The sequence below is a fragment of the Zobellia roscoffensis genome, from assembly GCF_015330165.1.
Taxonomy (GTDB): domain Bacteria; phylum Bacteroidota; class Bacteroidia; order Flavobacteriales; family Flavobacteriaceae; genus Zobellia; species Zobellia roscoffensis.
In genome coordinates this window covers 2,364,535-2,479,877 of sequence record NZ_JADDXT010000002.1, presented here as the reverse complement: position 1 = coordinate 2,479,877, position 115,343 = coordinate 2,364,535, and the positions used below count along the sequence as shown (strand labels likewise).

Genomic DNA, 115,343 nt, shown 5'->3' with positions numbered 1-115,343 from the left:
AGTTCGAAATTGGGAAAACACGTACGTTCTGTCCCAATTCTATCTGACCGTTCAACATATCAAAAAGCTCCGGACGTTGGTTACGCTCATCCCACTGACCAAAATCATCACGCACAGAAAAAATACGCTCTTTTGCCCTTGCTTTTTCCTCATCTCTCCGCGCACCACCAATACAAGCATCGAACTTAAATTCCTCAATAGCATCCAATAAAGTAGTTGTCTGTAAAGAGTTTCTACTTGAGTACCTACCCGATTCTTCTTTTACCTTACCTTGATCAATAGAATCCTGAACATTTCTTACGATAAGTTCCAGACCCAATTCTTTTACCAATCTATCTCTAAATTCAATAGTTTCAGGAAAGTTGTGACCTGTATCAATATGCATTAAAGGAAAAGGAATCTTAGCTGGCCAAAATGCCTTTTGTGCCAAACGCACCAATGTAATGGAGTCTTTTCCACCAGAAAATAAAAGTACCGGTTTCTCAAATTGAGCAGCTACTTCTCTAAAGATGTAGATGGCCTCATTTTCTAAGGCGTTGATGTGTGATGTATCTTGGCTCATAATTTTTTAAATATATTGTTAGCTATCTGCTATGCTTCTATTATTTAATCGCTTAAAGCGGAATATCTTTTAAGTATGCAATCCACATTCCCGGTTCTCGAGAACTTTGGTCGGATCAAAATATTTATGTTCGTTAGGTAACTCCCTTTTTTCCAGGTAAGCATCTAACTGTGCGTCGCTCCAGTGATAAAACGGACTCACTTTAAGGACTCCGTCTTTGCTTACACTTAAAATATCCAACGAATCCCTCAACGCAGTTTGCCCTTTTCTAAGGTTTGTAAACCAAACATCTGGCTTATGCGCTTCCATAGCCCTTTTAAAGGGCTCCAACTTAACTTGTTCTGTAAAAACAGCATGCTTTGGGTCCTCTATTTGAGGTATTCCCATTACACTATCACGGTGAGCACTAGTTTGCTTGGGCACGTATAAATCTATATTGAGGTCCAATTTTCCAATAATTTCCTCCGCATGCTTGTAAGTATTGGGCGTATTATAACCCGTATCGCACCAAATTACTGGAATATCATTCTTTACATCGGCAACGGCATGTAGAATAGCCACCTCGTAAGGCCTGAAGTTGGTAGTTACTACCGCATTCTTAGCATTCTCTATGGCCCAATCTACGATAACCGACGGATCGGCATCTTTGAAACGCTCGTTAAGTTTCTTTATCTGTTCTTCTGAAAAACTCATAACCTTATTTATTTACCCCAATTAATTTTGTTCCATAAACGCTCGTGAAAGAAGTACAAAAACATCTTGGTCACAAAATCTATAGAAGCTATAGACGCCGCAATAGCCACTTCGTTAGTTAGTAAATAGGAAACCAACAAGGTATCTAATGTACCGATAACCCTCCAGCTCACCGCTTTGGCGATACTACGGATTGGCTTCTCAGATTTTTTATCTTCTGAATATTTCTTCTTGGAAGCTGCTTTATCTAAAATCAACTGATCTACTATCATTTTGGTGTTAATCTAATTACCCTATCAATTTAATAGAGTAAACAAATGTACTCCATTTTTATTGTTTTAGACGAGCAAAAATAAAAGAATTTACGTTTACCCTATAGATTTAGTAGATTATTAACAAACCGTTATGAATTTTGAATATATTTCACCAGATATTGGCTTTGATCGGAAAATCAGGCTATTAAATCTGCCAAAGTGTTGTTACGATACACCTCTAGATTGGCATCGCGCACCATTAGCATCAATTTATTTACGGAGCAAGTAGCCTCATCTGGGCAGTCTGCACATTTTTCGTAGAAATTAAGACTCACACAGGGCACCATGGCAATTGGACCTTCGAGTATGCGCATGACATCTGTCATTAATACTTCCTTTGGGTCTTTTATAAGGTAGTAACCTCCTCCCTTACCTTTTTTGGAACCTAAAAAACCGCTCTTGCGGAGAGAAAGTAAGATACTCTCCAAGAATTTCTGTGAGATATTCTCTGCTTTTGCAACTTCAGAAATCTGTACAGGTTGCTTGTCTTTCTGTGACGCCAAGTAAGCAAGTGCTTTTAACCCGTATTTTGTCTTTTTTGAGAGCATGGGGTAAATATAAGGAAAAAATGAGACGTTAACGTAAGTATATCAGGCCTTGTGTATGATTTCTTGCAAGCCTTATTTATTAATATAATTACCCATATTCCTTTATCACCTGTTTTGTATGTTACGTGAACGTTAAATCATTCATTTAATAGAAAAATCAGGAATATGAATTTACTAATTCATCCTAATTAATTGTAATATTGCAATATTCTAATTAATAAAACTATAATCCCTTTTTTAAATAGCGGTCAGTACTAAAATGTATAACAGCTATTAAAAGCATTATCCTTATTAATCGTTTTATTGCAATGAATAAATTAATAATTTAAAATGAACCTTATGAAAACAAAATCAACAGTAGCAATGATTGTAGTATTGCTTTTCTTTCAACTAGCAATAACTGCTCAGAAGTTAAATGGTAAAATTGAAAAAGCAGTGGTACAAATTGGCACTACCTTTAAAGGTATTTCCACCGAAAGGTTATTGCTATTAGACCAAGTTGCTTTTTCAATCTTTAAAAAATCTGAAAACAACCAAAAACCTAGTGTAGTCTTTTTGGACAAAACCAATCAAGAATTGAGTCAGCTTGCTTTGGTCTGGTTAAAAACCGGCATGATATACTACGGACACCAAGACCTTTTTAGCGTTTACTCTGCAGGAATAGATCCAGCTATTAGTCCTATGAACGGAATTGCTTCTTTAGATGCTTACGGATTTAAGGTGAAAAATGCACGTGGAGAAAACCCAATGTCCTACACCATAAAATATGGCTCTGGTAGTTGGTTGGTTTTTCCTAAGTCCGTACAAAAACTGCCTTTATCAGCTCAAAATATATTTAAAATAAATCTAAAGGAAAATCTAGAAGCGCAGCAAAACAAGAATGCGGTAGAGCTTTTAATATCTGAACCAACAGAAATTGCCAGAGAAATGCTCTATATAGCAACTCGCCTAAATTACCTTATCACTAATGACAAGGGAACAAAATAGATCAACAGAAAAAGTACAAGTAAGAGGAGCTAAAATAAGGCAAGCCATTACATCTCAGTTTTAGCTTCTCTTCTTTTACATTTATTGTATTGATATACAATTTATTCGTTATAAAGCATCTTCTAAACTAACACAACTAGCCTGATGCGCCACCTTAAAACTTACAGAATTGGCAATAAAACAAAGTTGATTCGCTTTTGCATGTAGCTCTTGGGCTTTTTTAATCATTTTACTTTCACTAACGGTAACTTTGGGATGCAAAGTCACTTCGCTAAAACGCCCGCCTCCGTCTGATGTTTCTATCATAGTTCCACTAGCATTATCGTTGTAATTAACAACAATAACGCCAGCTTCAGAACACAAATGCAAATACCAAAGCATATGGCATGAAGACAAAGAAGCTACCAACAGCTCCTCTGGGTTGTATTTTGTAGCATCGCCTCTAAACGACGGGTCCGAAGACCCTAAAATATCAGGCTTGTTTTTGATTGAAATACAATAGCTGCGTTCAAAAGCCCTGTAATTGGCAGTTCCGTTACCTTTATTACCGGTCCATTGAAGTTTTGATTTGTAATGGTGCTCTTTTTTCATAAACAGAATTGAAATTCATATTAGCCACTTATCATCAAAAATACTACGCAAATTTTATCTTAACTTGAATCCTGACATCAATCTAGAAAATAACACATTCTTAACTACAGCTAACACCCAATCTATAATACCTTTGTTCTTTGAGATCCTTATAAATTGGACAGATGAAAAACTTAAACAACAAAGTGGTATTGGTTACTGGCGCATCAAGAGGAATTGGTGCTGAAATTGCAATCCAGTTGGCTGCTGCAGGAGCAAAAGTAGTCGTAAACTATTCGGGAAGTAAAAAAAAAGCGGATAATGTTGTGAGCCAAATACAAACCAATGGAGGTGATGCTATTGCTCTACAAGCAGATGTTAGTAAAACCGAAGAGGTAAAAGCTCTTTTTGATAAGTCTATCAATCATTTTAAAAAGATTGATGTATTGGTGAACAACGCCGGAATCATGATTAACAAACTGCTTAAAGATACCACGGACGAGGATTTCGACAAACAATTTAATGTAAACGTAAAAGGCACTTTCAATACCATGAGGGAAGCTGCCACTCGTCTAGCTGATAAGGGCAGCGTTATTAATATATCATCTACTACAACCCGTTTAATGTTGCCCACTTATGGCACTTATGTTGGAACAAAGGGTGCCGTAGAACAACTGACCCGAGTATTTGCGAAGGAAATTGGAACAAGAGGAATTAACGTAAATGCTGTATTGCCTGGCCCTACAAATACTGAGTTGTTTACCCAAGGTAAATCTGACCAGCTCATTGAACGTCTGGCTTCAATGAATGCATTTAACCGTTTAGCAGAACCCATAGACATAGCCAAAGTCATAGGCTTTTTAGCTAGTGACGATGCCAAATGGATAAGTGGACAGACTATTGGTGCCAATGGTGCAATGGCATAACTAGTGATCAATTATTTAGCTCCGCTAGAATTCCTTTTGTCTATTTTAATATAGCTTTTTACAACTCAGCCTTCCATTATGACGATTCGGAAACCTAAGCTTCACAAATTCAGAAAATTATCAGATTTTTGAACTGACAATCAATTCGACCATCATGGAACAAACTATTACCATCCTCATTTACATTCATGCATTCTTAGGAGGAATTGGCCTAATTACTGGAATAGGAAGCATTATTGTTAAAAAAGGCAGTCTACTACATAGAAGACTTGGTAAGTTATTTTCTATGGGCATGATAGGCAGTTCGGTAATTTCTATGCCAATAGCCATGATGCCTAACCATGAAAACCTATTCTTACTGCTAATAGGCTTGTTTACTATATATCTTGTTCTGATCGGTAATCGTGCGTTGGCTTTCAAAATAAAAACTGAAGCCGACGTCGTAGACAAAGTAGTTTCAGGAAGTATGCTTTCCTTTTCACTGCTAATGTTGGGAATAGGCCTTTATAGCCTTCTACACAATAACTACACGGGTATTTTGTATTTATTCTTCGGAAGTTTTGGACTTCTTTTGACCGTGAAAGACTTTCAATTTTATAGAAATCCACGGAGAATCAAAAATGCATGGTTAATATCGCATATCGGTAAAATGATAGGTGCTTTAATCGCTTCTTTTACCGCATTTATTATTGCCGGACTCAGCATTGGCAATCTTGTAGCATGGACACTTCCTACTATTCTAGGAACCCTCTATATTATCTACTGGAAAAGAAAGGTCAACCCAAAAACTTTAGTGAAGCCCAAACTCTAAATAGACCGGAACAACCCTAGGAGATTAACGATGATTTATCCTAAAGGTTGAAGGACTCTCCCCTACCGTTTTTTTAAAGAATCTAGAAAAACTACTGAGCGAATCAAAACCTAACAGAAAGGCTAGTTCTTTTATTGTGAGTTCACTTTTAATAAGTCTGCGTTTGGCTTCTGTAATCTGCCGTTGCTGAATAATCTGCTTTGCCGTCATATTCAACTTTTCCTTTAAAATCTGATTGAGGCGTTTTTCACTAATTCCAATTTGGGTAGCGTAGTAAGCTGATGTAGTTTGTGTGAGAAAAGTAATTTCCATCATTTCCAGAAATTGAAACAGACGTTTCTGATTAAGGTCTTGTCCAATAAAATCATCATTACGAAACCGGATCAAGGTTAATAGCAACACCTTCAATACAGTTTTAAGCATGATGTACGATGAATTGGAATTGTTGTATTCATCAACAACTAGATGCATCACCTTTTGAACTTGCTCAACTTCATTTTGCTTATCTAATTCTAATTGAGGCGATTGGTTAAAACACGACATAACATCTAGTGCATACTCAATATCGTCTTCTTCTATTAAATCGCGTTCAAAATTGAACAGTACACCATTTTTAGTTTCATAGGCCCTTTCAGAAAATGATTCGTTCAAAGGCTTAAAATGTACAATTAAATTAGTCTCCGACCTGTATTCAAAATAAATGCCAAAAGAGTTGACCGACAACATTTCTGTATTTCGGTCAAGCCCCTTGGCAATTTTAATTTTATCGGCCCAAACTTCCTTAGTCATAGATTCTTTATACCTGGACCAAAAGTAGAAAGAATAAAATTGATTTATCTAGGCATCAGATTTCTTAAAGGCAATATACATACCTATAGCTATAAAAAATGCCAAAACTGCTGCAAAACTATAGATCATAGCATAATCATTAGAAACATAATCTATAAAAGTAGATAAGAACTGCCCACCAAAAACACCCATAGAATAAAGCCCCAAATTCTTGCCCAAGTTCTTATTAGAACTTGCTTCGATCATCATATGGTTCAATAACGGAATTGTGAACCCAAATCCTATGCCGATAAAAATAGCAACTAAAATCAAGAATATGATACTGCCTGACATAGCGAGGCTGGCATACCCTAAAAGGAAAAATACAAAGCCTAAAGCTATCGTATTACCATCGCCAATTTTCTTTACTACTTTAGGCATTTGACTGGCCGTAATTATGGCAACAACCGAAATGAAAGCCATATAATATCCGGTAACCGATTCACTAAAACCGAAGGTACTTGGCAAATAAATTGGTAAGGTCACGAAACTGACAAAAAACAAGACCATTGCCAGTAGCGACGCATAGAAAATAAGCATTACATTATTGTTATTTTCCGTTTTAGCTTCATTAGACTCATCTACTACAGATTCCTTTTTAGTATAATTAGGTAATGTTTTAACCACAAGCAGCAAGCAGATAAGAGCTAATAAATAAATGTAGAACGGATATTGCCAGTGAAACTCACCGAGGACGCCACCAATCGATAAAAACAGTACACCGCCAAGTTCTATGGCCATTCCCTGCCAAGCAATGAGTTTCATTCGTTTCTCACCAGTAAAGAAATCGGCGATAAAAGAAGTTACTGATACTTGAACCGCCACGGTGGCCCCGCCTAGTAAAAACCGATCTACCATCAAAATATAATCATTCCCCAAATAGGCCCCTACGACACCTAATAAGGCATAGGGCAGCAATCCAAAGCATAACATTTTAAACGACCCAATTTTAGGCAATAACCGCCCAACCAACGGTGCAAAAACGACTACACCAAGCGAAGGCAAGGTGATAAGCCAACCTGGTGAAAAGTTGAAATTTAAATTCTTTACTAGCCCAGATAATGCGGGCGCTATAACGGTACCTACCATAATGGTCAGACTACTGACCACCAGTAAAGTAAATATTCCAATGTTTGTTATTTTTTTCATGGTGCAAAGTTGCAGCGCTATTTGCACTCATGTTTGACCACTTTTCTAAAAAACTATACCAAAATGGAAATGGGCTAAATAATTAAAATTCATACACTTACCTTTGATATAAATACTATAAACAAAAGCCTTTGCAAGAAAATAAGTGTCTTGCATTACTAAAATAAAACAATATGAAAAATTTTACAAAACACACAATAGAAAGTGCACCTGAAGAATCAAAAGAACTTTTAAAATACGGAGAGAAAAAATACGGAACATTACCTAACCTTTTTAGATACATGGCGGGTGCCCCTGCTTCTTTGGAAGCTTACAATAGTTTATTCAAAATATTTGGAAAGACGACTTTTACCGCGGGTGAACAGCATTTAATTTTGTTATCTGCCAGCGTGGTGAACGAATGTGCCTATTGTACAGCTGCACACACTAGAGCAGCTAAAGCAAACGGAATCAGATCCTCTATTTTAAATGCGGTTCGCAAAGAGAAGCCTGTTGATGATGAAAGGCTGAATGTATTGGTAAACATTACAAAGAAACTAACAGAAACCAGAGGGCACATAGATAAGAACGACTTGGAAACCTTTTACAATGCCGGATTTTCGCCTGAAAATGTTTTGGAGATCATTACGGGTATCGCGTTGAAGACTTTAAGCAACTACATAAATCACGTTACAGAAAATGTAATTAATGAATCATTGGAGCCTTTTGCCGTTGGCAAAGAAATTGAAGATTAAATACCTTTTCACAAAACTTACTACCAACAAAAAGCTTCCTTCGGGAAGCTTTTTTTTTGCGATATACCCAATCATAACTTTTAGGTTCAGTATAAAAAACACCACTATTTTTTAATGATATTTGACAATTCTGCAGTATTATCTCAATAAACTACTAAAAACGAACTGATCAAACACTTGACAAAATACGCACAACGGTTATAATTAATCATTTGTTGTATCTATTTGATCATTTGCTTTTTGAGACTGTTCGCCATTCATATAGATTTGGTAGAATAACCCCGCTAATCAAAACTAAACCTATGCAAATATCACTGAAACTGATATGCCTATCATTAGTATTATTTCTAGTTAGTATAAGTTCGTTCTCCAAAGATATCTACGTTGCCAAGAATGGAGATGATACCAATCCGGGAACGCTAGACAGTCCGTATTTGACTATTTCAATGGCCGCCAGTGTAGCTGTTGCGGGTGATGTTGTATTCATAAGAGAAGGCACCTACCAAGAAACCTTAAATCCCGTAAACTCAGGAAGCCCAGGTCAACCCATTATTTTTCAATCTTTTCCTGGTGAAAAAGTTGTCATTTCCGCTATGGACGCTTTATCCGGTTGGACTCAGGATAGTGGCTCGGTGTATAAAATTACAATTCCTTTCCCATCCCTAGGGCAAGAAAATTTCGTCATGAACGATGCTACGGCTTTGGACTTGGCTCGTTGGCCCAACAAAACCGAATCCGACCCTTTTGCTTTGGGAACGATTAGAAATACCGGTGGCAGCAATGGCGATGTCATCAACGGTGCCCATTTATCGGAATCTACAATTCCTGGAATAGATTGGACTGGTGGAGCAGTATGGTTTTATGGGGATAAAAGTGGAAGCGGTTGGTTAGCCTGGAAAAGGCAAATTACCAGTAGTTCTTCCGGTAGGGTCAACTTCAACCTAACGACTACAAATAATGAAACATGGGTCCGAACATTTCATGCCCCGGCAGATTTAGGTGATTTTTACTTAGAAGGCGCAAAGGGTGCTTTAGACTACCAAAACGAGTGGTATTATGAAGAGTCTACAAATACGCTTTATGTGCAACTCCCCAACGGCAGTGCTCCGGAAGATGGTATGGTAAAAATGAGACGCCGTTTGGAAACCATCAATCTTAAAGACAAACAATATATAGAAATACGTAATCTTGCCGTTTTTGGAGGTAGCATCAATATGGAAGATAGCTCCACTTGGTGGGGCGCCAACCCAAACAGTTTAACTACGAACAACGTACTTTTTGGGGTGACATCCCTTTACGGAAACCACACCCAAGGCATCACGGATAGTTCACGCACCAATAAGGCAAACGTACATGTTCAAGGTTCGAACAACAGAATCGAAAAATGTGAAATAGCCTTCAACGCGGGTGCCGGTTTGGTCGTAAGGGGCAATAATCATCAGATTCTAGACAATTACATTCATGACTGTAACTTTTTAGGGTTTTACGATGGCCCGCTAGTGGTTAGAGGCATCAATAATACTTCGGTGAAAAACAATACCGTCTTTAGAGGTGGTAGGGATGCTATTCAATACAACGGGTCCGACAATGAGTTTTCGTATAATGATATCTCACAAAGCAATTTGGTTGCAGACGATTGCGCCCTTTTCTATACGGTAGGGCCGCAATACACTACTGAAATTCACCACAACTGGTTTCATGACACGGCATCGGGAGGAACTAAATATAAGGCTGCAGGAATTTATTTGGACAATGATGCCGCAGGGTTTATAGTCCATCATAACGTGGTCTGGAATACCGAGTGGACCAGCGTACAAATCAACTGGAACGGGACGGATATTGACATTTTCAACAATACGCTTTGGAATGGTTCAGAGGTGATGGGAGCATGGCATAAAGAAGGAACATCATTCTCTAACGTTCGCGTTTGGAACAATCTGGGAAGCGATGAAAATTGGGAACCACAGTCGGACAAACAGAATAATCTAGTGGTTTCTTCAAATGTTTTTGTAAATGCGGATAATGCCGATTTCAAGCCGAAATCAGACACCTCACCTATTGACCAAGGCCGCGAAATTTCAGGAATTACCGAAGGCTATATAGGCAACAAACCTGATGTTGGTGCTTATGAAAATGGTGGTGAGCAATGGGTGGCCGGCATCACATGGAAACCCTTATACGGTCCTATTGGCTTAGGTTGCTACGGTCTTCCCGGCGAGGATTGTATCGCTTTTGACCCTAACGACAGTGATAGTGATGGGGTTGCAAATGTTGATGACGACTGCCCTGATACGCCTTTAGGCAGTACCGTAAACACCACAGGTTGTAAAGTTTTTAGCCTTCCGGCGGATAATTTTAAGGTGAAAGGAACTAGCGAATCCTGTAGTGCTAACGATGACGGTATTATCTCGATTAGTTCTGCGGATACCTCTCATCAATTTAAAGCAAGTATTTCTGAAACCGGTGAAGAAAAGAATTTCAATTCAGACGTTTTGTTCAATGGTTTAAGCGCAGGCGATTATACCATTTGTATTACTACCTCTTCAGATGCCAGTTACGAACAATGTTATGTAGTTACCATAGACCAACCGGAAGACCTATCTGTTACCTCTAAGGTAGACGACACAAAAAATCAGGTTACACTCAACCTAAAAGGAAGCATAAACTACAGTATTGACCTGAACGGGCAAATAACACATACAGACCAGAGTGAAATTACCCTTGACCTCTCTAAAGGCCAAAATAACATATCCGTTCAGGCAGATAAAAATTGCCAAGGCACATACGATGAAATCATTAGTGTTTTTGAAGGGGTTACCGTTTTTCCGAATAAAGTAGAAGACCAATTGACCGTAGCCTTTTCTGATGACATTGAATCTTTGGTAACCCTAGAAGTAGTATCGGCTACGGGTAAAGTTGTAATGAACAAAACGGAAACAATTTTAAACCGAACCACAACGGTAGACACGGCAAACTTAAGTTCCGGTCTGTATTTCCTGAACATAACCGCATCTAACATAAACTCCCAAGCTAAAATCATCAAGCAATGATAGCCAACCGATATCTCAGATTAAGCCTTTTTTTTCTATGCCCGATTCTTTTTAGCTGTAGCAGTAGTGATGGTGATAATGGAGGAAATGAGACTCCCCAAGATATTCTTCCGCCAAAAGCTTCTGTTTTAGTTTTTCCCGATAAAGGTGAAGAATGCAATCAAGGGGATATAATCTCCGCTACACAGAGCCGGGTAACCTTTGAATGGGAGACCTCCGAAAACACCGACAGCTATACTTTGGTTCTCAAAAATCTAAAAACGAACGAAACCACAGAAAATGAAGCTCCCAACAATTCTTTGGCTTTATCTATATTGAGAAATACGCCCTATTCCTGGAGCATTATTTCAAAATCAAGTGGAACAGCATCTACAGCCACCAGTGAAACTTGGATGTTTTATAATTCCGGAGAAGGCACTGAAAACTACGCACCCTTTCCCGCGGAGGCCATAAACCCGACAATGGGTGCGACCGTAGCTTCTCCTACAACACTACATTGGCTAGGTAGCGATGTGGATAACGATATTGTTTCATACGAGTTGTATTTAGGCACCAACAATCCGCCAACAAAATTACTTGAAACCACGGCTGACACTAGTTTAGAAAATACAGCGCTGAGTGGAAATACGGTGTACTTCTGGAGAGTAAAAACAATTGATGCCAAAGGTTCCAGCTCTCAATCTCCTGTTTTTGAATTTAAAACGGAGTGATTTTAATGTATAAAAAAACCAGCGCATAGACGCTGGTTTTGAAATTGTAATTATCATCTTATCTTAACCCAAAGCCTGAGAAATATCGGCAATGATGTCATCTATATGCTCCAAACCTACAGAAACGCGTACCATACCGTCCGTAACACCGGTTTCCGCTCTTTCTTCTGGCGAAAGTTTGCTATGTGTTGTTGATGCCGGGTGCGTGACAATACTGCGTGCATCGCCCAAATTCGCAGAAAGGGACAGTAACTGTATGGAATCAAAGAATTTTTGTCCTGCTTCTACTCCACCTTTTACTTCAAAAGCTACAACGCAGCCACCCGCTTTCATCTGTTTTTTGGCAATTTCGTATTTCGGATGCGATTTCAAATGCGGGTATTTAACCCAATTCACCTTTTCATGTCCTTCAAGAAATTCCGCCAACTTTAAAGCATTATCACAATGACGGTCTACCCGAACAGCAAGTGTCTCTAGACTCTTTGAAAGCACCCAAGCATTAAAAGGTGATAATGCAGGCCCCGTAATTCTAGAAAAGCGATATACTTTATCTATCAACTCATTTGAGCCCACCGTAATACCTGCAAGTACCCTGCCTTGCCCGTCCATCAGTTTTGTTCCTGAGTGGATGACCAAATCGGCACCAAATTTTATTGGCTGTTGCAAATAAGGCGTAGCGAAACAGTTATCGATTACCAAAATCAAATTATGTTTTTTGGCAATCTTTCCCAAAGCCTCTAGATCCAATACATCAACCCCTGGATTTGTTGGAGATTCTGCATATATTATTTTAGTCTTTGGCGTAATCAACTCCTCAAGCTTGTCTAGCTCATCAATCTTAAAATAGGTATGATCAATATTCCATTTTGGGAAGAAATTGGTGAACAGCGAGTGTGTAGAACCAAAGATGCTACGTGCAGATAAAACATGATCTCCACTATCTAATAATGCAGCCAATGTAGAAAACACAGCGGCCATCCCGGATGCAAATGCGAATCCGTTTTCGGCACCTTCCATTTGACACACCTTTTCGATAAACTCAGAAGAATTGGGATTGGAATAACGCGAGTAAATATTTCGGTCTTTCTCTTCCGCAAACGACGCCCGCATATCTTCGGCATCTTCAAACACAAAACTAGAGGTCACGTACATAGGTACGGAGTGCTCTAAATTTTTAGTGCGTTCCAACTGCGTTCGGATGGCGTTTGTCTCAAATTTCTTTTCCATGTTCTTATAAATTGATGAAAGCTAACTTTCTCTTTTGCTTTGTTTATCCTTTTTCGGCTATGCGGAGAATATCTCCAAAAACACCACGTGCCGTAACTGCTGCTCCGGCTCCGGCACCCTGAATTACCAATGGATTTTCTCCATAGGATTCAGTATATATTTCTATTATAGAATCCGAACCTTTTACCTGCCCTAAAGCACTTTCTTTAGGCACAGAAACCAATTTTACATCTAGAATTCCTTTTTCTTCTTGAAGATTACCGTGCAAGTCGCCCACGTATCTGAGTACATGACCAGGTTCTTGGTTCTTTTTTATTTCGTTGAATTTGGCATCTACCACATCTAGGTTGTCCAGAAAGTGGTTTACATCTCCATCTCTTAATTGTTCCGGAATTAAGTTTTCGATATTTATATCGTCAAACTCATTGCTCAAATCAAGCTCTCGTGCCAAAATCAGCAACTTACGCCCAACATCGTTTCCTGAAAGGTCTTCACGAGGGTCTGGCTCCGTAAAGCCACTTTTCATTGCGGCCCTTAATATGTTCGAAAACGGCTCTTCGCTTTCAGAAAAAGTATTGAAAATATAACTTAACGAACCGGAGAAGACCCCTTTTATTCCTGTTATATTTTCCCCTGAAAGGTGCAACAACCGAATAGTATCTATTAACGGCAAACCAGCTCCTACATTGGTTTCGTATAAGTATTGTTTTTGATGTTTATCCAGTTCTTCACGTAACAGTTGATAGTAATCAAACCCAAGGGTGTTCGCTATTTTGTTTGACGAAACGATATCAAAACCGTTCTCTACAAACTCAAAATAGTGGGCCACAAAATCTTTATTTGCGGTATTATCAACCACAATCAAATTTTCTAAATGGTGCTCTTTTGTATAAGCAATGACATCTTCGATTTGATATGGAACACCTTTTTTCTCAACAGCGGATTTCCAGTTTTTAGGAGCCCCTTTTTTGTTCAAAAGTATCTTTCTAGAATTGGCTACGCCAAATACGTTCAAGTCGATTCCCTTTCGTTTCTGAATGGTTTTGTTCGACTTTAAAATCTGGTCAATAAGTGTTCCTCCCACATTTCCATGACCAAAAATAACCAAGTTTACTTTTTTGCTGATACCGAAAATCTGACCGTGCATCACGTTCAACGCTTTGCTTAAATCCGATTTTTTCAGCACAAGACTTACGTTCTTGCCAGATACCGTATTATTGAAAAGTAGCGGTGCAATTTGATTTTTAATCAATGCATTATAAGGTCTGTGAAACGTACTTAAATCCTGCCCAACAATGGAGATAACGGAAACCTCATCGAGCACCGTAATCATATTAATGTCCTTGGACTCATAATCACTTTCAAACTCCCTATCCAAAGCTCGTTTTGCATCTAGGGCCCGGTCTGCATTTACCACCAAACCGATACCACGCTCCGAAGAACCTTGCGAAATAATACTTACACTGATATTGCTCTTTTGCAATGCGCTAAAAATACGGGCATCAACACCAACTTTACCTAAAAGCCCCCTACCCTCAACATTGATTAAAGAAACATTTTCAATAACCGATAGTGATTTTATACCACCTTCTTCGGTCTTGGCACTGATCAACGTACCTTCATTATCGTTGTTGAACGTGTTTAAAATACGAAGTGGAATATTCTTCTCTATTAATGGGATGATAGTCTTAGCGTGCAAAATTGTTGCTCCAAAATTCGCCAATTCATTCGCCTCACCATAGGAAAGGTGCGATATCCTTTTCGCATCGGAAACCAAATCCGGGTTGGCCGTGTAAACCCCATCTACGTGGGTAAAATTCTGAAGCTCTTCCGCATTTAGAAAATTAGCGAACAATGCAGCAGAATAATTACTACCGTTTCTACCCAAGGTGGTGGTTTCTCCATTTTCATCAGAAGCTATAAACCCAGTAATAATCGGCACCGCATCTGTATCTAACTTAGCGAATCTGCGCAGCACATTTTCTTTTGACAAAGCCTCGTTCACGGAAGCATCCCCAAAATTAGAGTCGGTTTTTATCAGCTCCCTAGAATCGAGCATCACAGCATTGACACCTTTTCCGATAAGCAGCTTGGTGACCAATTTTACAGAGATAAGCTCACCAAAAGACAACAGCTGGTCTTTAATTTTAAGGCTATAATCCCCTAAAAGGGAAACCCCTTCCAGCAACTTTGCCAAATCTTTAAATTCTTGCGAAAGATTGACATTCTTAAACGTATGCTTTTGATATTTCTCGAAAGCCTCAAAGTCTTTATAGTAGTTTTCCCCTTTGGCTGCTTTCTCCAAAATGGCCTCTAACTGGTCCGTAGCCTTTGCACGAGCAGACAAAACAACGGCAATGTTTTCTCCTTCTTCCACCTTATCAGAAACAATATTCAGAACACGCTCCAACCCTTCGCCATTGGCGAGAGATTTTCCACCGAACTTTAAAACCTTAGCGTGTTTTGACTTTCCGTTTCTACTGAAAACAGGTTCCAGAAGTCTTTCCATTTGGTCAAATTCAATTAAAAAAGCATCGTGACCATGCAGGGAATGTACCTCTCCGTACGTTACGTTTCCGTTCGCCTGTGCCAAACGTTTAAAAGTCTCTTTATTTTCCTTTGCCGTAAAGAACAAATCAGAGTCTACACCTATAATATGAATATTAGCATCACTATTTTGTAGATCTATGAAATTCTGCTCACCATTTCTCATAACGTCAATAGTCTTGAGCAGTTGGTTCATTAATTTATAGGCCGAAAGCTGAAAACGTTCTTGTAATTTTTCACCATGGTGCATTAACCAACTCTCCACGTTAAAAACCTGAAGTTCCTCATTGGTACTTCGCTTAAAACGGTCCTTAAACGATTCCGGCGTACGGTAACACAACATGGCATGCATGCGGGCATCGTGAACCGGCTGCTTACTGTTCACCAAAAATTGCTCCTGAATCTGGCAGTTACCGATCAACCAATCCGTAGATTTCCAGTCTGACGCCACAGGAATTAAATGCTCAGTAATCTTTGGGTTGAGTGCCGCCATTTCCCAAGCGATACCTCCTCCTAAAGAACCTCCTAAAAGAGCGAACAATTTATTGATTTCAAGTTGCTGAAGACCCAATAAGAAAATTCTAGCGATGTCTCCCGCTACAAAATCCTTATAATTATCGATTATGAATTTATCGTATCCGTTACCCGGAATATTAAACGATAAAATCGTGTATTTTTTTGTATCTATACACTTGCCTTCTCCAATAAGTGCGGACCACCAGCCATCATCTCCCGTAACATTTGAGTTACCGGTTAAGGCATGGTTTACCTGAACTATGGGTGCTGTGTGCAATTCTTGACCGAACAATTGATAAGACAGCTCAATATCTTGAGTCACCCCACTGATCGTGGTATAGTTTGCTAATTTCAAATGATGTAGCATACGATATATGTTAGACCCGACCCTTGGTTAAGAGGGTCAGATCTTATTAATTTCTAAAAGAAAATTTTATATTGATTAAAGCGCTGCGAACGCGTTTTCCAAATCGGCCTTTAAGTCTTCAATATCTTCCAGACCAACTGACAAACGAATTAAGTCTTGACCGACACCCGCTCCTGCCAATTGCTCCTCATTTAACTGTTGGTGCGTAGTACTAGCTGGGTGAATGATCAATGATTTGGTATCGCCAATGTTGGCCAATAGAGAGAATACTTTAGTAGCATCGGTAAATTTCTTGGCAGCCTCAAAACCACCTTTAATTCCAAATGTTACCAATCCACTTTGTCCTTTTGGCAAATATTCTTGTGCAAGATCATAGTATTTACTGCTCTTAAGTCCTGGGTAATTTACCCACTCCACTTCATCTCTACCTTCTAACCAAGTAGCCAGTTCCAGTGCATTTTCACTATGTTGTTTGATACGAACATTTAAAGTCTCCAAACCTTGAATAATTTGAAAAGCATTAAACGGGCTCAAAGCACCTCCAAAATCACGCAATCCTTCTAAAATTAATTTAAAAGTAAAAGCAGCGGCTCCTAAAGCTTCGCTATATACCAACCCGTGGTAGCCTGCGGAAGGCTCAGTAAATTCAGGAAATTTTCCGTTGGTCCAATCAAAAGTTCCGGCATCAATGATAGCTCCCCCTAAAGACGTACCTTGACCACCAATATATTTAGTAAGCGAATGAATAACCAAGTTGGCTCCGTGCTCAATAGGGTTTAAAAGTGCTGGCGAAGCTACCGTATTATCAACGATAAAAGGAACTTGGGCAGCTTTGGCCTGTTTTGAAATCGCTTTTAAATCAAGTACATCTAATTTTGGGTTGCCCAATGATTCTACAAAGAAAGCCCTTGTATTGTCCCGAACCGCCTTGCCAAAACTTTCCGGATCGGAAGCATCAACAAAAGTGGTAGTGATTCCTAACCTTGGTAGGGTAACGTTCAACAAGTTGAAGGTACCACCGTACAAACTACTAGAAGCAACAATATGGTCTCCCGCTTTTAAAAGGGTCATTAACCCCGTAGAAATAGCCGAAGTTCCCGAAGCAAAAACAACTGCGCCTACTCCACCTTCAACTGCAGCTAAACGCTCTTGAAGAATTTGATTGGTAGGGTTGTTCAGTCGGGTGTATATAAAACCGAGTTCAGCAAGTGAAAATAAGTTTGCCGCATGATCCGTATCATTAAAAACGTACGAAGAAGTTTGATAAATGGGCACGGCACGTGTACCTCCAGTCTGAGTTGTGTCATGTCCGGCATGCAATGCGTTGGTTGAGAATTTTTGATCACTCATAATTTCTGATTTTTAATTGTTATTTAAAATAATTAAAAGCCCGACCAACCTTAGCCATATATGTTATGGCAAGGTGTAATATCTAAAAAGTTATAAGAAAGTATAAGATTAGTATGAGTAATCTGTTTTGTTATCTGTCCCTGTATAAAAGGGATAGAATGTAGCACCTTCTCTGCACAAGCGGCAAAGGGTTGCTAAGGTTTCAAAGGGTCTATTCCCTCCACCTTTCTTGATAACTATTCAATACGTGTTTGAACTTTTGGAATTACAAATATATGGTCGGCGAATTTAAATTCACCAACATTTTTGAAAAATTTACAAATTAAACGCTTTTTTAACCTCGCCTACCTTATCCAACTTTTCCCAAGTGAATAATTCCACTTCTTTTTCGATACGACCGTTGTAGGGAGATTCAAAAACTTTCTTGATTATTTTAGGTTCTTTTCCCATATGGCCATAAGCGGCAGATTCTAAATAAATAGGGTTTCGCAACTTTAATCGCTCTTCAATAGCATGTGGGCGCATATCAAAAAGCTCTTTGGTTTTGATGGCAATTTCACCGTCAGTCAAATCTACATTAGAAGTTCCGTAGGTATCCACAAAAATAGAGGTAGGTTCAACAACACCAATAGCGTAGCTCACTTGCACTAAAATCTCATCAGCGACACCTGCCGCTACTAAATTCTTTGCAATATGGCGTGCAGCGTAAGCCGCACTTCTGTCTACCTTACTCGGGTCTTTACCACTAAAAGCTCCTCCACCGTGAGCTCCTTTCCCTCCATAAGTATCAACAATAATTTTTCTACCGGTAAGACCTGCATCACCGTGAGGACCACCAATTACAAACTTTCCTGTTGGGTTGATGTGATATTTTATCTGATCATCAAAAAGACCTTGTATTACCTCTGGAAGCTGCTCAACAACCCTTGGAATCAAAATCTCAACTAAATCCTTTTTGATTTTAGCCAACATAGCCTCATCATCGTTGCTAAACGCATCATGTTGTGTAGAGATTACTATCGTATCTATTCGCTGAGGCACATTATCGTCAGAATATTCTATAGTTACCTGAGATTTGGCATCAGGACGTAGATAATCAATAATTCTACCTTCCCTGCGCAACTCGGCCAAATTCTGAAGGATTTTATGTGATATATCCAAAGCCAATGGCATGTAATTTTCAGTCTCTTTGGTAGCATAACCGAACATCATACCTTGATCACCGGCACCTTGCTGTTCTTTTTCACCACGGTCTACACCTTGGCTAATATCTTGGGATTGTTCATGAATTAGAGAAATAACGCCACAAGAATCTCCACTAAATTGATATTCACCTTTTGTGTAACCAATTTTGTTAATGACCTCTCTAGCAATAGTTTGAACGTCTAAATAAGTATTACTCTTGACCTCACCAGCCAATACTACCTGACCTGTAGTCACCATGGTTTCACAAGCAACTTTACTTTCTGGGTCAAAAGCCAAAAAGTTATCTAATAATGCGTCACTAATTTGATCGGCAACTTTATCTGGGTGTCCTTCGCTTACGGATTCGGAAGTAAATAAATATGGCATAACAAACTTTTATTTTTTGTAAAAGGATTTGAATGAATGCCGAAAAGAAGATGATGTGAATAATTCAACATCAACTGCTTTAGCATTTTTTCGTTTTTATTGCCTTTTGGCTCAAAACAGAGGTTGCAATCAGTCAAATCCCTCCTCTTTATTTTAATTAGGACGCAAAAATATAAAAAATGTTGAGTTCCCTATCTTAATATGGTGTTATTTATTGAGTCAATTGAATAAATTAATTTAACCCATATAGATTTAAGACAGGCTACAAGTCATATTTTACCGAGAAGAGTACATACCGTGGCTGTACAAAATAAGCCTGCGTTGTAAAAAACAAATCGTTTGTACTATCCCTATTTAATGTGGTCGTATTTAATAGATTAGTTCCTTTTATGCCATATTCCCAGCGACTATCTTTCTTCTGGTAGGTTAAGTTAGATTCCAGAAAGCTATACTTATTATCGATTGTATTCTCCTTGTCCGTATAATTATAATAATCATAATCTACCGTAAAAATAAAGTTCTTCAAAAAAGCGGCATCAAAACGGGCATACGGTCTACTGGTGTAATATGTGGTTTCTAAATTTCCGTTTTCATAGTTATTTACGGTATATCTGTAACCCAGTTCCAAGTTGGGGGCATTCTTAAAATTAGTTGATAATGCGCCCGTATAATTCTGAGTGAACGAATTAGAAGTACGTTGCTGACCGTCTACTAAGTTATTGGTTGTAGACCAACCAACATTAGCACGTGCAGATGCTTTTATCTTACCAAAGGTTCGCTCGTACCTTCCGTTTGCGGTTAACGACTCATCTTCAAAATTAGAATTGATCGTAGTACTTACTCTATTGATTCCAATTATATCGGCATTATTTTTTAGTGCGTCTATACGTTTGGTGTAGGCTACATTCGCAAAAATATTAGTAAAATTGAACATATTGAAGCTAAAGAAATTTAAGGAAAGGTTATGATTAAGTGCACTTTCCAAATCTCTATTCCCATTATAAAGCGAGTTATAATTATTCAATACATACCCTTGAGCAAAATTACTGACATCAGTAAAAGAGCGTGTCACCCTATAATTAAACCGTATGTTTTCTGATTTTTTAAGTTGTGCGTTTATATACATGTCCGGCAACAGTGACGTAAGGTTATCCTCTACCACACTACCCAATTGCTCATTCTTAACATTATACTGATGGAGAGTAACCCCAGGATTAAATGTAAAAATTCCCGCTATTACTTTATAATGAAACCCCAAATAAAGATCGGAGACATTGAAATTCACATCATTTTCAAAATCACTTCCCATCATATCCAAGGTGGTTTCATTATCTAAAACCTGAAAGATATCCGAGTTGAAATTCTGATGACTTTGCGTTGTACCCAACGTAAAATTTATATTGCTTTTAGAACCCAGCACCCTATAATAATCAACCTTAGCATCTACTTTATTGGTAACTATATTTTTAGATTGATTTAAATTATACAAGCTCTGATTTTCATCTACCGGAAAAATATCCACAAAGGCAAACTCATTACGAATTGCTTCATAAAAAGGGTCTTCATCCTGATATAAGTGTTGCGCCTCTACAGCAAAAATGTTCTTTTCATCTAAGGTGTAGTATATATTAAGATTTTGATTTACCGATAAAGGTTTTTGTTCTTTTACCTCAGAAATTTCATCCGTAATATCGGATATTGAAAGTACATCCACTCCCTCATTATCATCGGATTGTTTTAAAAGTCCGTCATAGTCCAACTGAAAATTGGCATTGGGCTTATATCTGGCACTCAATTTTGCCAATCCAAGATGAACCGTCTGATCGGTATTGGTTGTAGCATTCTCCACATCATTACTAGCTATATAAGCAGTATTTCGCTCAGATTTCATAAGCGTTCCGGTATAGGAATAAATACCAAATCCACTTAAGTCAAGTCCATCCGTTGGCGCATAGCTAAAATTTACCGCAGCAAACTTGGTGTCTATATCGTTAGCCCTATTATTTTGAGTAGTAGAAAGGCCTAAACCATCTGCTCCCGTAGCAATGGAACTGCCTCCTCTAGAATTTATATTTCTAAAACCTCCCGTGAAATTCCTATAATCATTACGGGTAAACGGCACCTCGCCAATGTTATTTAAATCCGTAATAATATTGATGCTGTATTTAGGACTGTAATAAAACAATTTTGGGTGGGCCAAATACCTATCATCAGGACCATACCCTGCCGTTATCTCCCCAAACCAAAAGTTCTTTTTCCCTTCTTTTAACCTTATGTTCAAAGCCACATTATCATCGTCATTTGTAAGGCCTTTCATTTGTGAGACCTCATTAAAATTCCGTAACACTTCAACTTTACTCAACGCATTCGCAGGGATATTTTCAACGGCCAATTTAGAATCACCATCAAAAAAATCTTTACCCTCAACCATAACTTTACTCACGGTTTTTCCTTCTACCTCAATCTGCCCATCATCATTTACCTCAATACCCGGTAGGTTTTCAAGCACATCTTTCAACTTTTTCTCCGTACCGGAAACAAAGGAGTCCGTGTCATATACAATAGTATCGCCCTTTACAGACACCGGCATTTCATAGGTTACCTCTACCTCATCTAACTGCGCCGCCTGCTCTTGCATTACAATATCCTTAACCGCATCAACATCTGTAGCAGTAAACGTGAAAGATTCAGTCTTAAACCCTAAGTAACTTACCTTTACCGTATACTGAAATCCAGATTTAAGCTTCAATTTATATAGGCCTGCGTGGTTCGTAATTCCATAGGACTCCAAACCTTTAGTTTCGGTATTAATGGCTATAACATTGGCCATATCCACACCTACACCCAGACTGTCCTTAACCGTACCTGTTAGCGAAATTTCTTGGGCCCAGCCCATTGCAACCACCAAGAAGAAGGTGATAAGAAATAATAGATTCTTCATTATTATTTTTGTAAGATGTGAAAAGTAACTTGTTTATGGAAAGAACTATTACTGGGGACGTCCGCCTCCCCGACCTCCTCGGTTTCTGAAATTTTCACGCATCTCTTTCATTTTTTCTTGCGAGATTTTATCATATTCCGCTTGGGTCACTTTTTTACCCTTGCTAGGTGCCTTGATCTCTATTTTTTCATTTGGGTTCAAAGTAATTTCAGAACATACTATTGTAGTAATATCATCACTAACAGCAAGTATTAATCCTGGAAGCCCCCAATATGTAGACGGACCTTGATTTACGGGTATTTCTGGTGTATACCATGCTACAACCTCTACTTCTTTTATTGTGAATTCCTCTTCTTTTTTCTCCTCTTCATTATCTCTATTAGGTCTACGGAAAATAGCCCTCATATTCGTTCTTTTTATTGTCTTGGTAGCTGTTGCTTTAAACGCCGTATAATTGCCTATTTGCTTGGTATCGCTCTCTAGTTTCCAGTCTAGTTTTTCCAACTCATCATCAACAAGAAAAATTTTACCCAAAAGCTCATTCTTTACTAAATACCTCTGGTCTTTTATATTCTTGTACAAATCTCCATCTGTACCTGACATTCCTCCAAACCTTGGACCACGCCCGCCCTGTCTACCTCCGGGCTGCTCTAACTGCTCTTCTTCTTCGTAAATGGATTCTGTTTGGTTAAAATTAAGTTCAAAGGTTTTTTCATTGGCCTTCTTTATACGCTCCATTATCTCTTTTTTACGATCTTCCGGCATTTGTCTATTGCCAAAATCCATATCTACTTGCGTCTTACTAAAGTAAACTGCCTTTCCTTGAAAATCTTGAGCTTGTAAGCTTCCGTAGAACAAAACAAAGACCAATACTATATACCATCTATTTTCCATAATGCTAGTTAGTTAATATGATTTTAAGACTGTTTAAATATCATTTGGTTTAATCCAACTAGTAAAAGAAATTTTTAAAACACCTTACATTTTTTATATTGTGAATAAAATATGTTTTTACTTCCTAGAGTTATCTTGTATCTTGTACCTTCTAATTCCACTAGGAACAACAACACAACCATTAATTAATAAAGCTCTATGCACATAGCAGTTGCCGGAAACATCGGTGCAGGAAAAACAACCTTAACAAGGTTACTAGCAAAACATTACAACTGGGAAGCCAATTTTGAAGATGTAGTAGACAACCCGTATTTAGATGATTTCTACAATCAAATGGAACGCTGGAGTTTTAACCTTCAGATATACTTTTTGAACCATAGGTTTCGTCAAATCCTTCAAATTAGGGAAAGCGGCAAGGATATTATACAGGATCGTACCATTTACGAAGATGCCTATATTTTTGCGCCCAATTTACATGCCATGGGCCTATTGACCAATAGAGATTTTGAAAATTACAAGAGCCTTTTTGAGTTGATGGAGAGTTTGGTACAACCACCCGATCTACTTATTTATTTACGTAGTTCCATTCCTAATTTGGTAAAGCAAATTCATAAAAGGGGACGGGAATATGAAAATAGTATTTCCATTGACTACCTAAGCCGACTTAATGAACGTTATGAAGCTTGGATTCATGGGTATACGAAAGGAAACCTTTTAATAATTGATGTAGACGACTTAGATTTTGTTGATGAACCTGAAGATTTAGGTACAATCATTAATAAAATTGACGCTGAAATTAATGGCTTATTCTAAATAACCTTTAAACTACAAACCCATTTTTACGTGCATGAACAATAGCCTGCTCACTACTTTCCACGAGTAGCACAGGTGTAGTTTTGTAGGTTTCAAACAATCCGCTTACGCGTTCCATTTTTCTTTTGTGAGCCACACTCCTCAAATAAATGGCACTTATTTGATTAGGATAGAGTTCTGCAATTTCCTTATAGATATCCGCATCATACTCACCACTATCCCCAATTAAGATAAATTTTAAACTTGGATAGGTTTTTAGGATGTTCAAAATCTCCTTTTGTTTTTGAGGTTTTTCACCCTGCTTCTTTCTCAGTCCCAAACGCGGAAAGTTTCGAAGTAGAATAGGTCCTTTTGGAAAATTATTTTTCTGTAGAAAATACTCTAAATACCGATACAGGTTCCATGGGCTGTGACTCACATAAAAAATAGGATTAGCTTCTTGCCCAGAACCACCTCTATGCAATAAAGAATAAAACTCCGCAGCGCCTTCAAGCGGAGTACGCTTACTTGCCCTTTTAAAAAGAGTGTTAAATACTACACGCCACTTTAATGACGAAACAACACCCGTATGCAAAATTGTATCGTCTATATCACTAATTACCCCGAACCGGGCCTTCTCTGACGGAATTAAAAGCTCACCTGGAAAACGGTTCTGATGTAAAACCTCCCGTCTTAAATCACTATTGGCATATGCCATTTCATAGCTCAACCAACCTTCTTCATTGGTCAATTGTCTCAGGTTTTCCAATGGTTCATCAAAAATATAATACCCCCTACCATCCGTTTTTCCAGTAAACGACTTACTGTTACCTAGCTTTAGCCTAACCGGAGTATTTCTAATTTCGTCAGTCTCAAATCGCTTATAACTGTTCCAAATTAAATTTATGAAACCCTTTCTAGACAAATCTATTTCCTCGTCTTCTAAAGCTCTTCCCCGTGCATAAAAATGCGAATCAGTACCATAGCTCTGAAAAGCAATAATCTGTAACTTATCTTTCTTCCCGAATAAACCCATAGTAACACCAAATATACTTAAATATAGTACTTAGACCCACCCATAAACACTTCAAAAGTACGGTTTACGCATTCAAAGGTAAGCTTCACTCATTGCTTGTTTTTATTCATTCGGATAGCATGTAGGTTTATATATGTTTAACCATGCCGTTCCATTGGAAAGGCGCAAAATCCATATTCTATGAAACCCAAGAAAAATCCGCAAAAAGATTTAAACCGCAACCGTCCCATTTATTTTCTATTTGGACTACTTTTTGTTTTAATGCTTACTCTTGCCGCATTTGAATGGAAAACTTACGACCATCATTATGATTATGATGTTTCTATGAATCTAGAGGACGAACTCACTGAAGAACTTCCAATTTTGGTAGAATTCAAAACACCACCTCCTCCAAAACAGATTCAGGCACCACCTATAATTGAAGTCATTGATAATGAGGACGAGGAAATAGAAGATGTGTTTGAATCTACAGAAACCAATCAAGATGAAGAAATACTGGACGTATCAGACATAGAGGTTTTAGAAACGGATGAGCCCGAAGAAATGTCGTTCATGGTTATTGAAGATGTACCCGTTTTTCCTGGATGTGAAAAGGAAAAGGAAAAACGCCTTTGTTTTCAGAGAATGATGAACAAACACATTGCCAAAAACTTCAGGTATCCTGAAGCTGCTCAAGAAATGGGCATTCAAGGCAGAGTGAATATCATGTTCGTTATTCAAAAAGACGGTAGTATTGGCAATGTACAATTACGAGGACCTGATAAGAGTCTTGAAAAAGAAGCCAAGAGAATTATTGATAAACTTCCGCAAATGAAACCTGGAAAACAAAGAGGCACGCCAGTACGGGTACCTTTTAGTATTCCTATCACATTTAAACTTCATTAAATACCATAAAAAAAGGGACTGCAAAACAGTCCCTTTTTTAATAAAATTGAATTAGCTATTTTTTAATATCTATCGTTTTTATGGTGATTTCGGTTTCTTTACCTTTATTCAGTTCCACATCTTTTTCAAAAGCCATCAGTTGGTTCTTAACATCAGATTCGGTTCCTTTAAAAACTTTCTCTTGAGCGAATTTCTCTCCATTTACAACTGTAGTATAGGCAATTGTTGCCTCGGCCATATCCGCATCAAAGGCATTCATTTCAACTTTAATTTCGTTGTTACCTTCAATTTCAGCCAGACCCGTTGTATTCATTGCGATACTAGGTGCAATTACCAAAGCCACAACAGACATTAATTTTAAAAGAATATTCAAAGAAGGACCCGAAGTATCTTTAAAAGGATCACCAACAGTATCGCCCACAACTGCTGCTTTATGTGCATCGGTACCCTTGCGGCCATCGGATTCTATCATTTTTTTAGCGTTATCCCACGCACCACCGGCATTAGATTGGAAGATTGCCATTAACACACCACAGGTAGTTACACCAGCCAAAAGACCACCTAACATCTCTGCACCACCAATAAAACCAACTGCCACAGGTACAGCAATAGCCAATAAACCAGGTAACACCATTTCTTTAATAGATGCTTTTGTAGAAATATCCACACATTTGTCATATTCTGCATATCCATCAGCTGCATCAAAAATGGCTCGCTGCTCAGGCGTTGCCTTAGACATATCTGTATCTACTTCTCGCATAACCTGCAAAGCTGCTTTTAACTGTGGTATATCTCTAAATTGACGCCTAACTTCTTCTATCATTGCCATAGCCGCACGACCAACTGCATTCATTGATAAGGCCGAAAAAACAAATGGAAGCATCCCTCCTACCAAGAGACCTGCCATGATTTTAGGCTGAGACACATCAATAGAAGTTACATTAGCCACTTTCATAAAAGCCGAAAACAAAGCCAAAGCCGTCAGCGCCGCAGAAGCAATAGCAAAACCTTTACCAATTGCCGCTGTAGTATTACCAACCGCATCTAATTTATCCGTACGTTCTCTAACCTCAGAAGGCAATTCTGCCATCTCCGCAATACCACCGGCATTATCCGAAATGGGTCCATAAGCATCTACTGCTAATTGAATACCCGTATTGGCCAACATACCTACAGCGGCAATCGCAATACCATATAACCCCGCAAAATGATGTGACACCAAAATTGCTGCAGCAATCAATATTATAGGAATCATGGTAGACATCATACCTACGCCCAAACCAGCAATAATATTTGTTGCCGCACCTGTTTCCGATTGTTTTACAATAGAGTTGACCGGTTTTGTACCAGTACCTGTGTAATATTCAGTAATCTTACCTACACCTAAACCAGCTACTAAACCGGCAATCGTAGCAATGAAAATACCCATAGCACCCATTGGCAGACCTTCTACACTCTCAGGAATCAAAGCATTAATTATAAAATAAGAAGCGATAACCATAAGTCCGGCCGAACCGAACTCTCCAATATTCAATGCAGTTTGAGGATTTCCACCATCTTTTACTTTGACAAAGAAAGTCCCGATAATTGACATGATGATTCCTACTGCCGCAAGAACCAGTGGTAAGTATACGGCACCCATTCCTCCAAAATCCGGAGTAATAATAAAAGCCCCTAAAACCATGGTTCCGATAATTGAACCTACATATGATTCGAACAAATCAGCTCCCATACCGGCAACATCCCCCACATTATCACCAACATTATCTGCAATAGTAGCAGGGTTTAAAGGGTGATCTTCTGGAATACCTGCCTCAACCTTACCTACCAAATCCGCACCAACATCTGCTGCTTTCGTATAAATACCACCTCCTACACGGGCAAAAAGAGCTATAGAAGAAGCTCCTAAAGAAAACCCTGAGAGTACATTCAATACCAATCCTAAATTATCCGCGCCGGGCCACATGCCTTGGTATAACATAAAAAGACCACTTAGCCCCAAAACACCCAAACCAACAACACCAAGTCCCATCACAGCTCCTCCGGCAAAAGCAACCTCAAGTGCTTTACCCAAAGATGTACGCGCAGCCTGTGTTGTTCTTACATTGGCCTTAGTTGCTACTTTCATGCCAATAAAACCGGCCAGCGCAGAACATATGGCTCCCACGATAAAGGATAGGGCAACCATTCCGTTAGAGCCTACCTCGTTGCTTCCTTTAAAGTAAAGGAGCACTGCAACGGCCAACACAAAAATTGCAAGGATTTTGTACTCGGCTTTCAAGAAAGACATTGCTCCATCTGCAATGTTCTTTGCTATCCGTGCCATTTTGGCGTCACCTTCGTCTTGTTTGCTCACCCATACATTTTTGACGAAAACGAACACTAGCGCCAATATTCCAAATACTGGCAAAAATTTCACTATTAATTCCATTCGAGTTGATATTTAAGATTTCTAATGCCAACTAAAGTAATGAAATTGATCCTATAAAAAAAAGCCTTTTTTATTGCTAAAAAAGGCTTTTAATAAGGTGATAATTATTTATATCGTAAAAGTGCGTTTCTTTTTAAAATCACTTTCATCGTATCGTTGAACACATTCGTGATAGATTTTAACCGCTTCTTCGGCATCACCCCATCCACCAGTATCAACTTTTTTCTTTTCCAAATCCTTGTATACCTTAAAGAAATGTTCAATCTCTTTTAAACGGTGTGGATTCAAATCACTAATATCATGGTTGTTGCTCCATATAGGATCAGAAACAGGCACACAGATAATTTTTTCATCCGGCCCTTTTTCATCGGTCATATGAAAAACACCAATTGGTCTTACTTCCATAACCACCATAGGATAAGTAGGTTCCGCACCCATTACCAAAACATCTAATGGATCTTTATCCAATGCTAATGTTTCAGGAATGAAACCGTAATCCCCAGGATACATCATAGATGAAAAAAGCATACGGTCAAAACGTATTTTATGTAATGTAAAGTCGTATTCGTATTTATTTCTACTTCCTTTTGGAATCTCTATTAAAACATCAAAAGTTATGTCAGCTTTTTTTCCCATTTTTTAGGTTTATTTTACAGCTGCGAAGGTACAAAAATGCACACGTGCCAAACCCCAAATTTTGAAAAAACATCAGGCTTTTCTGTAATTATTAGAATTCTCAAATTATTAAGACCTTCATTGCGGAAATAAGAATTTACAGATAATAAATTCTAAATAACTCTAAACGAATGAACTAAGAAAAAACCTTATACTCAAAAGATTACACTAGAAGTCAAAACCAAATGTTCCGGTAATGCTAAAAGGACGTGCATCAGGAGCATCTAAATAATTACCTCTAAAATTAAAATCTATTCTAAGAATCTTAAAGATATTACCTATACCAAATGAATATTCGTAGTAAATTTTATCCGAGGGTGCTTGCAACGGTGTATTTATGGTTGCCGGCGCACTTAATGCAATATTCTCATCTGACAAATCTCCCCAAACCCCTCTTAATCCAATAATTTCACGCAAATTTAGCTTTCGCAATAATGGCACCCTAGAAAAAAGGCGACCATTGAAATTATGCTGAAGGTGCAACGCCACATAAGTATCAGTAACAAACTCATAAAAATCAAGGTTAGGAAAAGTACCGTAATTAGAAAAGAAGGTCTGGTTACCTGGCACAACATTTAACAAACCTAGGGGTACGTCATTAAAAGTTTTTCCCATTTCCAAAGTAGAGAACAACCTACCAAAGCCCCCAATTTGCCATGGCTGGCTATATGAAAACTGTAATTTGCTGTAGCTAAAATCACTGTCAAAAACCATATCTACACCTTTGGTATAACTTAACAACAATGTACTATAGTCATCATTCATGCCTTTGCGCTCTACCCCGTAACCAATGGTTCTTTTTCCAGGTGTATAAATCAATAAGGCATTAAAATCAAACTGACGAATTTCTGAAGAAACACCAGTAGGCGATTCCGGATCAATATAATCTAGACTAAAATCATCTGGCAACGCAGAACTCAAAGTCCTAAAGGCTCCACCCACACCAAATCTTAGATTAGTTACCGGTTCTATTTCTATATTAAACGTACTTAGGTTTATATTAGTAAGCCTGTTGTTAGCTCCTACCGTTACCAATGACGATGAAGCAATACTTCTACCCAGCACATCATTTGTAGCCGTAAGGCTTACCCCTAGCTGTTCTATATCTCGCCGATTACCTCCAGAAACTATCAGTCGGTTTTTTCTATCTAACAATAATTTACCAGACACACCATGTTTTAGTTTATGATCTTCAAAACCATAAGCGGCATACCCTTCTACTCGCCATAAATCATTCTCTCCAAAATAAGAACGCGCACCTAAACGTACACGTGGTCCTTCCGCTTGATTGTAACCAAAAACATCATATACAGAACCGATATCCATATTCCACTTATCGATTTCCACATAACCACTTCCCAAGATACTGACTAAATTGTAGTACGACTTAAATTTAGGAACCGTCTTTAAAGTATCCAACAACTGATAGATTCCTTTTTCATCTTTATTCAAGGATTCAAGCCTGTTGCTTTCCCAAAAAGAACTATCCCTGTTCTGTATTATAGGGTCATATGGATTGCTCTCAACTTTATAAAATTCTTTAGGTTTCTTTTTATCAAACTCGTAGTTATCAAAAACAGTAGTACGCTTACCGTACATACCTCTAGATTCTTCTTTTTTCTGAAAGCTGAAATCGCTCATCATGTAATCCCTCTTTAGAAGAAATACCGAGTCATTAACAACTTCAAAATCCTGTTCAATATAAATTTCCTTTACCCAGTTGATGTTGGCACTTTTGGTAACCTCAAGATTAATGTTCTTAACCGCATACGTAGTATCGTTCACCCAGAAATCTCCTTTAAACGTAAGTTCGTTCTTTCGCCTAGGATAATAAACAATATTGTAACACCACTTATCTTCTATGAATGCACTGTCTCGCAACGCATAATTATAGACATCCACACCAGTTCGTGATAACGGACTTGTAAAACTTTTATCGAAAAATTTTAAGTAATTATCATATATATCATATTCTTGATAAAGATCTGCAATGAAAGCTATGATAGACTGATTGTTATCAAAACCCGAGTTTTTATTTCCTAAAATATCTTCTTTTTCTTCATCAAGACGATTATCTCCATAGACTTTAGAAAAGGTTTCGTTCAAAAATATAGGTAGATAAGTTTTACCCGTAATACGGGAAGTATCTAAATCTTTAAAGACAAATTCCAGGCCTTTAAAGATTTTCTTTTTCATTAAGGCACTATCAATAGTATTCAAGTCAAATTCTACCTTTTCATACTTCTCAAAGGCATATTGATTAAACTTTCGCAGACCGTTCTCTCGCTTCTTCGCCCATATTTTTCTCAATATATCTATGGCGGGGTTATTCTTTTTAGGTTGTTTCCCTCCAACAAGTACAACTTCATCTAACTGCTGAGAAGACTCTTTCATGACCACATTCATCTTATAGGTCACTTTAGAGGTCAGCGAAAACTCTACATTCTCATAACCAATAAAGGATATTACAAGAGTATCATAATTTTCATCAGATTCCATATAAAAATTACCGTTGTCATCTGTAATCGTACCCTCATACGAACCTTTGAATATAATATTGGCGAAAGCTACCGGCTGGTTATCTTCGTCTACAACTATACCTCCAACTTTTGTTTGCGCACCGGCAACAAAAGAAAAAAGCAGCAACATAAATAATAGAAGGTTTTTCATTGAAGAAATTTTCTCTGTACTATATAAACAAATAATGTACCAGAAGAGATTATATTGTAAATCTAGGTTTGTTTTTATTCAAAAAATTAATGTGCTGTCAAATTTCTTCTACAAAAGCCTAAATCCATACTAAAAGACACTAAACCTAACTGTTAAAAAAAAATGCTTCGCCAACACTAAGTCGGCGAAGCAAAAGTACCTTTACAAATTTATTCTATCTATTTGTATAACACTTTCTTAACAGCGTTAACCACATCTGTATGATTTGGCAACCATTCTGCTAGCAATACAGGAGAATATGGCGCAGGTGTATCTGCAGTATTTATCTTCTCTATGGGTGCATCTAAATAATCAAATGCGTGAGACTGTATATGAAAAGTTAATTCAGTGGCTACATTACCAAAAGGCCAAGCCTCTTCTAAAATAACCAAACGATTTGTTTTCTTAACCGACTTTAAAACAGCTTCGTAATCCAATGGCTTAACGGTACGCAAGTCAATGATTTCACAGCTTATTCCTTCTTTTTGAAGTTCATCTGCCGCTTTATCGGCCTCTTTTATTATTTTTCCAAAAGACACGATAGTTACATCACTACCTTCTCTTCTGATATCGGCAACGCCCAATGGAATTGTATAGTCTCCTTCAGGAACCTCACCTTTATCACCATACATCTGCTCAGACTCCATAAAAATAACCGGGTCATTATCACGAATAGCTGCTTTCAACAATCCTTTTGCATCTGCAGGATTAGAAGGGATAACTACTTTTAGCCCCGGACAGTTGGCGTACCAACTTTCAAAAGCTTGTGAATGCGTAGCACCCAATTGACCCGCAGAACCAGTAGGCCCTCTAAAAACTATGGGGCAAGGAAATTGTCCGCCGGACATTTGACGGATCTTAGCTGCATTATTGATGATCTGGTCGATACCCACCAAAGCAAAGTTGAAAGTCATGAACTCTATTATAGGACGGCAACCGGTCATGGTAGAACCCACGCCTATACCTGCAAAACCCAATTCGGCAATAGGGGTGTCAATAACACGTTTGGCACCAAACTCGTCCAACATTCCTTTAGAGGCTTTGTAAGCACCGTTGTACTCGGCCACTTCTTCACCCATCAGGTAAATTGACTCGTCTTTTCTCATTTCTTCCGACATCGCCTCGACAATGGCTTCCCTAAATTGTAATGTCTTCATATTATATGGAGTATCTTTTTTTAATGAACGTTAAAAACGCAAGCAAAAATAGGAAAATATATATCAAATAAAGGGCTCTAAGAATCAAAAAAAGTTATAAAAAATACTATGCATGCATAGTATTTTCGAAAAAGTTTACATATCTTCGTGTAGATTATAAACAGCTTTATAGACATGAAAATATTAGTTTGCATAAGTAACGTTCCTGACACGACCTCCAAAATTAACTTTACGGATGGTGATACAAAATTTGATACTAATGGTGTACAGTTCGTAATCAACCCCAATGATGAGTTTGGTCTAACACGTGCCATGTGGTTTAAGGAAAAACAAGGTGCTACAGTACATATTGCCACAGTTGGAGAAGCCAGTGTAGAACCAACAATGCGTAAAGCCCTTGCCATAGGTGCTGACGAAGCCATAAGAGTTAATGCCGCTCCTACTGACGGTTTTTTCGTTGCAGAACAATTGGCTAACATAATTAAGGACGGAACCTACGACCTTGTTATAGCCGGAAGGGAAAGTATTGATTATAACGGAGGAATGGTACCAGGAATTTTAGCCACTCTTTTAGGAATGAACTTCGTAAATAGCTGTATTAGCCTAGAAATAGAAGGTTCAACAGCTACTGCGATTAGAGAAATTGATGGTGGCAAAGAAACAGTACAAACGTCATTGCCCCTAGTTATTGGAGGACAAAAAGGACTTGTACAGGAAAGCGATTTAAAAATACCCAACATGCGTGGTATTATGATGGCACGAAAAAAGACACTTAACGTAGTAGAACCAATTGATGCTACTGTTGCAACAAAGGATGTCAAATTTGATAAACCCGTAGCTAAAGGAGCTGTTAAATTGGTCAATTCTGCGGATGAGCTAGTAGACTTACTTCACAATGAAGCTAAAGTAATTTAATTGTTACATAGGTTTTTAATCTCTATAGATTGGTCTTATTGACCAAAAACTTAGAAATCAACTTAAGTAGCTAAGGTTATCTCAACAAAATAAAACAATACACAATGTCAGTATTAGTATATACAGAATCCGAAAACGGAAAATTCAAAAAAAGTGCCTTTGAAGTGGCATCATACGCCAAGGCAGTGGCGGATCAACTAGGTTCATCGGTTACGGCAATTTCTTTTAATACCGAAAGTAACGATCAATTAGGAACTTATGGAGTTTCCAAAGTATTAAATGTAGCTGATGATAAATTAACCACATTCAATGCCCTAGCTTATGCCAACAGTATAGTACAAGCCGCACAAAGCGAAAACACACAAGTAATCATAGTAAGCTCTAGCACAAACAGTAAATTTTTAGCCCCCATTGTCGCAGCTAAATTAAAAGCAGGTTACGTGCCCAATGTTGTTGCCGCACCAGAGGGGACTTCTCCATTTAGCGTAAAGCGTACTGCTTTTAGTAATAAAGGCTTTGCTCATACAGAAATTACTACGGAAACCAAGGTAATTGGTGTTTCCAATAATTCTTTTGGCGTAAAGGAAAATCAAACCACTGCGGCCATAGAGACTTTTAATTCCAATGTAAATGATGCTGATTTTTCTGTTAAATCTATTGAAATAGATAAGGTTGCAGGTCAAGTCAGTATTGCAGATGCAGATATTGTAGTTTCTGGAGGAAGAGGCCTTAAAGGACCAGAGAACTGGGGAATGATAGAGGAACTAGCCGAAGTTCTTGGCGCAGCTACGGCTTGCTCTAAACCAGTTTCTGATATGGGATGGAGGCCACATGGCGAGCATGTTGGACAAACTGGAAAACCTGTTGCATCCAATCTTTATATCGCTATTGGTATTTCAGGTGCCATTCAACATTTAGCAGGAGTAAGCGCTTCTAAAACCAAAGTTGTTATCAACTCTGACCCTGAAGCACCATTTTTTAAAGCTGCAGACTACGGAATTGTAGGCGATGCCTTTGAAGTAGTACCAAAACTCATAGAAAAATTAAAGGAATTTAAAGCTCAGAACGCTTAATTTTTGTTAATTTGCGCTCATTAAAGGGCTGTTTAAATGCACGGTACGCCCGTATTTAAACAGTCTTTTGTATTTTAATGAATCTATGAGCTTAGTAAGGTTAAAAATAAAAGGTATTTCATATAGCCAGACACAGAATGGGGCTTACGCTCTTATTTTAAATGAAGTGGAAGGCGATCGCAAACTACCCATTGTCATTGGTGCTTTTGAAGCGCAGTCTATTGCGATTGCTCTTGAGAAAGAAATAAAACCACCCAGACCTTTGACTCACGATTTATTCAAAAATTTTTCAGACCGCTTTGATATTGTCATAAAACAGGTCATTATACACAAGTTGGTAGATGGTGTTTTCTATTCCAGTATTATTTGTGAGCGTGATAAAATTGAAGAGATTATAGATGCAAGAACCAGTGATGCTATTGCTTTAGCCCTTCGTTTTAACGCTCCTATTTTTACGTATAAGACCATTTTGGACAAAGCTGGAATCTTCTTGAAATTCTCTTCAAAAGACAAGGAAAAAGAAGAAACGGACGATAGTATTGTGGTTGATGAAATCTTACAAGAAGGTGAAACCGTAGAAATTGAATCTGGCGCAACCGATGGTTACACAGAACTTTCTATTGATGAGCTTCATAAAGAACTTGACCAAGCTGTAGCTAATGAAGATTACGAGAAAGCGGCCAAGTTACGAGATGAAATCTCCAAAAGAAACTGATAAACAAGCAAGTAACTTATGAAAATCAACCCTTGGATTGTTCTGCTTGCCCTATTTATTTTTTTTCCGTCCATAGCACAAGAAACTACAACTATACCTGCAGTAGAAACCGCTGTGATTAACGATATTGTTTCTCAAAATACAAACCAGATTCAACCTAACGCAGGTTTTTCTTTGAACAGTTTGGGTCGTGGTGTATTAGGTATGGCGGCCCTTATATTTATTTCGTTCTTATTCAGCTCCAATAGAAGAGCAATTAATTGGAAAACCGTTGGTATTGGCCTTGCATTACAACTATTCATTGCTATTGGCGTACTAAAAGTTCCATTTATTCAACAAATATTTGAATCCATTGGTGAAGTTTTCATTAGTATATTGGGTTTTACACGGGCCGGTAGTAAATTCCTTTTTGATGGATTGGTGGTAGATACGAATACATTCGGTTACATTTTTGCCTTTCAGGTATTACCTACAATTATTTTCTTTTCTGCGCTTACGTCTTTATTATTCTATTTAGGTGTCATCCAAAAAGTTGTAAGAGCCCTAGCTTGGTTACTCTCCAAAACTTTAGGTATTTCCGGAGCAGAGAGTTTATCAGTTGCCGGAAACATATTTTTAGGTCAGACCGAAGCGCCCTTATTAATTAAAGCCTATTTAGAAAAGATGACCAAATCTGAAATTCTTTTGGTCATGATAGGTGGTATGGCCACGGTAGCCGGCGCTGTCCTAGCTGCATACATTGGCTTTTTAGGAGGCGAAGATAAAGTACTACAACTTGTTTTTGCCAAACACCTTTTGGCAGCTTCAGTAATGGCAGCACCAGGTGCTATTGTAATTTCAAAAATTCTATACCCTCAGACCGAAACTGTAAACACAGAGGTTGCCGTGTCTTCTGAAAAAATAGGGGCCAATATCCTAGATGCAATCGCCAACGGTACCACAGAAGGCTTAAAATTAGCTGTAAATGTAGGTGCCATGCTTCTAGTTTTCGTAGCTATGATAGCTATGTTAAACGGTATCTTGGATTGGATTGGAGATATGTCATCTCTCAACCAATGGATAGCTGATAATACGTCATATGACAAGTTCTCTTTAGAAGCAGTTTTAGGCACTATTTTTGCTCCGTTAATGTGGCTAATCGGTGTTGCAAATGAAGATATAATGCTTATGGGCCAGCTTCTTGGCATTAAGCTCGTTGCCAGTGAATTTGTTGGCTACATTCAATTGGCCGAACTAAAGGATATAGCCAAAGGCGCTAGTTTTTCATATAACAAGTCTGTGATAATGGCCACATATATGCTCTGTGGTTTTGCAAACTTTGCATCCATAGGCATACAAATCGGTGGCATTGGTTCTTTAGCGCCAAGCCAACGTAAGACCCTTTCAGAATTTGGTCTTAAAGCAGTTTTGGGTGGCTCAATCGCTTCCTTATTATCCGCTACTATTGCAGGGATGATTTTGGGGTAACTTCAGATCTTCCCTTCAACAAAAAAATTGGTTAATAAATCTCTAATAACTCCGTTAAGCAGCTTTTGAGCTTTTACCTATTACCTTTTATCTTTACCTTACTATGAAGCAATACCACGATTTACTTAAGCACGTACTAGAAAACGGCAACCAAAAAGGAGACCGTACAGGAACAGGAACATTAAGTGTTTTTGGACACCAAATGCGTTTTGATCTAAGCGAAGGATTCCCAATGGTGACAACCAAAAAGTTACACCTGAAGTCTATTGTTTATGAGTTACTTTGGTTCTTGAAAGGTGATACAAACATCAAATACTTGCAAGAAAATGGTGTGCGTATTTGGAACGACTGGGCAGACGAGAATGGAGACTTGGGTCCTGTTTACGGCCACCAATGGCGTAACTGGAACAACGATGAAATTGACCAGATCAAAGATGTTATTGAATCATTAAAAAACAATCCTAACAGTAGACGTATGCTAGTTTCCGCCTGGAATCCTAGTGTTCTTCCAGATACATCAAAATCATTCTCTGAAAACGTGGCAAATGGTAAAGCAGCGCTTCCACCATGTCACGCATTTTTTCAGTTTTACGTGTCCGATAGCAAGCTTTCATGTCAGCTTTACCAACGTAGTGCAGATATTTTCCTAGGGGTACCCTTTAATATTGCTTCTTACGCTCTATTCACTATGATGATGGCACAAGTATGTGGTTACGAAGCCGGTGAATTTATTCACACTTTTGGTGACGCCCATATCTACAACAACCACATGGAGCAAGTAGAATTGCAATTGAGTCGCGAACCACGACCATTACCAAAAATGGTTATCAACCCTGAAATTAAGGATATTTTCAATTTTAATTTTGAAGATTTTACCATAGAAAATTACGATCCGCATCCACATATTAAGGGAGCTGTGGCTATTTAGAGTTCACTAAAATTACTATTGAGTCCATTTCATGCTTTCTATAATCCTTATATTTATAGGATAATAGAATTGCTATGACGTTGACCGATTCCCCTTTAGATTTTTTTCTAGAGACCCGAGAACATACCGAGAACATTTGCAGGCCTTTAGAAATTGAAGATTATGTAGTACAGCCAATTGTTGATGTATCACCTCCAAAATGGCACTTAGGTCATACTACCTGGTTTTTTGAAGAATTCATTCTAAAACCACATGCTAGTGGTTATAAAGTTTTTGATGAAGACTTTTCTTTTGTTTTTAATAGTTACTATGAGACTGTTGGAAAAAGAGTTATTCGGTCCGATCGTGGTAATTTATCCCGGCCTTCAGTAGACAGCGTATATACATACCGCGCATATGTAACTGGGGCCATGAAAAGTCTTTTCACGACCACTCAAAACCAAGAGTTATATAATTTATTGGAAATAGGTATTCATCATGAAAAACAGCATCAAGAACTCCTATTAACGGATATTAAATTTATATTAGGCAACAATCCGTTGCTCCCTTCCTATTCCGATAATTTTAAAGAACATCCTCCAGAAAATACTGCTCAAGAATGGATTTCTATGGAGGAAGGCATCTATGAAATAGGTCATAACACAGATGCTTTCTGTTATGACAATGAGTTAGGACGACACAAGGTTTATTTACATCCGTTTAAAATATCAAGTAATCTAATCACCAACTTAGAGTACATTGAATTTATTGAGGCTGGAGGTTATCAAAAATTTGACCTATGGCACGCCCAAGGTTGGGATTGGGTGAATCAAAACCAGATATCTGCCCCCTTATACTGGCATTTAATTGATGGCGTTTGGTATAATTACACTCTAAATGGACTTAAAAAAATTACACCTAATACTCCCGTAACGCATATTTCATATTTTGAGGCATTTGCATTTGCTCAATGGAAAGGATGTCGCTTACCTACAGAATTTGAGTGGGAAGCATCTCAGTCCTTTTTCCCCTGGGGCAAACGTTGGGAATGGACAGAAAGTGCATACCTACCTTACCCTAACTACACAAAAGCAGATGGTGCACTGGGCGAATACAACGGTAAGTTTATGGTGAACCAAAAAGTACTTCGCGGAGGTTCTGTTGCCACACCAATACGCCATACCAGACCTACCTATCGCAACTTTTTTCAGACCGATCTAAGATGGCAATATACTGGTTTTCGAATAGTTAAATAAATTTTCACTACTTCCAAGTATAGTTTCTAAAAAATTCTCGACTTAAACATCATGCAAAAACCAACTGAAGTGCTTTTTGAAACCCAATTTGAAGAAGACGTTTATACTGGTCTTACGGATTTTCCAAAACATTTATCATCCAAATACTTTTATGATGAAAAGGGTGATAAGCTGTTTCAGGATATAATGAATATGCCTGAATATTATCTTACACGCAAAGAATATGACATTCTAGAAAGTCATACTGCAGAGATAGCCAATTTATTTGCTTCAGCCAACCCAAAGTTTAAACTTATAGAATTGGGCGCTGGTGATGGAAAAAAAACAAAGATTCTTTTAAAATACCTTTCGGAAAATGGTTTCGATTTTAAATATCAACCTATAGATATAAGTCAGCATGTTCTTAATGGACTAGAGGACTCATTACAAAATGAACTTCCTAAAGTTAAAGTAGAACCTCAACAAGGAACCTATTTTGAAGCGTTAAAGAAAATAAAAGCTGAAAATAGCACTAAAAAAGTGATTTTGTTCTTGGGATCAAACATTGGAAACCTTCTTCATGAACAAGCTATAGATTTTCTAAAAAGCATACAAGAGCTTATGGAAAAAGAAGATTTACTTTTCATTGGTTTTGATATGAAGAAAAATCCACAAACTATACTAGATGCCTATAATGACCAAACAGGAATTACAGCTGCTTTCAACAAAAATGTTCTATCTCGTATCAACAAAGAATTAGATGGAAATTTTGATTTAGATAAATTTATACATTGGGAGGTATATGACCCGGAAACAGGGACCGCAAAGAGCTATTTAGTAGCCAAAGAAGCACAAGTTGTAAGTATTGGCAAACTAGACGTATTAATTGATTTTGAACAGTGGGAAACGGTACACACAGAAATTTCTCAAAAATACGATGACAAAGTTGTTGCTTGGTTAGCCGAAAAATCTGGCCTAAAAATAGAATCTGATTTTGGCGATACAGAGAAGCATTACAAGAATTTTGTACTAAGAAAACAATAGCAGCCATTACCCATTATAATACAATTACGAATCTACCATTTTTAAAAAGTGGTCAAATATGTAGTACTATGAAAGCAATTTGGAATGATACAATAATAGCAGAGAGCGACGAAACAGTTGTAGTTGAAAACAACCATTATTTTCCCGCAGAGAGTATTAAGAAAGAGTATTTTAAAACCAGTGAAACACATACAACTTGTCCATGGAAAGGACAAGCCCATTACTATACATTAGTAGTAGGTGGCAAGCAAAATCCAGACGCAGCTTGGTATTACCCAGAAGTTAGCCCGCTTGCAAAAAGTATAAAAGGGTACGTTGCTTTTTGGAATGGAGTAACTGTGGAAAAATAAAAATACCGTAAACAACACTTACATTTCTTTTCTCCAAATGAACATGTAAGCGTGTTTCTATAAAATTAAAAAGCCGGAGCATATAATGTTCCGGCTTTCTTTATTTTTCAAACGAAAAAATTATAGATCCAGAACGGCATTTTCGCCACCTGCGTAATCGTTCCACTGGTAACGATCAGCTTCGCCTTCATTTACGTAGTTTCCATCAATAATATATTTGAACTCAAAAGAAGTTTCCTTAGGAAGCTCAATGGTACCTTTGAAATTTCCGTTTTTCAACTTTTTCAATGCACTTGCTTTGTTAGCTTTCCAATTATTGAAATCACCAACAACCGCTACTTTTGTTGCTTCCTCTGCCGGAACCGTAAAAGTGACTTTACAAACTGGTTTTGTCTTAAGATACTGTTTTGAAATTGCCATTATGTATTATTTTAAATTGATTTTTTAGTTTCTAAATCAGGGGCAAAACTAATATATTAAAATGCTCATATACAATGATTAACGCATTTTTATCATTTTCGCAATATTTACATAACAAATAGTGCGTAGAGACAAAAAAACTTAATTTATTTTCTACATTACCAAGTGCTATATAGCTGTTTTTAAGATTTTTACAACTTTATCAATATCCTCTTCACTGTTGTAAAAATGAAAACTTAGCCTAATACCTTCTCCGCGCTGTGAACAGATAACTCCATTCTCAGTTAATTTTTCAAATAAGGCATTATCTCCTTTAATATTAAATATTGTACTATGACCCTCTCTCTCCAACACATTCTTAGATAATAATCCTAACCGACCAAATTCTTCTTTTGCTTTTTTAGACAGTAATTTCAATTGATTTTCAATCGTCGCTTTTCCTAAACTATTTAAGTATTCCAAAGAAAACTTTAGACTCCCAAAATTCAACGTATCTAAGTGACCCGGCTCAAAACGATTGGCAAAGGGTATCTTATCTCTCGCATCCATATCATGTCCCGATGCATTGTAACCTATGGTCTTAACAGCAAACACATCTTCCATTCCATCTTTAAACAACATAAATCCGTTTCCATAACCTGACAACAACCATTTATAAGCGCTTGCCCCTAGAACATCTAATGGTGAGCTCTCAAAATCAAAGTTAGATGTACCACAAAATTGAGTACCATCTGCTATAATCTTCAAGTTGGGAAATTTATTTTTTATATATGTAAGAAAATTCATACTTATTTGAATGCCATTTGTCCATTGTACTAAACTCAAAGCCAATACAGATATGTTTTGTTCTTGAATTTTATTCCTAATACTCTCTTCTAAACTAGCACACAACTCTACGTAGGAAACATCAAACCCACGATATTCAAACGGCCAATTTAGCGACGGATAATCGTCCTTTACCAATAAAATTTTATGACTTCTGTCCAGTCCTTCTACCAACATATTTAAACCGAGCGTAAAGTTTTGTACCAACGCTGTATTTTCTTTTTTAGCTCCAAAGAAATTTGCAACAACTTCACGGGTTTCAGAAACTAATTTAGCTGCAACTTTATTCCTAAAATTACTACCCCCAATCAGGTAGTCCAAGTCATGTTCTTGGCGCCACTCCATTAAATCATCATTGAGCAATCCTGCAGAAGCAGTATTGGCATAGATATACTGACTTAAAACAGGGAAGTGTTTTCTGGTATTTTTCATATGGTATTTTCTGTGTCGGCAATTGCCTTATCTTTGTACTCTAAAGGTAGCGATTCGTATGTTCTCTAAAAACAAAAACCGTTCTGAAGTAGACCTTGAGCAACACGAAATGCTCGAGAACGCTCAAACCCGTATCAAACAAAAGAAACGGTTATTTACACACTTTGTAATCTTTCTTATTGGCAGTGTCTTTCTTATATTAATTAATAAGATTTTAAAATATGGCGATACGTATGACTGGTTCATTTGGGGTATTACTTTCTGGGCATTTTTATTTATCATACACGCCTTTAACGTTTTTGTAACTCAAAAATTCATGGGAAGGGAATGGGAACGGATCCAACGTGAAAAATTAGTCGCAAAGCAAAAGAAACGTATTGCTGAAATCCAAAAAGAAATAGAGACCGATTTTCCACTTTCTAAAATCAATAAAAAAATAGAACCATGAACACCGTAGCTATGATAGCGGCAGCTGCCGAAAACGATGCTCTAGGAAAAGACAATGATCTCTTATGGCATCTACCAGATGATTTTAAGAGGTTTAAAAGCCTAACTTCAGGTCACACGATTATCATGGGAAGAAAAACGTACGAGAGTTTCCCTAAACCTCTTCCCAATCGCAAACACGTTATTATTACCAGGGACAATGATTATACTGTAGATTATGACACCTGCGTTGTAGTACATTCATTACCCGAAGCTTTAGAATTGGTTAAAGATGAGCCTTTATCCTATATAATAGGTGGTGGTGAAATTTACAAACTAGGTATGGAATGTGCTAATAAACTTGAGCTTACTCGTGTACACGGTATTTTTGAAGATGCCGACACTTTTTTTCCGGAAATAAACGAAACCATTTGGGAACTTGCTACCGAACAATACCACCCGCAAGATGAAAAGCATAAGTATGCCTTTACGTATCTGACCTATCTAAAAATCTAGTCTCTGAACAGAGAGGTTACCCTCTACATCTTCCACAAAACTTTGCAACACACCTGGATTTATATTGGTGTATAATTGATGCCTTGCTATGTCCTTGGAAGTATTTAAAAGGTTATTTTTTTCCAAGATAACTTTTACTTGCCTTGCAACCGCTTCTCCGGAATCAATGATTTTTACATGTGCAGGTAGAATGCTTTTTAAAGTAGGAATGAGATAAGGGTAATGAGTACACCCTAATACAAGGTGATCCATACCCTCCTCTAGCATTGGATTTACATATGTATTTAGTAATCCTATAGTTTCCTCAGAAGCAACTTTACCACCCTCTATTAGCGGAACCAAACCAGTGCCCTCTTGCTCTATGATTCTAATTCCATTGGCATGGTTTTCAGAGGTACTATTAAAAAGACTACTGGCCAGGGTTCCTTTTGTCGCCAAGACACCAACCGTCTTAGATTTTGATTGCAACGCAGCTGGTTTAATTGCAGGCTCTATACCTATAAAAGGCACACTATACTGAGCTCGTAAATTAGTAATAGCATTTGTTGTTGCTGTATTACAGGCAACAACAATGATTTTACACCCTCTCTCTAATAATAACTCCGTATTTTTAATACTCAGCCGAAGAATCTCTTCTTGGGATTTCTCTCCATAAGGCGCATTCTTACTATCTGCCAAATAAATGGTATCTTCATTAGGCAGTAGGTTTTGAATTTCTTTCCAAATGGAAGTCCCTCCTACCCCTGAATCAAAAATACCTATTGGCTTGCTGCTCATATCCATACTAATTATTCCAACACCTCAGCTATAGGGCTTCCTGTAGTACCACTTGGAAAAGCTATACCCAACAAAGACGCTATGGTAGGAGCAATATCATCAATTTCTGTTCTTTCTACGGTACTGCCCTGTTTGATTCCTGCGCCATAAAAAAGTAAAGGCACATGAGTATCATATATCTGTGGAGAACCATGTGTAGATCCCGTTTTAGGATACGAAATAGTACCAGGCGATAATACCACCAACACATCACCTGAACGCTTTTGATTATACCCATTCTGAAGAATATACGGAATACCGTGCGTATAATCATTCTGCCACATTTGGTATGCCGTATACGTCCGATCAATTCCTTTATAAGTCAAAACCTCTTTAGCTATAGCTTCTTGAACCTCCTGAACGCTTAAATCCAAATTTTTAATAATTTTATAATCTAAGAAATATTGGTCATTTGAAAAGTCCTTAACAATGTCAGTTGTGCCATAATTAAACTCTAAAAATTGTGAAAAATCGGCTTTCATAGCATCCCAAGCTACGTAATCTGCCGGTATTCTTTGGTCCTTTAGATACGCTGGCACATCAATTGCAGCATGATCTGCTGTTAAAAACACAGTATATTCCCCTTTGCCAACTTTACGATCCAACTCTTTGAACAGACGCTCTAAATCTACATCTAATCGCAAGTAAGTATCTTGCACTTCTTTTGAGTTAACCCCAAACTTATGCCCCACATAATCTGTACTTGAAAAACTAACCGCCAAGAAATCTGTTATAGCATCAGCTCCTAACTGCTCTGCCTCTAATGCGGCTATAGCAAAATCCGCAGTCATAGAGTTACCAAAAGGAGTTGCTTTTAACATCTCATATTTTCCGTTCTCATCCCAAAGTTTTGGAAGGTCATGAGGTAAAACCGGAGACTTCTCTCCTTTAAACAAACCTTCGTAGGTATTGTAGTCTAGCCCACTTTCAACATAATCATTACTATTCTTTAAGGTTTTCCAAGGTCTTTTATAGGTATCAAAAGATTTGTCCGAATTAAATTTTTCGACCCAACTAGGTAATTTATCCATATAAAAAGAACTGGTTACCCATGCACCATGGCTAAACCAATAGGCTGCATTTGCCGTATGCCCACCAGGAAGTACGGCTCCTCTATCTTTTAAAGCTACTGCAATTGTTTTACCACGCATTTGGGTATGTAGCCTAAGCTCATCTGTTATAGTGGTAACTGTCATTCTATGGGGCGACATTTGCCCTGCTTCCGAAGTAGTACCAACTGAGTTATATTTAGAGTCTCCAGCGCAGTACACATCTTCTTCGGCTATTTTATCATACCAATTGTTACCTATAATACCATGCACGGCCGGTGTTGTTCCTGTATAAACCGAAGCATGCCCAGGACCTGTACTCGTAGGTGCATAATTATAATGATTGTTTTTACAATTGAACCCTTCGCTCACCAAACGTTTAAATCCGCCATCTCCATAATGATTCCAAAAACGAGTAATATAATCATACCTCATCTGATCTACAATTATACCTACTACCAATTTTGGCTCGGTTTTTAATGGTGCTTCGTTTTGCTCTTTTGTTTTTCTCTGACCATATGAATTAGACGGCAAAAAAGCTATTGAAAAAATTGTGAAAAATAAGATGAAAAAATTCTTGTACATAGTAAATTTATTGAGCTAACAAAAGTAAATAAATTCCCCTTTTAAACTTTAAATGCAGGTTAAATGAAATCGTTTATTGTTATTTTTGTTAGGATATACCTATTTTCATCACATGAACTACCTAACATCGATTGGCAGATATGCCATTATGATAAAAGAGGTCTTTAAGAAACCTACAAAATGGCGCATTATGAAGTCGCTGATTTTGAAAGAAGTAGACGAACTTATCTTCGGTTCTTTGGGTATCTTAATTTTCATTGCTTTTTTCATGGGTGCTGTTGTTGCTATACAAACAGCACTGAACATAACTAGTGAACTTATTCCTAAAAGTTTAGTAGGTTTTGCTACAAGACAGTCAATTATTCTTGAGTTTGCACCTACTTTCTGCTCTATCATCATGGCGGGGAAGGTAGGTTCCTATATCACATCCAGTATTGGATCCATGCGTGTTACCGAGCAAATAGATGCATTAGAAGTTATGGGCGTGAATGCACTCAACTATCTGGTTTTCCCTAAAATCGTTGCATTATGCCTGTACCCTTTCATTATTTCAATTGCCATGTACGTTGGTATTTTTGGCGGGTGGATGGCAGCTGTTTTTGGCGGATTTAGCACCAGTGCAGATTTTATAGAAGGGGTGCAATTAGATTTTATACCCTTTCACATAACCTATGCTTTTCTTAAAACTTTGGTCTTTGCTTTTGTTTTGGCCACAGTACCTTCCTACCATGGCTTCTACATGACAGGCGGAGCCTTAGAAGTAGGTAAAGCCAGTACAACCTCGTTCGTATGGACAAGTGTGGTAATTATCATATCTAACTACATACTCACACAACTCTTATTAGGCCAATGATAGAAGTAAACGACATACATAAGTCTTTCGATGGAGCCCATATCCTTAAGGGAATTACCACCAGTTTTCACAAGGGAAAGACCAACCTTATCATTGGACAAAGTGGTTCTGGTAAAACGGTTTTTTTAAAATGCCTATTGGGACTATTTACTCCGGAAGAAGGGACTATTAGCTATAACGGGCAGGTTTACGCAGAACTTAGTGATGCACAAAAAAGAGACTTACGCCAAGAAATGGGAATGGTATTCCAAGGAAGTGCCTTGTTTGACTCAATGACCGTAGAGGGCAATGTAAAATTCCCCTTAGAAATGTTTACGAAGCAATCAAAATCTGAAATTCAAGACAGAACAGATTTTGTTTTAAAGCGCGTAAATTTAGTAGATGCGCATCACAAATTCCCTTCGGAAATTTCCGGAGGAATGCAGAAGCGAGTTGCTATTGCCCGAGCCATAGTTATGAATCCAAAATACCTCTTTTGCGATGAACCAAATTCTGGACTTGACCCTAAAACGGCTATTGTTATAGACAACCTTATTAAAGAAATCACCGAAGAATACGATATTACTACTATAATCAACACCCATGATATGAACTCGGTGATGGAAATAGGAGAAAAAATTCTATTCCTAAAGGATGGCCTAAAAGCCTGGGAAGGAAGTAACAAAGAAATATTCAAAACCGATAATGAAACCGTTACCGATTTTGTCTACTCTTCTGACCTCTTTAAAAAAGTACGCCAAATGTACATTGAGGAGAGAAATTAAACACGGCCCCTTTCAACTCTATTTAGAAGAGCCCCTTAACTGAATGGTAGTATCTTTTAACCGCACTTTTAGCCACTCATGAACCCTTTTGTTTTCAGCAAGAATTTTACTTTGCTTTATACCTTCTTTCCACTTTACTTCAAAAATTGATAGTGTATCTATTTTATTAAAATCGGTGATTACCGCATTATCATATTGAAGAGAAACCAGATTTTCGTAATTAGCTTTTGCCTCCGCACTTATATCTTGAAAAGGTATTTGTTTCTGTCTGGAGGCATCTCTCTGAAGACGGGTAACCTCAGCCTCTAAAAAAGCAATTTTTTCAGCTTTACTCGATAATTGATTTTTCTGAGACTCATATAGTTCGTTGATATATTTCAACTGATCGCCTTGCTCATTTTGCGCTCCTTGTATTACATGTAATTCGGCATTACTTAACCGTTTATAATCTTCATCTTCTTTCAGCATGGTATTCCACGAAGCAATGATATTTGCCGGAATTACTTCATTGCCCATACAAACCAGCTCAATTATAGGGTTTTCACCTTCATTATATTCAATAGTCGTAAAATTGTCCAAATACCTTCCGCCTCCTGTAAATTGATATTTACCGATGGTTGCACTCACAAATTCTATAGCCTGTTTTTTAAACATGGACTCCTGAAAAACGTTATAGAACGTGTATCCTGCAGGAATCATTACCAATAAAGCAACCACCGAAGCAATACGCGCAATACGCCTTCTTTTGGCGGAATTCACATAACGAACCATTGGAAACTTCAATAGTTTTATGGTCAAAAATGTGGCAAGGGCTATGAAAATAGTATTTATAATAAACAAATACATAGCTCCAAGTGCATAACCTGGGTTACCAATGGCCAAACCAAAGCCAACCGTACATAGCGGAGGCATCAAAGCCGTGGCAATAGCTACACCAAAAATAACACTAGCTATAGTCCCCTTCTTTGCTCGCGCGATTACCAGGGCAAGACCACCAAAAAATGCTATAAGAACATCACGAATATCCGGTGCGGTACGGGCTAAAAGCTCTGATGACTCATCTTGAATGGGGAAGAACTCAAAGAAAAGGTAAGCGGTCAATACACTAAGCACCACCATAACCCCAAAATTCTTCAGCGAGCGTCTCAGAGTATCAATATCATTGATCGCCAAAGACATTCCCAGACCAAGAATAGGTCCCATTAGTGGCGAAATTAACATCGCTCCAATGACCACTGCCGTAGAGTTTGCGTTTAACCCAATAGATGCAATAAAAATTGAACAGATCAGAATCCAAGATGTGTGCCCCTTAAAAGGAATATCGGCAATAATAGCCTCTTTTGTAGCTTCCTGATCCGTATTCTCACGAATATCCAATAGTTCGCGCAAAAATCTTCGCAAACTTTCCAAAAGTCCTTTCGCATCCTTTTTTACCGCTTCTTGACTTTCCTTTGGCTCTTCAGTAGGCGTAATATTATCTTGGTTCAGTTTATCGCTCATATGTTATTGTTAGGCATACTCATCTCCGTATTTATCCTTAACAGCACCTAATACCTTTTTGATATCTTGTTCTTTTGATTTCGGATATATTAAAAGTACTTCTTTTTTGTCTACGATGATATAGTCGTTAAGGCCATCTACAACCACTATTTTATCTTTCGGAGAACGTATCATATTCCCCGAAGCATCGGTTGTTAAGGACTTACTGTTTACAACGGCATTATTGTCCTCATCCTTATCCAGCTTATCATATAATGATCCCCAAGTACCTAAATCGTTCCAATCAAAAGTTGCCGGAAGCACAAATATGGCTTTCGAATTTTCCAAAATAGCGTAATCTATAGAAATGTTTTCCGCTTTTGGATAGTTCTCTTTTATAAACTCTTTTTCTTCTCCAGTATTGTAACAAGACATACCAGATTCAAAAAGTGAATATTGTTCAGGTTGGTAGTTTTTGAACGCACTCACAATGGTTTTCACGCTCCACATGAAAATACCGGCGTTCCATAGGAAGTTGCCCTGCGCCAAAAACTCTTTAGCGGTCTCATAATCCGGTTTCTCACGAAACTGATTTACCTTCTTAATTTCCTCTGTACTCTCTTTCTCAAATTCAATATAACCAAAGCCCGTATTCGGGAAAGAAGGCTTGATACCTAATGTACAAAGCACATCTTCTTTTTCACACTTATCAAAACAAGCCGTTACATCTTTTGCAAATGCTTCCTCATCTTCAATCCAATGATCACTAGGCGCCACGATCATTACACCGTTTTCGTTCATTTTTTGAATCTTCAATGCTGCATATAAAATACACGGTGCCGTGTTTCGCATGGCAGGCTCCAACACTACCTGATCTTGTTTCACCAAAGGCAGCTGTTCCAGCACCAAATCGTTATAACGCTCGTTGGTCAAAATGAGAATATTCTCTGTGGGTACAAATTTATTCAGGCGCTTGAAGGTTTTTTGAATTAATGTATCGCCTGTACCCAACATATCATGAAATTGTTTTGGATAAGACGATGTACTAATTGGCCAAAATCTAGAACCGACTCCACCTGCCATTAAAACTGCGTAGTAATTTTTGTTTTTCATTTCTTAATTGCTATAATAACGGAAGTCAATTGACCTACGCTTTCTTAATTAATAGTTAGTTATTCTCTTATTTTCTTACAAATATCATTCAAAAACCAATTCAACCTCTGCATTGGGCTGAAAAAGATACGTTCGTCCTGTAGCGACTTCTACACACTCATATCGCTTTACTCTTCTATTTCCTTTTTTATACAATTTACCATTATATATACGAAAAATACTACCTAAAGGCACTTCAAACACGTAAGTTCTATTGGCCTGCTGTTCATCAAAATGCTTCAAAGCTATGGAAAGCCTAGCATCCGTGCTACTACTGGCCTTTGGATTCTTAAAATGATTAGCTAATAGCGGTAATAATTCAGTTGGAAATATTTCAGGACGAATAAATGGTAACATCAAATATTGAAAAATACGCTTCCATTCCTTACCATGGGGCTTTATACTCCTACCGTACTTTTCAAAAGCTACCAAGTGGGCAATTTCATGAATGAGTGTAATTAGAAATCTGTATTTATTTAGGTTTGAATTAACCGTTATTTGATGCTTACCGTTAGACATCCTTCTATAATCGCCATGACGTGTTACGCGTTCATTTACGATTTTCAAGTGGACACCCGTTTTTTGAATCAACTCCAAACATGATTCTACAGCCCTTTCGGGAAGATATTTTTGCAATACACTATTCACTGCTTACAAAAATAAGGGAACTTCATTAATAAATGGTTAAGCGAATGAAAGGCTTCATCAAAAATTTATAACTTACAGTATACCAACGAAGTGATTGAAAGATAAAAATTGAGATATGGGCCGTATAAACAGAAAACAATTCTTAACCAGAATGGGACTTCTAGGAATCTCATCCGTACTATTTAATCAAACTAGTCTTACCGCTCAAGCCTCTATTCCGCCACCTACAGAAGGTATTACCCTTTCAGAAGTAAAAAAAGGAGAGTCTATTTTCGCTTACATCAAACGTCTAAAAGGAAAACTAGACCTAACACTTTACCGTCAAATACTGGGTGCTGCCAATGATTTTAAGGAAGGCGACCTAAGTTTGGGCCTAGCGGCTGCAGGCTCCGTTTCAAGAGAAAGAGCCCGAACCTTGTTGAGTAATACCAGAATTAAAGATTTAAACGAAAAATCTATTTATATAGACGAAATAGCCAAACTGATCACCTCCTCTACCCAGACCGATAGAACAATAGAAAATTGGACCATTGGAAAACTAAAAACTTACGTTTTGGACCAGCCCGAAGGTGCCATCAAGAAAATCATGCCCTCACTCACTAGCGATATAATTGGTTGCTTGGTAAAACTGATGAGTAATGATGAATTAATACAGGTTGGCGAAAAAGTGTTTAACCCATTACCGAACAGCAAAATTGGGAGCAAAGGTTATTTGAGCGCAAGGGTTCAGCCAAATTCACCTACGGATAATGAACAAGATATTTTATGGCAGGTATTCGATGCATGGTCCTATGGTGTGGGAGATTTGGTACTGGGCACCAACCCGGTATCTAGCGAAATAGAATCCGTTGCAAAAATAGAGCAGACTTTATTTGATGTTTTAACGGTTTTTGGACTGGAAAAAACAATGCCCAATTGCGTACTCTCCCATATTGATGTTCAAGCAGAAGTAGAAAAAATTCAACCTGGTACTACTGGCATTTGGTTTCAAAGTCTAGCCGGTACCGTAAATGCCAATACCACTTTTGATGTCAGCATTGAGAAAATGCAAAAGCATGTTGCCAACAGAACAGCGCAGTATGGACTCTATGCCGAAACTGGGCAAGGAGCGGACTTTACCAATGGCCATGGAGAAGGTTTTGATATGGTTTTACACGAAGCACGCAAATATGGCTTCATCAGAGCTCTACAACTGAAAGCCAAGCATGGAAAGCCTAATGAGAAAGCACCGTGGTTCCATGTTAACGATGTGGCGGGTTTTATAGGGCCAGAGGTATTTAAGACCAAAGAACAGCTCGTTCGGTGTTGTCTGGAAGATACGGTTATGGGCAAACTACACGGACTAACTATTGGTTTAGATATCTGCTCCACCCTTCATATGGATGTTAGCCTTGAAGATTTAGATTGGTGCATTTCTGAAATAATGCCCGCCAATCCGGCTTATTTAATGGCCTTACCTACAAAGAACGACCCCATGCTAAGCTACCTTACCACTTCTTTTAGCGACCACGTGCGCATACGAGAACAGTTCGGATACAAAGTTAACGATGCTATGTGGGATTTTTTCAAGCATATTGAAATCATAGACCAGAGCGGTAAACCTACAGAACATTTTGGAGACCCGCTGTGGGTATATTACAAATTCTGCAAAGCCAAAAAGGACAATAGGAACATAGCCGATATTTACGAGGAAGGAAGAAATATAATCGCACAGATAAAGGAACGTGGCGTTCCATTGGCGGAAGGGTATGGAGAAAATATCTGGAATCTTGATCCGCAACTGGAAAGAGAAGTAAAATTGCTTTATGAAGATGCCAAGGTTAGCTTATGGACAGAAATTACTCCAGAATTTATCTTAACCGTACCTGAAGCAATTTCAATTACAACAAACTCCACAGATCGTAAAGACTATGTTTACCATCCTGAATCAGGAGAACACTTAGGGCAAACAGCGGTTAAAAGTTTAGAAAACTTACGCAATTCCTGGGCTGAAAATATTCCAGACATTCAATTTATAATTTCTGATGGATTAAACCCTAGAGCCTTAATGGATGATGGTCACCTATTGCCTTACATTACCCATTTAAAAACCACCTTAAATAACAAAGGCTATTCCGTAAGTTCAAAGAATATCGTCATCAAACATGGTAGGGTACGTGCGGGATATGCCTGTGGAGAAATACTTTTCGGACAACACAATACTTCAGAAAATAAGGGCATTGTGCATATCATTGGTGAACGTCCGGGATCAGGGCACCATAATTTTTCGGCCTACCTCACCAGTGCACCAATGAGCACCTGGACAAACACAGGAGCCGTAGACCATAACATATCAAAAGTAGTTTCGGGCATTTCCGATACTTCATTAGCACCCGAAATTGCGGCAAAGCAGACCGTTACGATTCTTGACCGCCTGTTTACCGTAATTTAATTAAGGTGTACTATTGCTCACTTGTAGCAACTTTCCGTTGTAAAGTTGGTTTCCGGTCAACGCAAAACTCTTAATGTATTCTGCCATTTGCAATGCCGTAGTCGGAGCTTCATAACCAGGGAAGGCTTCTTCTAGCATTTCGGTTTGAACCGCTCCCAAGGCCAACACATTAAAAGAAGGTCCAGTTTCCTTGAACTCTTCCGCCCAAAGTTCCGTAAGTGTTATTACAGCTCCTTTACTAGAACTGTAAGCCGATAAACCCGGAAACTTAACGCTCCCCTGTACTCCACCCATAGAACTAATGGTTACTACATGACCATTTTTCGGCATTTTAGGAATAACCCTTCTGGTCATTTCCGCAACACCGAACACATTCACCTTATAGACCGCTTCAAACTCTTCCGCTTCAGTTTCAAGGAATGGTTTGTTCAATAATCGTCCTGCATTATTGATCAACAGATCTACAGAGTCAAAATTTTCATCTATGAAATCCTCCATCTTTTTAAAATCCGAAGGGCTTCCCAAATCAAATGGAAAGCTAGAGATATTTTCATGACCCAATTGAGAAATAGGCTTATCATTACGAGATAAAGCTAAAACCTTATGACCTTCGTCCGCAAATAATTTAGCAAGTTCAAAACCAATACCCCTGCTAGACCCGGTTATAATTACGTTCGCCATTAGTTGTACTTAATTTCTTTAGTTGATGAATTAGCGATGCCCTCAAGCACAGGTATACTTTTATTGATTAAGTTGGCCATATGACCAAAGTCCATCTCAGAAACCTCATCACCAACTTTGTGGTAGTGGTCAAAATTTGTGAAATCAAAAGTGCACAACGTTTGTGAAGGAACATTGAAAGCTTCGTGAAACGGATAATTGTCCGATCGTTTAAAAAGATTGAATTCTTTGGCTTTCGGTAAAAATCCAGCAAACTTTTCTGACGCATATGAATTTATGACCTCTGCCATATTAGACGCTTCATAACCCGTTAAATACGCCAAATAATCTTTTGCTACTAGAGGCACTCCTACCATCTCATAATTTATCATGGTATAAAGATTCAAATTCTGATCTTTTAATTTCTGTGCCAAATGTTTTGAGCCTAATAATCCTTTTTCTTCAGCGCTGAACAGTACGAATAGAATGCTACGCTTGTTAGTATTTTCTTTTCCAAAGTAACGCGCCAGTTCCAATACTGTAGTAGTACCGGCTGCATTATCATTGGCTCCATTTGCTATTTTATCTCCATTCTCTTCGGCAATCAGACCTATATGATCATAATGAGCACCTACGATTATAAATTCATCTTTTAGTGAAGCATCATTACCTTCTACTACACCAACAACATTAAATGCCGGTTGATCATAATTAGAAAGCTCATCTCTGTAGGTATCAAAATAAGGCTTTACATTGTTCTTGGAGAAGATATCTTCAATATACGTGGCCGCTTTATCTATGCCTTCACTACCGGTATCTCTGCCTTGAAGGTCGTCCGAAGCTAAAAAATTCATCATAACACCCACTTGCTCCGCATTTGCAAATTGACTAGGAGATATACCCTCTAAATCACTGGCTTTTTTTGGCACTTCCATCAAGTTACGGTCAAATTGAACCGCCTCTTCACTCTGAAGGGTTACCGATTCATCAATTTTTGAAGAACCACACGATAGGGCCAACATTCCAGCCAAAAACAGAATACTCTTTTTCATATGTGATATTATTTAAGGTACAATTTAGAAATAAAAAAAGGCATCCCGAAATAACCGAGATGCCTTTATTATAATAGTTTGCCATTGGTTTATGCCAGCATCGTCACCGGGTTTTCCAAATAAGCACGTAATGTCAATAAAAATTGAGCTCCTGTAGCACCATCAACCGTTCTATGGTCACACGCCAAAGTCACCTTCATTGTGTTACCCACTACAATCTGACCGTCTTTAACCACTGGTTTTTGAACAATAGCTCCAACCGAAAGAATTGCAGAATTAGGCTGATTGATAATTGAAGTAAACTCCGTGATACCGAACATACCTAAATTAGAAACCGTAAACGTACTACCATCCATTTCTGCAGGTGTCAGTTTTTTATTTCTTGCACGACCGGCAAGATCCTTAACCGCAGAACCTATTTGAGTAAGACTTAATTGTTCCGTAAACTTAACCACGGGAACAACAAGACCTTCATCTACCGCAACGGCAACACCCACATGTACATGGTGGTTATAACGCGTTGTATCTCCGTTCCAAGTGGTATTCACCTGAGGGTGTTTTTTCAATGCCATGGCACATGCTTTCACGACCATATCATTGAAAGAAACTTTAGTATCGGGCAATTCGTTAATCTGCTTTCTAGAAGCCATTGCGTTACCCATATCTACCTCTATTGTAAGGTAATAATGAGGCGCAGTGAATTTGGATTCAGATAAACGTTTCGCAATGGTTTTACGCATTTGCGAATTTTTCACTTCCTCAGAACTCTCTTCCCCTACAGGTAAAATTACGGGAGCGCTTGCAGGAGCTGCGGCTTGGGAAGCTGCTTTTGGAGCTTGTGCTACAGCAGCAGGCTTATAGCTTTCAACATCTTTCTTAACGATTCTTCCGTTGTCCCCAGAACCAGAAACATTAGATAAATCAATACCTTTTTCTTTAGCAATTTTCTTAGCTAAAGGAGAAACGAAAATACGTTGTCCATCAGCTACCGGTTTTGAAGCTGCACTTTCTTTAGCCTCCTCTTTCTTAGGTGCTTCTTTTTTAGCTTCAGAAGACGAGCTTTCTTTTTTACCAGAAGATGGTTTAGCATTCAAAACAGCATCAACATCTGTACCTTCTGGTCCAATCACAGCTAAAACAGCATCAACAGGAGAAGATTCACCTTCTTTTATACCTATATATAATAAGACACCCGAATAGAAGGATTCGAATTCCATTGTAGCTTTATCCGTTTCTATTTCAGCTAAAATATCTCCTTCTTCTACCGTATCACCAACGTTTTTCAACCAAGCGGCAACCGTACCTTCTTCCATAGTATCACTAAGGCGAGGCATCTTTACAATTTCCACACCTTCAGGAACTTCTGCAGAAGCAGTAGTGTCATCAGAACTTTCCGAACTATTACTTTCAGGCTCACTAGCTTCATCAGCACTTTCTTCCTCCGCAGCATTTGCATTACCACCATTCAACAATGAAGAAATATCCTCTCCTTCCTCACCAAGAATAGCCAAAAGAGAATCTACGGGTGCACCGTCTCCTTCTGCAATACCTATATGCAATAAAGTACCTTCGTAGAAGGACTCAAATTCCATTGTGGCCTTGTCTGTTTCTATTTCTGCAAGTATATCGCCTTCCTCGACTTTATCACCAACGTTTTTCAACCATTTGGCTACGGTACCTTCTTCCATGGTATCGCTTAAGCGGGGCATGTTTATTACTTCTGCCATTTTACCTAATTATTTATGTTGTACAAATGGAAAATCTTCTTGCTCGTAGACCATATCGTACAATTGCTGTACTGGAGGATAATCTGATTCGTCTGCGAATTTCTCACATTCTAACACCAATGCTTTAACCTTTTTGTCTACTGCTTTAATATCCTCTTCAGATGCGTACTCATTCTCTTTAATAATATCAAGAACTTGAGTAATAGGATCTATCTTCTGATATTCCTTCACCTCTTCCTTGGTTCTATAATGTTGTGCATCTGACATAGAGTGACCTCTATACCTGTATGTTTTCATTTCTAGGAAAGTAGGTCCTCCTCCAGAACGTGCTCTTTCAACAGCCTTACTGACTTCCTGCGCTACAGTTACAGGATCCATACCATCAACAGGACCACAAGGCATCTCATAACCTAAGCCTAGTTTCCATATTTCTGTGGAATATGATGTTCTTTCTACTGACGTACCCATAGCGTATCCATTGTTTTCACAAATAAATACAACCGGAAGTTGCCAAAGCATAGCCAAGTTCAATGCTTCATGAAATGCACCTTGACGTACAGCTCCATCGCCCATATAACAAAGGGTAACGTTATCTCTACCTGCATACTTATCACCAAAAGCCATACCCGCACCTAATGGGATTTGACCTCCAACGATACCATGCCCTCCGTGAAAACGATGTTCTTTAGAAAATATATGCATTGATCCACCCATACCCATAGAGGTACCAGTAACCTTACCATATAATTCCGCCATTACTCTTTTGGGATCTACACCCATACCAATTGGCTGAACATGATTCCTATAAGCCGTAATCATACGGTCCTTGGTTAAGTCCATTGCATGCAATGAGCCAGCTAGAACAGCTTCTTGACCATTATACAAGTGTAAAAAACCTCTAACTTTTTGTTGAATGTAGACCTGTGCCAGCTTGTCCTCGAACTTGCGCCAGAACAACATATCTTCATACCATTTTAGATATACTTCCTTGGTAATTTTTTTCATCGATGCTAATAATTTGGATTCGTGGTTACAACATCCTGACTATTCCACTTTTATTTCACGGAACCAACCAGAAGGGCAAAAATACATATTAAATCAATAGTTGAAAAAAATTGAAGTAAAAGGTTTGTTAGAATTTATCCCATGGCCGTTAAGAACTGTTACAAAAAAGAGCTGTCGAAGCCTAATGGCAAAATATCTGCCATAGAATTGCATTTAAAAACTTTTCCCTTTTCCCCCATCATCATTAGCGCTATGGGCTTTTTCTGCTTCACCTCATATTCAGATATAGCCTGCCTACAATTACCACAAGGTGCAGCTGGATCCGTTAATTGATAATTAATGGAAGTAGCCGTAATAGCTATGGCCGTGACGCCAACCCCAGGATATTTGGCCCCAGCATAGAAAATTGCAACCCGTTCAGCACAAAGACCTGATGGATATGAAGCGTTTTCTTGGTTATTACCTGTAACGACTTCTCCGTTCTCTAAGAGCACTGCAGCCCCCACTTGAAAGTTGGAATATGGAGCGTAGGCATCTTTTCTTGCCCCTATGGCATCAGACATTAATTTACCATCTTCCTTGGAAAGCTCTTCAATTGAATCAAAAATGGTTAATTCAAAAGTTATATTCTGTTTTTGCATACTTCTTTTAGTGAGGTCCTAAAATAAGGAAACCTACCGTATGGCAGGTTTCCTTATTGAATATTTATTGATTACTTAATCATTATAAAATTCGTCTCCTAAATTAAACGTCAAAGAAAAACGAAGTGAGTTCTCCACTGGGTTAGTAATTTTGGATGTAGAAAATAAGTATGATAAATCTATTTGAGCAGAGTTAAATTTAAAACCGGCACCAAGCGTAAAGTACTTTCTAAAACCTTTTACGTCACTCTCATTAAAATATCCCGTACGGAACATAAAAGCATCTTGGTAGGTATATTCTGCACCTAAGGCCCAAGTCATTTCTTGAAGCTCTTCACTAAAACCGTCAGGAGCGTCGCCAAAAGATTTAAAAACACCACTTAAGAACCCTATACTCTGATATTCATCATTATCGGCTGAATCTAAATTTCCATCATCATTAAAATCTTGCGGTGTTGGCACTAACAATTTATTAAATTCCGTTGTAAGACCAATTACGTTATCTTGATCTAAAATAAAATCAAAACCAAATCCGAACTTTAAATTTGTTGGAATGAAGTTATCTTGCCCATTTTCATCATAAGCAATCTTACCACCAAGGTTAGAAATATTAAAACCACCTCTCCAACGACCATCAAATCTATTATAAGCGATTTCTCTTGAACGATAAAACCCAGCTATATCTACTGCGAACGTGCTTCCCGGTTTTGAATCTACGTTATTGTCATTTTGAAATTTGAGGTTAGACCTAATATATCTACCACCTACTGCCATTGAGAATGTAGGGCTCAATTTTAAAGAATACGAACCATCAAAAGAAAGTTCATTAGGTTTTACAATAGTACCCACATCATCAAAAGTCTGCCTAAGCTCAATATCACCCAATGTAAAGTAGCGAAGACTGACCGCAAAAGCACTTTGATCATCTATCTTGTTAAAATAACTGGCATTTAAGAGTCCAATACCCGAAATAGCATTGCTCAAATATGGAGTGTACCCCATACCAATACCCATTTTGCGCTCCGCGAAGGCAAATTTTGCAGGGTTCCATTGTTGTGAATACGCATCGGTAGAAGTGGCTACGCCTAAATCTCCCATACCCGCCGCTCTGGCATCTGCTGTAATGTTTAAAAAGGGAACTGCTGTGGTAATAACTCGATCACCTGCTTCTTGGGCCGATATTTTGCATGCAAATACAAGCAAAACAAGAATTGAAAATTTTTTCATTTTTAAATAGAGCTAAATTTAGTCGGTCTAATAATACTATATAGTGATACAATCTAAAAAAATATTAGATGTATTACATGTAAACGGGCATTTAAGGAATATCTTGCATAAAAAATGTAATATTTTTTAATTTTCACTTCAAATTAAAAACGCCACGCAAAGTACGCACATCTTTTGTAATTTCGTACTCCTATAAAAAAATCGGGTCTAGCTCGTGTTTTTAAGTAAAAGAAATACAAGTAGCCATACTATAAATCTATTTGTACCGTTATGACTTTTAAGGCGGCATAGGTTATTTAGAAATACGAAAGCCCCAGTTTGACAAAATAATTTTTGGCAAATAAAATATTATGTGCAAAACATCGTTTTATATGCCGAAAGTGACACTAAAAATTAATCAAAATAAAATAACCAACTGCGCTACCATTTTAGCAGTGGTGCTATTTGAACTCAAGTCCTAATTATGAAAAAACAGTTTATCAAAGTTGTACTTTCTTGTGCAGTACTAGCTGGAGGTTTTACAGTTACCAGCTGTAAGAAATCTGGCTCTTCCAAAGATGTGTCGCGAGCCACAGGTTGGAAAATAAACGCCAAAGAAGGTGGTTTTCAATACAATACGGATTTCAAAGAACAAGAAACGGCGCCAGGCCTTGTATTTGTTGAAGGTGGTACATTTACCAAAGGTAAAGTCCAAGATGACGTTATGCATGATTGGAACAACACACCCACATCACAACACGTGCAGTCGTTCTATATGGATGAAACCGAGGTAACCAATGTAATGTACTTGGAATATCTTGATTATTTAAAAAGTGTTTATCCTCCAGAAAATCCGCAATATGCGAATATCTACAAAGGAGCTCTACCTGACACTTTGGTTTGGAGAAACCGTTTAGGTTTTAACGAAACCATGACCAACAACTATTTGAGACATCCTGCTTACGCAGAATACCCAGTAGTTGGTGTTAACTGGGTTCAAGCAACACAATTTGCTGAATGGCGTACAGACCGTGTAAACGAAGTTATGCTAGAAAGAGAAGGATACTTGGCAAAAGATGCTAAATACCAAGCAGCACAAGGCGAAGTTGCTGGTACATTTAGTACAGAAGCCTATCTTAACAGACCTGAATCTGTGTACAACGGACAAATAGATTCTTTACAAGGAAAAGCTAAAAAAGATAGTGTAAATACATTTGCTAAAAGAAGTAGCGGTGTAATTATGCCAGAATATAGATTACCAACGGAAACTGAATGGGAATATGCTGCACAAGCTAACCAAGGTAACCGTGAGTACAACAATTACAGAGGTAGAAAAAAATACCCTTGGGAAGGCGATTACACTAGAAATGGACAACGCGTTGGTCGTGGTGATCAATTAGCCAACTTTAAGCAAGGAAAAGGAGATTACGGCGGAATTGCAGGATGGTCTGACGATGGTGCCGATATTACTGCTCAAGTAATGTCATACAAGCCTAATGACCTAGGTCTTTATGACATGGCAGGTAACGTTGCAGAATGGGTAGCTGATGTCTACAGACCAATAGTAGATGATGAAGTAAGTGATTTTAACTACTACCGTGGTAACATTTACATGAAAACTGCAATTGGTGAAGACGGCAAAGTCAACATCCTTAGAGATTCAGTAATGTATGACACCTTACCAAACGGAAAAATTGTTGCTGTAAACCTTCCAGGAGAAATTAAAATGGTTCCTGTAGATGAAGAAGAAACATACTTAAGAACAAACTTCTCCTCTAGTGACAACAGAGGATACCGTGATGGTGATGCTGGTTCTTCTAGATTCTTTGATCAATTTAGCGACGAAGACGAAGAACAGGATGATAATAAGAAAATGTACAACTCTCCTAAGCATAGTGTTGAGCGTGATTCTGCAGGTAAATTGGTGCGTAACTATGACCAATCTAACAACAGATCAACTTTAATTAATGACGAGGTAAGAGTATACAAAGGTGGTTCATGGAGAGACCGTGCATATTGGTTAGATCCAGCACAAAGAAGATATATGCCACAGTACATGGCTACTGACTATGTTGGCTTTAGATGTGCAATGTCTAGAGTTGGTTCTAAGTCCAAAACAAAGAACAAAACTCCAAGAGGAAAAAAAGTAAGATAAGCTTTTAAAACATAATTTTTCTAGAAAGTCTCGGTACATAATGCCGAGACTTTTTTTATACTTTTACTTTATGAAAACAGCTCAACTGCATAGTATTTTTTTAGAGTTCTCTGAAATCTGTACTGATACCAGAAAAATAAAGGAGAACAGTCTTTTCTTCGCTTTAAAAGGAGACAACTTTAACGGAAACAAATATGCTTCCGAGGCATTAAAGAATGGCGCTGCTTATGCTATTATTGACGAAAAGGAGTACGCGACATCTGATAAACATATTTTAGTTGATGATGTTTTAATGGCCCTTCAAAAACTAGCATCTTTCCATCGGAATTACTCGAACGCAAAAGTTATTGGATTAACCGGGAGTAATGGAAAAACAACCACTAAGGAGCTAATTAATACCGTACTATCCAAAAAATACCGCACCATTGCCACCAAAGGAAACCTCAATAACCATATTGGTGTTCCGTTGACCTTGCTTTCGATAAAAAAGGATACTGAAATTGCTATTGTTGAAATGGGAGCCAACCACCAAAAGGAGATTGAATTCTTGTGCAGCCTAGCGCAACCTGATTTTGGATATATTACCAATTTTGGAAAAGCCCATATTGAAGGTTTTGGTAGCGAAGAAGGTGTTATAAAAGGAAAAAGTGAGCTTTATGACTTTTTAATACATAACAACAAACATGTTTTCATGAACGCTGATGATTCTATTCAATTTCAAAAACTAGGAAGCTACATCAAAAAATATGGTTTCAGCACAAATCAAAAAGAGTTTTATAAAATAGAATTTTTAGGTGCCAATCCGTTTGTAAAAGCATCTGTCGAAGGTTACGTTATAGAATCGCAACTCATAGGCAGTTACAATTTTACAAACTGTGCAGCTGCCATTCTTATGGGAAAGTATTTTAATGTCCCTCTGGATAAAATAAAAACAGCCATAGAAAGCTACTCCCCTAAGAACAACCGTTCACAAATCATTAACCATAACGGACATCAAATTATTCTTGACGCCTACAATGCTAATCCTACAAGCATGACCGCTGCTCTTAACAACTTCTCCCAAATGAAAGGAAAACATAAAATTGCATTTTTGGGAGACATGTTTGAACTGGGAAGCATTGCCTCTACCGAACATCTCAACATAGCTAATTTAGCCAGTGAACTAAACTTTGATGAAACAGTATTAGTGGGTGAAAATTTTAATCGAACTGAGACAAACCTTAAAAAATACAGTTCATTTAATAATCTCAAAGAAAGCTTAAAGGACAACCCGTTACCCCCAAAAAGTTTAATTCTAATTAAGGGATCAAGAGGTATGGCCTTAGAACGAATTTTAGATTACATTTAATAACGAAAAAAAGGTGGCACTCCCTAAAGTACCACCTCAACTATCTAATATTACTCTAACTTAACACGGTTTTCTACAATCTCCTTTATAGGCACTATTAACTTACCTTCCTTTGTATTAAGAGTTACTGTAATACTATCTATAGCTACTATAGTACCTTCTATATCCGCAAATTTAATCTTATCTCCGGCAGCATAACTTTTCCTTGCATAAAAGGTTTTCAAAAGGCTTTCCACTACATTTCTAGAACCTAGCCCTAATCCTAGAGCAAAGGCCAATAAGAAGGCGCCTAATATAAGTGTAAAGTTACTCGTAAACATAGAAGTATCTATGCCCGCTTGGTTCAATGACGTAATAGTTACAAAAATTACGATAATATAGAAAACAATACTACTAACCAGCTTTCCACCGCCAAAACCCATAGAGTCAAAAACACCCTTTAATGCAGATTTAATAAGTTTAGCAGCGTACAGTCCGATCATAAAAATGACCATTGCACTTAGCAAAATCGGCAAATAACGTAATAGATTGGCAATCTCCTGTGAGATGATAGTCAGCTCTACAATATCTGCTGCCACAATAATAAAAACAAGCAAAAGAATATACTTCACAAATTGAAGTAAGACCTTTTCTATATCAATTTTTACATTGCTATCTCCAAACAGCTTTGCTTCATTTATTTTATCCGAAACCTTACTTAACTGCGCAATCTTGAAGACCTTTTTCAAAATAAAACGCACTATTTTACTTATAGCCCACCCTATTAACAAAATTACTATAGCCCCTAAGATATTAGGCAAAGCTGAAGCTATATCTGTTACAATAGAACTTAAGGTATTAAAGGTTAAATTTTTCCACTCTGAAACTTTATCCATTTTCTTGGGTGTTATGTATTAAATAATGTCGGGATTGGTTTTGAACATATCTTCTATTGCAGACTTATAATTGCATGTGAACAAGTTTGCCATGTCCATAACAAGTTTAGCCGAAGCTATATCATCCATAACCTTCTTTTTTAAATGGGGAGGAACCTCATGTAGCGAGTCTTCCATTTCCTTAAATGGGTTTTTCTTTTCCATAGACGTTATGGTATTTTGTTATAAGCTTCCACTATTCTTGACTTTGCTCGTTTCAGCCTCATTTTCACTGCACTTTCCCCAATATCTAATATTGAAGTAAGTTCTTTTATCGATATGTCGTCTTGATATTTTAAAAGCAATATTTTTTTATCCTCAGGATCAACTAAATTTAAAGCTTTTTTTAATTTTTCTGAACGCATATTAGCTATCTCCGCATCATCATCCATTACCGGGATAGGCTTTGTTGATTGAGAAATAGAATCAGATTTATCGCTCATTAACCTTTGCTTATTCCTATTTACATAGTTCACACAAAAGTTATAAGTAAAAGCATACACCCAAGTAGAGAATTTTGATTTCCCTTTAAAACTTGAAAGCTTAACAAAAAGCATTAAAAAAACATCCTGCGTCAGGTCTTGTGCTTCAGCTTGTGAATTGGAAAAACTATAACACTTATTATACACCCTTTGTGCATACCTATCGTAAAGCACTGCAAAAAGCAAAGCATCATTCTGCCTCGCTATTTTGCGAACAAGCTCTTCATCCGACATTGATTCCGGTAGTACTTCTGTTTCCAATATTCGATTAGGATTGCTAGTTACTTAATTCTGAGCCATAAATTAACAAATGTCTCTTTGTTCAACTTAACAGACTTATCAACGACGTGCAAAGGTAAAAATATAGCATCAGGAATCACCTACAAAGACAAAAGTAATTAATAGACCCCTTGTTACTCCAAAAACAGAGCCTTATGCCACATATTTCAAAGAACATCATATTAACCTTTTCCATAACCCAAAAAGCTTCAAAAACAAGAGCAATTCATTACCCGAATACACTTTAAATACCAATATTCTCATGCCTTTTCCGGTAAGTACTCTCTACCTCATTTACTCTTTTCTTTTTTTCAATTTTATCTTTGGTTTCTAGCGGTTTTTTCCTCTTAAACCTGTTAGGTGAAAATAAAAAATCTGGTAACATTACTAGAATACCTAATAAAAAAATAGCAATGCTTATGCTAAAACAAAAAAATACAACATCATTCATCATATAGCAATTTAGTTAGTGTATATAATTAGACACAGTGTTTAACAAAAAGTCACTTCTACCTAAACATAAACACAATTACTATCCTCAAAACCAGATGAAGACACAACAAAAGATCATTTCAAAAACATCAATATTATTCCGATTCTTCACTCACGTTTTTTCTCCATTTTATTCCTCTCCGTAACCTTGTGTAGTTTCTACCTTCTTTAATATGTCTCTTAGAAGACAATGTAGAAGGTATTACAAACAATACAATCACCAAGAAGATGATTAAACTAATCGCTAAAAGCAAGATAAACGGATTCAACACACTTAGTAATTAATAGGTTATACACCTAGTAAGAAACCACTTAAGTCAAAAAGTCACATAAAAAACACAAATTATTAATTATTCCTTTAAAAAAATAACATTACAGCGAAACACAGGTATTAAATTATAAAAAACCGTCTTTTCGTGAAGTCAGAATAAAAACGATTAATACTAATAAGAAGAAAATTCCGTGGGTCATACTGGATTCGAACCAGTGACCTCTGCCCTGTCAAGGCAGCGCTCTAAACCAACTGAGCTAATGACCCCAAAATAATGGGGTAAAGGTAAAACTAATTTCGGATTAAGAAAACATAAATTAAGACTCTAAGGCAATCAAATTGCCATCTAACGGCTGTATATTTTTATTAACTGTTCATAAAACCGTTAATCAATCATAAATAAACTTTCTTCGCTTGCTTCTCTAAACACCTATTATTTTGCACTTTATGGATTTTTCGAATACACAAAAACTCAACATTATCTAAATTGACCATTTGTTGCACTATTGGTAACATCAGAAATACGTATTTTGCAAAAACCGTATTAGATTTACTCGGTTTCATTAAAAGTCACCCAATTATTTTAAAAGAAGTGTGAGCCACAATTCATTTTGAATACAGAAAGTACTTACTTGAAAACGATACTAAATCAATTCATTCTCAACCGGAACAAACAAACCAGAACCAAGAATTATGATAGCGTTAGAATTCACAACTTTTTTAGGGCGTTTTCACCCACTATTCGTACACCTTCCAATAGGCTTTCTCTTCCTAGCTATTGTACTGGAATGGTATGAGAGCTTTAGAAAAACCGAAGTCAAAAGTAAATTAATTCCAATAGCATGGTTACTAGGGGCACTAAGTGCCGCAGGAGCAGCCATTACAGGTTGGTTTTTGGGAGAAACAGGATTATATGAAGAAGAATATCTATTTTCTCACCGGTGGCTTGGTGTAGCTCTTGTAATAGTTGCATTTATAGGATGGTATTTAAAAAGCAAACCAAAAGCTTTCCCTGTTAAGCTACAGCATGGTTTTAATGTACTTCTCCTAGCTATGCTCTTCATTGAAGGCCACAAAGGAGGAAATTTAACGCATGGTGAAACCTATTTAACAGAATACGCACCTGCACCCATCCAAAAACTTATGGGTGGCGCAGAAGAAAAAGATACTCTTCCTAAATTTGCAACACCGGACTCTGTAAAAGTCTATGCTGATTTAGTAGCTCCAATTTTTGAGGCCAAATGCATAGGTTGTCATAGTGATGAAATAAAAAGAGGCGGACTTAACATGAGCCACCCTGATTCCTTAAGAATGGGTGGCGAGAGCGAGAACGTCATTGCAGCTGGCAATACGGAAGGAAGCGAATTATTCAAAAGAATTACACTTCCGCCTAAGAATATAAAATTCATGCCCCCTACCAACAACGCACTCACATATGATGAGATTAAAACCGTAGAGTGGTGGATCGAGCAAGGCGCCCCTTTTGAAGGTTCCCTTGCAAGTTTAAAGGTTACCGAAAATATTAAACCTATTTTACTAAGGAGATATGGCATTGATACTAATCCAAAACCATGGTATGAAACCGTACAACTTCAAAAATTAGATAGCACCAAACTATCAAAATTAATACAAACTGGTTTTCAAGTTAAAACTTTAGGTCCTGACAATTCCTTATTGGACATTAAATACTCAGGTTCCGATCTTACCAAAGAGAAACTCTCTGAGCTTGAAAAAGTAAAAGAATACGTTACTTGGCTATCCCTTGCCAATAGTAATGTTTCTGATGAATGGCTTTCTAGCGTTTCGCAATTCACTAACCTGACCCGTTTGGAACTAGAGAAAACAGAAATATCAGATAAGGGAGTAGCACATTTATCCGGATTAGAGCATTTAGAGGCGCTTAATCTTTACGGCACCAAAGTAACGGATGCTTGCCTACCTTATATAGAGAAAATTAGTAGCCTTAAACGTGTTTATCTTTGGCAAACAGGCGTAAGCCCACAAACTGCCAAAAGCACGCAAGAAAACAACGAGAAGTTAAAAATTGTAATTGGAAAAGGCTAAGGCAGACAGAATAAGTTTTATAACTAAAAAGTGGTATCTAAAATTATTTAGATATCACTTTTTTTATTGGCCTAAATCCTTTTTTCATAGAGTAGATTACTTGAAAAACTCGTTTTAAAACCAAAAAATCCTCAAACATTTAATGCTTGAGGATTCTGGTGGGCAATGAGGGATTCGAACCCCCGACCCCCTCGGTGTAAACGAGGTGCTCTGAACCAACTGAGCTAATTGCCCTAAAAGGTGTGCAAATATAAGACTCTTTTTTACTTCTCAAAAGAAAAAAGAAAAAAAATTAAATTACTTCTGAAACAGTGAACGTACTACCACCAACGAAGATAAAATCTTGCGGTCCGGCCTCTGCCAAAGCGACATCATACGCAGCCTTAACCGTGGAAAAACTTTTACCCGTTAAACCAAATTCCTCCGCCCTGTCTACCAACTCATTAACCTCTAATCCACGAGAAATTTGAGGAGACGTAAAATAATATTCCGCTTCCTTCGGGAACAATGGCAGTATGGCATTTAAGTCTTTGCCTTTTACAAAACCAAGGACAAAAAATAATTTTTTAAATTTCTGTTTCTTCACCTGATTGACCACAATAGATAATCCTTCTTTATTATGTGCCGTATCACAAATCACCTTTGGGCTATCCTGCAGTTGCTGCCACCTACCCATTAAACCTGTGTTTTGGACGACATTAAGAAGCCCCAAGCGTATTTGCTCATGAGTTATGGAAAAATTGTTCAGCTGTCTTACAACAGCTAATACTCCGTTTATATTCTTTTCCTGATACGCACCTAAAAGCGAAGTTTCAAAAACCTCATCGATTTCCTTTTCGGCATATATGAGCCTGGCATTTTTTAACTCAGCTACATTTTGAAAAGTTTCTGCAGTCTCTCGTTGAAATTCACTAATCACTACAGTAACATTTTCTTTAATAATTCCCGCTTTCTCAAAAGCTATTTTAGGCAAAGTATCGCCTAGCATATCCGTATGATCAAATCCTATATTGGTAATGAGACTTACCTCTGGAGTAATAATATTAGTAGAATCCAACCTTCCTCCCAAACCAACCTCTATCACGGCAACATCAACTTTTTCCTTAGCAAAATAGTCAAAGGCCATACCTACGGTCATTTCAAAAAAGGACAAATGGTTATTTTCAAAAAAAGATTGATTTCTGGCTATAAATTCAACCACGAAATTCTCAGCTACGCATTCGCCATTTATACGAATACGTTCCCGAAAATCTTTTAAGTGAGGGGAAGTATACAAACCAACCTTATAACCGGCTTCTTGAAGAATAGATGCCAACATATGACTACTAGAACCTTTTCCGTTGGTCCCAGCAACGTGAATACTTTTAAACTTCGTTTCTGGATTATGCAGGTGGGCAGTAAATTGTTTAATACCATTAAGTTTGGCATTAAAAGCAACTTTACCTTTTTGCTGATACATTGGAAGTTGCCCGAACATCCAATCCAAAGTTTCCTGATAGGTCACTCTCCCAATTTAAAGTTGACTACCACAAACCCTACTTGCTGACTTGGCGCATTGGAATCCAGATTCCATTTATGCTTGAAAGCGGTTTTCTTTGCTGGATCTAACAGGCATTGACTATTATTCGTAGTCCCCTTAACACCTGGTGTAGCACTAATAACGTTCCCGTTTCGGTCTACTATGATTTTCACCACTACCCTACCTTCTTCATTACATTGCTGCTTTACCTGACCTTTACCGACCAAAGAACGGCCATTAAGTCCATATCCTCCTGTTCCGCTTCCAGAACCAGGGCTACCGTAATAACTTGTTGCATAAGGGTCACCATCTGATTGACCTTTGTCTCCCGCTCTGTTATCATCACCTTCACTACCTGAAGCATTACCATCAGATTTACTGATACCACCAATAAGGGCATCTAGCTTTTTCTTTTTAGCTTCTTGCTCTTTACGAGCCTTCTCTTCAGCAGCTTTCTTTTCTTGAGCTTTTTTTACAGCTTTGGCCTTGGCTTTTTTCTGAGCATCTTCCGCTTTTTTCTTGGCAGCCTTCTCCGCTTCTTCAGCTTTCTTTTTAGCTTCTTGTGCTTTTTTAATTTTAATGGATTCCTCGTTCTCTTGCGTCAACACCTTTTCTGCAGGTGCCTCTTCTACAACTACTTCCTCGGGCGCATCTTCTACAACCTCCTCTATCTCTTCAACAACTTCTTCTTGTTTTGAAGGTTCTACTGGTGGGGTTTCAACCGGTTCTGAACGAATTTTATCTTTTGGTTGTACCGCACCACTACCAAAGTCTGTAGTACCGAAATTAACGGAAATCCCGTTTTCGATAGGTGGGTCCATATAGGTAAGGCCTATATAGAACAATACAAGCAAAAGCACACTTAGCAGAAAAGTAGTAAGTGTGAATGATTTTTTTTTGTGTCTCGTGTCTAGGAATGACATTAATCTGGTCGCACAGCCAAGATTACCTTATAACTATTTCTATTGGCAATATCCATAACGTTAACCGCTTCTTTGATGGCAACGCTCTCTTCTGCCCTTAAAATAATAGTGGGTTTATCTTGTCCTTCTAGTGCCTTTTTTAGTTCAATTTCTATGTATTCTCCGTTAATTTTCTCGTTGTTAACGTAGTATTGTAAGTTCTTATCTATACTTACAGATACGTTTTGTGTATTTGTAGACTTTCCTTTTGCTTTAGGCAATAGTAAATCTAAAGCATTGGGTGAGTTTGCAGTAAGCATGAAAAATATCAACAACAGAAATACAATATCTGTCATAGAAGACATGCTAAAATCCGGACTAACCTTGTTTCTTCCCTTTAATTTCATGTTTCGTGAATTACAAAGGTTCGTTCAACAAGTCTAAAAACTCTACGGCATTAGCCTCCATTTTATGAACCACTTTATCGGTTCTGTTCACAAGGTGGTTATATCCTATATACGCTATAATACCAACAATAAGTCCCGCAACGGTAGTAGTCATTGCAGTATAGATACCTGAAGCCAACGAGCCCATTTCGGCCTGACCTCCACTTGTAGCCATTTCATGGAATGCTAAAATCATACCAATTACAGTTCCTAAGAACCCGATCATTGGTGCAGCACCGGCAACAGTTGCCAAAATACTCACGTTCTTCTCCAATTTATAAACTTCCAAGGTACCAGCATTTTCAATAGCCGTATTGATATCATCCAATGGCTTTCCAATACGGGAAACTCCTTTTTCGGTTAATCTTGCTACTGGAGAATCAGTCTGCGCACAAAGTAACTTTGCAGCCTCCAATTTACCGTTGGTAACATGATCCCGAATTTGGTTCATAAAGTTGCTATCTATCTTTGAGGCCGCCTTAATAGCAAAAATACGCTCAAAGTAAATATAGAGTGCAACGAACAACATAATAAAAAGTACCGTTATAATGAGCACACTACCTGTACCGCCATTGAATATCAAATCGATAACGGAAAGTGTCTTCTCTTCTGACATAACATCCGCAGCTGCAGGATCTTGAGCCATATCTTGAAATAACATCATAGAATTCTTAGGTATTAGAGTTGCCACTATAACGGTATTTTATCGATTAAATTATGCGTTCAACACAAAATCTCTTAATAAAATAAAAGTTACGGCTCCTGAAACAAAACCGACCAATGCCAACCATGCTATTTTCTTCAAATACCAGAAGAAATCTATCTTCTCCATTCCCATTGCAACAACACCCGCAGCAGATCCGATAATCAACATACTACCACCTGTACCAGCTGAATACGCAATGAAATGCCATAGCGGATTATCCATTGGCTCCGAGAACATCCCTAAACTAGCCGCAACTAAAGGAACGTTGTCAATAACAGCAGAACCAATACCAAATAACATTACAACAATGTCCGTATTAGGAATAGCCTCATTTAAACTTTCTGCATAATGAAACAACATACCTAAAGACTCTAAAGCTGCAACCGCCAATAATATTCCTAAGAAGAATAATATACTAGGTAGTTCTATTTTTGAAAGTGAATGATGCACAGGGCTATGGTGTCCTGTTGTATCATCGCCTTCACCTTCTACATTTGAAATACTGAATTTTGAATTACTATAAATTTCGGCAAACGTAGCTACAACTGCCAATGAAAGCATCATCCCAACGTAAGGAGGTAAATGAGTAACCGTTTTAAAGAAAGGCACAAACACAATAGCGCTCAAACCCAAATACAACATTGTTGCCCCGTATCTAGACTTTGGTTCCTCCAAAGTGTTCATATCACTTTCAAGATTACCACTAAATGCCTTAAATCTACTAGCTATTAATACAGGTACTACCATACAAACTATAGAAGGCAGAAGAACGTGCTCCACTAACTGCAAAGCAGACACTTTGTTTGCGATCCACAACATCGTTGTTGTCACATCACCAATTGGCGACCATGCACCTCCTGCATTGGCGGTAATAATTATCATACCGGCAAACCACAAGCGTGTTTCCCTATCTTTAATTACCTTTTGTAATATGGTAATCAATACGATTGTTGCAGTTAAATTGTCTATTATAGCCGAAAGAATAAAGGCCAATATCGAAAACAACCATAACAGCTTTCGTTTACTTTTAGTTCGAATAAAACCTTTAATAGTAGCAAAACCATCAAAATAATCAATGATTTCTACAATGGTCATCGCCCCTAACAAAAAGACTAGAATTTCTGCCGTTTTCCCTAAGTGATGCAGTAGAATTTCATCAAGATGGGTGGGTTCGAGCTCCCTAAGCTGCGTATTAACCTCAAAGACATCCATATGGGTTAAAGCAATTATAGCCCAAAGAATAGCCATCATGGCAAGAGCCGGAATTAGCTTGTCAATTTTAAGGTTATGTTCAAGGGTAATCGCAAGATAACCTGCGAGGAATACAATGATAATAATGGTCTCCATACTCAATCTATTTATATTAGTTGTTTTAATGCAATTTCAAATGCCGTTTGGCTGATATTCTCTTTTGAAGGATTTTGTTTATAGGTGTTCAAGATAGCTTTTCGGATGGTTTCCGAAGTGTCATTAAAAATAAGCTTATCATCAATACCTACTCTTTTTTCCATAAAGTAGGCAAAAACGCGAGCCATTCCACAGTTAGATATAAAATCAGGTATTAAACTTACCTTACCATCTGTGTACTCCATTATGGGACCGAAGAAAATCTCTTTATCCGCAAAAGGCACATTTGCCCCGCAGGAAATAACTTCCAACCCCGCATCAATTAAACTACTTATTTGATCTTTGGTTACTAACCGCGACGCTGCGCAAGGTGCAAAAATTTCTGTTTGCAAGGACCAGATGCGTTCATTGATTTCCTCAAAAGGAATCATCTCATCCACCCCTGCCATCAAATTATTACCATCCTTATTAAGGAAAAACGTCTTAATTTCTTCAAACGAAAATCCATCCTCATTGATTACGCCTCCGGCGCGATCTATAATACCAACTATTTTAGCACCCATTTGCGCCAAATAGTACGCTGCAGCACTACCTACATTGCCAAACCCCTGGATCACCGCTCTTTTACCTACTACATTACCTCCGTAAATATCATAATAATGTTTTACGGCTTCGGCAACGCCGTAACCTGTAATCATGTCTGCAACCGTATATTTTCTAGATACTTCCGGAGACAGATTACTATTCTCCAAAGCTTTTATCACCCCAAGGCGCAATTGTCCTATTCTATTAATTTTATCTGCTTCGGTTGGCCTAAAGTGACCATTAAAAACTCCTTCTTGCGGATGCCAAACACCAGCATCTTCCGTAATAGGTATAACCTCGTGTATTTCGTCTACATTAAGATCCCCACCTGTACCGTAATAACTTTTTAATAAAGGCGATACTGCATGGTACCAGCGTTCAAGGACCCCTTTTTTCCTAGGATCCTTTGGGTTAAAATTTATACCCGATTTAGCTCCGCCAATTGGTGGCCCGGAAACCGTAAATTTAACTTCCATTGTTTTTGCCAGCGAAAGCACCTCGTTCATATCCAACCCTTCTCGCATTCTTGTTCCGCCACCTGCTGCTCCTCCTCTCAGTGAATTTATGACCGTCCAACCTTCTGCTTCGGTCTCACTGTCTTTCCAATTAAAGACTATTTCCGGTGATTTATTCTCGTATGCCTGTAGTAACTCTTTCATTTTAAATTGATTTAAAAAATAGTATGACTCTAATTCCTTTCATTTGAAAATCTTTCTTTCTTTACGCCAAAACGGCGTTACTGCTGCGTCATAACTTTGTGTTTAAATCAATTCGAAAAACGAATTCAACAAATATAAAAATTTGGCTTGGGATAAAAAGTTTTTAACAGCTAATGAATCATCAATTTTTAAAAAAAATTAGCCAACAAAGCTAGGCTTCATATTTATTTCAGAAGCTTATATTTGTAGAAGCTCAACAAAAACACAAATAAACTATGGATTTCTCATTATCGGAAGAACATTTAATGATTAGGCAAGCCGCTCGTGATTTTGCACAAAATGAACTGCTGCCAGGCGTGATCGAAAGGGACGACGCTCAAAAATTCCCTGCGGAGCAAATTAAAAAGCTTGGAGAACTTGGTTTTCTAGGAATGATGACAGACATCAAGTATAATGGTAGTGGTATGGACACCCTATCTTATGTTATTGCAATGGAAGAACTCTCAAAAGTTGATGCATCAGCATCAGTTGTAGTTTCCGTGAACAATTCATTGGTTTGTTGGGGCCTGGAAGCTTTTGCAAGTGAAGAACAAAAACAAAAATACTTAACCCGCCTAGCTTCGGGAGAGGTTATAGGTGCATTCTGCCTTTCCGAGCCTGAAGCGGGTAGTGATGCTACTTCGCAAAAAACAACCGCTATAGACAAAGGAGACCATTATATATTGAATGGCACAAAAAACTGGATTACTAATGGCGGAACAGCTGACACATATTTGGTAATTGCACAAACAGACAAAGAAAAAGGACACAAAGGCATTAATGCTCTTATTGTTGAAAAAGGAATGCCCGGCTTTGAAATAGGACCAAAAGAAAACAAATTAGGCATCCGTGGTAGCGACACCCACTCCCTTAACTTTAACGATGTTAAAATTCCTAAAGAAAATAGAATAGGGGAAGATGGCTTTGGCTTTAAATTCGCTATGAAAACACTTGCCGGAGGACGCATAGGTATTGCCGCACAAGCTTTAGGTATTGCTGCAGGTGCTTATGAACTTGCCCTTAAATATTCAAAAGAAAGAAAAGCCTTTGGAACAGAAATAGCTAATCATCAAGCGATAGCTTTTAAATTGGCAGATATGCATGTGCAAATCGAAGCTGCAAGAAACTTAGTGTACAAATCTGCATGGCAAAAAGACCAAGGCCTTAATTACGACCTATCTGGGGCTATTGCTAAACTTTATGCCTCAAAAGTTGCTATGGACACTACTATAGAGGCCGTACAAATTCACGGAGGCAACGGTTTTGTTAAGGATTACCACGTAGAGCGCCTTATGAGAGATGCCAAGATAACGCAGATTTATGAAGGCACTTCTGAAATTCAAAAAATTGTAATTTCAAGAAGCATTCTAAAAGATTAGAATAAAAATAGCAAGACACCCCTTCATTTTTACCAAACCCTACCTATATACCAGAGTCAAACATAACAATACCATCAAAAACAGAGGGGGTCTTATTAAAAAGTTAAGAAATATAACAAATACCCCCTCAAAAAACCTTTCACAGGTCTACTGAATATGCTAATTTTACCATTCTGATAATTTTAGCTCACATAAAAACCATATCTGAATATTTTTCAACGTTTTATTTGAAACGTTGAATTTTTATTTGATTAGACAAAAATAGCTGCTAATTATTCATCAGAAATGCTATTTTTGGATAAATACCATAATCTATGACGTTGAAGAAGCAAGGGTTGTACCTACCGGAATTTGAACATGACAACTGTGGCGCAGGCTTTATCTGCAGCCTTAAAGGAAAGAAGTCTAATGACATTATCCACAAAGCACTGGAGATATTAGACAAGTTAGAGCACCGTGGTGCTGTTAGTTCAGATGGAAAGACTGGAGATGGTGCTGGTATACTTATAGATATACCTCATGATTTTTTTAAGGCAGTTTGTGATTTTGAACTTCCTGAACCAGGTAAATATGCTGTAGGTAACATATTTTTACCACAAAAAGAGAACCAGCGTGAATTCTGTACCTCTACTTTTGAAGAAAATATAAAAAAGCAAGGCCTAAAGTTATTAGGCTGGAGAGATGTTCCCGTAAACCGATCTATTCCTGGTCGTGTTGCAATGGAAACCGAGCCGTACGTTAAGCAAGTTTTCATAGCTAAAGAAAATGATGAGCAAGACTATTTTAACTTCAACCTAAAGTTGTTCATCGCAAGAAAAGTTACGGAACATGCCGTCATCAATTCAAAACTTTCGGAAAGCAAATTCTTCTACGTACCTAGCCTTTCAACAAAAATTATCATATTCAAAGGGCTTTTGATGCCTAAAGACATCAGCCTTTATTATAAAGATTTAATGGACCCTCGTGTGGTAACCCGTTTATCATTGGTTCACCAACGTTTTTCCACAAATACCTTCCCTACTTGGGATTTGGCACAACCTTTCCGTTACATGTGTCACAACGGAGAAATAAACACCCTTCGTGGTAACGTATCTAGAATGCGCTCACGCGAAGAATTATTAAAGAGCGATTGGTTTGGAGACGAAATAAAAAGTATCCTACCCGTTATACTTCCAGGGAAATCAGATTCAGCCACCATGGATATGGTTGTTGAATTATTGTTGATGACAGGAAGGTCTTTACCTGAGGTAATGATGATTTTAGTGCCAGAAGCATGGGAGAAGAATCCGGATATGTCCGAAGCTAAAAGAGCTTTTTACGAGTATCACTCTTGTATGATGGAACCATGGGACGGACCTGCATCTGTACCTTTTACTGACGGAAACTATATTGGAGCGGTACTTGACCGTAATGGTTTAAGACCATCACGATACACAGTAACTAAAGATGACTATGTAATTATGTCTTCTGAAACTGGTGTTGTAGAAATCGTTCCTGAAAATGTTGAATTTCACGGAAGATTGGAGCCGGGCAAGATGTTCTTGGTAAATATGGAAGAAGGCCGTATCATCAATGATGAAGAAATCAAAGAAGATATAGCCAGCCGCCAACCTTATAAAGAATGGTTAGATAAAAATCTAGTTCACCTTAAGGACATACCTTATAATGACTGCCCGCTATTTTTAGGTGAAGCTTCACTCGAAAAGCGTAAATCTGTTTTTGGTTATACGCTTGAAGATATTAATACCATTATCCTTCCAATGGGTAAAACGGCCAAAGAGCCTATTGGCTCTATGGGGTCTGATACTCCAATTGCAGTATTATCTCAGCGCCCACAGTTGATCTATAATTATTTCCAACAATTATTCGCTCAGGTAACGAACCCACCTTTGGATGGTATTCGTGAAGAATTGATTACGGATATTAGTCTTACCCTAGGTAGTGACCACAATATATTCGACTTCTCTGAATTACATTGTCGAAAACTAAAAATTCAGAATCCGGTTATATCCAAAGAAGATTTGGATAAAATCAAAAACTATGATGCTAGTCCTGACTATAAAGTAGTTTCCATCCCAACCCTTTACGAAATAAATAGAGGTCACAACGGTTTGGAAGACGCCTTAGAGTCTATTCTTGACCAAGCATCTAAAGCTATTGACCAGGGCGCGAACATCATCATCCTTTCGGATAGAAATGTAAACGAATCCCAAGCACCAATTCCTGCACTACTTGCCTGTTCCTATGTAAACAGTGGTCTTCAGCGTTTAGGAAAGCGAAGCAAACTAAGTGTTATTATTGAGTCTGCAGAACCAAGAGAAGTGCACCATTTCTGCCTATTGTTCGGTTTTGGAGCCAGTGCGATTAACCCGTACTTGGTAAACGAAATTATTGGAGAGCAGATAGAAGAGCATGACATTACCGACTTTACTTTTGAAGAGGCCGTTAAGAATTACAACAAGGCTATTGGCAAGGGTATTCTTAAAGTAATGAACAAAATTGGTATTTCTACGTTGAACTCATACCGAGGTTCTCAACTTTTTGAGTGTATTGGTATCAACAGTAAAGTGGTTGACAAATACTTCCCTAATACACCTACCCGTATTCAAGGTATCGGTCTATATCAAATAGAGAAAGAAGTTGCAAAGCGCCACAAGAAAGCTTTTAGCACAAAAGAAGTTGCTGCCAACCTTGACCTAGAAATAGGTGGAGAATATCGTTGGAGACGTGATGGCGAAAAACATATGTTCAACCCATTAACGGTTGCAAAACTTCAAAAAGCGGTACGTGGTAATGAGAACGACACCTATAAGGAGTATTCTTCTATGGTGAACGAACAGTCAAAAAATTTGATGACCATTCGTGGTTTATTCGAATTCTCTAATTATGACCCTATTCCATTGGAAGAGGTAGAACCATGGACTGAAATCGTAAAGCGCTTTAAGACCGGTGCTATGTCTTACGGGTCTATTAGTAAAGAAGCCCACGAGAACTTGGCTATTGCCATGAACCGTATTGGAGGTAAAAGTAATTCGGGTGAAGGAGGAGAAGATTCTGAGCGTTTCTACAAAAACGCTACGGGAGACTGGAAAAACAGCGCCATAAAACAAGTTGCATCAGGTCGTTTTGGAGTTACTTCCGATTACCTGACCAATGCAAAAGAAATACAGATTAAAATGGCACAGGGTGCCAAGCCAGGCGAAGGAGGTCAATTACCCGGTCCTAAAGTGAACCCATCCATTGCCAAAACTAGAAACTCTACGCCTTATGTAGGTTTAATTTCACCTCCACCACATCACGATATTTATTCGATTGAAGATTTATCGCAATTGATATATGATTTAAAATCAGCCAACAGAGAAGCACGTATAAACGTAAAATTAGTTTCTGAGGTTGGTGTAGGTACAGTTGCCGCAGGGGTTTCTAAAGCCAAAGCAGATGTTGTCCTTATTTCCGGATTTGACGGAGGTACGGGAGCATCTCCATTAACCTCATTAAAACATGCAGGTCTACCATGGGAACTTGGTGTTGCGGAAGCACAGCAAACCTTGGTAATGAATGACCTAAGAAACAGAATCGTTCTTGAATGTGACGGTCAGCTCAAAACAGGTCGTGATGTTGCAGTAGCGTGTTTATTAGGGGCAGAAGAGTTTGGTTTTGCCACAGCTCCACTTGTAGCTTCAGGTTGTATTATGATGCGTGTATGTCATTTGAACACTTGCCCAGTAGGTATTGCAACTCAAAACCCAGAATTACGTAAGAAATTTGCAGGAAAACCAGAGCATGTTGTAAACTACATGTACTTTGTGGCACAAGAATTACGAGAAATCATGGCTCAATTGGGTTTTAGAACCATCAACGAAATGGTTGGTCAAGTTCAAAAGCTAGACCGTAAGAAAGCAATTGACCATTACAAATCTGCAGGTATCGATTTAACTCCGATTTTATACGAAGTTGATGTACCGGCCGGAACTAAGTTTTACAATACCCAAGCTCAAACCCACGATATTGATAAATCAATTGAATTTGATATCATCGCAAAAGCGAATCCATCTTTATTTAGAAAAGAAAAACTAACATTAGATTTTCCTATTAAAAATACAGACCGTGCGGTTGGAGCCATTATCAGTAATGAAATTTCCAAAGTGTACGGAGCACAAGGGCTACCGATAAATACTTTAAAACTGAACTTTACAGGTTCAGCAGGACAAAGTTTTGGTGCTTTTGCCACCAGAGGTCTGACCATGACGGTAAATGGAAATACCAATGATTATCTAGGAAAAGGTTTATCTGGGGCTAAGCTAGTTATTAAGGTTCCTGAAAAATCTACTATCGTACCAGAGGACAACGTAATCACGGGTAATGTTACCCTTTATGGAGCCACAGCTGGTCGTGCTTATATTAACGGAAAGGCCGGTGAACGTTTCTGCGTTCGTAACTCCGGTGCCAAAGCCGTAGTAGAAGGTATTGGTGATCATGGTTGTGAATATATGACCGGCGGTGTTGCCGTGATTCTTGGTGAAGTTGGAAGAAACTTTGGTGCAGGTATGAGCGGTGGAATTGCTTTTATATATGATGCTAAAAATACCTTCAGGAAAAAATGTAATAACGACGACCTTAACTTATTATCGGTAACCGAAGATGAGGACATCAAGCAATTGAAAGATTTAATCGAAAGTCACTACAATGCTACTTTAAGTCCGCTTGCACAGCGCATTTTAGAGAAGTGGGAAGATTGCTTACCTAAATTCGTTAAGGTTTTACCAGAAGAATACAAACAGGCATTGTTACGTATGGAAAGAGAAAAATTAGAAACTATTTAAAGTCGAGAAATGGGAAAGATAACAGGATTTTTGGAATTCGATAGAAAAGTAGAATCGTACGCGCCTGTTGAAGATCGCGTGAAAAATTATAATGAATTTACTGTTCCTCTAAAAGAAACAGAACTTAAAGATCAAGGTGCTAGATGTATGGACTGCGGTATTCCGTTTTGCCATAGTGGTTGCCCATTGGGGAACTTAATTCCGGATTTTAATGATGCGGTATACCGTGCCAAATGGGAAAAAGCAGCTCAAATTTTACATTCAACGAACAACTTCCCGGAATTTACCGGTAGACTTTGTCCGGCTCCATGTGAAGAAGCCTGTGTATTAGGCATCAATGAAGACCCGGTAACTATTGAGAATATTGAGAAAAACATTGTTGAAACAGCCTTTGAAAAAGGTTGGATTGTTGCTCAGCCTCCTAAAAACAGAACCGACAAAAAGGTAGCTGTTGTAGGTTCTGGTCCTGCTGGCCTTGCAGCCGCTCAACAATTGAACCGTGCAGGCCATACCGTTACCGTTTTTGAAAGAGACGAAAAACCAGGTGGTCTTTTGCGTTATGGTATTCCTGATTTTAAGATGGAAAAACACATCATAGACCGTAGGCTTAAAGTTTTAGAAGAAGAAGGTATAGAGTTCAAATGTGATGTTCATGTAGGAAAGGATATTTCTGGCGAGGATCTTAAAAACGATTTTGATGCCGTAGTACTTTCAGGTGGAGCAACTGTTCGCAGAAACCTACCTATAGAAGGTGCAGACCTAAAAGGTGTTGTCCAAGCTATGGATTTCTTACCACAAAACAACAGAAGAGTAGACGGAGTCAAAACTTTTGAAAATGAAATAATGGCTACCGGCAAGGACGTTGTTGTTATTGGTGGTGGTGATACTGGTTCTGACTGTATAGGAACATCTATAAGACACGGTGCAACTTCTGTTTCTAACTTTGAAATTATGCCAATGTCTACCGTAGAAAGACCTGAAGGACAACCTTGGCCTTTCTGGCCTATGCGTTTAAAAACGAGTACTTCTCATAAAGAAGGTGCAGAACGTTTTTTCAGCATATCTACCAAAAAATTCTTGGGAGATAAGGACGGTAATTTAACAGGACTAGTTACTTCTGAAGTAGAATGGATTAAAACCCCAGGACAACGCCCACAACTAAAAGAAGTTGCTGGCACGGAGAAAGAATGGAAATGTGAACTAGCTCTTTTAGCATTAGGATTTACTGGTTCTGAAATGACAATTGCCGAGCAATTAGGTATTGAAGCGGACGGCAGAACTAACATTAAAGCTAGCGAAGCTGATTATAAAACAAACGTACCGGGTATATTTGCTGCTGGTGATCAAAGACGTGGCCAATCCTTAATTGTTTGGGCTATTTCAGAGGGTCGTCAAGCTGCATATCATGTAGACACTTACCTTATGGGAGAATCTGCCCTACCATTAAAAGGCGAAGGAGATTTACCAAGGGTATAGCCCAGGGTTAGTTTTATAGACTAGATTTTATACGATCCAACCCAATTAAATTGGGTTGGATTTTTTTATCTACTACCATTCTCGTAGTAAAAACAGTATCTGCTTCTGTTATGAACATTAAAAAAGTTCTCTTTTATATGATTATTAGTGCTTTAGCCTTCACTCTAATGAATGTTGCCGTGAAGCAATTACAGCACTATAGTGTTTATCAAATTGTATTCTTTAGAGGTTTTGGTTCCTTTATTCTCACCATGGCTATCCTGAAGCAATTAAAGATTCCCATATTGGGGAACAACAAGAAATTACTTGTTCTTAGAGCCATTGTTGGAACGAGCTCAATGACCCTATTTTTTATGTCTTTGAAATACCTTTCCGCCGGAACGGCCGTTTCATTACGATACCTAGCCCCCATTTTTTCGGCTATTTTTGCTATATTCCTTCTAAAGGAAAAGGTAAAGCCTATTCAATGGTTATTCTTTATTGTTTCTTTTATTGGAGTTCTTACGCTAAAAGGTTTGGATACTCATTTAGACAGTACCGGGCTCACACTTGTTTTTGGTGCGGCCGTCCTTAGCGGTCTCGTCTACATTATCATCAGTAAAATAGGAAAAAGAGACCATCCTATTGTTATTGTGAACTACTTCATGTTTACAGCTACTATTTTTGGAGGACTATTAATGATTCCATATTGGCAAAATCCAATAGGAATAGATTGGTTGTTTCTTTCAACTTTAGGTTTTTTCGGATTCATTGGTCAATTGTACATGACCAAAGCGTTTCAAATAGCATCAAACAACCTTGTTGCACCTTTTAAGTACCTAGAAGTACTTTTTACCGGACTAATTGGTTTTATGTGGCTAGGTGAAATATATACTATCTGGAGCTTAGTTGGTATACTCTTAATTATCGCAGGCCTCGTAATGAATGTTGCTTACAAGGCCCGTGACAAAAGATATACTATTAAATCTTAAATGACCAAGAGCATCTTGTTTTTAAAAACACCGTCCGGATTAATAATCATTTTCTTGGGCACTATTATCCTGAGAAATTTTCCATTCTCTCCAAACAAAGGTCATTGCCTCTAATATTTCAGGTTGATCTTTGGAAAGTTCTATTTTTTCACCCGGATCATTCTTAATATTATAAAGTTCAAAATGTTTTCCCGTATCATTACTATAAATCTTATACTCATTGTCCATTAACGCAGCCTGATTTTTAAACTCAAAAGCTAAAGGAGCAGTCCTTTGTTTAACTTTTCCCTGTACAATGGGTAGCAAATCGATTCCATCATACGGACGCTCATTTTTCTTTAAATCGACGTTTAGTATATTTGCTATAGTTGGAAAATAGTCTGATGTGAAACAAGGAACTTCTACTTTGATGCCGGGTGCTATCTTACCCTGCCACTCCATAATTCCCGGCACACGTATGCCACCTTCATATAGACTTCTTTTTCTTCCTTTAAGTTGCTTGGTTATTCCTTGGGTTCTACCGGAAACCGATTTTCCCTCAGGGCCGTTATCACTCGTATAAAAAAGAATGGTATTCTCTGCTATACCCAATTCTTTCAATTTAGCCCTAAGACGCCCTACCTGTTTATCCATAGCCGAAATAACCCCATAGTAATGTTGTTGGTCCTCGGAGAGATCTTTATAAAGGTTACGATCTTCATCTCCAGCGATAACCGGCAAATGTGGCGTATGAAACCAAATAATACTTAAAAAAGGATTTTTGCTTTTTACAGCATTCTCAATAAAAGGAATAGCCCTATCCATAATTATCCGAGAATCATCTCCTTCTAAATTATCCGTTGCTATTTCATCAGGCCCTGTCCAGTACGAAGTATTAAAAGGCATCCCTTCAACCAAGTCTCCATTGACGTCACCAGATGATTGTGGCGGTGTAATCATAGGATTCCAAGTTGGTACTTTAGATTCGGTAACAAAATTAACGTCAAATCCATGATCCCAAGGCGGCGCATACTCTCCATCAAATTTTGGTCTTCCTCCTCTATTTGCCTCTACCGTATCACGTGTTAACGTGCCTAAATGCCATTTTCCAAAATGACCTGTAGTATAGCCCACATCTTTTACCATTTCACCCAAAGTAATCTCTTGCGGTTTTATGTGACCGCAATTGGCATGACATATTCCATAGCGCAAAGGATGCCTACCAGTCATAACACTACCCCTTGTTGGAGAACACACGGCTGATGCGGCATAGAAACGTTCAAAAACAGCTCCATTACTTGCCATTTTATCTAGATTAGGCGTATTTAAATGTGAATGCCCATTATAACCTGTATCTCCCCAGCCTTGATCATCTGCCATAAGCAAGATAATGTTTGGTTTCTCTGGATTTGCAGTTTCAAGACCTGCTCTTCTCTCTTTTTCAGCACAGTTTAACAAAGTGCTCAATGCAAAAAATACGCTTACTATTAACTTCATATTCAGTTTTAAGTTTACACTAGAGTTTTCCAAAAACATAAATTCATATCATGGAAAATCGCCATAACTCTTAACTAAATGTTCCCTTTTTTGTTGCAAGTACAATTTAGTGTGGTTATCTCTTATGCACTAAGCTATTTTCATAAAGTATAGACTTTAGCCAACTACTACTCAAAACTTTTTATACTCACCTGTTTTGCTGGCCAATAGTCCTCTTTTCTAAATTCAAATTTAGTTGGCTCATAGTTACCTACTAAAGTTACGTCTGCTTTCTCCGGTATTTCTAAGTCAAGAGACCAAAATACACCGTTTACCAATAACCTTCTTGTTCCTTCTATTAAAAGGTCATTTGCAGCACCAACGGTAGAAGTAAAAGCTTTCCCTTTTTTTCCCTCTGGTAATTGATAACTCTTAATCCAAGTTACCGGCATTAATTCATCTCCAAGATTCTCTCCGTCTTTATTGGTCGTTGCTATTTCGTCATCGGTAGGTTTCATTCCATAAAAGACATCACTTTCATCAAATTCGCCCTTTCTGTTCATTACCTGACCTAAAATGATAGGCTGAGAATCTCCAGGAAGAGGAAGCCTTACACCGTACACATCACTAGCACCCCAAACGTCACCATCAGAAATACCGTTAGTAATACCGGTTGTATTGGCCCCTATAGCAACCATACCTTTTGTACTTTGGTGTTTGTGGTGACCATGATGACTAATCCATTTTTCACCAAGAACCAAACGTCCAAACCCGCCATGCCACTCTATTTTATCACCTTCATAATTATGACTATAATATGCATAGTCGGAATCTGAATCTTTAGGAAAATTGAATGCATGAGTAGCCGTTCTAAGCCCCATTACCGGCTTTCCTGATTTTAAATAATCATCAATAAATTTCATTTGGTTATCCGGCAACGCACGGAAACGCGTAAAAACCACCATCATATCTGCCGAAGCCAAAGCTTCCAAACCTGGAATATTCTTTACATAATTGGCGTTAATAATACCAGGCTTATCCTCTTCTTGAGCGAACAAAACGGTACATTTAAAACCATGATGTTTAGAAAGAATTTTTGCCAATTGCGGCAAAGCTTCTTCTGAACGGTATTCTTCATCTCCCGAAATCATTACAATATGTTTCGCATTTTCATCGGCACCTTCAAAGGTTAACCACTTTTTTGGAGAATCTACCTCTTGAGCCACTTCAGGTTCTTTTGTTACGGTGTTTTTCTGCTCTTTACACGCAAATAAAAATAGACAAATAACAATTGGCAATACATTTTTCATTCTGTTCAAGTTTTAAAGGTGCTTATTTGGTCATTCCCAATCCTTCGGATATGAGTTTAAATCCTTCTGTATATACTTCTTCTACGGGAGAGTAATTTCGCCATACATTAATAGCGTTGGCAAATTCAGGTATGGTTGTGCTAAATGCCTCTATAGTCACCCAACCTTTGTATTCAATTTCTTTTAAGGCTGTAAAAACATCTGGCCAGTTTATCTGGCCTCTACCAGGTGTTCCCCTATCGTTCTCACTAATATGCACATGCTTTAAATACGGAGCTATGGTTTTTATAGCTCCAGATTGGCTTTTCTCTTCAATATTGGCATGATGAGTATCAAACATGGCACCCAAATTTGGATGATTTACTTCTTTTACCATATCACCTAAATCTGCCATTGTATTATATAGGTAACACTCAAATCTATTAACGGCTTCAGGGGTAAGCACAATATTGGCACCTTTGGCATACTCAGCTGCTTTTAGCAACATCTCATTGCTCCATTTTTTTTCCTCTAAAGTAGGTGGCTGTCTTGTAAACAAGGCGAAAGTAGAATGAAACGGACCACATAAAACCTCTGCATTAGCTGCCGCACCCATATCAATAGACCACTTTAAACGCTCTAACCCTGCTTCTCTAACCTTTTTATCAGGACTAGCTATATTCTGTTCTGCAGATAAAGACGCTACCCCAGTAATACCCATATCCATACCCGAAAAATGATTTCCTAATTGCGAATAGTATTTTTCACTACCCTCTCCAAAAAAAAGTTCAACGCCGTCGTATCCGGTTTCTTTTAGTGTATCTACAATACCAAAGTGCTGCTCCGTGACATGGTTTGTCCACAGCAACATATTCATTCCTATTTTCATTCTATAATGGTTAATTTAAAATCTAGTATATATGTTGTAAAAGCTAAATTTTACTGCGCCTTTCTTCCGTATTTGACTATTATGCGCTATAAATTCTAAGCAATTAACAAATCTAGCACTTAATGAAACTTCAAAATTCCTTTATTTTCTTAAAGGTTGATACTTTTTTTCCCTATTCCAAGGTAAATTCCACTCACTTTTATAAGACTAGACTGGAGTTTGAATATTTAAAAATAACTTTCTGTACTCAAGCGGACTCATATCTGTAATAGACTTAAATTGTCTATTAAAATTGGATAAGGCGTTATAACCACACTCATAACTAATTTGAGAAATATTAAAATTATCTTCCAACAATAATTTTCTTGCATGCCCTATTCGTATTTCATTCACAAAACGTGTAAAAGTCTTATTGGCCCTAGGCTTAAAGTATCTACAGAAAGAAGTAGTAGTCATATTTAACAAGCTCGATGCTTCATCTAGAGATATATTGGTCTTAAAATTTGTCATTACATAATCATATACTTTACGCATTTTTTCTGCATCGCCTCCTTTAAACGCATTCATATAGTTAGGGCTAGCTAATATTGAATATTCCGTACTATTTGCTAACGTATCTAAAATTTCCAAAAGTTTTAAAATCCGCTTAAACCCCTTTTGTTTATCAAGGTCCAAAAGAAACCTTATTATAATTTCTCTTGTTTCCCCATGAAATTCTATTCCGCGTAATGAGTGCGCAACAAGTTTATTAATTTTATAAAACTCTTCCATCTCAAGAAGAGGCTCACTTAAAAGCACATGATCAAAGTAAATCACCAACCCTCTAGTAGACAACCCACTATCTTTCTTAAAATAGGCATTATCATTTCTCCATAAGTGCGGTAAATTAGGTCCTGTCATAACCAAATCTCCCTTCTTAAAATTCTGAACATGGTCTCCAATAAACCGGGTACCTTCACCCTCCATAATGTATGAAATCTGAAACTCAGGATGAAAGTGCCAATTGGGGTTAAAAAAAGGACCAATTAGGTCTTTATATATAAAAGTTTCCTTTGGAGTTAACGTTTTTTCAATACTTGGAACACTCATAAATTTTCTTTATAAATCCGTTTAATCATCAATATAAGATAAAAAAGTACCAACTTTTAGTAAGATACAGGATAATTTAATTCAAAATGTATCATAGTTTTGTCTACACTCGCACTAACATTCTAATTTTATTTACACTTTTTTAAAAATAGCTCAGCTAATGTGGATACAAATTCCGATATTAACAAGTGTAAAAAGTACAATAATAACTTAAACTTATTAATTTCACGCCAATCAATCAAAATAATAGCTTAAACCAAATCAGCATTAACTCAATTCTCAAAACAATTTATTCAGCATATTATGAAAATTATTAAAAAAACCAGCATCGGAAGGCTCTTCACTACCTGCGCTGTTGCTATTTGCTTTTTAGCATGTAGCGAAAAACAAAGTAATACTCTTACTCTAGAAAAAAATTCCCGAATTGTTTTAGTTGGAAATAATTTAGGATCAAGGATGATGGAATTTGGGCATTTTGAAACAGAAATGCAATTAAGGTTCCCCAACGACTCTTTATATATTAGAAATATGTGTGATGGCGGAAACACTCCTGCCTTTAGACCACATGCGGCAAGAAAATCGCCATGGGCTTTTCCCGGTGCTGACAAGTTTGAACATGACCCAGGTAGTAAAATACATTTTGTTGAAGATGACGGCGGCCACCAATCCGGTAGTGTCGGCCACTTTCCAACTCCTGACGAATGGATTACAAGCTTAAAACCAGACATTATAGTTGCATTTTTTGGCTATATCGAATCCTTTGAAGGTCAAGAAGGGCTATCAAACTACAGAGAAGAATTACGTGCATTTATAAAACACACTTTAAGCACCAAATATAATGGTCAAGCACCTCCTCAACTGGCAATTGTTTCTCCAATTGCATTTGAAAATCTATCTGATAAGATGGATTTACCAGATGGCACTAAGGAAAATCAAAATTTAGCGCTTTATACAGAAGCAATGAGAGAAGTATCTGCCGAAGAGGGCGTACTTTTTGTTGATGCCTTTGATGCTACTAAAAACTGGTACGAAACTGAAAGTGAAGACCTGACCCAAGACGGATTTCAACTTACGGACTCAGGTTATAAAAAATTTGGCAAACTATTGGCCGATGACATTTTTGGAAAGAAACAGGCAGATGAGACCAACCGTCAACTAGTACATGATGCCGTTCAAGAAAAGAACTGGTTTTGGCTCAATGATTTTAAAATACCAAATAGCGTACATGTATACGGAAGAAGATATGATCCTTATGGACCAGAAAACTACCCGTTTGAAATAGCCAAAATTCGTGAAATGACTGCCATCCGAGATATTGCAATCTGGGAAGCAATTCATGGTGAAAAAATGGATTTAGCCGCTGCTGATGCTAAAACCAAGAAACTTCCCGAGGTAAAGACCAATTACAAGGCTAGTGAAAAAAATGGTAATCCAGAATATCTATATGGCAAAGAAGCACTGGCACAAATTAAAACAGCCCCTGGCTATAAAGTAGAACTTTTTGCTTCAGAAGAACAATTTCCTGACTTAGCAAACCCCGTACAAATGTCTTTTGACAATAAAGGAAGGCTGTGGGTTGCCGTAATGCCAAGTTACCCGCACTACAAAGCAGGTGACAGCAAACCAAATGATAAGCTTCTTATATTTGAAGATACGGATGGTGATAACAAAGCCGATAAGCAAACTGTTTTTGCAGATGGCCTTCACCTTACTATTGGTTTTGAATTTGCTCCAGAGGGTGTTTACATGTCTCAGGGAACCAACCTGATACTATTAAAGGATACAGATGGTGATGATAAAGCCGATAAAAAAGAAGTTATTTTAAGCGGATTTGATGACCATGATACCCACCATGCTATTAGTGCATTTACAACAGACCCGTCAGGCGCTATATTTATGGGGGAAGGAACTTTTCTTCATTCCAATGTAGAAACAGCTTATGGAAGTGTGAGAGGTTCTAACGGCGGATTTTATAGATACAGCCCCCAAAGACATCATCTGGAGCGCACCGCTCAATTAGCTATACCAAACCCATGGGGAATTGCTTTTGACGATTGGGGTCAACCTTTCTTTGAACATACTTCCGGACCTGCCGCTACTTGGATGATGCCGGGAACTATCGTTCCTCGTTACGGAGTAAGTTCTCCTATTCCCGAAAATCTTATTGAAAAAGAACATTTAGTAAGACCAACCTCTGGCTTAGAGTTCGTCTCTAGTAGCCATTTTCCCGATAATATTCAAGGTGATATGTTAATCAATAACACTATTGGCTTTAGAGGAACCAAACAGCACAAAATGGTAGATGACCCAGAAACTGCTGGTTACCTAAGTGAGCACAGAAAAGACCTGATTTTTTCTGATGATAAAAACTTTAGACCGGTTGATATGGAGTTTGCTCCAGATGGTTCTCTCTACTTTTTAGATTGGAGTAATGTATTAATTGGCCATATGCAGCATAATGCACGTGATCCATTAAGAGACCACGTACATGGTAGAATATATAGAGTTACCTATCCTTCAAGACCTTTGGTTAAACCTGCTAAAGTTGCGGACGCCACTATTGAAGAGCTATTGGATAACTTAAAACTACAAGAATACAGAACTCGCTATCGTACCAAGAGGGAACTTAGAGCCCGTGATGCTGAAGAGGTTCTATCAAAATTAGACACATGGGTCGCTAGTTTAGATAAAAACGACCCTCGTTATGAACATCATTTATTAGAAGGACTATGGGTTACTTGGGGATTAAACCAAATTGATAAGGACCTATTGACCCAACTATTGCAAGCTAAAGATTTTAGAGCACGTGCTGCTGCAGTAAACGTTCTTAAATATACCGGTCACCAAATAGATAATCAAGCTGATTTGTTGATGCAAGCCGCTAAAGATGACAACCCACGTGTGCGTTTAGAAGCATTGGTTTCAGCATCTAGACTCGGTAAAGACATTGGTATTCCAATCATTACAGAAGCTGGTAAAAAAGGTCTGGATAAATGGATGGAACGCCCATACGAAGCTGCTCTTGCACATTTAAACGGACATAGAGCTGGTGAAAAAGCAAAAGATGTTATCGAAACAGATTTAAAAGGAAAGGATTTAGAACTTTTAATGGCTGGACAAGAAATTTATGAGCGTGATGGGTATTGTGCTACTTGTCACCAATCTGATGGAGAAGGATTAAGTGCTGCCGGTTTCCCACCCCTAGCAGGATCAAAATGGGTAACGGGTAGTGAAGAAAGATTAATAAAGCTTACTACAAACGGAATCATGGGTCCTATTGAAGTAAAAGGCAAAAAATATCCCGGCCAAGTACCTATGACCCCATTTGGAAAATTATTGAATGAAGAGGAAACAGCCGCTGTATTAACTTATGTAAGAAACACATTCGGTAATAAAGCTTCCCCAATTTCTGTTGAAAAAGTTAAAGAAGTACGTGAGCAAATTAAAGACAAGGAAGGTTTCTATTCTCCGGAAGAACTTCTACAGGAACATCCAATGAAATAAATCACATTTAATTTTCTCTAAAAAAAAGCTCTTCCAATTAAATGGAAGAGCTTTTTTAGTTTTATTCAAATTCCTACTATTTTATCCTTTCTACCAAACACCTATTCTTGGGAAAATAATAGGTGTTTTATAAAATCACATCTATTCTAGATATAAAATAGAATACGTTTCTATTGCTTAACATCAAGAATTAAATTAGTTACCCTTCTTTGTTATCCTGCACTTCGCCTCTGTTATTTACAACGTTTTTTGATTAATATCCACAAGCACAAAATTCATCTGAAAACATAAAAAAATGAGTATTTAGTACTAAAATTTACAAAACCATAATTAGCTACTTATTAATATGTGCTATTCCTAAAAAGAATAGCCGTAAAATATCAATACCATACAAAATGACAAAAAAGTACCAATAATTGTATTTTTTCAGGTGTACAGGCATCAATCATACGATTACATTTGAAATAAAATCCCCCTAACTGATTCATCAACCTAAACAACTAGACTATGATCTCAACATCATCACCCTTTAAGATCAAACAACTTTGCTTCTTACTGGGTATTCAAATTGTATGTCTCCAGACTGCTTTTGGAGCAAGTTTATCTATCGATAATTTCGATAGATATTCAAATGAAAATGACATTGTTCGATATACTTTATCGAATGAACAGGACAACGTAATTACGGGTACAATTAATGACCAGGGCAATCAACCTTTACCCGGTGCAAGTATTATTGAAAAAGGTACAACAAACGGTGTCACCTCAGATTTTGATGGGAATTTTTCCATTGAAGTTAGTAGCGAAAATGCCGTGCTTGTCATATCCTACATAGGATATACCACTACAGAAATACCGGTCAATGGCCAAAGCAATATAACCGTTAGCCTGGAAGAGAGTGCAGCGGCCTTAGATGAAGTGGTTCTCATTGGTTATGGTACCCAGAAAAAAAGTGACCTTACAGGAGCGGTAGGCTCGGTAAAAGCTGAGGAACTTGCCGAAAGACCAGCGGCCTCAATGAACCAAGCTATAGCTGGTAAAGTTTCGGGGGTCAATATAACCTCTGGATCAGGTAGACCAGGAGGTAGAACAGTGGTAAGAATTAGAGGTAATACTTCGGTTAGTATTGCCAACACCCCTCTTTACGTAATTGACGGGGTTATTCTTAGTGCAGCCAATCTACCAAACGGAAGTACACCTATAGATTACATGAACCCTAATGATATTGAATCTATTGAGGTGCTTAAAGATGCTTCTGCAACAGCAATTTATGGAGCAAGAGGTGCTAATGGTGTTATTTTGGTAAGTACAAAAAGAGGAAACACCAGTGGAGGCGGTCGTCTTAATTACGATGTTGATTTTAGCATTGGAACACTTCCAAAAAAACTTGATCTTTTAAATTCCGAGGAATTTCTTCAAGTAGAAGAAACAGCATATGCAAACGCTGAAAAATTTGACCCGGACGGATGGGCCGGCGGCAGATACACAGACCCAAGGCTAAAAAGAACCGATCCAAGACTTTTTGATTCTGAGGGCAACCCTTTGTATGATACCGATTGGCAAGACGAAGCCATAAGAACATCTTTTACCCAAAACCATCAACTGTCTTTTACCGGAGGAACTCAAAAAGGTAACTATGGTCTTTTTATGGGCTTCCGTGATGAGCAAGGTCTGATCATAGAATCTTGGCTAAAGCGATATTCCGCTAGATTCACAATGGACTCAGACATTACAGATTGGCTTAGAGTGGGCGGTAGTTTAGGCTACAATGATCAAAACGAAAAACAAGTAGACCAACTTGGTGGAGGTGGTATTACCACAATGCGCCAAGTATTTGAAGCGCTGCCTATAATTCCCGTAACCTATGAAGATGGAAGTTGGGGTTCTAACTTAGACTACCCTGGAATGGAAGGTGGCGGAAGCCCTGTTGCAGTGGCTAACGATAGAAGGTACTTTCTAAAAACACAAACCCTTTTGGGTAATTTTTATAGCAACATCGCCCTTCATAAGAACTTACAACTACGAACTACTGTTGGTGCCAATGTAATCAATCAAAGAAACGATTATTATGGAGGTAAAGATTTACGATATATTGCTCAACCTGATGGTAATGCTTATGTTGAAAATGGGCGTTACAATTCCTGGCAATTTGAGAATTACCTAACATATACCAAAGATTTTGAGAATGAAAATTCATTGACCGCCATGGTAGGACTATCTTGGCAACATATAGATGAGTTTGAATCAAAAGCTGAGACAAGGGGGTTTGCAGATGATTTTTATGGCTTCAACAATCTTGCAGCTGGATCTAACCCACAAACACCAACTTCTAGTCGCATAGCCTACGGACTAAACTCTTATTTTGGTCGGGTAAATTATAACCACCAAAATAAATACTTGTTAACCTTAACAGGCCGAGCAGATGGTTCATCAAAATTTGGTCCTGAGAATCAATTTGCTTTCTTTCCTTCGGCGGCACTGGCTTGGAGAGTTTCTAATGAAGACTTTTTATCCCAAAGTGAAACCATCTCTAATTTAAAAATTAGAGCCAGTTATGGAGCAACGGGAAATTCTGAAATTCCAGCATATAGATATTTAGCCGGACTAGAAAGCGGAACAGTAATATTTGCCGGTGACCGTGCATCTTTTAATATTCCGGAACGTATGGCCAATCCTGATTTAAAATGGGAAAAAACGGAACAAGTAGATGCAGGAATCGAAATAGGTCTTTTAAATAACCGAATTGCTCTTGAGATAGATGCATACCGTAAGTTAACTACAGACATGCTTCTTGAAGCACCAGTTCCTTCCACTAGCGGTTTTACAAATGTATTCCAAAATGTAGGCAGTATGGAAAACAAGGGTATTGAAATCACCTTAAACACTACCAATGTTAATAATGAGATTTTTGGTTGGGATACTAATTTTAATATTTCAATCAACAAAAATAAGGTCGTAGCATTATCCGGAGGTTCGGATATTTTCTTAGGCTCAACTCTTATTCGTGAAGGAGAACCTGTTGGAACGTTCTTCGGATATATTGATGAAGGTACATGGAATACTGATGAAGCTGCGGAAGCGGCAATCTATGACAGACTCCCCGGTGATATAAAATATAGAGACTTAAATGATGACGGAGCTATCAATAGCGATGACAGAGCAATCCTAGGAAAAGGGATAGCTGATGGGTTTGGAACTTTTTCTAACACTTTTAGATATGGCAACCTAGAACTACTTGTTGACCTTCAATTCCAATACGGAAACAGTGTAATGTATCGTGATGAACATTCGGCAGAAGATCGCCAGACTATAGCAAATAGTTTTTCAACAGTACTAAATGCATGGACACCGGACAATCAGGATACGGATATTGCACAAATAAGACCTATTGCTGCAGGTTACGATACTAATAATGACTCTGGTAAATTAAAAGATGCCTCTTTTCTAAGAGGACGTAACTTAATGCTTTCATACGTTTTTAAGCCAGAACTAGTAGAGCGTTTACACCTGAACCGGTTAAGAATTTACACTTCTGTACAGAACTTTTTTGTCTCAACCAAGTACCCTGGATACGACCCGGAAAGTTCTAATGGTAGTCAAGCCTTTGATCAAGGTTACTCACTATATGATTACCCAAGACCACGCACATTTATGATTGGCCTTAACGTTGGACTGTAATAATCTAAAAAGATAAAAAAATGAAAACCTATAAAAATTTTATACGAACTGTTGTGGTCTTATCCGCTATATCACTTACATCTGCATGTAGTGACTTTTTAGACGAAGAAGACGAATCCAACTTTACTACTGATACTTATTTCACCAAAGCAGAACACGCCGAAAGTGCTGTAAATGGTATTTATGAACCGCTGGTTCCTATTACTAATAGTGGTTTTGGCGGCGGAACTTGGTTAATGCTAGAATTCGCTACCGGCTTAGCCAATACCTCACTTGGCCAAGCCACCAATATCTATCTGGTTAAAGATTTAATCAATAATTCAGATAATGGATATGGAAATAGTTTCTGGACAGAATATTACACTGGTATATCTAGAGCGAATTTGGCCATTGAAAAAATTCCGGAAATCAATATGGATGAAACGGAAAAACAGAATTATTTGGCAGAGGCCAAATTCTTTAGAGCCTATTATTATTTTGGGTTGGTACGGATGTTTGGTAATATTCCAATAATAACCAATTCGGTAGATTTGGGCTCAGAACAACTTTATCCAGAGCAAGCTTCACCCGAGGCCGTTTACGACTTGATCATTAGTGATTTGACCGAAGCAGAAAGTTCAAGCTTACCATGGAGAGATGAGTCGGGTCGTGTATCATTAGGGGCCATAAAAACTTTATTGGCAGATGTATATTTGACCATGGCTGGTTATCCCCTTCAGAAAACAGAAAATTACCAGCTTGCAGCAAACAAAGCCAAAGAAGTGATTGATTCTGCTCAATATACCATATTTGACTCTTACGATGACCTGCATGACCCAGCAACCAAAAACACTGGTGAATACATTTTTATGACTCAGTTCGCGGCCAATATCCAATCAGCTAACTGGCAACCGGCCATCTTACCTTACAACCTAGGTATATCAGCCTACTCCGCACAGACCGGGGGTATTTTCTCAACAAATGAGTTTGCCAATTCCTATGAAACAGATGATAAGCGAGCTCAAGAAAAACAATTCTATTTTACGAGTTATTCGTTAGAAGCTGATAGAAATGATAGTATCAATCTAGGCGCTCCTTATATATTCAAGCACTTTGATATACAAGCGAACGAAGAAAGTGCACAATCAGATTTAAACTGGTGTATTTATAGATATTCGGATGTTTTATTGATGTACGCAGAGGCCACAAATGAAGCTGAAGGAACACCATCAACCGAAGCTTACAATGCCATTAATCAAATTAGGCAGCGTGCTGAAATCCCAGATTTAACAGGTCTATCTCAAGATGAATTTAGAGAAGCGGTCCGCATAGAAAGGATACATGAACTAAGTTTTGAAAATAAAACTTGGTATGACATGGCCCGATGGAGAAAAGCGTACAATCCAGAAACAAATCAACTCGAAGATTTCGTCGGTCACAATTTCTCTTATTTACCTAATAAAGCATTGACGGAACGAGAACTTTTGTTTCCTATTCCTACGTCAGAAATGCAAAACAACCCTAATCTAGTCCAAAATTCGGGTTACTAATTTAAACGATACATTAAGATTATCTTTTTTTGATAGTTAGTTGATAGTGAAGATAGCCCTTGGTTTTACCAAGGGTTATTTTTTTATACCAATTAGAGCTATTTCCTATGAGTTAAGTCAACAAACACATCCTGAACTATACTGTGTACAATTAAACTCTTTAATCAATTTGGCACAAAACAGATTCTAATGAACGGCCCTAACATTAAAAGTACAACCTATATTACACTACCCTTTTAGAACCTATTAAATAAGGTAAAGAAAAATGTAAGGTCATTCTAAACATCTAGTGCGATGTATTTAATTAAAGGCTTTGGCTCGTCATCCTCATTTCGTTATAGTCCAAAAAAAAAGGTCCCGATCAGAATGAACTGATCGGGACCTCGAAGTAAGGCGGCTTCCTACTCTCCCACCTATTGGCAGTACCATCGGCGCTGACGGGCTTAACTTCCCTGTTCGGAATGGAAAGGGGTGGGCCCCGCCGCCATGGCCACCTAAATTTTGAATATTATAATGACATAAAAATAATGGGACAGTTTAAGAAGAATAAAAAAAACAGCGTTTCCTTNTCCAAAAAAAAAGGTCCCGATCAGAATGAACTGATCGGGACCTCGAAGTAAGGCGGCTTCCTACTCTCCCACCTATTGGCAGTACCATCGGCGCTGACGGGCTTAACTTCCCTGTTCGGAATGGAAAGGGGTGGGCCCCGCCGCCATGGCCACCTAAATTTTGAATATTATAATGACATAAAAATAATGGGACAGTTTAAGAAGAATAAAAAAAACAGCGTTTCCTTTAAGTAAAAAGGACGGATATTATAGAGAAAAGGTTGTCGCCCTTCCTTACCGAGGCAAGAAAGGGACTTATATTGCGCAAGCCGTACGGACAATTAGTACTACTCGGCTACGGACATTACTGCCCTTGCACCTATAGCCTATCGACGTGGTCATCTCCCACGGTCCTTTAAAGAAATCTCATCTTGCGGTTGGTTTCGCGCTTATATGCTTTCAGCGCTTATCCAATCCCGACATAGCTACCCGGCAATGCCCCTGGCGGGACAACCGGTGCACCAGCGGTCGGTCCGGCCCGGTCCTCTCGTACTAGGGCCAGGTCCGCTCGAATTTCTAACGCCCGCAGTAGATAGAGACCGAACTGTCTCACGACGTTCTGAACCCAGCTCGCGTGCCACTTTAATGGGCGAACAGCCCAACCCTTGGGACCTTCTCCAGCCCCAGGATGTGACGAGCCGACATCGAGGTGCCAAACCCCCCCGTCGATATGAGCTCTTGGGGGAGATCAGCCTGTTATCCCCGGCGTACCTTTTATCCTTTGAGCGATGGCCCTTCCATGCGGAACCACCGGATCACTATGCTCTTGTTTCCAACCTGTTCGACCTGTATGTCTCACAGTCAAGCGCCCTTGTGCCATTGCACTCTACGTACGATTGCCGACCGTACTGAGGGCACCTTTAGAAGCCTCCGTTACTCTTTTGGAGGCGACCACCCCAGTCAAACTACCCACCACGCACTGTTCCCTCTTGGAGGGTTAGGCCCCGGACAAGCAAAGGCTGGTATTTCAACGGTGACTCCAACACACCTGGCGGTGCGCCTTCAAAGTCTCCCAGCTATCCTACACATTGCTTGACCAAGGTCAATACGAAGCTATAGTAAAGGTGCACGGGGTCTTTTCGTCCCACTGCGGGTAACCGGCATCTTCACCGATACTACAATTTCACCGAGCTCATGGCCGAGACAGTGTCCAGATCGTTGCACCATTCGTGCAGGTCGGAACTTACCCGACAAGGAATTTCGCTACCTTAGGACCGTTATAGTTACGGCCGCCGTTTACTGGGGCTTCAGTTCAATGCTTCCTCCCGAAGGATTCACATCTCCCCTTAACCTTCCAGCACCGGGCAGGTGTCAGGCCCTATACTTCATCTCTCGATTTTGCAGAGCCCTGTGTTTTTGATAAACAGTCGCCTGGACCTCTTCACTGCGGCCCCGACTTGACGTCGGGGCGACCCTTCTCCCGAAGTTACGGGTCTATTTTGCCTAGTTCCTTAGCCATGAATCTCTCGAGCGCCTTAGAATACTCATCCCAACCACCTGTGTCGGTTTACGGTACGGGCCGCACATCTCGCTTTTCTTGGAAGTCGATACGCTGGATTATCACCTTGGCCGTAGCCTCGGTGTACTATCGGGGTATTACTACTCCCTTCAACGTGCAATTCCGTCTGCACGCACCAACTTCTCGCCTCCGTCGCTTTTAATGATGTGCGGGTAGCAGAATATTAACTGCTTGTCCATCCACTTCCCCCTTCGGGTCTGCGTTAGGTCCCGACTGACCCCCAGCTGATTAGCATAGCTGGGGAAACCTTGGTCTTTCGGCGTGCGGGTTTCTCGCCCGCATTATCGTTACTTATGCCTACATTTTCGTTTGTAGCTCCTCCAGCATCCCTCGCAGGTACACCTTCAACGGTACTACAATGCTCCCCTACCCCTTGTATAAATACAAAGCCATAGCTTCGGTAATATGCTTATGCCCGATCATTATCCATGCGGAACCGCTCGACCAGTGAGCTGTTACGCACTCTTTAAATGAATGGCTGCTTCCAAGCCAACATCCTGGCTGTCAATGCAGTTCCACCGCGTTTTTTCAACTTAGCATATATTTTGGGACCTTAGCTGATGGTCTGGGTTCTTTCCCTCTCGGACATGGACCTTAGCACCCATGCCCTCACTGCGCAGAAACGTTTTATAGCATTCGGAGTTTGTCAGGAATTGGTAGGCGGTGAAGCCCCCGCATCCAATCAGTAGCTCTACCTCTATAAAACTATCTACACGCTGCACCTAAATGCATTTCGGGGAGTACGAGCTATTTCCGAGCTTGATTGGCCTTTCACCCCTACCCACAGGTCATCCCAAGACTTTTCAACGTCAACGGGTTCGGTCCTCCACTATGTGTTACCACAGCTTCAACCTGCCCATGGGTAGATCGCACGGTTTCGCGTCTACTACTACTAACTATGGCGCCCTGTTCAGACTCGCTTTCGCTACGGCTCCGGACCTGAAGTCCTTAACCTTGCTAGTAAAAGTAACTCGTAGGCTCATTATGCAAAAGGCACGCCGTCACCCCGAAGGGCTCCGACCGCTTGTAAGCGTATGGTTTCAGGATCTTTTTCACTCCGTTGTTCACGGTTCTTTTCACCTTTCCCTCACGGTACTGGTTCACTATCGGTCTCTCAGGAGTATTTAGTCTTGGCGGATGGTCCCGCCGGTTTCACACAGGGTTTCACGTGCCCCGCGCTACTCAGGATACCACTATCTTACAGGTCTTTACCTATACCGGGCTATCACCGTCTATGGCCAAGCTTTCCAACTTGTTCTAGTTCATTACTGTTCGAATATCGTGGTCCTACAACCCCGCACATGCCGGAACATGTACGGTTTGGACTAATCCAGTTTCGCTCGCCGCTACTCCCGGAATCACTTTTGTTTTCTCCTCCTCCGGCTACTTAGATGTTTCAGTTCACCGGGTTTGCCTCCTTGCGGATACTATACCTTCAGTATAGTGGGTTGCCCCATTCGGATATCTGCGGATCATATCGTATGTGCCGATCCCCGCAGCTTTTCGCAGCTTATCGCGTCCTTCATCGCCTCTGAGAGCCTAGGCATTCCCCATACGCCCTTATCTAGCTTGTCGCCAGACCTTTTATTTTATTCGTATTTCGTACTCTTTACTTAAAAAATTCGTGTTTTTCTTTTTCTTCAGTACATATACCCCTAAAGATATATGTCCTGTCCCAATATGTCAATGAACGTTGTCGTGAGCCACGACAGGCAATTAAATACCCATCTTTCCCATCTACGATACTTCGAGAATAAAATTAATTATCTCTAGGCATCGCCTAGTGGAGAATATCGGAGTCGAACCGATGACCTCCTGCGTGCAAGGCAGGCGCTCTAGCCAGCTGAGCTAATCCCCCATATACTAGTAGTTAGTATATAGTAGTCAGTAGTCAGTACTTCCAACTACTACTCAACTTCTAGAATTTCCTATTCAATACTATTCTCAATGAACGTTCCAAAGCGATCAAATCAATCAAGTATCACTACTTTACAATTTAACCAACCTTAGGTTGTAGTCCCAGGCAGACTCGAACTGCCGACCTCTACATTATCAGTGTAGCGCTCTAACCAGCTGAGCTATGGGACTGTCCCTACCACTCTTAGTACTCCGTACCAAAAGAAGTATTTATATTATTAATGTGGAGACTTGCTTCTATGAACCTACAGATTCGATTTGTATTTAGAACGAGGTGTCGGAGCCTTTTCAAATTTAGGCAATTAACGCTCTAGAAAGGAGGTGTTCCAGCCGCACCTTCCGGTACGGCTACCTTGTTACGACTTAGCCCTAGTTACCGATCTTGCCCTAGGCCGCTCCTTACGGTGACGGACTTCAGGCACTCCCGGCTTCCATGGCTTGACGGGCGGTGTGTACAAGGCCCGGGAACGTATTCACCGGATCATGGCTGATATCCGATTACTAGCGATTCCAGCTTCACGGGGTCGAGTTGCAGACCCCGATCCGAACTGTGACCGGTTTTGTGGATCCGCTCTGCGTTACCGCATGGCTTCCCGCTGTACCGGCCATTGTAGCACGTGTGTGGCCCAGGACGTAAGGGCCGTGATGATTTGACGTCGTCCCCACCTTCCTCACGGTTTGCACCGGCAGTCCCGTTAGAGTCCCCGACATGACTCGCTGGCAACTAACGGTAGGGGTTGCGCTCGTTATAGGACTTAACCTGACACCTCACGGCACGAGCTGACGACAACCATGCAGCACCTTGCAAATTGCCCGAAGGAAAAGGTATCTCTACCCCTGTCAATATGCATTTAAGCCCTGGTAAGGTTCCTCGCGTATCATCGAATTAAACCACATGCTCCACCGCTTGTGCGGGCCCCCGTCAATTCCTTTGAGTTTCATTCTTGCGAACGTACTCCCCAGGTGGGATACTTATCACTTTCGCTTGGCCGCCCAGGACTCAAGGTCCCGGACAGCTAGTATCCATCGTTTACGGCGTGGACTACCAGGGTATCTAATCCTGTTCGCTCCCCACGCTTTCGTCCATCAGCGTCAGTATATAGTTAGTCACCTGCCTTCGCAATCGGTGTTCTATGTAATATCTATGCATTTCACCGCTACACTACATATTCCGGCAACTTCACTATAACTCAAGACTAACAGTATCAAAGGCAATTTTACAGTTGAGCTGCAAACTTTCACCACTGACTTATCAGCCCGCCTACGGACCCTTTAAACCCAATAATTCCGGATAACGCTCGGACCCTCCGTATTACCGCGGCTGCTGGCACGGAGTTAGCCGGTCCTTATTCTTACGGTACCGTCAGTGGGCTACACGTAGCCCTTTTTCTTCCCGTATAAAAGCAGTTTACTACCCATAGGGCATTCTTCCTGCACGCGGCATGGCTGGATCAGGCTCCCGCCCATTGTCCAATATTCCTCACTGCTGCCTCCCGTAGGAGTCTGGTCCGTGTCTCAGTACCAGTGTGGGGGATCCCCCTCTCAGGGCCCCTACCCATCGCGGTCTTGGTGAGCCGTTACCTCGCCAACTAACTAATGGGACGCATACTCATCCCCTACCGTAACCTTTAACCATAAATACGATGCCGTAATATGGTACCATGTGGTATTAATCCAAATTTCTCTGGGCTATCCCACAGTAGGGGGCAGATTGTATACGCGTTGCGCACCCGTGCGCCGGTCGTCATCAAAGAAGCAAGCTCCTCTATGTTACCCCTCGACTTGCATGTGTTAGGCCTGCCGCTAGCGTTCATCCTGAGCCAGGATCAAACTCTTCATCGTTGTTTCATTATATATTATAAGTCTATCAACTACCAAAAATTTCCCGGCCCCGACTCTCATCCTAAAATAAAAATCTTAAACTCTAATCTGTATGTTGTTTCGTAATTCTATCGGAACAAGAAAGTTTCCCTTCCTACCCCTTTTTACGCTGTCTCCACAATATGTCAAATGAACTTCTATATTCCCTCCCGGTCTCCCAGGATCGCCTCTCGAACATCTTACTGTCTGTCTAAGCGGCTGCAAATATACAACTGTTTTTCTAACCGGCAACTTTCTTTCGATAAAAAATCGAAATCTTTTTCCCGACAACAAAAACAATACTTTACAAGGAACGTTTACTATTTTTTTACCCTAACCTAACAAACATCTTCATGCCTGTTTTGCGGGCTGCAAATGTAACACCCTTTTTAAAAAATCGAAATCTTTTTCCCGACAACAAAAACAATACTTTACAAGGAACGTTTACTATTTTTTTACCCTAACCTAACAAACATCTTCATGCCTGTTTTGCGGGCTGCAAATGTAACACCCTTTTTTAATTACACAACCATTTTTTAAAATATTTTTTTTCCTTTTTCATCCCTTAAACGCATCTTACTGATTACTAGACTAAAAAGCATGTATCTTTTTTCAACTTCTGATATACATTTACTCCAAGCACAATGCTTCTCCCCTTAACTATTACTTAACCTTGTTTTCCACATTGTCTAATTTCATCCTGTTAACCAAAGTAAAAAGAACAAATTCACGCTTAGACACACTCCTAAGTGAAGGAAAAATAATTTAAATTGTAGTTAAACCAACTTTCTTAAAATAGGAGTTTTAATAAAATACTGGAATAGAATCCAAAATCATCATCATAAAAAATGAAATTTTAGGAGAAGAAGTTCCAAACTAAACCGAAACGAATTACAAAATCGCGATACGGATAGCTTGGAGCGGAATAATAATTCGGAGTTTTATCAAAAGCAGAATTAAAGTGTTCTGCCTTTAAGTAAATTCTAGTTTGTTGAATCTTTGCATTAATAAAGAAATCTAACATGGGGAAATTACCCAACTTCTCATTATTCTGAAGATAGAAATCACCTAAGAGAGAGTTGTAGGCATCCATATTATAAGATGTAAAATACTTTAACGTAACCCCTGTCTGTAAAAACATAGCTTTCTTAAACACATCCGAAGAAAAATACAAGGTGTTCCTAGTCACCACTTCCGGCACATTAAGTACTCGATTGGCCTGAGATACATTTTGGTACATTACCGTGTTATTCAATGCAAAAGAACCCACTTTAAACTCCTTGGCGTATTTTATCTTGGTATGATTGAGTACATTATTCTCTTGAAGTGGACTTATAGCTGCATTCTCCATACCTTCTTCTATAATTGTGGACGGGGTCTGACCGAAATAGGTATAATTATCTACGGTAGAATAACTCACCATAAGGTTACCCCACAACTTAGATTCTAAATCAAAACGTAATCCGTAAACTTGTTCTTTCTCAAATCTGCCTAGATTCATCCAATTGTAATTTGTATAATCACTTTGATATAGCAAGAAATTAAAATCTGGCATCTTTGAAGACCCAAATGCAGACGCGGTTATCTTATGTTTATCATTTAACATATAAGATGCTGAGGCATTCATTTGGTTGCCACCCAGCTCACCAGATAAATTATACTTTGCCATTGCCTTTAGTTGGAAACCTTTAATACGTTTTTCATACTCAGCGCCAACTGCAATTTCTTCACCCTTTAGTCTACTTGGTATTTCTACCCCCTGATTATTTATTAATATACTATTGAAAAAATAGTTGTAGTTGTATACTGAAATGTTACCCTGAAGTCTACCCAGCGTTGCATTATAAAACTCTGCATTAATCTGGTTATACATCGTTTTTAAACTTGCCTTATCTTCAATAGGGGAAACCAAATTATCTCCATAATATGCATTGGGCGTGGTTTGATTAAAAGCGTAGTACTTAGTTTCATAATTAAACTGATGACCTATTCCCAAGGAGGTTTTCTCTTGATGGCTTGAATCTTTTTCTTTTCTTATCAATTTATACAAGTGATCTAAGAAATAACGTTTACCCAATATTTTATTTGTTGCATCATTAAAACGTACATCTGCTTTTACCCTATCACTAAATTCAGAATCTCCGGAATCAAATTGCGCCTCTGCACTTATAAGCCCCCCGTTTTCTTGGTTCTCAATATCTTGTGCGGCTATATGTGCACGAAGGCTATATCTACCATTTTCTGTCACATAGTTAGTAGTAGTCCTAAAACTACCAGACTCCGCCTGGTTGAATTGGTATTTACCTAAAGACCTAAAACCTTTATAGGCTATTGAAAAATTGAGTCTTCTTGATGTATTGAACGCCAAGTTGGCATCTAACAACTGCCCCTGCTCAAACGTAGTCTTGAAAAATAGATCGGACATTGGGGTTGCTACATTATAGTATGCAATGTCTTCTTTCTCAAAATAGTTACTATGAAGCGCATTTGCCCCAAGAGATGGATACAGGTTGTTGGTATTAAAATCAACTCCTAATTTATTATAAGGCTTTCCAACATTGGCGAAAGGCATAAGTTCAAAATCGTCCTTTCTTAAATAGTTGTATTTGTATTCTTTTTGAATAGTTAGAGTGGTGTCTAAAAAAGTAGTGTCTCTAGCATAGGTAATAATCTTGTAATCCTTAATTGTAATTTCCTCAGGTTCCGGTTCTTTTTCCTTCTCTCTTGGCCCCAACCTTCTGGGCATTTGCCGCACAGATGAAGTATCTATATCTCTTTTAGGGGGAATAGAATCTTCTTGAGCGAAGAGCTGAATACATGAAAAGTGCATTAAAAAGATGAAGAGGAAATATTTCATTGAAGCTAATTACAGCGGTAAAGTTAATTTTTTTAGTTCGTAATTAAATGTGAAATTTTAATAATGCTATCCCAACGGTGCCTACACACCTATTTTTAATGGATATAATTATGCTATATAAAGTAATATCCCGGTCTTTACTTCTCCAAATATCTAATATCATTTTTGCGGTTCAAAACTATTTACCGATATTTCAAAAATAAGTTGATTTACAGGAAGAGCAAACCATGTTGAAGTTATATCACCAATTACCAGTAAATGAAGCAGGAACCGATGAAGCAGGAAGAGGTTGTTTAGCCGGTCCCGTAACCGCAGCGGCCGTAATTTTACCCAAAGGTTTCACAAATACTGTGCTCAATGATTCTAAACTTTTGACCCATACTAAACGTGATTTACTGAGACCTATTATTGAGTCTAGCGCAACCGCTTATGCCGTTGCTCACATATTTCCAGAAAAAATAGAGGAAATCAATATTTTAAATGCCTCTATACTAGCCATGCATAAGGCTATAGAGCAACTTAAAACTTCACCTAAATTTATTGTTGTAGACGGTAACCGATTTAAACCTTTTTCTGACATTCCCCATGAATGCATTATTAAGGGAGATGGCAAATACATGAATATTGCCGCTGCTTCTGTATTGGCAAAAACGTACCGAGATGCCTACATGGAAAAACTACATGAAGAATTCCCCATGTATAACTGGAAAAAGAACAAAGGCTATCCTACCAAAGAACACAGGGAGGCCATTAGAAAATACGGTATAACCAAATATCACCGCAAAAGTTTTAAACTACTCCCAAATCAGCTAGGACTGGACCTATAGTTCTATTTTCTTACATGTAAGAAAGCGTCTATTTTTCCCATTCATATAGGTTTTAGTACCATCCATACAATTTTCACATCCAACAAAAACATGTTTTTACTAAAAAAAGACCTTTTCATTTAGTTTTGGTGTTAACCTTTTAAGGAGTTATATATTAATGTACAGTAGAAATATCAAGCATAATTCCTTGATATGAATCACTATTAATGTATCACTAAACAAATTAATTAAATGAAAATGCCAGTACACTTTCTTAAGCTACTACTACCAGTAGTGTGCATTCTTTTTAGTCATCAGGCGACTGATGCTCAGATTTTACGAAAACTGGGGAAAGCTGCAGAAAGAGCGGCCGAAAGAACCGTTGAACGTAGAGTAGAAAAAGAAACTTCCGAAAAAACCGACCAAGCCTTAGATAGTATTTTTGAACCAGGGTCAGGAAAAAGCACAAAAAAGAATCCAGTCCCACGGGAAGACAACCCATCCAATGAAAACGATGCTCCACAAACGGGTGAAGAAAATACTTCTGAAAATCCTAAATCCTCTAATTCAGCAGGGACTCAAAATATAACAGTCTACAGTAAATTTGATTTTGTTCCGGGCGACACACCTATCTTTGTTGATGATTTTTCAAATGAATTTGTTGGGGATTTTCCGTCCCGATGGAATTCTAACGCAAGTGGTGAATTGGTAACCACTGAGGAACACCCCAACAAGTGGCTCAAACTTTTGCCCGGCCACAATACAGCCTATATTCCCGATGTCACTAATTTACCAGAAGAATTCACCTTAGAATTTGATGTGCTTGCTACTGGATTAGATAAAAAAACTTCATCTCAATCTTATATAGGTATCGTTATCAGTGACAACAATACTTTTAAAAAAGGAGCCAACTTTGGAAAAGTAGAATACTCTTTCTGCCAATTTATAGACCGGGGCGTAGTTGTAGAGAACAATATTGCTTCGAAAAGGGTTATTAGAAACGAGGTAAATGCAGATATCCGTAATGTAATCAATCAGAAACACCATGTATCCGTAGCCGTCAATAAAGAACGTTTTAGACTGTGGATAAATGAAGTTAAATTTATTGATGTACCCAGACTGCTTCCTTCTAACGTTCAAATGCAAGGCATAAAGTTTACTCTACGCGGTATTGACACGGAAAAGGAATCTATTCTAATTGGCAATATAAAAGTTGCCAAAGGAGGAGTTGATCTTAGAAGACAGTTGCTAGCAGATGGTAAAATATCTACAAACGGTATTTTGTTCGATAGTGGTTCGGCCAATATTCAACCACAATCTATGGGTATCATTCGCCAGATTTACCAAGTACTTCAACAGGATAGCTCCATAAATCTAAAAATTGTTGGTCACACAGATGCTGATGGAGACGACAATAAAAACATGAGCTTATCTCAAAGCAGAGCTGAAGCTGTCAAAAACGCCCTTATATCAGTATATAACGTATCTTCAGACAGATTAAAAACGGAAGGTAAAGGTGAAACTGAACCTGTTAGCGACAATTCATCGTCTGATGGCAAAGCTCAAAACCGACGCGTAGAATTTATCAAAATATAAAAGAATATAAAATGAACACTATGAAAACCCCTTTATTGATTACCCTATTATGCCTCCTTACCCTGAATACCACTTTTTCACAAGAAAGTTGTAGTAAATTCTATCCTTTGGAAGAAGGGAGCTCATTTGAATACACTAGTTACGACAAAAAAGGTAAAACTGATGGTAGCGTAAACTACACCATCACCGATGTTCGACAAGAAGGTTCGGCATCAGCAGCTACTTTTGACATGAAATTTAAAGATAAGAAAGGTAAAGATGTTTTTGAAAGCAGCTATTCCTTTAGTTGTGAAAACGGATTGGTTACAGTTGATTATAAATCGCTCTTTCCTTCACAAATGATGCAGCAATATTCTGAAATGGGTCTAGAGATGGATATTTCCGGCACCGATATTGAACTGCCCAATGACCTCAGCGTAGGCCAACAATTAAATGATGCAAATGTTACGATAGCCATGAGTATGTCTGGCATAAATATGAACATATCTGTTGATCAAACAAACAGAAAAGTAGAAAAAAAAGAAAGTATTACCACACCTGCCGGCACTTTTGATTGTTATCTGCTTACGGAAAATAGCATTACCAAAACTATGGGATCCACCATAGAGATGTCATCTAAATTATGGCTTGCCGAAGGCGTGGGAATGATAAAACAGGAATCGTATAAAAAGAATGGAAACCTCGTTAGCCGATCAGAACTTACCTCTTACAATAAATAAAACCGATCGTTAACCTTTACCTAGTTTAGAACATTAAGTAAAGAAGAATCAACCTTTAAACCTTTTATTATGAAAATGAAAATTACACTCTTATTACTAACCGGACTTATAATAACGTCTTGTACGAAATGGCACTATGGTCATGGTCCTGAAGATGATGATCCAAAAGATAAAATTACATATAACGACACCTATGTTAGTGAAGGTGGAGAAATAAATGGAGGCGCTAGAATTATACCTTCCCGCGACAAATTGATTGTACGATTAGACCCTAACCTTACCGAAAAAAAACTGAATTATTGGTTAGAACATCTAGAAATTCAAGATACTATTGGCTGTAGTTGTGGAGACACCACCATAAAACAATGGACTGTTGACACATCTAAAATAGATATTGAAGCTGCTAGACGTAGGCTACAAGACGATAGTTCTGGAGAAGCAGGTTTAGAAGGTGAAATAGGTTTTGATATTCAGTTAGACTCGATTCCTGATTTTAGGCCACTTGACGAACAAGTAGACCCCAAAGAGTTTACTAATCCTTCTGAAACTGCATCCGTTAACATTGCAGTATTAGATACAGGTATTGACCTTTCACGTGATTTGACACCTTTTAGCGGGCAATATTTGTTCAACTCTCTTGCCTATAGCAATTGTTACCCAGCTTCTAGTGGATGGAACTTTGTAAACAACAGTTCCAATATTACCGACGGACAGGGTCATGGTACTTATGTAACTAAGATTATCAGAGATATTCTAGACAACTCCGTACCTCAAATAGACTACCGTATACTTCCGCTCAAAGTTTTTGACGATAACGGTAGAGGATCATATTGGAATATAGTTTGTGCAATGGCATATATTAAAAATATAAATAAAAGCGTCGAAAATATTCATCTAATAAATACCAGTTTTGGCGGTAAGCAGACTCAAGAAATACTGCAGAAACAAACTATACTAAAAGGACTTATTAATGAATTAAGTGATAAATCATTAGTAATCTCATCTGCAGGAAATAAAGGCGAGAATACGGATGATCCCTTAGATGGTCATTTTTTATCCTCCTACGATTCTGAAAACATTTTAGCAGTAGGGGGGTATTTTAATGATACCATAGCCAAGAAAATAATTTTGCACCCTAAATCTAATTACGGAGTCAAAAGTATAGATGTAGCCCTAGAATTTGGTAACTATTCAGTTGTTCTAAATACACTGGACCCTAATTCAAAAGACCGTGCAGGCCTAGAAGGAACTTCGTATTCTACGGCGGCAATGACAGGTCTAGCTGGTGAACTTTTCATAAAAGCATCTAGGCCTGACGTAACGGCTCTAAAAGATGGCATTCTAAATCTAGCTACTTCTGAAAGTGGACTTAATAGCAGTATTCTAGATGCTAATGCCATAATTAGATAATAAAAAACATTTTTTTAACTTCTCATTATAAAAGATAATGCCCATGTATATAGAACATGGGCATTATCTTTTATATAAGGTTACAAAACCTTCCACTTCATAACATTCTGAAAACCAGCAAAACTTTATATATTTAAAGTACACTTATAAATTCTTAATTAAAGTTGCCCCCTGATGAAAAAGCTGAAACACTTAACTATCTTTTTTCTTCTCATGTCTTTTTTTGTAAATGGGCAACAGGACCAACTCTTAGGTATCATAAACGATACAACAGACATAGAAGTAAAACAAAAAAAAATCGACTCATTTTTCGGGATAAATAAAAACTCTATTTCTTCACGACTTTTGGCCGATTGTTATCATGATATAGGTTTTAAATGGTATTATAGAAATTGGCATAAGCAAGGAAACCAAATTGATATAAATAAAGCAATACGAAACACCCAACAAGCCTTAGAGATAAAAAAAACATTGGATAGTTTAGAAAAAGGGTCTTTAGAAAAAAGCATGTACAACTTAGGCTACTTTCTATATTTAGATGAGCGCTATTACGATGCTATTGCCGCCTATCAAGACTTGGTTAGAAACGGTCATGACTTAAAAAAGATTCAAAATGCAAATAGAGAACTGGGCGAACTACATGAATATGTGGGTGATTTTTATAAAGCTCTAGATCGATATGATAACTATATCGAAAATTATAAAAACCAAAATGACCTGCAACAAAGAGACATTCTTAATCTTTCTGAAATACATATTCTTAAAGCTGAAATATACTCGCTTTTGGGCAACAAGGAGTTTTCCGAAAACATTGAAAAAAATCTAAAAACTGCCGATTCAATTTTACTTAGTGAAGGTTACGACCGAGAAATGCACAATCTCAGGATTAATTCCATATGGGGAAATCAATTTGCCGAGAATAAGGAATATGAAAAAGCCGAACACTACTACAATCTAGTTTTAAGAGATTCTGTTTTACTAGATTCTATGAACCTGGCAAAGGCGTTCAATATGATTTCTATTCCACAGCTTAAACTGAACAACTATGATACATCAATCAAAAATCTACAAAAAGCAATTGGTTTTGACCCAAATTATTCTGACCCTTATGAAAACTTGGGTGACCTGTACTTAGCCAAAAAAGATTTTAAAAATGCAATGTACAACTACCAAAAGGCTATAGTTTGGTCAGTAGACAAGAAAAACAAAATCGACTCTGAAGAATTACCAGCTATTGAAGACTTAGAGCTCGCTACCGAAAAAACGTTTCTATTAGGTCATATAGTGGCAAAAGCAAATGCTTGGCTATCCTATTTTGAACATGATCAAAACAAAGAACATTTAATAAAAGCTCTACAGACATTTACTCTTGCCGACAAATTAGTAGATGTACTTCGCTCTGAAAGCACGGAATACCAATCTAAACTTTTTTGGAGGGAAAAAGGAGCATCACTTTATATGAAGGCTGTTGAAGCCTGCTATTTGTTAGACAAACCAAGAGAAGCTTACTATTTCATGGAGCGGAACAAAGCCCTCTTGCTACTTGAGAATATTTCTAATGAACAAGCTAAGGAAACAGTTAACATTCCCGATTCCATCGCACAACGAGATTTTGACCTTAAAAAGGCCATTTATCTTTCTGAAAGTGATTTACAACATAGTAATAGTACATCGCTAGAACAACTAAAAGATTTAAAAGAGCGGGTTTATACCAACAAACTTAACTACAACACTTTTACGGATTCAATAGCTACAATGTTCCCAGAATATGCAAGTATGAAAAAGAAAGTATCTATCCTCCCCTATCCAGAATTCAAGAAAAAATATACCTCTCAAGATGAAGTAGTATTACAATACATTCTCAATGATGAACAAGGCTATGCCCTTTTAACAACAGGTAATGATAATCAGTTTTTTAAATTAGAAAATGTAAAGGAGCTAAACCAAGACATCATTCAGCTATACGGACGACTTACCAATCTAACTATGGACCGCGCAGGGCTTGTCGCATACAATCAGCTTTCCAACAGTGTTTTCAGTCAATTGATTCCCGAGGACATATATACTAAAGTAAAAGGTAAAAAACTCACCATTATATCTGACCATATTCTACAACAAATACCGTTTGAGGCCTTTGTTGTAGGTAATAACCCTACTACCAGATACCTTATTGAAGATGTCGAGGTTAGATACGCCTATTCTATGTCTTATCTAGATGCTAAATCGCATATTTCAAGCTCTTCCCGAAAGGACCTTTATGCAATAGCTCCTATTCAATTTGCAAGTTTAGGCCTACCTGAGTTAGTTTTTAGCGGTTCCGAAATAGAGGAAGTTCAGAAAATATTTCCCGGAAATATAGCCTTGAAGGACGAGGCTACAAAATCGGCTTTTGTCAATAATTTCGAGGATTACCGAATCGTGCATTTATCTACCCATGCCGATGTTGGGCAAAGCGAAGACCCGTGGATTGCTTTTAACGACGATAAAATGTTCTTGAATGAAATTTACGCCACAAAAAACCAAGCTGAAATGGTCGTTTTGAGTGCGTGTAACACCTCAATTGGAGAGCTTAAAAAGGGAGAAGGTGCAATGAGTTTGGCCAGGGGCTTTTTCCATTCCGGGGCAAAAAGTGTTGTATCATCGCTTTGGTCTACTTATGACAAGAGTAGTAAAGAATTAATGACCGCTTTCTATAAATCACTTAAGGAGGGCAGTACAAAATCTGCTGCTATGCGAAATGCAAAATTAGACTACATAAAAAAGTACCGCGAAAGTGCTATAGCTCCCGCATATTGGAGTGCCTTAATAGTAATTGGAGACAACTCCCCTATTGACAATCAGTCTAACCTTCTATCTTTTTGGCCCTGGGTAGTTCTTGGTGTTTTACTTCTTGTTATTCTGTACTTTATCGTAATGCGAAAAAAGAAGAAACAATAATTTTATTCTAGTTCACTCAAAAGAGCTTCTGCCTCATTCTTTTTATAACGACCATCTTTAATAAGCTGGTTTAGTGATGTAACAGCGTTATCTTTCTGTTCAGCCTTTATGTATGCCAACGAGACATACCACAACCCTTGCGGAGTAAATTCCCCGTTACTTTCTACGACCTCATTTAGTAAAAAGATAGCTTCTTCCAGCTGATTGTTTTTCAAATAAGATTGCGCCAAATAGAAGCTAAGATTTTGAGTGTCATAGGTCTCTTTTAATTCCTTAAAAAGTTGAATCGCTTTTGTATTGTCGTTCGTTTCGTAGGCTACATATGCCTCGCGTTCTAGAGAACTATCCGTCTCAGTGCCACGCGTTATAGCATATACCGTGTTGGGATATTCTTGAAAATTTTCATTGTACAATTCTTGATAATCCGTACCTGAAAAATTATTGTAACCCAACCAGCCAAGACCTACCAACAAAGCTATAGAAGCTGCCATTGCCCATTTTTGATAATTCCTTTTTGGTAACTCGCGAACGGGAACGGTGTCTTCAATATCTTTTTCAAAGCCGATTAATTTAGATTTTAAACTATCGGTTTCTTTTTCTCGAATAACCTGCTTCAGGTTTTTTTCAAAATTAAATTGTTCTTTAAATTCCATATCGCTTTTGAGCAACTCATCAAACTGTTGTTGCTGCTCAATAGTCAGTTGATTTGAAAAATAATTATATAATAAAAGTTCCTTATCCATCATTAGTAGGTATTTGCTTGGATTTTTTCTTTTAAAGTTTTCATACAACGTGATTTGGCAGACTTAACCACGTTCTCACTATTATAATTTTTTGTTTCCATTATTTCCTGAATAGTAAAACCACGGTAGTAAAACAATGTTAACAACTCTTGGCATTTATCACCTAAAGAGCCAAAGTGTTTTTTTAATAATTCTTGCTCTGTAGTTAAGGTTTGCCGTTCCATTTCAAATGTATTCACTTGTTCATCGGTTTCCCCTACCCTAGACAAATCATAATCACCGGTTACCACCTTTTTGTTTTTCCGCATCTTATCAAAGATTAAATATTTACCAATGGAAAACAGATATGTAGAAATACTACTGGTTAGGCTTTCTAACTTGCCGCTCATGACGTTATCATAAAAGATAACGTAAGCATCTTGATACACATCTATGTTTTCTTCTTCCGAAAGATTATAGCGCCTAGCATAATTCAAAAATTTTAGGCGGTTAGATTCGTATACCCGCCTAAGCAGTTCGTCCGAGCCCTTTCGTAAATCTTCAAGCGTTATTTCTGCCTGTATATTTTCCATTTAATGCATATCTAATGAGAAGGTTAACAGTGATGCCGACTAATTTAACATTTTTTGTCCGCCCTCCCTTAAAACAAAGGAATTATTTAAAATGGCCTACAGCAATCAGCCAAAAAATAAAAAAGATATATCATGTTAACCCCTTTCCTATTTTTCACATAAAGTAATGAAACGAAAAATGAATATTATGAACACTTATGAAAAATTAGAGCTGATAAAACGGATTTTGATTCTGGCTTTTACCGTTACCCTGTCCCTTCTCTTTAAGATTCTTATGTAAAAGGATAATTAATATCATAAACCCATCCTTTTCTAAACTTAAAAACAAAATTATGTACACGACAAAAATTAATTTCAAGTATCTATTAAAGTACGTAACTGCAGTCTTTTTTACATTTACAGTACTAAGCTGCGAGACCGAAATACCATTAGAAGACGAAACCCTGCCTGCATTTTCTTTTCGGGTTACCGGAGATGGTTTTGACCACACCTTTGACCAAAACACAAACTTTAATGCAATTACGTTAATGCTACGACGCGGTGTTACCTATAATTTTACATTGACCGGTAGTGACCAAGGTGGTGTTGACAGAATATCTTGGTTTACTTACCACAGTGGCCGAATCAATATTGAAACTGGTGCCGCATCTCCGTGGCAATACAGCAACGATGATGAATGGACGAGTTCTCTAGACTGGACAGGAGATAGAAATAACCCATTAACAGGAAGTATTGCTGTCGGAAATTTTACCACTCAAGGAACGGGAAATGATGCTGTCTTTAGGTTTACGGTTTCAGATTTCGGCGGAGAACTTATTTCACCGAATCGTGTTATGGAAGACCTCATAATATATATTGGTGCACACAACACAAGAATTAGGAATAATTAAAAACAAAAAAACCGAGGCTTACACCTCGGTTTTTTGCTTTATCAATTCTGCTTCAAAAAGAACTTCAAAATGTTTCTGGAGTTTTCCTTTTACTTCTTCCAAATCAACTTCTTGCTTTCCTAGTTCTACATTTAAAGAAGTAACGGCCTTATCCTTTATCCCGCACGGAATCATCAAATCAAAATACCCCAGATCGGCATTTACGTTCAGAGCAAAACCGTGCATGGTTACCCATCGGCTGGCACGTACGCCCATAGCGCATATTTTTCTGGCAAACGGCGTGCCCACATCCAACCAAACTCCGGTTTCACCTTCAGACCGTTCCGCTTTTAGCCCATATTCCGCCAAAGTAAGAATGACCATTTCCTCTAAAAAGCGAAGGTATTTATGAATATCGGTAAAGAAGTTATCTAAATCTAAAATGGGATACCCTACTATCTGGCCAGGACCGTGATAAGTAATATCCCCTCCTCGGTTTATCTTATAAAATTTGGCATTTTTAGCAGCAAGTTCTTCTTCGTTTATTAAAAGATTGGCAAAATCGCCGCTCTTGCCTAGCGTATATACGTGAGGGTGTTCTACAAACAAAAAGTGATTGGGTGTGGGTTCATTGGCTTGCCCCCTACGATTCTTTATTTTTAAATCTACCGTTTGTTTGAAAAGCTCTTCTTGGTAATCCCAAGTTTCTTTATAGTCTTTCAATCCCAAATCTTGTACAAGCACTTTTTTGTTCATCATGCAAAGATACAAAATGCACAGGTCTATTTCTCTAACTCAACCTCGATCATAATGGACTCTGGATCCTTGAGCATATCTAGGAAATTAACCTCGTACACCATTGTTTTTCCATCCATGGAAAAAGTAGCTTCTTCCACATTGGTAGATTTCACCCGTTTCGGAAAATGGTACTTAAAAGTATAGGTAGAACTGGACAAAAACATTTCCGCTGTTTCAAGACTGTCTATACTTTGCTGAAACAACTCTTTGTCTTTAATAACCCCCTCTCTCCTAAATTTATCCTTCTTAAAAGAATAACTAACCTCAGTTGCCTCATTAGCAGAATTTTTCGGCATCGGTTTACTACCTGCTGTGGGACCAACGGAACTTGCACTTTGGAAAGCATTAAAAGCATCGTTCACCTCAGATACATCTTTAAAGTCCGTAAACATATCAAAATTCATAATTCCCTTTTCGGCATCCATCATCATATGAAGACTAAAAGGTTCCAGCTTTTTCAATTCCGCT

General features: G+C 38.3%; 86 protein-coding genes, 4 tRNA genes, 4 rRNA genes and 1 riboswitch (2 of these 95 only partly in view). Of the genes, 37 read left to right on the top strand and 57 right to left on the bottom strand.

From position 1 onward, the window contains the following. From cysD to IWC72_RS10360, 4 genes are all read right to left on the bottom strand, one after another. Positions 1-562, bottom strand: partial view of a sulfate adenylyltransferase subunit CysD gene (gene cysD, locus IWC72_RS10375; protein ID WP_194526135.1) — the 5' portion only. 341 nt of this gene lie to the left of the window's left edge; the window shows 562 of its 903 coding nt (coding positions 1-562); the start codon lies at positions 560-562; its stop codon lies beyond the left edge, outside the window. 69 nt (positions 563-631) lie between these two features. Next, positions 632-1,255, bottom strand: coding sequence for a phosphoadenosine phosphosulfate reductase domain-containing protein (locus tag IWC72_RS10370; protein ID WP_194529728.1), 624 nt, complete (start codon positions 1,253-1,255; stop codon positions 632-634). Between the two features lie 8 nt (positions 1,256-1,263). Then, positions 1,264-1,527 carry a DUF2061 domain-containing protein gene (locus IWC72_RS10365; protein ID WP_194526133.1) on the bottom strand — a complete coding sequence of 88 codons (264 nt, stop codon included), beginning with the start codon at positions 1,525-1,527 and terminating at the stop codon, positions 1,264-1,266. Between the two features lie 179 nt (positions 1,528-1,706). Then, positions 1,707-2,117, bottom strand: a complete 411-nt coding sequence (locus tag IWC72_RS10360) for an RrF2 family transcriptional regulator (RefSeq protein WP_194526132.1) — start codon at positions 2,115-2,117, stop codon at positions 1,707-1,709. A gap of 339 nt (positions 2,118-2,456) precedes the next feature. Between IWC72_RS10360 and IWC72_RS10355 the strand changes: the two genes are divergently transcribed. Beyond that, the gene (locus tag IWC72_RS10355) at positions 2,457-3,104 is read left to right on the top strand and encodes a hypothetical protein (RefSeq protein ID WP_194529727.1); all 648 of its coding nucleotides are present in this window, start codon (positions 2,457-2,459) and stop codon (positions 3,102-3,104) included. 108 nt (positions 3,105-3,212) lie between these two features. Here IWC72_RS10355 and IWC72_RS10350 read toward each other — a convergent pair whose 3' ends face one another. Then, on the bottom strand, positions 3,213-3,695 hold the full coding sequence (locus IWC72_RS10350) for an OsmC family protein (RefSeq protein ID WP_194526130.1): 483 nt from the start codon (positions 3,693-3,695) through the stop codon (positions 3,213-3,215). Positions 3,696-3,859: 164 nt separating this feature from the next. On the opposite strand from IWC72_RS10350, the gene IWC72_RS10345 reads away from it, so the two are divergent. After that, complete coding sequence (locus IWC72_RS10345) at positions 3,860-4,600, top strand: SDR family oxidoreductase (RefSeq protein WP_194526129.1); 741 nt, start codon at positions 3,860-3,862, stop codon at positions 4,598-4,600. A 154-nt stretch (positions 4,601-4,754) separates the two neighbouring features. Continuing rightward, entirely contained in the window at positions 4,755-5,411 is a 657-nt protein-coding gene (locus IWC72_RS10340; protein ID WP_194526128.1) for a hypothetical protein, read from the top strand. A gap of 24 nt (positions 5,412-5,435) precedes the next feature. Here the strand turns inward: IWC72_RS10340 and IWC72_RS10335 are convergent, their stop codons facing one another. Both IWC72_RS10335 and IWC72_RS10330 read right to left on the bottom strand, forming a co-directional pair. After that, positions 5,436-6,200: a helix-turn-helix domain-containing protein gene (locus tag IWC72_RS10335; protein ID WP_194529726.1), complete on the bottom strand. Its 765-nt coding sequence runs from the start codon at positions 6,198-6,200 to the stop codon at positions 5,436-5,438. Positions 6,201-6,248: 48 nt separating this feature from the next. Beyond that, positions 6,249-7,388 carry an MFS transporter gene (locus IWC72_RS10330; RefSeq protein WP_194526126.1) on the bottom strand — a complete coding sequence of 380 codons (1,140 nt, stop codon included), beginning with the start codon at positions 7,386-7,388 and terminating at the stop codon, positions 6,249-6,251. A 173-nt stretch (positions 7,389-7,561) separates the two neighbouring features. Between IWC72_RS10330 and IWC72_RS10325 the strand changes: the two genes are divergently transcribed. The 3 genes from IWC72_RS10325 (at position 7,562) to IWC72_RS10315 (ending at position 11,882) form a co-directional block, all read left to right on the top strand. Further along, positions 7,562-8,122 carry a carboxymuconolactone decarboxylase family protein gene (locus IWC72_RS10325; protein WP_194526125.1) on the top strand — a complete coding sequence of 187 codons (561 nt, stop codon included), beginning with the start codon at positions 7,562-7,564 and terminating at the stop codon, positions 8,120-8,122. Between the two features lie 302 nt (positions 8,123-8,424). Next, entirely contained in the window at positions 8,425-11,172 is a 2,748-nt protein-coding gene (locus IWC72_RS10320; protein WP_194529725.1) for a T9SS type A sorting domain-containing protein, read from the top strand. Beyond that, positions 11,169-11,882 carry a hypothetical protein gene (locus IWC72_RS10315; RefSeq protein ID WP_194529724.1) on the top strand — a complete coding sequence of 238 codons (714 nt, stop codon included), beginning with the start codon at positions 11,169-11,171 and terminating at the stop codon, positions 11,880-11,882. Before IWC72_RS10320 ends, IWC72_RS10315 begins: the two co-directional genes overlap by 4 nt. A gap of 63 nt (positions 11,883-11,945) precedes the next feature. Here the strand turns inward: IWC72_RS10315 and IWC72_RS10310 are convergent, their stop codons facing one another. The 6 genes from IWC72_RS10310 to IWC72_RS10285 all read right to left on the bottom strand — a co-directional run bounded on the left by IWC72_RS10310 (position 11,946) and on the right by IWC72_RS10285 (position 23,296). Beyond that, a complete protein-coding gene (locus tag IWC72_RS10310) occupies positions 11,946-13,109 on the bottom strand; it encodes a trans-sulfuration enzyme family protein (RefSeq protein WP_194529723.1) in 1,164 nt (387 codons plus the stop codon). A 43-nt stretch (positions 13,110-13,152) separates the two neighbouring features. Further along, on the bottom strand, positions 13,153-16,539 hold the full coding sequence (thrA, locus tag IWC72_RS10305) for a bifunctional aspartate kinase/homoserine dehydrogenase I (protein WP_194529722.1): 3,387 nt from the start codon (positions 16,537-16,539) through the stop codon (positions 13,153-13,155). 75 nt (positions 16,540-16,614) lie between these two features. After that, complete coding sequence (locus tag IWC72_RS10300) at positions 16,615-17,889, bottom strand: O-acetylhomoserine aminocarboxypropyltransferase/cysteine synthase family protein (RefSeq protein WP_194529721.1); 1,275 nt, start codon at positions 17,887-17,889, stop codon at positions 16,615-16,617. A gap of 127 nt (positions 17,890-18,016) precedes the next feature. Next, a riboswitch (SAM riboswitch) is annotated at positions 18,017-18,128 on the bottom strand. 76 nt (positions 18,129-18,204) lie between these two features. Beyond that, positions 18,205-19,461, bottom strand: coding sequence for a methionine adenosyltransferase (gene metK / locus IWC72_RS10295; RefSeq protein WP_194529720.1), 1,257 nt, complete (start codon positions 19,459-19,461; stop codon positions 18,205-18,207). Positions 19,462-19,723: 262 nt separating this feature from the next. Beyond that, positions 19,724-22,402, bottom strand: a complete 2,679-nt coding sequence (locus IWC72_RS10290) for a TonB-dependent receptor (RefSeq protein WP_194529719.1) — start codon at positions 22,400-22,402, stop codon at positions 19,724-19,726. Between the two features lie 48 nt (positions 22,403-22,450). Next, a complete protein-coding gene (locus IWC72_RS10285; protein WP_194529718.1) occupies positions 22,451-23,296 on the bottom strand; it encodes a GLPGLI family protein in 846 nt (281 codons plus the stop codon). Positions 23,297-23,494: 198 nt separating this feature from the next. On the opposite strand from IWC72_RS10285, the gene IWC72_RS10280 reads away from it, so the two are divergent. Continuing rightward, positions 23,495-24,109 carry a deoxynucleoside kinase gene (locus IWC72_RS10280; RefSeq protein WP_194529717.1) on the top strand — a complete coding sequence of 205 codons (615 nt, stop codon included), beginning with the start codon at positions 23,495-23,497 and terminating at the stop codon, positions 24,107-24,109. A gap of 7 nt (positions 24,110-24,116) precedes the next feature. Here IWC72_RS10280 and IWC72_RS10275 read toward each other — a convergent pair whose 3' ends face one another. After that, entirely contained in the window at positions 24,117-25,124 is a 1,008-nt protein-coding gene (locus IWC72_RS10275) for an App1 family protein (protein ID WP_194529716.1), read from the bottom strand. A 180-nt stretch (positions 25,125-25,304) separates the two neighbouring features. Between IWC72_RS10275 and IWC72_RS10270 the strand changes: the two genes are divergently transcribed. After that, positions 25,305-26,009, top strand: a complete 705-nt coding sequence (locus tag IWC72_RS10270; RefSeq protein ID WP_194526114.1) for an energy transducer TonB — start codon at positions 25,305-25,307, stop codon at positions 26,007-26,009. A 55-nt stretch (positions 26,010-26,064) separates the two neighbouring features. On the opposite strand, the gene IWC72_RS10265 is transcribed toward IWC72_RS10270, so the two are convergent. From IWC72_RS10265 to IWC72_RS10250, 4 genes are all read right to left on the bottom strand, one after another. Next, a complete protein-coding gene (locus IWC72_RS10265) occupies positions 26,065-28,440 on the bottom strand; it encodes a sodium-translocating pyrophosphatase (protein ID WP_194529715.1) in 2,376 nt (791 codons plus the stop codon). Between the two features lie 108 nt (positions 28,441-28,548). After that, positions 28,549-29,076 carry an inorganic diphosphatase gene (locus IWC72_RS10260; protein ID WP_194526112.1) on the bottom strand — a complete coding sequence of 176 codons (528 nt, stop codon included), beginning with the start codon at positions 29,074-29,076 and terminating at the stop codon, positions 28,549-28,551. Positions 29,077-29,283: 207 nt separating this feature from the next. Then, positions 29,284-31,785, bottom strand: coding sequence for a DUF5686 family protein (locus IWC72_RS10255; RefSeq protein WP_194529714.1), 2,502 nt, complete (start codon positions 31,783-31,785; stop codon positions 29,284-29,286). Positions 31,786-32,003: 218 nt separating this feature from the next. Continuing rightward, positions 32,004-32,981, bottom strand: coding sequence for a pyruvate dehydrogenase complex E1 component subunit beta (locus IWC72_RS10250; protein ID WP_194526110.1), 978 nt, complete (start codon positions 32,979-32,981; stop codon positions 32,004-32,006). A gap of 174 nt (positions 32,982-33,155) precedes the next feature. Here IWC72_RS10250 and IWC72_RS10245 point away from each other — a divergent pair, with 174 nt between their 5' ends. The 8 genes from IWC72_RS10245 (at position 33,156) to IWC72_RS10210 (ending at position 40,687) form a co-directional block, all read left to right on the top strand. Further along, entirely contained in the window at positions 33,156-33,896 is a 741-nt protein-coding gene (locus tag IWC72_RS10245) for an electron transfer flavoprotein subunit beta/FixA family protein (RefSeq protein WP_194529713.1), read from the top strand. A gap of 104 nt (positions 33,897-34,000) precedes the next feature. Beyond that, the gene (locus IWC72_RS10240; RefSeq protein ID WP_194529712.1) at positions 34,001-34,969 is read left to right on the top strand and encodes an electron transfer flavoprotein subunit alpha/FixB family protein; all 969 of its coding nucleotides are present in this window, start codon (positions 34,001-34,003) and stop codon (positions 34,967-34,969) included. A gap of 85 nt (positions 34,970-35,054) precedes the next feature. After that, positions 35,055-35,684, top strand: coding sequence for a bifunctional nuclease family protein (locus tag IWC72_RS10235; RefSeq protein WP_194529711.1), 630 nt, complete (start codon positions 35,055-35,057; stop codon positions 35,682-35,684). 18 nt (positions 35,685-35,702) lie between these two features. Continuing rightward, on the top strand, positions 35,703-37,151 hold the full coding sequence (locus tag IWC72_RS10230; protein ID WP_194529710.1) for a NupC/NupG family nucleoside CNT transporter: 1,449 nt from the start codon (positions 35,703-35,705) through the stop codon (positions 37,149-37,151). Between the two features lie 103 nt (positions 37,152-37,254). After that, positions 37,255-38,079, top strand: a complete 825-nt coding sequence (locus IWC72_RS10225; RefSeq protein WP_194529709.1) for a thymidylate synthase — start codon at positions 37,255-37,257, stop codon at positions 38,077-38,079. Between the two features lie 74 nt (positions 38,080-38,153). After that, positions 38,154-39,314: an ergothioneine biosynthesis protein EgtB gene (gene egtB, locus IWC72_RS10220; protein WP_194529708.1), complete on the top strand. Its 1,161-nt coding sequence runs from the start codon at positions 38,154-38,156 to the stop codon at positions 39,312-39,314. 51 nt (positions 39,315-39,365) lie between these two features. Beyond that, positions 39,366-40,337 (top strand): L-histidine N(alpha)-methyltransferase, encoded by a 972-nt coding sequence (gene egtD, locus IWC72_RS10215; RefSeq protein ID WP_194529707.1) that lies wholly within the window; start codon positions 39,366-39,368, stop codon positions 40,335-40,337. A gap of 68 nt (positions 40,338-40,405) precedes the next feature. Then, positions 40,406-40,687, top strand: coding sequence for a DUF427 domain-containing protein (locus tag IWC72_RS10210; RefSeq protein WP_194529706.1), 282 nt, complete (start codon positions 40,406-40,408; stop codon positions 40,685-40,687). Positions 40,688-40,807: 120 nt separating this feature from the next. On the opposite strand, the gene IWC72_RS10205 is transcribed toward IWC72_RS10210, so the two are convergent. After that, complete coding sequence (locus tag IWC72_RS10205) at positions 40,808-41,107, bottom strand: isoamylase early set domain-containing protein (RefSeq protein WP_194526101.1); 300 nt, start codon at positions 41,105-41,107, stop codon at positions 40,808-40,810. A 168-nt stretch (positions 41,108-41,275) separates the two neighbouring features. Beyond that, on the bottom strand, positions 41,276-42,364 hold the full coding sequence (locus tag IWC72_RS10200; RefSeq protein WP_194529705.1) for an aminotransferase class V-fold PLP-dependent enzyme: 1,089 nt from the start codon (positions 42,362-42,364) through the stop codon (positions 41,276-41,278). Between the two features lie 58 nt (positions 42,365-42,422). Between IWC72_RS10200 and IWC72_RS10195 the strand changes: the two genes are divergently transcribed. Beyond that, complete coding sequence (locus tag IWC72_RS10195) at positions 42,423-42,812, top strand: 2TM domain-containing protein (RefSeq protein WP_194529704.1); 390 nt, start codon at positions 42,423-42,425, stop codon at positions 42,810-42,812. Next, positions 42,809-43,306: a dihydrofolate reductase gene (locus IWC72_RS10190; RefSeq protein ID WP_194526098.1), complete on the top strand. Its 498-nt coding sequence runs from the start codon at positions 42,809-42,811 to the stop codon at positions 43,304-43,306. The genes IWC72_RS10195 and IWC72_RS10190 overlap by 4 nt, the downstream gene beginning before the upstream one ends. Here the strand turns inward: IWC72_RS10190 and murI are convergent. Both murI and pafA read right to left on the bottom strand, forming a co-directional pair. After that, positions 43,295-44,083 carry a glutamate racemase gene (gene murI / locus IWC72_RS10185; RefSeq protein ID WP_194529703.1) on the bottom strand — a complete coding sequence of 263 codons (789 nt, stop codon included), beginning with the start codon at positions 44,081-44,083 and terminating at the stop codon, positions 43,295-43,297. The genes IWC72_RS10190 and murI overlap by 12 nt on opposite strands. 11 nt (positions 44,084-44,094) lie before the next feature. After that, a complete protein-coding gene (gene pafA, locus IWC72_RS10180) occupies positions 44,095-45,756 on the bottom strand; it encodes an alkaline phosphatase PafA (RefSeq protein WP_194529702.1) in 1,662 nt (553 codons plus the stop codon). Between the two features lie 112 nt (positions 45,757-45,868). Here pafA and IWC72_RS10175 point away from each other — a divergent pair, with 112 nt between their 5' ends. After that, positions 45,869-46,609 (top strand): MlaE family ABC transporter permease, encoded by a 741-nt coding sequence (locus IWC72_RS10175; RefSeq protein ID WP_194526095.1) that lies wholly within the window; start codon positions 45,869-45,871, stop codon positions 46,607-46,609. After that, positions 46,606-47,373 (top strand): ABC transporter ATP-binding protein, encoded by a 768-nt coding sequence (locus tag IWC72_RS10170; RefSeq protein ID WP_194529701.1) that lies wholly within the window; start codon positions 46,606-46,608, stop codon positions 47,371-47,373. Before IWC72_RS10175 ends, IWC72_RS10170 begins: the two co-directional genes overlap by 4 nt. Positions 47,374-47,391: 18 nt before the next feature. Here the strand turns inward: IWC72_RS10170 and IWC72_RS10165 are convergent, their stop codons facing one another. The 3 genes from IWC72_RS10165 to IWC72_RS10155 form a co-directional block, all read right to left on the bottom strand. Next, complete coding sequence (locus tag IWC72_RS10165; RefSeq protein ID WP_194526093.1) at positions 47,392-48,873, bottom strand: DUF389 domain-containing protein; 1,482 nt, start codon at positions 48,871-48,873, stop codon at positions 47,392-47,394. Between the two features lie 9 nt (positions 48,874-48,882). After that, positions 48,883-49,965: a mannose-1-phosphate guanylyltransferase gene (locus IWC72_RS10160; protein ID WP_194526092.1), complete on the bottom strand. Its 1,083-nt coding sequence runs from the start codon at positions 49,963-49,965 to the stop codon at positions 48,883-48,885. Between the two features lie 84 nt (positions 49,966-50,049). Beyond that, positions 50,050-50,652, bottom strand: coding sequence for a SprT-like domain-containing protein (locus tag IWC72_RS10155; protein ID WP_194529700.1), 603 nt, complete (start codon positions 50,650-50,652; stop codon positions 50,050-50,052). A gap of 115 nt (positions 50,653-50,767) precedes the next feature. Between IWC72_RS10155 and eutB the strand changes: the two genes are divergently transcribed. Continuing rightward, on the top strand, positions 50,768-53,083 hold the full coding sequence (gene eutB / locus IWC72_RS10150) for an ethanolamine ammonia-lyase subunit EutB (RefSeq protein ID WP_194529699.1): 2,316 nt from the start codon (positions 50,768-50,770) through the stop codon (positions 53,081-53,083). Here eutB and IWC72_RS10145 read toward each other — a convergent pair whose 3' ends face one another. The 6 genes from IWC72_RS10145 to porV form a co-directional block, all read right to left on the bottom strand. Beyond that, positions 53,084-53,764 carry an SDR family NAD(P)-dependent oxidoreductase gene (locus tag IWC72_RS10145; RefSeq protein WP_194529698.1) on the bottom strand — a complete coding sequence of 227 codons (681 nt, stop codon included), beginning with the start codon at positions 53,762-53,764 and terminating at the stop codon, positions 53,084-53,086. Beyond that, complete coding sequence (locus IWC72_RS10140) at positions 53,764-54,795, bottom strand: M28 family metallopeptidase (protein WP_194529697.1); 1,032 nt, start codon at positions 54,793-54,795, stop codon at positions 53,764-53,766. The genes IWC72_RS10145 and IWC72_RS10140 overlap by 1 nt, the downstream gene beginning before the upstream one ends. Before the next feature lie 89 nt (positions 54,796-54,884). After that, positions 54,885-56,522, bottom strand: a complete 1,638-nt coding sequence (locus IWC72_RS10135; RefSeq protein ID WP_194529696.1) for a pyruvate dehydrogenase complex dihydrolipoamide acetyltransferase — start codon at positions 56,520-56,522, stop codon at positions 54,885-54,887. Between the two features lie 9 nt (positions 56,523-56,531). Continuing rightward, positions 56,532-57,527, bottom strand: a complete 996-nt coding sequence (gene pdhA / locus IWC72_RS10130; protein ID WP_194526086.1) for a pyruvate dehydrogenase (acetyl-transferring) E1 component subunit alpha — start codon at positions 57,525-57,527, stop codon at positions 56,532-56,534. A 158-nt stretch (positions 57,528-57,685) separates the two neighbouring features. Continuing rightward, positions 57,686-58,168 carry a cytidine deaminase gene (gene cdd / locus IWC72_RS10125; protein WP_194526085.1) on the bottom strand — a complete coding sequence of 161 codons (483 nt, stop codon included), beginning with the start codon at positions 58,166-58,168 and terminating at the stop codon, positions 57,686-57,688. Between the two features lie 75 nt (positions 58,169-58,243). Next, entirely contained in the window at positions 58,244-59,395 is a 1,152-nt protein-coding gene (gene porV, locus IWC72_RS10120) for a type IX secretion system outer membrane channel protein PorV (RefSeq protein ID WP_194526084.1), read from the bottom strand. Positions 59,396-59,858: 463 nt separating this feature from the next. Between porV and gldJ the strand changes: the two genes are divergently transcribed. Both gldJ and IWC72_RS10110 read left to right on the top strand, forming a co-directional pair. Further along, the gene (gldJ, locus tag IWC72_RS10115; RefSeq protein WP_194526083.1) at positions 59,859-61,529 is read left to right on the top strand and encodes a gliding motility lipoprotein GldJ; all 1,671 of its coding nucleotides are present in this window, start codon (positions 59,859-59,861) and stop codon (positions 61,527-61,529) included. Between the two features lie 70 nt (positions 61,530-61,599). Beyond that, positions 61,600-62,877 carry a UDP-N-acetylmuramoyl-tripeptide--D-alanyl-D-alanine ligase gene (locus IWC72_RS10110; protein WP_194529695.1) on the top strand — a complete coding sequence of 426 codons (1,278 nt, stop codon included), beginning with the start codon at positions 61,600-61,602 and terminating at the stop codon, positions 62,875-62,877. 50 nt (positions 62,878-62,927) lie between these two features. Here the strand turns inward: IWC72_RS10110 and IWC72_RS10105 are convergent, their stop codons facing one another. The 4 genes from IWC72_RS10105 to IWC72_RS10090 all read right to left on the bottom strand — a co-directional run bounded on the left by IWC72_RS10105 (position 62,928) and on the right by IWC72_RS10090 (position 65,582). After that, positions 62,928-63,752, bottom strand: coding sequence for a mechanosensitive ion channel family protein (locus IWC72_RS10105; RefSeq protein ID WP_194526081.1), 825 nt, complete (start codon positions 63,750-63,752; stop codon positions 62,928-62,930). Between the two features lie 18 nt (positions 63,753-63,770). Further along, a complete protein-coding gene (locus IWC72_RS10100) occupies positions 63,771-63,956 on the bottom strand; it encodes a hypothetical protein (RefSeq protein WP_194529694.1) in 186 nt (61 codons plus the stop codon). Positions 63,957-63,961: 5 nt separating this feature from the next. Continuing rightward, positions 63,962-64,534 carry an RNA polymerase sigma factor gene (locus IWC72_RS10095; RefSeq protein ID WP_226968002.1) on the bottom strand — a complete coding sequence of 191 codons (573 nt, stop codon included), beginning with the start codon at positions 64,532-64,534 and terminating at the stop codon, positions 63,962-63,964. A 973-nt stretch (positions 64,535-65,507) separates the two neighbouring features. Further along, positions 65,508-65,582, bottom strand: a tRNA-Val gene (locus IWC72_RS10090). 426 nt (positions 65,583-66,008) lie between these two features. Here IWC72_RS10090 and IWC72_RS10085 point away from each other — a divergent pair. After that, entirely contained in the window at positions 66,009-67,379 is a 1,371-nt protein-coding gene (locus tag IWC72_RS10085; protein WP_194529693.1) for a c-type cytochrome domain-containing protein, read from the top strand. 156 nt (positions 67,380-67,535) lie between these two features. On the opposite strand, the gene IWC72_RS10080 is transcribed toward IWC72_RS10085, so the two are convergent. The 7 genes from IWC72_RS10080 to IWC72_RS10050 form a co-directional block, all read right to left on the bottom strand. Next, positions 67,536-67,613: transfer RNA gene (locus IWC72_RS10080), tRNA-Val, on the bottom strand. 58 nt (positions 67,614-67,671) lie between these two features. Further along, complete coding sequence (locus IWC72_RS10075; protein ID WP_194529692.1) at positions 67,672-68,883, bottom strand: bifunctional folylpolyglutamate synthase/dihydrofolate synthase; 1,212 nt, start codon at positions 68,881-68,883, stop codon at positions 67,672-67,674. After that, entirely contained in the window at positions 68,880-69,821 is a 942-nt protein-coding gene (locus IWC72_RS10070) for an energy transducer TonB (protein ID WP_194529691.1), read from the bottom strand. Before IWC72_RS10070 ends, IWC72_RS10075 begins: the two co-directional genes overlap by 4 nt. Then, positions 69,821-70,207 (bottom strand): ExbD/TolR family protein, encoded by a 387-nt coding sequence (locus IWC72_RS10065; RefSeq protein ID WP_194526077.1) that lies wholly within the window; start codon positions 70,205-70,207, stop codon positions 69,821-69,823. The genes IWC72_RS10070 and IWC72_RS10065 overlap by 1 nt, the downstream gene beginning before the upstream one ends. Before the next feature lie 10 nt (positions 70,208-70,217). Beyond that, positions 70,218-70,910 (bottom strand): MotA/TolQ/ExbB proton channel family protein, encoded by a 693-nt coding sequence (locus tag IWC72_RS10060; protein ID WP_194526076.1) that lies wholly within the window; start codon positions 70,908-70,910, stop codon positions 70,218-70,220. Positions 70,911-70,961: 51 nt separating this feature from the next. Continuing rightward, complete coding sequence (nhaD, locus tag IWC72_RS10055) at positions 70,962-72,299, bottom strand: sodium:proton antiporter NhaD (protein WP_194526075.1); 1,338 nt, start codon at positions 72,297-72,299, stop codon at positions 70,962-70,964. 11 nt (positions 72,300-72,310) lie between these two features. Further along, positions 72,311-73,543 carry a Glu/Leu/Phe/Val dehydrogenase gene (locus tag IWC72_RS10050; RefSeq protein ID WP_194529690.1) on the bottom strand — a complete coding sequence of 411 codons (1,233 nt, stop codon included), beginning with the start codon at positions 73,541-73,543 and terminating at the stop codon, positions 72,311-72,313. Positions 73,544-73,818: 275 nt separating this feature from the next. On the opposite strand from IWC72_RS10050, the gene IWC72_RS10045 reads away from it, so the two are divergent. The 4 genes from IWC72_RS10045 to IWC72_RS10030 all read left to right on the top strand — a co-directional run bounded on the left by IWC72_RS10045 (position 73,819) and on the right by IWC72_RS10030 (position 82,231). Continuing rightward, a complete protein-coding gene (locus IWC72_RS10045; RefSeq protein ID WP_194529689.1) occupies positions 73,819-74,961 on the top strand; it encodes an acyl-CoA dehydrogenase family protein in 1,143 nt (380 codons plus the stop codon). A gap of 314 nt (positions 74,962-75,275) precedes the next feature. Continuing rightward, positions 75,276-79,784 (top strand): glutamate synthase large subunit, encoded by a 4,509-nt coding sequence (gene gltB, locus IWC72_RS10040; RefSeq protein ID WP_194529688.1) that lies wholly within the window; start codon positions 75,276-75,278, stop codon positions 79,782-79,784. A 9-nt stretch (positions 79,785-79,793) separates the two neighbouring features. After that, positions 79,794-81,260 carry a glutamate synthase subunit beta gene (locus tag IWC72_RS10035; protein WP_194529687.1) on the top strand — a complete coding sequence of 489 codons (1,467 nt, stop codon included), beginning with the start codon at positions 79,794-79,796 and terminating at the stop codon, positions 81,258-81,260. A 50-nt stretch (positions 81,261-81,310) separates the two neighbouring features. Beyond that, the gene (locus IWC72_RS10030) at positions 81,311-82,231 is read left to right on the top strand and encodes a DMT family transporter (RefSeq protein ID WP_317171403.1); all 921 of its coding nucleotides are present in this window, start codon (positions 81,311-81,313) and stop codon (positions 82,229-82,231) included. A 39-nt stretch (positions 82,232-82,270) separates the two neighbouring features. On the opposite strand, the gene IWC72_RS10025 is transcribed toward IWC72_RS10030, so the two are convergent. The 4 genes from IWC72_RS10025 to IWC72_RS10010 all read right to left on the bottom strand — a co-directional run bounded on the left by IWC72_RS10025 (position 82,271) and on the right by IWC72_RS10010 (position 86,953). Beyond that, positions 82,271-83,707 (bottom strand): sulfatase family protein, encoded by a 1,437-nt coding sequence (locus tag IWC72_RS10025; protein ID WP_194529685.1) that lies wholly within the window; start codon positions 83,705-83,707, stop codon positions 82,271-82,273. 167 nt (positions 83,708-83,874) lie between these two features. Beyond that, entirely contained in the window at positions 83,875-84,996 is a 1,122-nt protein-coding gene (locus IWC72_RS10020) for a ThuA domain-containing protein (protein WP_194526063.1), read from the bottom strand. A gap of 22 nt (positions 84,997-85,018) precedes the next feature. Next, positions 85,019-85,864, bottom strand: coding sequence for a sugar phosphate isomerase/epimerase family protein (locus IWC72_RS10015; RefSeq protein WP_194526062.1), 846 nt, complete (start codon positions 85,862-85,864; stop codon positions 85,019-85,021). A gap of 207 nt (positions 85,865-86,071) precedes the next feature. Continuing rightward, complete coding sequence (locus IWC72_RS10010; protein WP_194529684.1) at positions 86,072-86,953, bottom strand: AraC family transcriptional regulator; 882 nt, start codon at positions 86,951-86,953, stop codon at positions 86,072-86,074. Between the two features lie 303 nt (positions 86,954-87,256). Here IWC72_RS10010 and IWC72_RS10005 point away from each other — a divergent pair, with 303 nt between their 5' ends. The 3 genes from IWC72_RS10005 to IWC72_RS09995 all read left to right on the top strand — a co-directional run bounded on the left by IWC72_RS10005 (position 87,257) and on the right by IWC72_RS09995 (position 95,664). Next, entirely contained in the window at positions 87,257-90,457 is a 3,201-nt protein-coding gene (locus IWC72_RS10005) for a PVC-type heme-binding CxxCH protein (protein WP_194529683.1), read from the top strand. Positions 90,458-90,964: 507 nt separating this feature from the next. Beyond that, positions 90,965-94,135 (top strand): SusC/RagA family TonB-linked outer membrane protein, encoded by a 3,171-nt coding sequence (locus IWC72_RS10000; RefSeq protein WP_194529682.1) that lies wholly within the window; start codon positions 90,965-90,967, stop codon positions 94,133-94,135. A gap of 20 nt (positions 94,136-94,155) precedes the next feature. Beyond that, complete coding sequence (locus IWC72_RS09995) at positions 94,156-95,664, top strand: RagB/SusD family nutrient uptake outer membrane protein (RefSeq protein WP_194526058.1); 1,509 nt, start codon at positions 94,156-94,158, stop codon at positions 95,662-95,664. Between the two features lie 388 nt (positions 95,665-96,052). Here the strand turns inward: IWC72_RS09995 and rrf (IWC72_RS09990) are convergent. The 7 genes from rrf (IWC72_RS09990) to IWC72_RS09960 all read right to left on the bottom strand — a co-directional run bounded on the left by rrf (IWC72_RS09990) (position 96,053) and on the right by IWC72_RS09960 (position 104,425). Next, positions 96,053-96,162, bottom strand: a 5S ribosomal RNA gene (gene rrf, locus IWC72_RS09990). Between the two features lie 118 nt (positions 96,163-96,280). Further along, positions 96,281-96,390, bottom strand: a 5S ribosomal RNA gene (rrf, locus tag IWC72_RS09985). Positions 96,391-96,532: 142 nt separating this feature from the next. Beyond that, positions 96,533-99,367 (bottom strand): 23S ribosomal RNA (locus IWC72_RS09980). 208 nt (positions 99,368-99,575) lie between these two features. Beyond that, a tRNA-Ala gene (locus IWC72_RS09975) sits at positions 99,576-99,649 on the bottom strand. Positions 99,650-99,805: 156 nt separating this feature from the next. After that, positions 99,806-99,879 (bottom strand) — tRNA-Ile (locus IWC72_RS09970). 143 nt (positions 99,880-100,022) lie between these two features. Beyond that, a 16S ribosomal RNA gene (locus IWC72_RS09965) occupies positions 100,023-101,550 on the bottom strand. The 16S, 23S and 5S rRNA genes sit together here with 2 tRNA genes alongside, the layout of an rRNA operon. Positions 101,551-102,424: 874 nt before the next feature. Beyond that, entirely contained in the window at positions 102,425-104,425 is a 2,001-nt protein-coding gene (locus IWC72_RS09960; RefSeq protein WP_194529681.1) for a putative porin, read from the bottom strand. A 227-nt stretch (positions 104,426-104,652) separates the two neighbouring features. Between IWC72_RS09960 and IWC72_RS09955 the strand changes: the two genes are divergently transcribed. The 5 genes from IWC72_RS09955 to IWC72_RS09935 all read left to right on the top strand — a co-directional run bounded on the left by IWC72_RS09955 (position 104,653) and on the right by IWC72_RS09935 (position 111,893). Then, positions 104,653-105,252, top strand: coding sequence for a ribonuclease HII (locus IWC72_RS09955; RefSeq protein WP_194526056.1), 600 nt, complete (start codon positions 104,653-104,655; stop codon positions 105,250-105,252). 231 nt (positions 105,253-105,483) lie between these two features. Beyond that, entirely contained in the window at positions 105,484-106,827 is a 1,344-nt protein-coding gene (locus IWC72_RS09950; RefSeq protein ID WP_194529680.1) for an OmpA family protein, read from the top strand. 20 nt (positions 106,828-106,847) lie between these two features. Beyond that, positions 106,848-107,546 carry a TapB family protein gene (locus IWC72_RS09945; RefSeq protein WP_194529679.1) on the top strand — a complete coding sequence of 233 codons (699 nt, stop codon included), beginning with the start codon at positions 106,848-106,850 and terminating at the stop codon, positions 107,544-107,546. Between the two features lie 69 nt (positions 107,547-107,615). Further along, complete coding sequence (locus tag IWC72_RS09940) at positions 107,616-108,956, top strand: S8 family serine peptidase (protein WP_194529678.1); 1,341 nt, start codon at positions 107,616-107,618, stop codon at positions 108,954-108,956. 174 nt (positions 108,957-109,130) lie between these two features. Further along, a complete protein-coding gene (locus IWC72_RS09935; RefSeq protein WP_194529677.1) occupies positions 109,131-111,893 on the top strand; it encodes a CHAT domain-containing protein in 2,763 nt (920 codons plus the stop codon). Between the two features lie 2 nt (positions 111,894-111,895). On the opposite strand, the gene IWC72_RS09930 is transcribed toward IWC72_RS09935, so the two are convergent. Together IWC72_RS09930 and IWC72_RS09925 are read right to left on the bottom strand one after the other, a co-directional pair. Next, positions 111,896-112,639 carry a tetratricopeptide repeat protein gene (locus IWC72_RS09930; RefSeq protein WP_194529676.1) on the bottom strand — a complete coding sequence of 248 codons (744 nt, stop codon included), beginning with the start codon at positions 112,637-112,639 and terminating at the stop codon, positions 111,896-111,898. Continuing rightward, complete coding sequence (locus tag IWC72_RS09925; protein ID WP_194529675.1) at positions 112,639-113,208, bottom strand: RNA polymerase sigma factor; 570 nt, start codon at positions 113,206-113,208, stop codon at positions 112,639-112,641. Before IWC72_RS09925 ends, IWC72_RS09930 begins: the two co-directional genes overlap by 1 nt. 332 nt (positions 113,209-113,540) lie before the next feature. Here IWC72_RS09925 and IWC72_RS09920 point away from each other — a divergent pair, with 332 nt between their 5' ends. Beyond that, positions 113,541-114,098, top strand: coding sequence for a hypothetical protein (locus IWC72_RS09920; protein ID WP_194529674.1), 558 nt, complete (start codon positions 113,541-113,543; stop codon positions 114,096-114,098). 18 nt (positions 114,099-114,116) lie between these two features. On the opposite strand, the gene lipB is transcribed toward IWC72_RS09920, so the two are convergent. After that, positions 114,117-114,833: a lipoyl(octanoyl) transferase LipB gene (gene lipB / locus IWC72_RS09915; RefSeq protein WP_194531133.1), complete on the bottom strand. Its 717-nt coding sequence runs from the start codon at positions 114,831-114,833 to the stop codon at positions 114,117-114,119. A gap of 26 nt (positions 114,834-114,859) precedes the next feature. Continuing rightward, positions 114,860-115,343: the 3' portion of a hypothetical protein gene (locus IWC72_RS09910; protein WP_194529673.1), read on the bottom strand. The gene runs 254 nt beyond the window's last position; the window shows 484 of its 738 coding nt (coding positions 255-738); its start codon lies beyond the right edge, outside the window; its stop codon occupies positions 114,860-114,862.

Coding starts and splice junctions, on each gene's coding strand:
- egtB (WP_194529708.1), top strand. CDS start 38,154: ATGACGTTGACCGATTCCCCTTTAGATTTTTTTCTAGAGACCCGAGAA.
- IWC72_RS10210 (WP_194529706.1), top strand. CDS start 40,406: ATGAAAGCAATTTGGAATGATACAATAATAGCAGAGAGCGACGAAACA.
- IWC72_RS10205 (WP_194526101.1), bottom strand. CDS start 41,107: ATGGCAATTTCAAAACAGTATCTTAAGACAAAACCAGTTTGTAAAGTC.
- IWC72_RS09940 (WP_194529678.1), top strand. CDS start 107,616: ATGAAAATGAAAATTACACTCTTATTACTAACCGGACTTATAATAACG.
- IWC72_RS10015 (WP_194526062.1), bottom strand. CDS start 85,864: ATGAAAATAGGAATGAATATGTTGCTGTGGACAAACCATGTCACGGAG.
- IWC72_RS10250 (WP_194526110.1), bottom strand. CDS start 32,981: ATGAAGACATTACAATTTAGGGAAGCCATTGTCGAGGCGATGTCGGAA.
- gltB (WP_194529688.1), top strand. CDS start 75,276: ATGACGTTGAAGAAGCAAGGGTTGTACCTACCGGAATTTGAACATGAC.
- pdhA (WP_194526086.1), bottom strand. CDS start 57,527: ATGAAAAAAATTACCAAGGAAGTATATCTAAAATGGTATGAAGATATG.
- IWC72_RS10355 (WP_194529727.1), top strand. CDS start 2,457: ATGAAAACAAAATCAACAGTAGCAATGATTGTAGTATTGCTTTTCTTT.
- IWC72_RS10050 (WP_194529690.1), bottom strand. CDS start 73,543: ATGAAAGAGTTACTACAGGCATACGAGAATAAATCACCGGAAATAGTC.
- pafA (WP_194529702.1), bottom strand. CDS start 45,756: ATGTACAAGAATTTTTTCATCTTATTTTTCACAATTTTTTCAATAGCT.
- IWC72_RS09950 (WP_194529680.1), top strand. CDS start 105,484: ATGAAAATGCCAGTACACTTTCTTAAGCTACTACTACCAGTAGTGTGC.
- IWC72_RS10360 (WP_194526132.1), bottom strand. CDS start 2,117: ATGCTCTCAAAAAAGACAAAATACGGGTTAAAAGCACTTGCTTACTTG.
- IWC72_RS10260 (WP_194526112.1), bottom strand. CDS start 29,076: ATGGGAAAAAAAGCTGACATAACTTTTGATGTTTTAATAGAGATTCCA.
- IWC72_RS10065 (WP_194526077.1), bottom strand. CDS start 70,207: ATGAAATTAAAGGGAAGAAACAAGGTTAGTCCGGATTTTAGCATGTCT.
- IWC72_RS10160 (WP_194526092.1), bottom strand. CDS start 49,965: ATGAAAAACAAAAATTACTACGCAGTTTTAATGGCAGGTGGAGTCGGT.
- IWC72_RS10225 (WP_194529709.1), top strand. CDS start 37,255: ATGAAGCAATACCACGATTTACTTAAGCACGTACTAGAAAACGGCAAC.
- IWC72_RS10290 (WP_194529719.1), bottom strand. CDS start 22,402: ATGAAGAATCTATTATTTCTTATCACCTTCTTCTTGGTGGTTGCAATG.
- IWC72_RS10140 (WP_194529697.1), bottom strand. CDS start 54,795: ATGAAAAAGAGTATTCTGTTTTTGGCTGGAATGTTGGCCCTATCGTGT.
- cdd (WP_194526085.1), bottom strand. CDS start 58,168: ATGCAAAAACAGAATATAACTTTTGAATTAACCATTTTTGATTCAATT.
- IWC72_RS10195 (WP_194529704.1), top strand. CDS start 42,423: ATGTTCTCTAAAAACAAAAACCGTTCTGAAGTAGACCTTGAGCAACAC.
- IWC72_RS10010 (WP_194529684.1), bottom strand. CDS start 86,953: ATGAGTGTTCCAAGTATTGAAAAAACGTTAACTCCAAAGGAAACTTTT.
- eutB (WP_194529699.1), top strand. CDS start 50,768: ATGGGCCGTATAAACAGAAAACAATTCTTAACCAGAATGGGACTTCTA.
- IWC72_RS10300 (WP_194529721.1), bottom strand. CDS start 17,889: ATGAGTGATCAAAAATTCTCAACCAACGCATTGCATGCCGGACATGAC.
- IWC72_RS10135 (WP_194529696.1), bottom strand. CDS start 56,522: ATGGCAGAAGTAATAAACATGCCCCGCTTAAGCGATACCATGGAAGAA.
- IWC72_RS10190 (WP_194526098.1), top strand. CDS start 42,809: ATGAACACCGTAGCTATGATAGCGGCAGCTGCCGAAAACGATGCTCTA.
- IWC72_RS10255 (WP_194529714.1), bottom strand. CDS start 31,785: ATGAAAAACCTTCTATTATTTATGTTGCTGCTTTTTTCTTTTGTTGCC.
- IWC72_RS10020 (WP_194526063.1), bottom strand. CDS start 84,996: ATGAAAAATGTATTGCCAATTGTTATTTGTCTATTTTTATTTGCGTGT.
- IWC72_RS10345 (WP_194526129.1), top strand. CDS start 3,860: ATGAAAAACTTAAACAACAAAGTGGTATTGGTTACTGGCGCATCAAGA.
- IWC72_RS10325 (WP_194526125.1), top strand. CDS start 7,562: ATGAAAAATTTTACAAAACACACAATAGAAAGTGCACCTGAAGAATCA.
- IWC72_RS10240 (WP_194529712.1), top strand. CDS start 34,001: ATGTCAGTATTAGTATATACAGAATCCGAAAACGGAAAATTCAAAAAA.
- IWC72_RS10165 (WP_194526093.1), bottom strand. CDS start 48,873: ATGAGCGATAAACTGAACCAAGATAATATTACGCCTACTGAAGAGCCA.
- IWC72_RS09955 (WP_194526056.1), top strand. CDS start 104,653: ATGTTGAAGTTATATCACCAATTACCAGTAAATGAAGCAGGAACCGAT.
- IWC72_RS10230 (WP_194529710.1), top strand. CDS start 35,703: ATGAAAATCAACCCTTGGATTGTTCTGCTTGCCCTATTTATTTTTTTT.
- IWC72_RS10270 (WP_194526114.1), top strand. CDS start 25,305: ATGAAACCCAAGAAAAATCCGCAAAAAGATTTAAACCGCAACCGTCCC.
- IWC72_RS10110 (WP_194529695.1), top strand. CDS start 61,600: ATGAAAACAGCTCAACTGCATAGTATTTTTTTAGAGTTCTCTGAAATC.
- IWC72_RS10105 (WP_194526081.1), bottom strand. CDS start 63,752: ATGGATAAAGTTTCAGAGTGGAAAAATTTAACCTTTAATACCTTAAGT.
- IWC72_RS10035 (WP_194529687.1), top strand. CDS start 79,794: ATGGGAAAGATAACAGGATTTTTGGAATTCGATAGAAAAGTAGAATCG.
- IWC72_RS10330 (WP_194526126.1), bottom strand. CDS start 7,388: ATGAAAAAAATAACAAACATTGGAATATTTACTTTACTGGTGGTCAGT.
- IWC72_RS10310 (WP_194529723.1), bottom strand. CDS start 13,109: ATGGAAAAGAAATTTGAGACAAACGCCATCCGAACGCAGTTGGAACGC.
- IWC72_RS10350 (WP_194526130.1), bottom strand. CDS start 3,695: ATGAAAAAAGAGCACCATTACAAATCAAAACTTCAATGGACCGGTAAT.
- IWC72_RS10285 (WP_194529718.1), bottom strand. CDS start 23,296: ATGGAAAATAGATGGTATATAGTATTGGTCTTTGTTTTGTTCTACGGA.
- IWC72_RS09935 (WP_194529677.1), top strand. CDS start 109,131: ATGAAAAAGCTGAAACACTTAACTATCTTTTTTCTTCTCATGTCTTTT.
- IWC72_RS10335 (WP_194529726.1), bottom strand. CDS start 6,200: ATGACTAAGGAAGTTTGGGCCGATAAAATTAAAATTGCCAAGGGGCTT.
- IWC72_RS10060 (WP_194526076.1), bottom strand. CDS start 70,910: ATGATGTTATTTCAAGATATGGCTCAAGATCCTGCAGCTGCGGATGTT.
- IWC72_RS10005 (WP_194529683.1), top strand. CDS start 87,257: ATGAAAATTATTAAAAAAACCAGCATCGGAAGGCTCTTCACTACCTGC.
- IWC72_RS10320 (WP_194529725.1), top strand. CDS start 8,425: ATGCAAATATCACTGAAACTGATATGCCTATCATTAGTATTATTTCTA.
- IWC72_RS09920 (WP_194529674.1), top strand. CDS start 113,541: ATGTACACGACAAAAATTAATTTCAAGTATCTATTAAAGTACGTAACT.
- IWC72_RS10365 (WP_194526133.1), bottom strand. CDS start 1,527: ATGATAGTAGATCAGTTGATTTTAGATAAAGCAGCTTCCAAGAAGAAA.
- IWC72_RS09945 (WP_194529679.1), top strand. CDS start 106,848: ATGAAAACCCCTTTATTGATTACCCTATTATGCCTCCTTACCCTGAAT.
- IWC72_RS10045 (WP_194529689.1), top strand. CDS start 73,819: ATGGATTTCTCATTATCGGAAGAACATTTAATGATTAGGCAAGCCGCT.
- IWC72_RS10370 (WP_194529728.1), bottom strand. CDS start 1,255: ATGAGTTTTTCAGAAGAACAGATAAAGAAACTTAACGAGCGTTTCAAA.
- IWC72_RS10100 (WP_194529694.1), bottom strand. CDS start 63,956: ATGGAAAAGAAAAACCCATTTAAGGAAATGGAAGACTCGCTACATGAG.
- metK (WP_194529720.1), bottom strand. CDS start 19,461: ATGCCATATTTATTTACTTCCGAATCCGTAAGCGAAGGACACCCAGAT.
- IWC72_RS10145 (WP_194529698.1), bottom strand. CDS start 53,764: ATGGCGAACGTAATTATAACCGGGTCTAGCAGGGGTATTGGTTTTGAA.
- gldJ (WP_194526083.1), top strand. CDS start 59,859: ATGAAAAAACAGTTTATCAAAGTTGTACTTTCTTGTGCAGTACTAGCT.
- IWC72_RS09925 (WP_194529675.1), bottom strand. CDS start 113,208: ATGGAAAATATACAGGCAGAAATAACGCTTGAAGATTTACGAAAGGGC.
- nhaD (WP_194526075.1), bottom strand. CDS start 72,299: ATGGAGACCATTATTATCATTGTATTCCTCGCAGGTTATCTTGCGATT.
- IWC72_RS10315 (WP_194529724.1), top strand. CDS start 11,169: ATGATAGCCAACCGATATCTCAGATTAAGCCTTTTTTTTCTATGCCCG.
- IWC72_RS10175 (WP_194526095.1), top strand. CDS start 45,869: ATGAACTACCTAACATCGATTGGCAGATATGCCATTATGATAAAAGAG.
- IWC72_RS09995 (WP_194526058.1), top strand. CDS start 94,156: ATGAAAACCTATAAAAATTTTATACGAACTGTTGTGGTCTTATCCGCT.
- IWC72_RS10000 (WP_194529682.1), top strand. CDS start 90,965: ATGATCTCAACATCATCACCCTTTAAGATCAAACAACTTTGCTTCTTA.
- egtD (WP_194529707.1), top strand. CDS start 39,366: ATGCAAAAACCAACTGAAGTGCTTTTTGAAACCCAATTTGAAGAAGAC.
- murI (WP_194529703.1), bottom strand. CDS start 44,083: ATGAGCAGCAAGCCAATAGGTATTTTTGATTCAGGGGTAGGAGGGACT.
- lipB (WP_194531133.1), bottom strand. CDS start 114,833: ATGAACAAAAAAGTGCTTGTACAAGATTTGGGATTGAAAGACTATAAA.
- IWC72_RS10200 (WP_194529705.1), bottom strand. CDS start 42,364: ATGAAAAATACCAGAAAACACTTCCCTGTTTTAAGTCAGTATATCTAT.
- IWC72_RS09930 (WP_194529676.1), bottom strand. CDS start 112,639: ATGATGGATAAGGAACTTTTATTATATAATTATTTTTCAAATCAACTG.
- porV (WP_194526084.1), bottom strand. CDS start 59,395: ATGAAAAAATTTTCAATTCTTGTTTTGCTTGTATTTGCATGCAAAATA.
- IWC72_RS10265 (WP_194529715.1), bottom strand. CDS start 28,440: ATGGAATTAATAGTGAAATTTTTGCCAGTATTTGGAATATTGGCGCTA.
- IWC72_RS10025 (WP_194529685.1), bottom strand. CDS start 83,707: ATGAAGTTAATAGTAAGCGTATTTTTTGCATTGAGCACTTTGTTAAAC.
- IWC72_RS10085 (WP_194529693.1), top strand. CDS start 66,009: ATGATAGCGTTAGAATTCACAACTTTTTTAGGGCGTTTTCACCCACTA.
- IWC72_RS10170 (WP_194529701.1), top strand. CDS start 46,606: ATGATAGAAGTAAACGACATACATAAGTCTTTCGATGGAGCCCATATC.
- IWC72_RS10275 (WP_194529716.1), bottom strand. CDS start 25,124: ATGGGTTTATTCGGGAAGAAAGATAAGTTACAGATTATTGCTTTTCAG.
- IWC72_RS09960 (WP_194529681.1), bottom strand. CDS start 104,425: ATGAAATATTTCCTCTTCATCTTTTTAATGCACTTTTCATGTATTCAG.
- IWC72_RS10280 (WP_194529717.1), top strand. CDS start 23,495: ATGCACATAGCAGTTGCCGGAAACATCGGTGCAGGAAAAACAACCTTA.
- IWC72_RS10245 (WP_194529713.1), top strand. CDS start 33,156: ATGAAAATATTAGTTTGCATAAGTAACGTTCCTGACACGACCTCCAAA.
- IWC72_RS10340 (WP_194526128.1), top strand. CDS start 4,755: ATGGAACAAACTATTACCATCCTCATTTACATTCATGCATTCTTAGGA.
- IWC72_RS10070 (WP_194529691.1), bottom strand. CDS start 69,821: ATGTCATTCCTAGACACGAGACACAAAAAAAAATCATTCACACTTACT.
- IWC72_RS10235 (WP_194529711.1), top strand. CDS start 35,055: ATGAGCTTAGTAAGGTTAAAAATAAAAGGTATTTCATATAGCCAGACA.
- thrA (WP_194529722.1), bottom strand. CDS start 16,539: ATGCTACATCATTTGAAATTAGCAAACTATACCACGATCAGTGGGGTG.